Origin of the sequence: Phenylobacterium sp., from assembly GCF_036563285.1 — a bacterium.
Taxonomy (GTDB): Bacteria; Pseudomonadota; Alphaproteobacteria; order Caulobacterales; family Caulobacteraceae; genus Phenylobacterium.
In genome coordinates this window covers 110,847-223,344 of record NZ_DATCMR010000010.1, presented here as the reverse complement: position 1 = coordinate 223,344, position 112,498 = coordinate 110,847, and the positions used below count along the sequence as shown (strand labels likewise).

General features: G+C 67.7%; 100 protein-coding genes and 2 tRNA genes (1 of these 102 running past the window's edge). 53 read left to right on the top strand and 49 right to left on the bottom strand.

Features of this window, described 5'->3' with window-relative positions; all coding sequences use genetic code 11:
- The 8 genes from VIL76_RS10655 to VIL76_RS10620 all read left to right on the top strand — a co-directional run.
- Positions 1-3,276 (top strand): Ig-like domain-containing protein (locus VIL76_RS10655; protein WP_332045004.1); only part of this gene is annotated, 3,276 nt, incomplete at its 5' end.
- 77 nt (positions 3,277-3,353) lie between these two features.
- Positions 3,354-5,075 carry a type I secretion system permease/ATPase gene (locus tag VIL76_RS10650; protein ID WP_332045003.1) on the top strand — a complete coding sequence of 574 codons (1,722 nt, stop codon included), beginning with the start codon at positions 3,354-3,356 and terminating at the stop codon, positions 5,073-5,075.
- Between the two features lie 5 nt (positions 5,076-5,080).
- The gene (locus VIL76_RS10645; protein WP_332045002.1) at positions 5,081-6,424 is read left to right on the top strand and encodes an HlyD family type I secretion periplasmic adaptor subunit; all 1,344 of its coding nucleotides are present in this window, start codon (positions 5,081-5,083) and stop codon (positions 6,422-6,424) included.
- Positions 6,425-6,785: 361 nt separating this feature from the next.
- Positions 6,786-7,991: a serine hydrolase domain-containing protein gene (locus tag VIL76_RS10640; RefSeq protein ID WP_332045001.1), complete on the top strand. Its 1,206-nt coding sequence runs from the start codon at positions 6,786-6,788 to the stop codon at positions 7,989-7,991.
- Position 7,992: 1 nt separating this feature from the next.
- A complete protein-coding gene (locus VIL76_RS10635; protein WP_332045000.1) occupies positions 7,993-9,453 on the top strand; it encodes a metallophosphoesterase in 1,461 nt (486 codons plus the stop codon).
- On the top strand, positions 9,450-13,244 hold the full coding sequence (locus VIL76_RS10630) for a GMC oxidoreductase (protein WP_332044999.1): 3,795 nt from the start codon (positions 9,450-9,452) through the stop codon (positions 13,242-13,244). The genes VIL76_RS10635 and VIL76_RS10630 overlap by 4 nt, the downstream gene beginning before the upstream one ends.
- A gap of 189 nt (positions 13,245-13,433) precedes the next feature.
- A complete protein-coding gene (locus VIL76_RS10625) occupies positions 13,434-16,931 on the top strand; it encodes a TIR domain-containing protein (RefSeq protein WP_332044998.1) in 3,498 nt (1,165 codons plus the stop codon).
- A 191-nt stretch (positions 16,932-17,122) separates the two neighbouring features.
- Positions 17,123-17,512 (top strand): MAPEG family protein, encoded by a 390-nt coding sequence (locus VIL76_RS10620; RefSeq protein WP_332044997.1) that lies wholly within the window; start codon positions 17,123-17,125, stop codon positions 17,510-17,512.
- A 226-nt stretch (positions 17,513-17,738) separates the two neighbouring features.
- On the opposite strand, the gene VIL76_RS10615 is transcribed toward VIL76_RS10620, so the two are convergent.
- Positions 17,739-20,462 (bottom strand): PAS domain-containing protein, encoded by a 2,724-nt coding sequence (locus tag VIL76_RS10615; RefSeq protein ID WP_332044996.1) that lies wholly within the window; start codon positions 20,460-20,462, stop codon positions 17,739-17,741.
- A 383-nt stretch (positions 20,463-20,845) separates the two neighbouring features.
- On the opposite strand from VIL76_RS10615, the gene VIL76_RS10610 reads away from it, so the two are divergent.
- From VIL76_RS10610 to VIL76_RS10600, 3 genes are all read left to right on the top strand, one after another.
- Positions 20,846-22,072, top strand: coding sequence for an alpha/beta hydrolase (locus tag VIL76_RS10610; RefSeq protein WP_332044995.1), 1,227 nt, complete (start codon positions 20,846-20,848; stop codon positions 22,070-22,072).
- Positions 22,073-22,172: 100 nt separating this feature from the next.
- Positions 22,173-22,919 carry a ZIP family metal transporter gene (locus VIL76_RS10605; RefSeq protein ID WP_332044994.1) on the top strand — a complete coding sequence of 249 codons (747 nt, stop codon included), beginning with the start codon at positions 22,173-22,175 and terminating at the stop codon, positions 22,917-22,919.
- A 191-nt stretch (positions 22,920-23,110) separates the two neighbouring features.
- Complete coding sequence (locus VIL76_RS10600) at positions 23,111-23,902, top strand: alpha/beta fold hydrolase (RefSeq protein ID WP_332044993.1); 792 nt, start codon at positions 23,111-23,113, stop codon at positions 23,900-23,902.
- Between the two features lie 2 nt (positions 23,903-23,904).
- Here VIL76_RS10600 and VIL76_RS10595 read toward each other — a convergent pair whose 3' ends face one another.
- Genes VIL76_RS10595 through VIL76_RS10580 form a run of 4 tightly spaced genes read right to left on the bottom strand, consistent with a single transcriptional unit; the run spans position 23,905 to position 26,367 of the window.
- Positions 23,905-24,309: a phasin family protein gene (locus VIL76_RS10595; protein ID WP_332044992.1), complete on the bottom strand. Its 405-nt coding sequence runs from the start codon at positions 24,307-24,309 to the stop codon at positions 23,905-23,907.
- 20 nt (positions 24,310-24,329) lie between these two features.
- Complete coding sequence (locus VIL76_RS10590; RefSeq protein ID WP_332044991.1) at positions 24,330-24,926, bottom strand: GNAT family protein; 597 nt, start codon at positions 24,924-24,926, stop codon at positions 24,330-24,332.
- Complete coding sequence (locus VIL76_RS10585) at positions 24,923-25,990, bottom strand: PHA/PHB synthase family protein (RefSeq protein ID WP_332044990.1); 1,068 nt, start codon at positions 25,988-25,990, stop codon at positions 24,923-24,925. Before VIL76_RS10585 ends, VIL76_RS10590 begins: the two co-directional genes overlap by 4 nt.
- Complete coding sequence (locus tag VIL76_RS10580) at positions 25,987-26,367, bottom strand: hypothetical protein (protein ID WP_332044989.1); 381 nt, start codon at positions 26,365-26,367, stop codon at positions 25,987-25,989. Before VIL76_RS10580 ends, VIL76_RS10585 begins: the two co-directional genes overlap by 4 nt.
- 340 nt (positions 26,368-26,707) lie before the next feature.
- On the opposite strand from VIL76_RS10580, the gene VIL76_RS10575 reads away from it, so the two are divergent.
- A complete protein-coding gene (locus VIL76_RS10575) occupies positions 26,708-26,983 on the top strand; it encodes a hypothetical protein (RefSeq protein WP_332044988.1) in 276 nt (91 codons plus the stop codon).
- Positions 26,984-27,378: 395 nt separating this feature from the next.
- Here the strand turns inward: VIL76_RS10575 and VIL76_RS10570 are convergent, their stop codons facing one another.
- On the bottom strand, positions 27,379-29,448 hold the full coding sequence (locus tag VIL76_RS10570; RefSeq protein ID WP_332044987.1) for a hypothetical protein: 2,070 nt from the start codon (positions 29,446-29,448) through the stop codon (positions 27,379-27,381).
- 277 nt (positions 29,449-29,725) lie between these two features.
- On the opposite strand from VIL76_RS10570, the gene VIL76_RS10565 reads away from it, so the two are divergent.
- Both VIL76_RS10565 and VIL76_RS10560 read left to right on the top strand, forming a co-directional pair.
- On the top strand, positions 29,726-29,974 hold the full coding sequence (locus VIL76_RS10565) for a hypothetical protein (protein ID WP_332044986.1): 249 nt from the start codon (positions 29,726-29,728) through the stop codon (positions 29,972-29,974).
- A gap of 373 nt (positions 29,975-30,347) precedes the next feature.
- Positions 30,348-30,572 (top strand): hypothetical protein, encoded by a 225-nt coding sequence (locus VIL76_RS10560; RefSeq protein ID WP_332044985.1) that lies wholly within the window; start codon positions 30,348-30,350, stop codon positions 30,570-30,572.
- 32 nt (positions 30,573-30,604) lie between these two features.
- Here VIL76_RS10560 and VIL76_RS10555 read toward each other — a convergent pair whose 3' ends face one another.
- On the bottom strand, positions 30,605-31,690 hold the full coding sequence (locus VIL76_RS10555) for an AGE family epimerase/isomerase (RefSeq protein WP_332044984.1): 1,086 nt from the start codon (positions 31,688-31,690) through the stop codon (positions 30,605-30,607).
- 92 nt (positions 31,691-31,782) lie between these two features.
- Entirely contained in the window at positions 31,783-31,992 is a 210-nt protein-coding gene (locus VIL76_RS10550) for a hypothetical protein (protein ID WP_332044983.1), read from the bottom strand.
- 228 nt (positions 31,993-32,220) lie between these two features.
- Here VIL76_RS10550 and VIL76_RS10545 point away from each other — a divergent pair, with 228 nt between their 5' ends.
- The 4 genes from VIL76_RS10545 to VIL76_RS10530 all read left to right on the top strand — a co-directional run bounded on the left by VIL76_RS10545 (position 32,221) and on the right by VIL76_RS10530 (position 38,482).
- A complete protein-coding gene (locus VIL76_RS10545) occupies positions 32,221-34,554 on the top strand; it encodes a PQQ-binding-like beta-propeller repeat protein (RefSeq protein ID WP_332044982.1) in 2,334 nt (777 codons plus the stop codon).
- Between the two features lie 87 nt (positions 34,555-34,641).
- Complete coding sequence (locus VIL76_RS10540; protein WP_332044981.1) at positions 34,642-35,655, top strand: NAD-dependent epimerase; 1,014 nt, start codon at positions 34,642-34,644, stop codon at positions 35,653-35,655.
- Positions 35,656-35,720: 65 nt separating this feature from the next.
- Entirely contained in the window at positions 35,721-37,061 is a 1,341-nt protein-coding gene (locus tag VIL76_RS10535) for a nucleotide sugar dehydrogenase (RefSeq protein WP_332044980.1), read from the top strand.
- Positions 37,062-37,063: 2 nt separating this feature from the next.
- On the top strand, positions 37,064-38,482 hold the full coding sequence (locus tag VIL76_RS10530; protein WP_332044979.1) for a mannose-1-phosphate guanylyltransferase/mannose-6-phosphate isomerase: 1,419 nt from the start codon (positions 37,064-37,066) through the stop codon (positions 38,480-38,482).
- On the opposite strand, the gene VIL76_RS10525 is transcribed toward VIL76_RS10530, so the two are convergent.
- Positions 38,479-39,042 (bottom strand): polysaccharide biosynthesis/export family protein, encoded by a 564-nt coding sequence (locus tag VIL76_RS10525; protein WP_332044978.1) that lies wholly within the window; start codon positions 39,040-39,042, stop codon positions 38,479-38,481. The genes VIL76_RS10530 and VIL76_RS10525 overlap by 4 nt on opposite strands.
- Before the next feature lie 363 nt (positions 39,043-39,405).
- On the opposite strand from VIL76_RS10525, the gene VIL76_RS10520 reads away from it, so the two are divergent.
- The 6 genes from VIL76_RS10520 to VIL76_RS10495 all read left to right on the top strand — a co-directional run bounded on the left by VIL76_RS10520 (position 39,406) and on the right by VIL76_RS10495 (position 46,877).
- Entirely contained in the window at positions 39,406-40,227 is an 822-nt protein-coding gene (locus tag VIL76_RS10520; protein WP_332044977.1) for a transglutaminase-like cysteine peptidase, read from the top strand.
- A gap of 38 nt (positions 40,228-40,265) precedes the next feature.
- Positions 40,266-41,597 carry an O-antigen ligase family protein gene (locus VIL76_RS10515; protein ID WP_332044976.1) on the top strand — a complete coding sequence of 444 codons (1,332 nt, stop codon included), beginning with the start codon at positions 40,266-40,268 and terminating at the stop codon, positions 41,595-41,597.
- Positions 41,594-42,160: a hypothetical protein gene (locus VIL76_RS10510; RefSeq protein ID WP_332044975.1), complete on the top strand. Its 567-nt coding sequence runs from the start codon at positions 41,594-41,596 to the stop codon at positions 42,158-42,160. Before VIL76_RS10515 ends, VIL76_RS10510 begins: the two co-directional genes overlap by 4 nt.
- Before the next feature lie 140 nt (positions 42,161-42,300).
- Positions 42,301-43,041 carry a hypothetical protein gene (locus VIL76_RS10505; protein WP_332044974.1) on the top strand — a complete coding sequence of 247 codons (741 nt, stop codon included), beginning with the start codon at positions 42,301-42,303 and terminating at the stop codon, positions 43,039-43,041.
- Between the two features lie 108 nt (positions 43,042-43,149).
- Entirely contained in the window at positions 43,150-44,523 is a 1,374-nt protein-coding gene (locus tag VIL76_RS10500) for an outer membrane beta-barrel protein (protein WP_332044973.1), read from the top strand.
- Positions 44,524-44,633: 110 nt separating this feature from the next.
- Positions 44,634-46,877: a GumC family protein gene (locus tag VIL76_RS10495; RefSeq protein WP_332044972.1), complete on the top strand. Its 2,244-nt coding sequence runs from the start codon at positions 44,634-44,636 to the stop codon at positions 46,875-46,877.
- A gap of 31 nt (positions 46,878-46,908) precedes the next feature.
- Here VIL76_RS10495 and VIL76_RS10490 read toward each other — a convergent pair whose 3' ends face one another.
- On the bottom strand, positions 46,909-47,184 hold the full coding sequence (locus tag VIL76_RS10490) for a hypothetical protein (RefSeq protein WP_332044971.1): 276 nt from the start codon (positions 47,182-47,184) through the stop codon (positions 46,909-46,911).
- Positions 47,185-47,397: 213 nt separating this feature from the next.
- Here VIL76_RS10490 and VIL76_RS10485 point away from each other — a divergent pair, with 213 nt between their 5' ends.
- Genes VIL76_RS10485 through VIL76_RS10455 form a run of 7 tightly spaced genes read left to right on the top strand, consistent with a single transcriptional unit; the run spans position 47,398 to position 55,403 of the window.
- The gene (locus tag VIL76_RS10485) at positions 47,398-48,678 is read left to right on the top strand and encodes a sugar transferase (RefSeq protein WP_332044970.1); all 1,281 of its coding nucleotides are present in this window, start codon (positions 47,398-47,400) and stop codon (positions 48,676-48,678) included.
- A 7-nt stretch (positions 48,679-48,685) separates the two neighbouring features.
- On the top strand, positions 48,686-50,530 hold the full coding sequence (locus VIL76_RS10480; RefSeq protein WP_332044969.1) for a heparinase II/III-family protein: 1,845 nt from the start codon (positions 48,686-48,688) through the stop codon (positions 50,528-50,530).
- Positions 50,518-51,756 (top strand): glycosyltransferase family 4 protein, encoded by a 1,239-nt coding sequence (locus VIL76_RS10475; RefSeq protein ID WP_332044968.1) that lies wholly within the window; start codon positions 50,518-50,520, stop codon positions 51,754-51,756. The genes VIL76_RS10480 and VIL76_RS10475 overlap by 13 nt, the downstream gene beginning before the upstream one ends.
- The gene (locus VIL76_RS10470) at positions 51,756-52,931 is read left to right on the top strand and encodes a LegC family aminotransferase (protein ID WP_332044967.1); all 1,176 of its coding nucleotides are present in this window, start codon (positions 51,756-51,758) and stop codon (positions 52,929-52,931) included. The genes VIL76_RS10475 and VIL76_RS10470 overlap by 1 nt, the downstream gene beginning before the upstream one ends.
- Positions 52,928-54,115 (top strand): UDP-N-acetylglucosamine 4,6-dehydratase, encoded by a 1,188-nt coding sequence (locus VIL76_RS10465; RefSeq protein WP_332044966.1) that lies wholly within the window; start codon positions 52,928-52,930, stop codon positions 54,113-54,115. The genes VIL76_RS10470 and VIL76_RS10465 overlap by 4 nt, the downstream gene beginning before the upstream one ends.
- A 2-nt stretch (positions 54,116-54,117) precedes the next feature.
- Positions 54,118-54,819, top strand: a complete 702-nt coding sequence (locus tag VIL76_RS10460) for a sugar transferase (protein WP_332044965.1) — start codon at positions 54,118-54,120, stop codon at positions 54,817-54,819.
- Positions 54,819-55,403: a GNAT family N-acetyltransferase gene (locus VIL76_RS10455; protein ID WP_332044964.1), complete on the top strand. Its 585-nt coding sequence runs from the start codon at positions 54,819-54,821 to the stop codon at positions 55,401-55,403. Before VIL76_RS10460 ends, VIL76_RS10455 begins: the two co-directional genes overlap by 1 nt.
- Positions 55,404-55,412: 9 nt before the next feature.
- Here VIL76_RS10455 and VIL76_RS10450 read toward each other — a convergent pair whose 3' ends face one another.
- Positions 55,413-57,485: a bi-domain-containing oxidoreductase gene (locus VIL76_RS10450; protein ID WP_332044963.1), complete on the bottom strand. Its 2,073-nt coding sequence runs from the start codon at positions 57,483-57,485 to the stop codon at positions 55,413-55,415.
- Positions 57,486-57,826: 341 nt separating this feature from the next.
- On the opposite strand from VIL76_RS10450, the gene VIL76_RS10445 reads away from it, so the two are divergent.
- The 8 genes from VIL76_RS10445 to VIL76_RS10410 all read left to right on the top strand — a co-directional run bounded on the left by VIL76_RS10445 (position 57,827) and on the right by VIL76_RS10410 (position 67,780).
- A complete protein-coding gene (locus tag VIL76_RS10445; RefSeq protein ID WP_332044962.1) occupies positions 57,827-58,555 on the top strand; it encodes a class I SAM-dependent methyltransferase in 729 nt (242 codons plus the stop codon).
- Between the two features lie 104 nt (positions 58,556-58,659).
- Positions 58,660-60,579 carry an asparagine synthase (glutamine-hydrolyzing) gene (gene asnB, locus VIL76_RS10440; protein WP_332044961.1) on the top strand — a complete coding sequence of 640 codons (1,920 nt, stop codon included), beginning with the start codon at positions 58,660-58,662 and terminating at the stop codon, positions 60,577-60,579.
- A 74-nt stretch (positions 60,580-60,653) separates the two neighbouring features.
- Positions 60,654-61,697, top strand: coding sequence for a UDP-glucose 4-epimerase GalE (galE, locus tag VIL76_RS10435; RefSeq protein ID WP_332044960.1), 1,044 nt, complete (start codon positions 60,654-60,656; stop codon positions 61,695-61,697).
- A gap of 12 nt (positions 61,698-61,709) precedes the next feature.
- Positions 61,710-63,056, top strand: a complete 1,347-nt coding sequence (locus tag VIL76_RS10430; protein WP_332044959.1) for a lipopolysaccharide biosynthesis protein — start codon at positions 61,710-61,712, stop codon at positions 63,054-63,056.
- Positions 62,983-64,422: an O-antigen ligase family protein gene (locus tag VIL76_RS10425; protein ID WP_332044958.1), complete on the top strand. Its 1,440-nt coding sequence runs from the start codon at positions 62,983-62,985 to the stop codon at positions 64,420-64,422. The genes VIL76_RS10430 and VIL76_RS10425 overlap by 74 nt, the downstream gene beginning before the upstream one ends.
- 64 nt (positions 64,423-64,486) lie before the next feature.
- Positions 64,487-65,665, top strand: a complete 1,179-nt coding sequence (locus VIL76_RS10420; protein WP_332044957.1) for a glycosyltransferase — start codon at positions 64,487-64,489, stop codon at positions 65,663-65,665.
- A gap of 26 nt (positions 65,666-65,691) precedes the next feature.
- Positions 65,692-66,798 (top strand): glycosyltransferase family 4 protein, encoded by a 1,107-nt coding sequence (locus tag VIL76_RS10415; protein ID WP_332044956.1) that lies wholly within the window; start codon positions 65,692-65,694, stop codon positions 66,796-66,798.
- Between the two features lie 205 nt (positions 66,799-67,003).
- Positions 67,004-67,780, top strand: coding sequence for a class I SAM-dependent methyltransferase (locus VIL76_RS10410; RefSeq protein ID WP_332044955.1), 777 nt, complete (start codon positions 67,004-67,006; stop codon positions 67,778-67,780).
- A gap of 256 nt (positions 67,781-68,036) precedes the next feature.
- Here VIL76_RS10410 and VIL76_RS10405 read toward each other — a convergent pair whose 3' ends face one another.
- From VIL76_RS10405 to VIL76_RS10350, 12 genes are all read right to left on the bottom strand, one after another.
- Entirely contained in the window at positions 68,037-68,783 is a 747-nt protein-coding gene (locus VIL76_RS10405; RefSeq protein ID WP_332044954.1) for a HisA/HisF-related TIM barrel protein, read from the bottom strand.
- The gene (hisH, locus tag VIL76_RS10400) at positions 68,783-69,400 is read right to left on the bottom strand and encodes an imidazole glycerol phosphate synthase subunit HisH (protein WP_332044953.1); all 618 of its coding nucleotides are present in this window, start codon (positions 69,398-69,400) and stop codon (positions 68,783-68,785) included. The genes VIL76_RS10405 and hisH overlap by 1 nt, the downstream gene beginning before the upstream one ends.
- 6 nt (positions 69,401-69,406) lie before the next feature.
- Positions 69,407-70,615 carry an N-acetyl sugar amidotransferase gene (locus tag VIL76_RS10395; protein WP_332044952.1) on the bottom strand — a complete coding sequence of 403 codons (1,209 nt, stop codon included), beginning with the start codon at positions 70,613-70,615 and terminating at the stop codon, positions 69,407-69,409.
- Positions 70,616-70,648: 33 nt separating this feature from the next.
- Positions 70,649-71,911 (bottom strand): UDP-N-acetyl-D-mannosamine dehydrogenase, encoded by a 1,263-nt coding sequence (gene wecC / locus VIL76_RS10390; protein ID WP_332044951.1) that lies wholly within the window; start codon positions 71,909-71,911, stop codon positions 70,649-70,651.
- Positions 71,908-73,038: a non-hydrolyzing UDP-N-acetylglucosamine 2-epimerase gene (gene wecB, locus VIL76_RS10385; RefSeq protein WP_332044950.1), complete on the bottom strand. Its 1,131-nt coding sequence runs from the start codon at positions 73,036-73,038 to the stop codon at positions 71,908-71,910. The genes wecC and wecB overlap by 4 nt, the downstream gene beginning before the upstream one ends.
- 439 nt (positions 73,039-73,477) lie before the next feature.
- Positions 73,478-73,969 carry a lytic transglycosylase domain-containing protein gene (locus VIL76_RS10380; protein WP_332045008.1) on the bottom strand — a complete coding sequence of 164 codons (492 nt, stop codon included), beginning with the start codon at positions 73,967-73,969 and terminating at the stop codon, positions 73,478-73,480.
- Between the two features lie 65 nt (positions 73,970-74,034).
- On the bottom strand, positions 74,035-74,535 hold the full coding sequence (locus tag VIL76_RS10375; protein WP_332044949.1) for a S26 family signal peptidase: 501 nt from the start codon (positions 74,533-74,535) through the stop codon (positions 74,035-74,037).
- Positions 74,532-74,990, bottom strand: coding sequence for a DUF2840 domain-containing protein (locus VIL76_RS10370; protein ID WP_332044948.1), 459 nt, complete (start codon positions 74,988-74,990; stop codon positions 74,532-74,534). Before VIL76_RS10370 ends, VIL76_RS10375 begins: the two co-directional genes overlap by 4 nt.
- Positions 74,991-74,992: 2 nt before the next feature.
- On the bottom strand, positions 74,993-75,277 hold the full coding sequence (locus tag VIL76_RS10365; protein ID WP_414695429.1) for a DNA-binding protein: 285 nt from the start codon (positions 75,275-75,277) through the stop codon (positions 74,993-74,995).
- Positions 75,278-75,350: 73 nt separating this feature from the next.
- The gene (locus tag VIL76_RS10360) at positions 75,351-75,821 is read right to left on the bottom strand and encodes a hypothetical protein (RefSeq protein WP_332044947.1); all 471 of its coding nucleotides are present in this window, start codon (positions 75,819-75,821) and stop codon (positions 75,351-75,353) included.
- A 240-nt stretch (positions 75,822-76,061) separates the two neighbouring features.
- The gene (locus tag VIL76_RS10355) at positions 76,062-76,226 is read right to left on the bottom strand and encodes a hypothetical protein (RefSeq protein WP_332044946.1); all 165 of its coding nucleotides are present in this window, start codon (positions 76,224-76,226) and stop codon (positions 76,062-76,064) included.
- A gap of 48 nt (positions 76,227-76,274) precedes the next feature.
- Positions 76,275-77,369, bottom strand: a complete 1,095-nt coding sequence (locus VIL76_RS10350) for a glycosyltransferase family 9 protein (RefSeq protein WP_332044945.1) — start codon at positions 77,367-77,369, stop codon at positions 76,275-76,277.
- Positions 77,370-77,433: 64 nt separating this feature from the next.
- On the opposite strand from VIL76_RS10350, the gene VIL76_RS10345 reads away from it, so the two are divergent.
- The 3 genes from VIL76_RS10345 (at position 77,434) to VIL76_RS10335 (ending at position 80,437) form a co-directional block, all read left to right on the top strand.
- The gene (locus tag VIL76_RS10345; RefSeq protein WP_332044944.1) at positions 77,434-77,991 is read left to right on the top strand and encodes a hypothetical protein; all 558 of its coding nucleotides are present in this window, start codon (positions 77,434-77,436) and stop codon (positions 77,989-77,991) included.
- Positions 77,992-78,410: 419 nt separating this feature from the next.
- The gene (locus tag VIL76_RS10340) at positions 78,411-79,841 is read left to right on the top strand and encodes a recombinase family protein (RefSeq protein ID WP_332044943.1); all 1,431 of its coding nucleotides are present in this window, start codon (positions 78,411-78,413) and stop codon (positions 79,839-79,841) included.
- A gap of 53 nt (positions 79,842-79,894) precedes the next feature.
- Positions 79,895-80,437 (top strand): DUF2239 family protein, encoded by a 543-nt coding sequence (locus VIL76_RS10335; RefSeq protein ID WP_332044942.1) that lies wholly within the window; start codon positions 79,895-79,897, stop codon positions 80,435-80,437.
- Between the two features lie 21 nt (positions 80,438-80,458).
- Here the strand turns inward: VIL76_RS10335 and VIL76_RS10330 are convergent, their stop codons facing one another.
- From VIL76_RS10330 to VIL76_RS10320, 3 genes are all read right to left on the bottom strand, one after another.
- On the bottom strand, positions 80,459-82,711 hold the full coding sequence (locus VIL76_RS10330; RefSeq protein WP_332045006.1) for a penicillin acylase family protein: 2,253 nt from the start codon (positions 82,709-82,711) through the stop codon (positions 80,459-80,461).
- 276 nt (positions 82,712-82,987) lie between these two features.
- Positions 82,988-83,713 (bottom strand): glutathione S-transferase family protein, encoded by a 726-nt coding sequence (locus VIL76_RS10325; RefSeq protein ID WP_332044941.1) that lies wholly within the window; start codon positions 83,711-83,713, stop codon positions 82,988-82,990.
- Positions 83,710-84,144, bottom strand: a complete 435-nt coding sequence (locus VIL76_RS10320; RefSeq protein WP_332044940.1) for a DoxX family protein — start codon at positions 84,142-84,144, stop codon at positions 83,710-83,712. Before VIL76_RS10320 ends, VIL76_RS10325 begins: the two co-directional genes overlap by 4 nt.
- Before the next feature lie 82 nt (positions 84,145-84,226).
- On the opposite strand from VIL76_RS10320, the gene VIL76_RS10315 reads away from it, so the two are divergent.
- Positions 84,227-84,688, top strand: coding sequence for a MarR family transcriptional regulator (locus VIL76_RS10315; protein ID WP_332044939.1), 462 nt, complete (start codon positions 84,227-84,229; stop codon positions 84,686-84,688).
- 18 nt (positions 84,689-84,706) lie between these two features.
- Here the strand turns inward: VIL76_RS10315 and VIL76_RS10310 are convergent, their stop codons facing one another.
- Both VIL76_RS10310 and VIL76_RS10305 read right to left on the bottom strand, forming a co-directional pair.
- On the bottom strand, positions 84,707-85,723 hold the full coding sequence (locus VIL76_RS10310) for a zinc-dependent alcohol dehydrogenase (RefSeq protein ID WP_332044938.1): 1,017 nt from the start codon (positions 85,721-85,723) through the stop codon (positions 84,707-84,709).
- A gap of 30 nt (positions 85,724-85,753) precedes the next feature.
- Positions 85,754-86,623, bottom strand: a complete 870-nt coding sequence (locus VIL76_RS10305; protein WP_332044937.1) for an MBL fold metallo-hydrolase — start codon at positions 86,621-86,623, stop codon at positions 85,754-85,756.
- 91 nt (positions 86,624-86,714) lie between these two features.
- Here VIL76_RS10305 and VIL76_RS10300 point away from each other — a divergent pair, with 91 nt between their 5' ends.
- From VIL76_RS10300 to VIL76_RS10285, 4 genes are all read left to right on the top strand, one after another.
- Positions 86,715-87,584 carry a LysR family transcriptional regulator gene (locus VIL76_RS10300; protein WP_332044936.1) on the top strand — a complete coding sequence of 290 codons (870 nt, stop codon included), beginning with the start codon at positions 86,715-86,717 and terminating at the stop codon, positions 87,582-87,584.
- Positions 87,585-87,708: 124 nt separating this feature from the next.
- Positions 87,709-88,176, top strand: a complete 468-nt coding sequence (locus tag VIL76_RS10295; protein WP_332044935.1) for a MaoC/PaaZ C-terminal domain-containing protein — start codon at positions 87,709-87,711, stop codon at positions 88,174-88,176.
- 77 nt (positions 88,177-88,253) lie between these two features.
- Positions 88,254-88,814: a porin family protein gene (locus tag VIL76_RS10290; RefSeq protein WP_332044934.1), complete on the top strand. Its 561-nt coding sequence runs from the start codon at positions 88,254-88,256 to the stop codon at positions 88,812-88,814.
- Positions 88,815-88,860: 46 nt separating this feature from the next.
- Positions 88,861-89,463: a glutathione binding-like protein gene (locus tag VIL76_RS10285; RefSeq protein ID WP_332044933.1), complete on the top strand. Its 603-nt coding sequence runs from the start codon at positions 88,861-88,863 to the stop codon at positions 89,461-89,463.
- Between the two features lie 99 nt (positions 89,464-89,562).
- Here VIL76_RS10285 and VIL76_RS10280 read toward each other — a convergent pair whose 3' ends face one another.
- Together VIL76_RS10280 and VIL76_RS10275 are read right to left on the bottom strand one after the other, a co-directional pair.
- Entirely contained in the window at positions 89,563-89,955 is a 393-nt protein-coding gene (locus tag VIL76_RS10280) for a hypothetical protein (RefSeq protein ID WP_332044932.1), read from the bottom strand.
- 11 nt (positions 89,956-89,966) lie between these two features.
- Positions 89,967-90,845: an NmrA family NAD(P)-binding protein gene (locus VIL76_RS10275; RefSeq protein WP_332044931.1), complete on the bottom strand. Its 879-nt coding sequence runs from the start codon at positions 90,843-90,845 to the stop codon at positions 89,967-89,969.
- A 99-nt stretch (positions 90,846-90,944) separates the two neighbouring features.
- Between VIL76_RS10275 and VIL76_RS10270 the strand changes: the two genes are divergently transcribed.
- Positions 90,945-91,286 carry a helix-turn-helix domain-containing protein gene (locus tag VIL76_RS10270; RefSeq protein WP_332044930.1) on the top strand — a complete coding sequence of 114 codons (342 nt, stop codon included), beginning with the start codon at positions 90,945-90,947 and terminating at the stop codon, positions 91,284-91,286.
- A gap of 57 nt (positions 91,287-91,343) precedes the next feature.
- Here VIL76_RS10270 and VIL76_RS10265 read toward each other — a convergent pair whose 3' ends face one another.
- The 3 genes from VIL76_RS10265 to VIL76_RS10255 all read right to left on the bottom strand — a co-directional run bounded on the left by VIL76_RS10265 (position 91,344) and on the right by VIL76_RS10255 (position 93,493).
- Entirely contained in the window at positions 91,344-91,760 is a 417-nt protein-coding gene (locus VIL76_RS10265; RefSeq protein WP_332044929.1) for a DoxX family protein, read from the bottom strand.
- Positions 91,761-91,810: 50 nt separating this feature from the next.
- Positions 91,811-92,506, bottom strand: a complete 696-nt coding sequence (locus VIL76_RS10260; protein ID WP_332044928.1) for a pirin family protein — start codon at positions 92,504-92,506, stop codon at positions 91,811-91,813.
- A gap of 72 nt (positions 92,507-92,578) precedes the next feature.
- Entirely contained in the window at positions 92,579-93,493 is a 915-nt protein-coding gene (locus VIL76_RS10255) for a LysR family transcriptional regulator (RefSeq protein WP_332044927.1), read from the bottom strand.
- A gap of 193 nt (positions 93,494-93,686) precedes the next feature.
- On the opposite strand from VIL76_RS10255, the gene VIL76_RS10250 reads away from it, so the two are divergent.
- A complete protein-coding gene (locus VIL76_RS10250) occupies positions 93,687-94,046 on the top strand; it encodes a response regulator (RefSeq protein ID WP_332044926.1) in 360 nt (119 codons plus the stop codon).
- A 9-nt stretch (positions 94,047-94,055) separates the two neighbouring features.
- Here VIL76_RS10250 and VIL76_RS10245 read toward each other — a convergent pair whose 3' ends face one another.
- Complete coding sequence (locus VIL76_RS10245) at positions 94,056-95,804, bottom strand: PAS domain S-box protein (protein ID WP_332044925.1); 1,749 nt, start codon at positions 95,802-95,804, stop codon at positions 94,056-94,058.
- Positions 95,805-96,608: 804 nt separating this feature from the next.
- The gene (locus VIL76_RS10240) at positions 96,609-97,184 is read right to left on the bottom strand and encodes a DUF4126 domain-containing protein (RefSeq protein WP_332044924.1); all 576 of its coding nucleotides are present in this window, start codon (positions 97,182-97,184) and stop codon (positions 96,609-96,611) included.
- Between the two features lie 576 nt (positions 97,185-97,760).
- Between VIL76_RS10240 and VIL76_RS10235 the strand changes: the two genes are divergently transcribed.
- The 4 genes from VIL76_RS10235 (at position 97,761) to VIL76_RS10220 (ending at position 102,070) form a co-directional block, all read left to right on the top strand.
- Entirely contained in the window at positions 97,761-98,888 is a 1,128-nt protein-coding gene (locus VIL76_RS10235; protein WP_332044923.1) for a hypothetical protein, read from the top strand.
- A gap of 131 nt (positions 98,889-99,019) precedes the next feature.
- A complete protein-coding gene (locus VIL76_RS10230; protein WP_332044922.1) occupies positions 99,020-101,434 on the top strand; it encodes a CHASE3 domain-containing protein in 2,415 nt (804 codons plus the stop codon).
- Positions 101,435-101,438: 4 nt separating this feature from the next.
- Positions 101,439-101,813: a response regulator gene (locus VIL76_RS10225; protein WP_332044921.1), complete on the top strand. Its 375-nt coding sequence runs from the start codon at positions 101,439-101,441 to the stop codon at positions 101,811-101,813.
- Positions 101,810-102,070, top strand: coding sequence for an Hpt domain-containing protein (locus tag VIL76_RS10220; RefSeq protein ID WP_332044920.1), 261 nt, complete (start codon positions 101,810-101,812; stop codon positions 102,068-102,070). Before VIL76_RS10225 ends, VIL76_RS10220 begins: the two co-directional genes overlap by 4 nt.
- Here VIL76_RS10220 and VIL76_RS10215 read toward each other — a convergent pair.
- The 14 genes from VIL76_RS10215 to infA all read right to left on the bottom strand — a co-directional run.
- Positions 102,054-103,481 carry a glycosyltransferase gene (locus tag VIL76_RS10215; RefSeq protein WP_332044919.1) on the bottom strand — a complete coding sequence of 476 codons (1,428 nt, stop codon included), beginning with the start codon at positions 103,479-103,481 and terminating at the stop codon, positions 102,054-102,056. The genes VIL76_RS10220 and VIL76_RS10215 overlap by 17 nt on opposite strands.
- Positions 103,481-104,485, bottom strand: coding sequence for a HEAT repeat domain-containing protein (locus VIL76_RS10210; RefSeq protein ID WP_332044918.1), 1,005 nt, complete (start codon positions 104,483-104,485; stop codon positions 103,481-103,483). The genes VIL76_RS10215 and VIL76_RS10210 overlap by 1 nt, the downstream gene beginning before the upstream one ends.
- 44 nt (positions 104,486-104,529) lie before the next feature.
- Positions 104,530-105,612 (bottom strand): YaiO family outer membrane beta-barrel protein, encoded by a 1,083-nt coding sequence (locus VIL76_RS10205; protein ID WP_332044917.1) that lies wholly within the window; start codon positions 105,610-105,612, stop codon positions 104,530-104,532.
- The gene (locus tag VIL76_RS10200; RefSeq protein ID WP_332044916.1) at positions 105,609-105,992 is read right to left on the bottom strand and encodes a response regulator; all 384 of its coding nucleotides are present in this window, start codon (positions 105,990-105,992) and stop codon (positions 105,609-105,611) included. Before VIL76_RS10200 ends, VIL76_RS10205 begins: the two co-directional genes overlap by 4 nt.
- 686 nt (positions 105,993-106,678) lie before the next feature.
- Positions 106,679-106,755 (bottom strand) — tRNA-His (locus VIL76_RS10195).
- Between the two features lie 54 nt (positions 106,756-106,809).
- Positions 106,810-107,628 (bottom strand): LytTR family DNA-binding domain-containing protein, encoded by an 819-nt coding sequence (locus VIL76_RS10190; protein ID WP_332044915.1) that lies wholly within the window; start codon positions 107,626-107,628, stop codon positions 106,810-106,812.
- 120 nt (positions 107,629-107,748) lie between these two features.
- Entirely contained in the window at positions 107,749-108,462 is a 714-nt protein-coding gene (locus VIL76_RS10185) for an energy transducer TonB (RefSeq protein ID WP_332044914.1), read from the bottom strand.
- A 16-nt stretch (positions 108,463-108,478) separates the two neighbouring features.
- On the bottom strand, positions 108,479-108,910 hold the full coding sequence (locus VIL76_RS10180; protein ID WP_332044913.1) for a biopolymer transporter ExbD: 432 nt from the start codon (positions 108,908-108,910) through the stop codon (positions 108,479-108,481).
- A gap of 5 nt (positions 108,911-108,915) precedes the next feature.
- Complete coding sequence (locus tag VIL76_RS10175; protein WP_332044912.1) at positions 108,916-109,821, bottom strand: MotA/TolQ/ExbB proton channel family protein; 906 nt, start codon at positions 109,819-109,821, stop codon at positions 108,916-108,918.
- A 539-nt stretch (positions 109,822-110,360) separates the two neighbouring features.
- Positions 110,361-110,436: transfer RNA gene (locus VIL76_RS10170), tRNA-Phe, on the bottom strand.
- Between the two features lie 66 nt (positions 110,437-110,502).
- The gene (locus VIL76_RS10165; protein WP_332044911.1) at positions 110,503-110,670 is read right to left on the bottom strand and encodes a DNA gyrase inhibitor YacG; all 168 of its coding nucleotides are present in this window, start codon (positions 110,668-110,670) and stop codon (positions 110,503-110,505) included.
- Positions 110,667-111,707: a ribonuclease E/G gene (locus tag VIL76_RS10160; protein WP_332044910.1), complete on the bottom strand. Its 1,041-nt coding sequence runs from the start codon at positions 111,705-111,707 to the stop codon at positions 110,667-110,669. Before VIL76_RS10160 ends, VIL76_RS10165 begins: the two co-directional genes overlap by 4 nt.
- Entirely contained in the window at positions 111,704-112,288 is a 585-nt protein-coding gene (locus VIL76_RS10155; protein WP_332044909.1) for a Maf family protein, read from the bottom strand. Before VIL76_RS10155 ends, VIL76_RS10160 begins: the two co-directional genes overlap by 4 nt.
- 7 nt (positions 112,289-112,295) lie before the next feature.
- A protein-coding gene (gene infA, locus VIL76_RS10150) for a translation initiation factor IF-1 (protein ID WP_309089804.1) crosses the window boundary here: on the bottom strand, positions 112,296-112,498 show its 3' portion. The gene runs 16 nt beyond the window's last position; 203 of the gene's 219 nt are visible here — the last part of the coding sequence; the start codon falls outside the window, past its right edge — the gene reads right to left on this strand; its stop codon occupies positions 112,296-112,298.

The window sequence follows — 112,498 nt, the reverse complement described above, 5'->3', positions numbered from 1 at the left end:
GACAACAAGCTGGCGTTCAACCCGGGTGCGGACTTCGACCACCTGGCGCTCGGCGTCAGCGAGACCGTCACCCTCACCTACACCATGCAGGACGAGCACGGCGCCCAGTCGAGCTCCACCGTGACCCTGACGGTCACCGGCGCCAACGACGGGCCCGTGGCCGTGGCCGACGCCTCTGCCGCGGTCGAGGACGGCTCCGCGGTCACCATCAACGTGCTCGCCAACGACACGGACGCGGACGCCGGCGACAGCAAGACCCTGGTCTCGGTCGACACCACGGGTGCGGTCGGCTCCGTCACCGCCAATCCGGACGGGACGGTTTCCTACAACCCGGGCGGCGCCTTCCAGAACCTGGCGCAGGGGCAGACCACCACGGACACCTTCACCTACACCATGCGCGACGCCGCCGGCGCCGTTAGCACGGCCACGGTGACCGTCACCATCATGGGGACCAACGATGCCCCCAAGGTGACAGGCGCCGTCACCGGCGCGGCCCTGGAAGGCGGGGCTAGCGTGACGCTCAACGCCATCGCCAACGCCTCGGACGTGGACACCGGCGCGGTCCTGGGCGTGGTCAACGTCCCCGCCGCCCTGCCGGCCGGCGTCACCTATGACGGCGCGACCAAGAGCTTCACCCTCAACCCGGCAAACTCCGCCTACGACAGCCTGGCGGTGGGCGAGACCCGCACCGTGACGGTCAGCTACGGTGTCACGGACGGCATCGCCACGACGCCGGCCTCGGTGTCCTGGACCGTCACCGGCGCCAACGACGCGCCGGTCGTGCAGCCCGCCCAGAGCGCGAACCTGCTCACCAACGGCGACTTCTCCGCCGGCGCGACCGGCTGGAGCAACGCGGGGTCTGGCGGCGCCATCGAAGTTCTCTCCGCAGGAACCTACGGCGTCACGGGCATGAGCGGCAACGTCCTCGAGCTCGACGCCAACACCGGCGGCGGCGCGGACGACGTCTCGCAGACCGTGGCCACCCAGCCTGGAACCGCTTACCTGCTGAGCTTCGACACGGCGGCCCGTTCCGGCGTACCCGCGTCGTCCAACAGCTTCCAGGTGCTGTTCAACGGCCAGGTGATCGCCACCTTGAGTCCTTCGTCCACCGCAGCCCAGCACTACAGCTTCGAGGTGGTCAGCAGCGGCTCGACCGGAAAGGTGGAATTCCGGGAGGTCGGCACGAACGACAGCCTCGGGGGCATCATCGACAATGTGTCGCTGCAGGCCACCGGCTTCTCCGAAGCCTCCGGCCAGACGGGCTCCTCGGCGGTCGACAGCTTCGCCCAGACCCTGGCGTTCACCGACGTCGACCTGTCCGACACCCACACGGTCACGGTGGGGGCGCCCAGCGTGACCTACTCGGCCGGTGCGGCTCCTGCCGGGCTTGCCGCGGCCCTGGCCACCGCCATGGCGGTGTCGCTGACCGAGTCGGCCGGCGCGGGCCGGGTGTCCGCTACCTTCGCAGCCACCGACAGCACCTTCGACTTCCTGGCGGCCGGCGAGAAGCTGACGGTGACCTACAACGTCACCGTCATCGACAACCACGGGGGGTCCTCGACCCAGCCCGTGACCGTCGTCGTCACCGGCACGAACGACAAGCCGATCGTCTCAGGCCCCGTCAGCGGCTCGGCCGCGGAGGGTGGCGCCGCTGTCACCCTCAACGCCTTGGCCAACGCCTCCGACGTCGACCATGCTGCGGTGCTGAGCGTGGTGAATGTCCCCGCCACCCTGCCGGCCGGCGTTACCTACGACGCAACCACCAAATCGTTCACGCTCAACCCCACAGATCCGGCCTACAACCAGCTGGCCGCCGGCGTCAGCCAGACCGTGTCGGTTACCTACGGTGTGAGCGACGGCACGGCCACGACGCCGGCGACGGCCACCTGGACCATCACCGGGACCAACGATGCTCCCGTGATCACCGGTCGTCTCATCGGCGACACCGTGGAAGGCGGGCCCAGCCTGGCGTTCAACGCGCTCTCCAACGCCAGCGATCCTGATGGCGACCCCCTGTCCGTGGTCGTGTTCTCCTCGCCGCTGCCCGCCGGGGTGTCTTACAATCCGGCGACGAACACCTTCTCGTTCGACCCGACCCACATCGCCTACAACAGCCTCTCGCAGAGCGAGGCCACTACGGTATCCGTCCAGTACGGCGTCTCCGACGGCGCCGCCGTGACCGGAGGCGCCGTCACCTGGACACTGCGGGGCACGAACGACAATCCGATCGCGCAGGCCGACAGCCGCTCCACCAGCGAAGACGCCAGCATCACGATCAATGTCCTCGCCAACGACAGCGACCCTGACAACCTGGACACCGTGACGCTCTCGAGCGTGCAGTCGACCAGCGCACGCGGCGCGGCAGTCACGATCGTCAACGGGCAGGTGGTCTACAACCCTACCGGCTCCGCACAGCTGCAGGCGCTCAACAACGGGCAGAGCGTCGTCGACACCTTCACCTACACGGTCACCGACAGCTACGGCGGGACCGCGACCCAGACGGTGAACGTCACGGTGAACGGCGTCACGGACTTCGGTGCGGCGAACGACACGGCGGCCACCGGGGAGGACAACCGGATCTACATCGACGTGCTCGGCAACGACACGGGCGCCGGCCTCACGGTCATCGGCCTGAACGGCGGCGGCACGACGGGCACCAGCGCCCAGGGGGCGGTCATCCAGGTCGCCAACAACCAGGTGTTCTACAACCCGCAGAACGCGGCGGCCCTGCAGGCGCTCAACGACGGCCAGTCCCTCACCGACACCTTCACCTACACGGTGCGGGACTCCTCAGGGAACACCAGCACGGCGACCGTCACGGTCACCGTCGCCGGGAACAGCGGCGGCATCGTCAACAGCGGCATCACCGCCACGATGGGCTTCAACAGCGCCGCCAACGGGTCTGCTCCCCTGTCCCACACCGAGGGGGGTATGACGGTGCAGTCGTTCTACGACCCCAGCGCGGGTCCGCACGTGCACTTCGGCAACTACGGCGGCGACGCGACCATGGACCTGATGAACCACAACGGCTGCTGCTCGACCCCCTACGAGTTCCGGTACTTCAACCCGGACAACGCCGACACGACGTTCTCGGTGAACGGGTTCCAGAACATCGTGGGCACGGGCACCTGGATTACCTCCAAGGGCTCCCTGGTCATCAGCCAGATCGGCTACGTGGACCTGAGCAACAACCCGATCTTCCAGGACATCGAGTGGCTGCGCTGGGACACGAGCTCCTCCCAGAACGCCATCGATAACTTCAGCTTCGATGCGTAACTGCGTACTTCGACCACAGTGACTTCAACTCAGCCCCGGCGCACAGCCGGGGCTGAACTTGTTTGGCGGCGGGACAGATGAATCCGACAGTGAATGGCGCCCAGGACTGCCGCGTCTGCGCCGCCATCCGGGCGTGCAGGGACGGAGTCATCGCCGTCGGACTGTTCAGCTTCTTCGAGAACCTGCTCCTGCTGGCAGCTCCACTGTACATGATGCAGGTCTACGACCGGGTGCTGGCGAGCCGCAGCGGGCCCACCCTGCTCTACCTGACGCTCATCACTGGCTTTGCGCTGGCGACCCTGGCCGTACTCGACTACGCCCGCACCCGCCTGCTGGCGCAGATGGGTGGCTGGATCGACCGGCGCCTGGCCCCCGGGCTCTTTGTCCGGGCCGTCCAGAGCCGCCTGCGCAACCGCAACTACGGCCCAGAGGCGCTGGGCGACCTGGCCGCCCTGAGGGGCTTCGTCACCGGACCGGGCATGGTCGCCCTCTTCGACCTGCCCTGGACGCTGATCTTCATCGTCGCCGCCTTCCTGCTGCACCCTCTGTTCGGCCTGCTCGCCATCCTCACCTCCGCCGTCCTGCTCGGCCTGGCGCTGGCGGGGGAGCTCCTCACCCGCGAGCCGGCGCTTCGGGCGGGTGAGGCGACGTTCATGGCCCGCCGTCAGCTGGACGCCACCATCCGCAATGGTGAGGTGATCGAGGGCATGGGCATGATCGAGGCGGTCGGCGCCCGCTGGGGGGCGGCGCAGGAGCGCGCCTCGTCGCTGCAGGACCAGACGCTCGAGCGGGCCAGCGGCGTGGCCGCGGCCACCAAGTTCGTGCGCCTTGCTGTGCAGACCCTGGTGCTGGCGCTGGGCGCCTACCTGGTCATGCAGCGCGAGACCAGCGGCGGGGCGATGATCGCAGCTTCCATCCTCCTCTCGCGGGCCTTCGGCCCGCTGGAGCAGGTTATCGGCGGGTGGCGCAACATCATCGGCGTCCGCTCGGCGGTCCTGCGCCTGAAGGCCTTCGCCCTGGAGCCGGAATACCGTCCTGACGCCATGACGCTGCCGCCGCCGGCCGGCGCCCTGGCCGCCGAGGGTCTGGTGTACCGCACGACCCTGGCCGCACCCCTGATCCTCAAGGGGCTCAGCTTTGGCCTGCCTGCAGGGGAGACGCTGGCGGTGGTCGGTCCCTCCGGCGCCGGCAAGTCCACCCTGGCCCGGCTCATGGTGGGAGCCATTCCGCCGACGGCGGGCCTCGTCCGTCTCGACGGCGCGGACGTCTTCGCCTTGCCGCGCGCTTACGTCTCCCGTCACGTGGGGTACCTTCCCCAGGACGTGGAGCTGTTCGGGGGCAGCGTGGCCGAGAATATCGCCCGCCTGGGCGAGATCGACGCCGAGGCGGTCGTGGAGGCCGCCCAGCTTGCCGGCGTCCACGAGCTGATCCTGCGCCTGCCGCGGGGCTACGAGACCGAGATCGGCGACGGCGGCCAGCACCTGTCGGGCGGGCAGCGGCAGCGCATCGCCCTGGCCCGCGCCGTCTACCGGCGTCCCAGGCTCGTCGTCCTGGATGAACCGAACTCCAACCTCGACGGAGACGGCGAGGCGGCCCTGGCGGACGCCGTCCAGCGCCTGAAGGCGGCCGGCAGCACGGTGGTCCTGATCACCCACCGGGCGGCCCTGCTGGAGCGCGCGGACCGCATCCTCATGCTCCGCGACGGCGAGATCGGCGCCTACGGTCCCCGTGACGAGGTGCTGCAGGCGCTGATGCCGCGTCCCCAGCCCCGCCCGCAAGTCGTCCGCGTGCAGCAGTAGTGACCATGTCCCAGCAGACCACCCACAGCCTCCCCGCCGCCGCCATCTGGGGCGAAGGCTCCGAGCGGCCGCCGCTGGGCCGGCCGCTCCTGATAGGACTGGCCGCCATCGCCGTCTTCTTCGGCCTGTTCGGCGGCTGGGCGGTGTTCGCCGAACTGTCCAGCGCGGCCGTCGCGCCCGGAGCGATACGCGCCGAGAGCCACCGCAAGACCGTGCAGCACCTGGAAGGCGGGATCATCAGGACGATCGCCGTGAAGGAAGGCCAGTGGGTCAAGGCCGGCCAGCCGCTCATCTACCTGGACGACACCCAGACCTCGGCCATGGCCGACCTGGTGGGCGACGGCTACGCGGCCCTGAGGGCGCAGGAAGCCCGCCTCGTCGCCGAGCGGGACGGCCTCGAACGTATCGCCTTCCCGCAGGAGCTTCTCGCCCGCAGCGGCGACCCGGACATAGCCAAGATCCTCAAGGGCCAGCAGATGCAGTTCCGGGCCCGGGGCGCGGACCTTGGCGGGCAGATGGCGGTGCTCGAGCAGAAGACGGCGCAGCTGAGGGCCCAGGTCTCCGCCTACGAGGCCCAGCTGCAGGCCTCGGACCGCCAGATGCGCCTGGTCGAAGAAGAGCTGGAAACCACCAAGGGCCTGCTGGAGAAGGGCCTCACCACCAAGCCCCGCTATCTGGCGCTGGAGCGCGCCCTTGCCCAGCTGCAGGGGCAGCGCGGAGACCAGGCGGCCCAGATCGCCCGCACCCGGGAAGCCATCGCCGAGGCGCAGCTCCAGCGCGCCAACCTCGGCCGCTCCGAAACCAAGGACGTCACCGCCGAGCTGCGCGACGTCCAGAACAGGCTCATGGAGATCGGCGACCGGGTCCGCTCGGCCAGCGACATCCAGCAGCGCACCGTCATCACCGCTCCGCAGACCGGCCGCGCCACCAACCTCAGGTTCGTCACGCCCGGCGGGGTGATCCGCCCCGGCGAGCCCGTCGTGGACATCGTCCCCACCGGCGAGGAACTGGTCATCGACGCCAAGGTCTCTCCCCTGGACATCGACAGCGTCCGGTCAGGGCTCAAGGCCGAGGTTCGCCTTCCCGCCCTCCACCAGCGCGGCCTGCCCATCCTCGAGGGCCAGGTCCAGTCGGTCTCCGCCGACGCGCTCACCGACCCGCGCACCGGCGAGACCTACTACGTCGCTCAGGTCTCCCTGCCCACGACCCAGTTGCCCAAGGCCACCCGCTCGAGCCTTCAGCCCGGGATGCCCGCCGAGGTCTTCATCGTCACCGGCAAACGACGCCCCATCAGCTACCTGACGGAGCCGTTCCGCGACAGCTTCGGGCGGGCCATGCGGGAGGACTAGCCGCAGGGCCCCTCACCCGTCGCCATGCGGAGGACCGCCATGTTCTTGGGGCGGTCCCGCCGGTCAGGTCCGCAGCTTGAGGTCGACATCGGAGGACCCGAGGTCGGCCGTCCCCCGACCTCGCCGATGCGGCCCTGCGGCGGTCGATCGCCAGAGGCTGACGTCGTCACCCTACCCTAGCGGCTTTCGCCGAGAGGCGCCGTCGCCAGGACGGAATTGCTGGGCATCATTCGGAAAAACCGGCTACGGATTAGCTGGCTCGATGCACGCTGGGGGGCGCGGCATGGTCGATTGTCCCGTTTGGCCGCAGATTTGCCAGGCGCCGTGCGGGGCGCCGCCGTCCGGGCGGGCGCGCTAGGCGATGGCTGGCGGCGCCGGTGAAGACGCGCTCGGACACGTCTCCCCTGGCTTTGAGCCGGTCGCAGAAGCCTTTGCCGCGCAGCTCTTGGCTCAAGGCGCCCTGGGCGCGGCCTGCACGATCTACTTGCGCGGGGAAAAGGTCGTCGACCTCTGGGGTGGCTGGAAGACGCGGGAACGGCGCGAACCCTGGACGGAAGACACCATGGTGCTCGGCTACTCCCTTACGAAGGGGGTAACGGGCCTCACCTGCGCCGTGGCCGCCTCGCAGGGGCTCTTCAGCTACGACGAACCGGTAATCGACATCTGGCCGGAGTTCGGGGCTCACGGGAAGCACACGGTCACTGTAGGCCAGCTGCTCTCCGAACAGGCCGGCGTGGCCGCCATCGACATCAGGCTGACGCCCGCGAACATGGGCCGCCAGGACCTGATGGCCAGCGCCATCGCGCGGCAGAGGCCCAACTGGCGGCCAGGGGAGTGGGCCGGGAACCACTCCTACACCCTTGGCTGGCTGGCGAGCGAACTCATCCGGCGGCGCGACCCTTCGAGACGCAGCCTGGGCGCGTTCTTCCGGGAGGAACTGGCGGCGCCGCTGGCCGCCGAATTCTACATAGGGCTGCCGCCCGAAATTCCCCGCGAACGGTTGGCGCGCGTGGACGGCTTCGGCCTCGCCGACCTGGTCACGCGGCACGCCAACATGCCGTGGCGGCTGGTGGTCGACCTCTATCTGCCTTGGAGCCTCAGCTTCCGCGCCCTCAACAACCCCTTGCTCTTGAAGGGGCCCGCCGAGCTCGACGCGGAGCGCTGGCGGGGCATGGAGCTTGGCGCGATCGGCGGCATCGGCACCGCGCGAGCCCTCGCCGCGCTGTACAACGCATTCGCCTGCCCAACTGACGCCCTTCCGCTCGATCCCGCGGTCCTCGCGCTGCTTGCGGAGGGCTTTGCGGCGCCGCGCTGCGGCCGCCTCGACCAGGTGATCAAGGATGAGCTCGTCTATTCCCTCTGTTTCGAGAAGCCCGGCGAGGGCTGGAGGTTCGGGACGCCGGCCGCCTACGGCAGCTTCGCCGTCGGCGGGTCCTTCGCCTTCGCCGACCCGGCCGACGGCGTCGCCTATGCGTGGATGACCAACAGCCTTGGCCTCTACAAGCGCGACGACCCCCGGGAGCTGGCGGTGCGTCGGGCCTTCTACCGCTGCATCAGGAGGACCTGATATGGGTGGGCTACGCTACGTGTGCGTCTCCGACCTCCACCTGGGTGCGGCTTACTCATTGCTGACCCACACCGACGAGGAGGGCCATCTGCGCCCCAAGCTGCCGGGCCGCACCCTCACGGCCCTGGCGCGCGGCCTCAGGAGCACCTTGCCCCGCCTCTCCGGGGAGACGCCCCCAACCCTGGTGCTGATGGGCGACGCCCTCGATCTGGGCCTCTCCAGCGGCCGGGAGGTGAGCTGGGCCTACCTGCGCTTCATCGACGAACTCTTCCCCCCCGGCGTTCCCGAACTGTTCGCGAAGCAGGTGATCTTCCTGCCGGGCAATCACGATCATCATCTCTGGCGGGTGGCCCAGGACGGGCTCTTCCTCGAGGAGATCGCAGCGCTGCCGGAGGCCGACTACCAGCGGGACACCATCAAGCGCACCCTGCTGCTCGAGCCGCCGCGACTGACCTGCGAGCTGCTCACCCGCCTTATGCGCACCCGACCGCACCTTGCCGAGGCCGAGGTCAAGATCGCCTATCCCAACTTGGGCCTGGTGGACCGCGAGGCCAGCCGCGCGGTGGTCCTCCACCACGGCCATTATATCGATGCCATGTACCGCGCCGTCTCGCGGCTTCGGACGTGGCTCACCGGCGGGACCGAGGGCCCGGTGTCGGTGGCGCAGATCGAGGCGGAAAACGGTCCGTGGGTGGACTTCCTCTGGTCGGACCTCGGCGGCGCGGGGGCGCTCGGCCACGCCGCGACGAGCCTCTACGAGACCATGCTGGACGCCGGCGCCGCGCACCGGTTCGCCGACCTCGTGGCGGGACGGATCCTGGCCGCGGGCCGGCCTTACGGCATAGCCTCGGATACCCCGCTCTGGCGGGGGGTCACGGCCGGCGGCCTGGCCAGCGGCCTGATCGAACTCACGCTGGGCCGCGCAGCCGAATCCCAGCGCAACGGCTTCGCGACCGTCATGAACGCCCAGGAGATCGCGGACCTGCGCTGGTACCTCGGGGGACCGGTGGTGAGGGAGTTCCAGGAATGCGCCATGGCGGAGCTCCCTGACGACCTGACCTTCGTCTTCGGACACACGCACAAGCCCTTCCAGGACCAGCTCCAGGTGGACGGATGGAAAAAGCCCGTGACCATCTTCAACACCGGCGGTTGGGTGATGGACCAGCCCACGCTCATGCCCCTGCAGGGCGGGGCCATCGTCCTTGTCGACGACGCGCTCAACGTCGCCTCCCTGCGGCTCTTCAACGACCCCCTCAATGGCGAGATGCCGCCCGTCCGGGCCGAGGGAGCGGGGGGCTTTCACGACCGGACGAACCCGCTGCTCGCCCAGCTCGAGGCCGCCCTCGCGCTCGACAAGGCGGACTGGGGGGCGTTCAGCGCTGAAGCCGAAGCGGCGATCATGAAGCGGTCCGGCATACGCCTCGACCGCGCACTGGACGCTCAGGCGGAGGCCAGGCCATGACCCTGACGCAGCGCATCTCTCGGGACATGACGGCGCTATCTCCGCGCTACGACGTCGTGGTGATCGGCTCCGGCTACGGCGGCGGCGTCGCAGCGTCGCGGCTCGCCAGGGCGGGGCGCAAGGTCTGCGTGCTGGAACGTGGCCGCGAGCTGCGGCCCGGCGAATACCCCAGCCGGCTCGGCAATGCGCAGGGCAGTTTCCAGGTGGACACCGCGAATGGGAAGCTTGGACCGGCCGATGGTCTCTTCCACCTCCACATGGGCGGAGACGTTTGGGCGCTCACGGGGTGCGGGCTGGGCGGCACGTCCCTGATCAATGCGAATGTCGCCCTGGAGATCGAGCCTCGTCTGTTCGAGCTCTCCCCGTGGCCGGCCGCATTCCGGTCCGACCCTGCATTGCTTGCGGAGGCCTACGACCGGGCGCGGCAGATGCTCGCCGCCGTCCCCTACCCGGACGACGCCCCGAGGCTGCCCAAGCTCGCCGCGCTGGAACGCAGCGCCAAGGCGATGGGGGCCAAGTTCTACCGGCCCCCGATCACGGTCAATTTCGAGGACCGGACGAACGCTTTCGGCGTTCCGCAGCCCGCCTGCAACGGATGTGGCGACTGCTGCAGCGGCTGCAACCTCGGCGCCAAGAACACCACCTTGATGAACTACCTCCCGGACGCCGCCAGCCACGGCGCCGAGATCTTCACGCGGACCCGGGTCGACTGGATCGAGCGCGACGGCCCGGAGTGGAAGGTCCACCTGTCGCCCAACGGGCCCAGCGCGCCGGGCGAGCCGACGACGATGGCCGCCGACGTGGTGGTGCTGGGAGCCGGCAGCTTGGGCTCCACGGAGATCCTGCTCTGCTCCCGGGCGCGGGGGCTGCCGCTTTCGGACCAGCTCGGACGGGGCTTCTCGGGGAACGGCGACGTCGTCGCCTTCGGCTATGACAGCTACGCCCTGAAGTCCGCGGAGGCCGGCGCGGACAGCCCTCCGGGCGTGCTCGGCGGGGTCGGCGTGGGGCCGGTGAAGATCGACGCCGGCGCCTACCCGGGTCCGTGCATCGCCGGGGTCATCGACATGCGAGACACCCCTGACGCCAGCCATGGGCTCGTGATCGAGGAAGGGGTGATCCCCGGCTCGCTCGCGCCTGCCCTGCCGCCGGCCTTCTTCTTCGCTGAAGCGCTGGCCGGCAATCCGTCCCAGTTCGGGCCCGCGCAGATGAAGTCGCGGCTGATGGACGCCAAGGCGATGGGCGAGGCGTTCCAGACCAGCCCCGGCAGCCTGGGCGATTGGGCCTACAAGGGGCCGGTCGCGCGCACACAGACATACCTGGTGATGAGCGTGGACGACGCCTCCGGCGTGCTCTCGCTGGCCGACGACCGGCTCCGGATCGAATGGCCGGACGGTGGACGCACCGGCGCCATCGCCCGTGACAACGACGTCCTGCGGCAGGCGGCCCGGGCGATCGAGGCACAGTTCTTCCCCAATCCCCTATGGACCGACCCACTCGGCAAGAGAGTGATCACGGTCCATCCCGTGGGAGGCTGCAGGATGGCCGACGACGCTGCGGATGGCGTGGTGGACGCGCAAGGCCGCGTGTTCTCGGTAACTGCGGGCCAAGACATCCATCCGGGACTCTACGTGATGGACGGCGCCGCCATGCCGGGCGCGGTGGGCGTGAACCCTCTCCTCACCATCACCGCCGTGGCCGAACGGGCCTGTGAACTGCTTGCCAGGGACCGGGGCTGGACCATCGACTACGAGATCGCCCCGACGAAGTCCTACCAGCCGCCGCCCGAGCCAGCCGCCGGCCGGGAGGAGGACCGCCACCGCAAGTCGCTGCTCGAGCGCATGGGCGAGCGCCTGGAAGGTGCGGCGGACGCCGTCGAACACAGGCTCGAGGCTGCGGCGAGGGCGCTCTTCCATGAGGCGACCACCCACCTCAAGGCCGGCGGCGTGGACGTGGCCAAGGCCGTCATCAAGCGGATCATCCACGAGCATCCGGACCTGCTGAGCCCCCAGTTCCAGTTCACCGAGACGATGCGGGGCTGGGTGAGCCTGCGGGACGTTCGGCGCGACACGCCTGCGGCCGCCCGGATCAACGACGACTTCGCCCTGGCGGCCGCCTGGGGAAAGGCCGAGGGCTCCAGCCTTTCGTTCGAGCTCACGGTCCATACCGACGACCTGAACCGCATGATCGCCGACCCGCTGCACTACGCACGTATCTCGGGCGTGGTCGCCTGCCCGGCGCTCTCGGCCAAGCCCATGCCGGTCCGCGAAGGCGCCTTCCACCTGCTGCCAGTTGTCGATGATCTCGTCGAGACCTGGCGGATGACCTACGACATGGTCCTCGAGGGCCCGTCAGGCCCCCTTCGCTTCCATGGGCGCAAGATCCTCAAGCAACGGCCGCAGTCAAATCCCTGGGCCGACGTCACCACGCTCTTCGTCACCCTGCATGCGGGAGAGCACGGCGACGGGCCCCTGGTCGCCCAGGGCATTCTCACCCTGGACTTGGACGACCTGGCGGCGCAGGCCGCCTCTATCCGGCTCGACGTCAAGCACGACTGGGCAGGCAAGGTCCTCGACGAAGTTCCCCAGGCGCGGTCCGCCATCGCCAACGTCTACCTGGCGAAACTCGCCGCCTTCTTCGGACTCACCCTCTTCCGGGCTTATGGCGGGATGCTCGCGGACCTCAGGAATTTCCCGGAGCAGGACGACGCCGTCATCGATGCCGCGGAGCTTGCCGGCGCACCGCTGCGCAGAGTCAGCCTGCCAGACCCGGAAGTCGCCTGGATCGACCACGCGGATGGATTCCGCAACCGCCTCACCCGCTATCGCGGCGGCCACAAGGGACCGGTCATCGTGGCCCCCGGCTTCTCCATCCGAGCCAGCAGCTACTGTATCGACACTGTGGAACAGAATTTCGCCGAAGCGCTGGTGGCCGCGGGCTACGACACCTGGCTGTTCGACTACAGGGCCAGTCCGGATTCAGGCAGCCCCGCCGATCCGCCGCAGCCGTTCACCGTGGACGATATCGCCCTCCTCGACTGGCCCGCGGCCGTGGCGAAGGTCCGCAGCCTCACCGGCGCCCGCGACGTGCAGGTCGTCAGCCACTGCGTCTCCTCGATGTCGCTGCTCATGGGGCTCTCGCACGGCGCGATCGAGGGGGTGCGGTCAGCGATCAGCTCTCAGCTCACGCTCCATCCGGTCACCGACTGGCTGAACTACGTCAAGGCCGACTTGAACACCGTCGGGCTGCTCGAGGGTGTCGGAGAGCTGGGTGGCGTCTTCGACTTCTCCTCGCGCGGCGGCGACGCCGACCACCTGATGGACGCGGTGGCATGGCAAATCCCGGTGCCGGAGGGCCAGGCCTGCAAGAGCCCGACCTGCCGCCGCATCTTCGCAGTGTATGGGCCGAGCTATGACCACGCGCAGCTGAACCACGGCACGCACATCAACCTGGCGGACCTTTTCGGTAGGGTGTCGATCCGGCCATTCTATCATCTGCAGGACATCGTGCGCCGCGGTCGCGCGGTGGACCACACCGGGGCCGACACCTACCTCACCGAGGCCGGCGCGCGCAGGATGGCCCTGCCGATCACCTTTCTCTCGGGAACCGCCAACAGGCTGTTCTACCCGCAGACGGCCCAGCGCACGCGGGCCTGGCTTTCACAGTACAACGACCCGGCTCTGTACAGGCAGCAACTGTTCCCCGGCTATGCGCACATGGACATGTTCATCGGCCGCAACGCCCACCGCGAGGTGTTCCCCTTCATCGTGAAGGAGCTGGACCGCTTCAACTGATCCGCCAGCGCCATCCTCCACGCCGCCCACACGTGCGGGTGCTGCCGCTTAGGGTCTGGACAACGTCAGGTGGCCTCCCGCATCGTGCGACGGGGGACGGCATCCGGCGGGCATGTGCTCTCCAGGCGTTGGGTGGCGCGGCCGGCATGGCCGCGTCGACTGAACAGGAGCGCCGGCCGGGGTGTCAGCATGTCGGACATCTTCCTGAGCTACGCCTCGAAGGACCGGGCGCGGGTGCGAACCCTCGTCGAGCGGCTCCTGGCCGAGGGATTCACCGTCTGGTGGGATCGCGAGATCGGCAGCGGCGCGGCCTGGGATTCGGCGATCGAACATGCGCTGGAGGCGGCCCGCTGCGTCCTGGTCGTGTGGACCGAGGCCTCCATCTCCTCCGACTGGGTGCGGACGGAAGCAAACGAGGCGCGCGAGCGGGGCGTCCTCATCCCCGTGCTTCTCGACGACGTGCGCATGCCCCTCGCGTTCCGCCGGGGACAGGCGCGCAATCTTGTGGGCTGGCCGTCGGACCACGACCGCGCGGAGCTCGAGCAGCTGATCGCGGACATGCGACAGATCCTGCGCGCACCCAAGGCTGCCCAGAGGCTCGCGCGGGAAGAGCGCACCGAGCGCCGTCCCCTCACCGTGCTGCGGATGCGGTTCGCATCGGCGGCCGAAGCGGCTGCGGACCCGGAGGCGCTGGACGACTGGTCGAGCGCCCTGGAGGCGAGCCTGCGAGGCGAGGCGCACAGGTGGGGCGGCGCCGTGGTCCACTTCGAGGCGCAGGGATGCTGCGTCGCCTTCGGGCTCGGCGCCGTATCCGAAGACGGCGAATTGCGCGCCGCCGAAGCGGCCTTCGCCCTCGCCGCCTGCGCCAGGGCCCGCGGTGTGGACCCGTCCATGGGCCTCTCCACAGGGCTGGCCGTCGTCACGCTTTCCCCGGACCCCGAGCAGAGCCGGTTCACCGGTCCGCAAGCCGACGCGGCCGGAGCGCTCGCCCAGCAGGCGGAGCCGGGGCAACTGCTGGTCCCGCCGGCGGTGCAACGGCGTCTCTCACCCTATTTCCTGAGCCGCCCCGCGACCGACGGCGCGTTCGCGCTGCTCGAACGATCCGGAGTCCCCGACCGCTTGGCGGCGGAGGCCCTGCGGGGCCTGTCCCCCCTCCTCGGCCGCCGGAAGGAGCTCGCCGCGCTGGAAGCCGCGCTCGCCGAGACCCTGCAGGGGCAGGGCCACGCGGTGAGGCTCAACGGGGACGCGGGCATCGGCAAGAGCCGGCTGGCCCACGAGCTCAGAATCCTGGCGGAGGACACCGGCTGCCTCTTCCTGCAGACGCGCTGCCGGGCGCATGAGCAGGCGAGGACGCACGGCCCTTTGAGCGACATGCTCCGCGAGGTGCTGCGACTGCATGATGTTCCGCCTGCGGACGTGGAGTCGGAAGCGCTCAGCCGGTTGCGGGCCATCGACCCAGGGCTCGAGCCTTACCTTCCGCACCTGCTCCACCTGCTCTCCATCGCCAGCGACCAGCACAGGCTGCCGGCCTCCCTTGAGGGGATCGGCCTCAGGAGGGCCTTGCGCGACGCGCTCGTGGCCGTCGCCACCCTCGCGTCCCGCACGACGCCGCTCGTGCTCGTCTTCGATGACTGGCAATGGGCGGACGAGGCTTCGCGCGAGGCGCTCGTGCAGCTTGCGGAAAGCTGCGCGGTGCATCCGCTGATGTTGCTGGTTTGCGCCCGCCCGGAAGCTGGTGCGGACTGGCCGGCCCTTCCCCATTGCCTCCAGATCATGCCCAGGCCCCTCACTGTGGCGGAGGCCTCCGAGCTCTTGCGGGGCCTCAGCGGCGCGGCCGAGATCGACGAGGGGCTCCCTGCACGGATCCACACCCAGACCGACGGCGTCCCGCTGTTCGTCGAGGAGCTTGCGCGCGCCTTGCTGGACGAAGGACGGCTGTCCGTAGTGGGGGGCCGCCTGGTCGCCGGGGGCGGCCAGGAGGGCGCGGACCTTCCCGCCAGCGTGGAGGCGGTTATCCGCTCGAGGCTGGACCGGCTCGATGAATCCGTCTTCGAGATCCTCCGGACCGCCTCCGTGATCGGCCGCCAGTTCCTGAAACGCGACCTTGTGAAGCTCCATGGCCACGAGGAGACGGTGACCGTGGCTCTGACGTCCGCGGTGGCCCAGGGGCTGATACAGCAGACCCGCGTCGTACCCGAGCCGGAGTACCGCTTCCGCCACCACCTGACGCAGCTGGTCGCCTACGAGAGCCTGCTCCTGAAGCGACGCCGCGAGCTGCACCGTAATCTGGCCAAACACCTCGAACAGCATCATGCGCAGGACCTCGCGCCGATGGCGGAGGTGCTTGCGCACCACTTCCGCCAGGCCGGGCTGGGCGCCGAGGCGGCGCCCTATCTCCTGCAGGCAGGCAGTCGCGCCGCGCGCAACGCCGCGATGGGCGCCGCGAGGCTGTTGTTCGCGGAAGCCGTGGACCTGATCGCCGCCCTTCCGCCCAGCCCCGAGCGCGACACCCGCCTGATGCAGGCTTACGTGGCGCTGGGAAACGCCTCCGTCCTTGTGCTCGGGTACGCCCACCCCGAGGTCCAGAGGATCTACGACGAAGCCCGGCGGCTCGGCCGACATGGCAGCGGCGAAAGCCAGATGGCGAACCTCTGGATGCTGTGGCGCTACTACTACAACCGGGCGCTCAGCAACGAGGCGGGCGAGTTCGCCGGCATGATGATGTCGCTGGCTGCGGAGTCGCCGGACCCGGGACTTGGCCTCACCGCCCACGCGGCGCAGGGGGTGATCGAATATCTCTCCGGGCAGCCCGACCGCGCCCTCGTCACGCTGGAGGCCGGTCTGGCCCTGTCGCGACCTGAGACTGAGCGCGAGCTCGCCCTGCAGCTCGGCACCTCCCCGACCGTGCAGGCCTGGATCTTCCGCGCCCTCTCCCTGGTGGCGGTGGGCCGCACCCGGGAGGGAATGCAGGCGTTCGACACCGCAGCCGACCTGGGGCGGAGCCTCGAACACCCGGTCTCGGAGTTGCTGGCCCTGGGATATCTCCACGGCACGCTCCTGAAGCTGGAAGAGCGGGGGCGGGCGGCCGACGTCACCGCCACCATGATGACCATCGCCAGCCGCCACGAGCTGCCGCACTGGCAGGCCCACGCCCTGATGAACCAGGGGGAGGACCTGATCGAGGCCGGAGACCTGACTCGCGGTCTGCCGCTCTTCCGCCGCACCACCGAAGGCGTGAACGCCATGGGGGTCGCCCTGGTGATGTTCGAGCCGTTGATGCGCTTCGCCAGGCTGGCGCATGCCGCGGGCCGAACGGACGAGGGGCTGGCGATCCTCGCCCAGGCCGACGAGCTGATCCAGCGCGGAGACACCCGTTACCTGGAGGTCGACCTGATCGCCCTTAGGTTCGAGATGCTCTGGTCACGCGACCGCAACGCGGCGCTCGCGGAAGCCGCCCGGGGCTTCGCCCTCGCGGACCGCGCCCGGTCGCGCTTCCATGGGCTGCGGCTCGCTGCGGAAGTCGCCTCACGGCTCGCCGAAGCCGGCCGGCCGGACGAGGCGCTGGCCCTGCTGACGCCCCGGTGGAACACCATCGCGCCGGAGGATCGCGGCCCGGCGATCTATGGTCGGATGGGGGTGTTGATCGACCACCTCCGGAGCCGTGTCGCGGAGCGCAGTCGGACATGAGCCGCGCGAGCTCCTGGCCCCCTACCCTCTCCACCTGAAGCGGGGCCCCGTACCTTGGCGAAGGGTGGAAGGCTGCAGTTGACCTCCCGCGGATAGTTGAACACCGTTCTCCAGGCAGCTGGTGAGCTGCGCGGCAGCCCGCCGGCGCCGCGGACGCACCGCATTCGCTAAGATCGAAAAAGGGGGAGGTCGTGACCACAGAACTGCAGATGCTGACCTGGTCCGTTGTCCTGACACTCATTCAGGTGGTGGTAACCGTATTGCTGGCGACCCGGCAGGTCGGGCTTCCGGCATTGGCGGGTAACCGGGAGGGGATGGCAGAGCTCAGCGGAATGGCTGGGCGCTCGGCCCGAGCCCACCGCAACATGCTCGAGAATCTCGTGTTGTTTGCAGCCTTGGCCCTGACGGTCGTGGTGACCGATCGCTCCAACACCCTGAGCGCGGCCGGCGCTCAACTCTTCTTCTGGGGCCGGGTCGCCTACTTTCTTGTGTACACGGCCGGACTTCCTTGGATCCGCACCGCCACCTGGGGCGTATCCGTCGCAGGGCTGGTGGTCATGCTCCTGCAGCTGATCCCGTGATCGCCTGCCCGCCAGGATCAGCCACGATGCAGTGAACTGCCCGACGCCTCCGCGCCCTGCTGGAGCGACTTGTGGCGGGCCCGCCGGGATCGACCTGGCCGCGCGAGGGGCTGCGGCGGGTCGCAACCGGACCTCGGCGACGTCACGAACGGTCGGAGTCCGCTCGTAGGCCGTCAAAGTAAGGAGACACGCTTCTCGGGGGTTTGCTCTTTCGGTCGCGCGGCCACTAAACGGCGGGGCCGGGGAGCGCCGGCAGCGGCGCGTCGATCCAGCAGGACAGGCCTTCCGGCTCAAAATCCAGTCGCACTGTGCCGTTCAGCTCGTTAGCCAGCCCGCGCTCGATCATGCGCGTGCCGAAGCCGCGCGATTTCGGCGGGTCCACGCGCGGGCCGCCGCGTTCGCTCCAGCTCATCTGAAGGCGAGGCTCACCTTTGGGATCCGTCGCCGTCCAGCGCACTTCCACACGCCCCGCCTGGGCGGAGAGCGCGCCATATTTTAGCGCGTTCGTGCAGAGCTCGTGGACGGCCAGCGCCACGGAGACAGCAGTCTGAGGCGGGAGCAGAAGCTCCGGACCGGAGGTGTGCACCCGCGCAGCCGCCGGCCCCAACGCTGCGTCGGTCGCTGAGGTGACCACCTGGCTTATCTCCGCCGACTCCCAGCTTCTACGGGTGAGCAGGTCGTGCGCCGCGGATAGGGACTGAATGCGCGCCTCGAACACTTCACGAGCTGCCCCGGCATCCTCGCCGCGGCGGTAGGAGGTGCGAGCGAGGCCTTGCACGATGGCGAGCGTGTTCTTCACCCGATGGTTCAGTTCATTGATCAACAGCCGTTGCTGTTGCTCCCAGCGCTTCCGCTCGGTGACGTCCAGCACCACGCCGCGAGAGCGCAGAACCCTTCCCTCCTGGTCGCGTACGTATTCGCCAAGCCCTTCCACCCACCTCACGGTACCGTCCGGGAGCAGGAGTCTCAGCTCCCAGCGGAAGTTCTGTTTTTGCAGGTCGGCAAGGTCGCTCACGGCCTGCGCCACAATCTCCGCCGCGTCGTCCGGGTGATAGCGCGAGCGGATGTCCGCAAGGGTGAGGGTATGACCCGGCGGGAAGCCATACAGCTCCGCCAGGCGGGGGGACGGCCGCATGCGGCCGGCCAGGTGGTCGAAGTCGAATATAGCCAAGGCGCCGGCGTCGAGCGCCGCCTTAAGGTCGGCCTCGCGCTCACGGAGCGACTCCTCGGCGGTCTTGCGGTCGGTGATGTCCAGCAACACACCGACGGTGCGGATGGGGTTCCTGGCCTCGTCGAGTACGATCTCTGCGCGGATGAGGAACCAGCGCAAATCACCGTCCGGGCGGTAAAAGCGGTACTCCGCGTCGATGAAACGCTCGCCGTTCTGCAGCGCCCGAGCGCCGATGGCGGCAAGTCGCTCCTGCTCCCCGGGATAGTATCGGGACCGCAGGTCTGCCAAGTCGAGCTCAGCGTCTTCGGGATAGCCAAGGATGCGATTGAGCTCGGGTGAGCTGGTGATCGTGCCGGCGACCGGATCGTGCTCCCAGACCGCCATCCGCCCCGCCTCGACGGCGAGGCGCAAGCGCGCCTCGCTCTCCGCCCTTGCGAGCTCTGCGCCGCGACGTTCGGTGACATCCATCGAGATCCCGACCACGCGCAACGGCTGCCCCGCGTCGTCTCTCTCGGTCACACGACCAAAAGCTTCCAGCCAGCGAAGCTCTCCGCCCCGAAGCATGCGCACCAGCACGTGGCCCTCGCCCGCGGGGAGGCTCGCATTCCACTGCTGGAAGTAGGCCGCTCGGTCCTCCGGATGGATGTGCCTTATCCACTCGTTCGTAGAGGCCGGCGACTGTAGCTCGACTCCGACAAGGTCGCGGGTCGCCTTCGGATCGCTCCAGTAAGTGAGGCCGGCGCGGAGGTCGTGCTCCCAGGTCACCGCGCTCGCCACCCGCTGGGCCAGGCGCAGCCGCTCCGTCAGCTCACGAGAGTCGCGTTCGGCGCGGCGACGCTCGACGGCGGTGCGGGTGCGCTCGGCCACCTCGCGAATGAGGGCAAGCTCATCGTCCGTCCATTGCCGCGCGCGCTCGTGGTTCAGGTAAAGCAGAGCCACGAACCCGCCCTGCTCCGTCACAGGCATGTTCACGACTGCCTGAGCGCTGATCGCCTTCAAGGCTGCGGCCGTTGCGGCCGTGCGCGGGTCCTCCTCGGCGTCGGCGAAAACCACCGTCTCCCCGCGCTTCAGGTCCTCGATGTAGGATCCGTAGTCGCGGAAGTGCAGGGTGCCGGCCAGGCTCTGGATCCCGGGCGCATTCCAGTCCCGGTCGATGGTTATAGTCTCGTCGGCGACGTTGATGGTCCCGTAGCCCGCGCGGCTGACGTTAAGCGCCCGCCCCAGGAGCTCCGCCGCGGCGTAGGAGATCTCCGCCGGCTCCTCCAGGTCACGGATGCGGTCGCTAAGCTCGATAAGCAGCGCTTGGCGTCGCTGGGTCGCCTCCAGCGCTCGGTGGCTGGAGTAGGCGTGGGTGACGTCGTGCCCTTCCACGAAGATGCCCATGGTGAGGCCGTCTTCGTCCCTGATGGGCGCATAGATGAAATCGACGAATCTCTGCTCGGGCGGGGCTCCAGCCGCGCGGGCAAGCAGCACCGGGACGTGGCTGGCGGTGTAGCGCTCGCCCGTCCTGTAGACCTGGTCCAGAAGCTCGAAATAGCCCTGGCCCTCGATCTCCGGCAACACGGCCCTTACCGGACGACCGACGTAGTCGCGTTCACCCGCAAGGGTCACGTAGGCGCGGTTCACGAAGGCGAAGACGTGCTCCGGCCCCTGCAGCACGGCGATGAAGCCCGGCGCCTGGTCGAAGATGCTGTGCTGTAGCATCGGCAACAGGTCCGGGGCCGCAGGCGCTGCCTCGGGGCGGCCCGCCACGCACACGTCGAGGCACTTTGAATCCATCTCGCCCCCGCTCGAACGAAGCTTAACTGTTGGTGGCGCGAATTGGTTCCCGTCCAGCGCAATACCCCTCTGGCAGGAGCGGGAAGGCGGAGCGCGCGTACTCGATCACCGTCCATGGGCGACGGACCTGATCGTAATCATCGCTGTTGGCTAGTGCTTGAGAGGCATGTCCGGCACGTCCTGGTTTTCACGATGTCCCACGCGCTCGAACTCAGGCCTGGAAAACCTCCGTGCTCACGGCGGATGGGCATGCCGCCGAAACGTCCAGTCTCACTGTGTCACACTCGCCCTGGCCTTTCGCCAGGGCCTTCCTTTTTGATGGGGGCGGGAACAGCCGATTGTAGCGCCTCGTTGACGCGCGTCAGACCTGGCTGGACGCGACAATGACCCAACTACCGCTAGCACGTTCGATAACGACCTGGCTGTCGTTGGCCGTTCTCGGCGCGTCGGCCTACCTCCTGTGGAGCTGGCACCAGGGCGAGTGGGTGCGGGACGCCGCGGGCGACCTCATCCGGGCGCGGGATGACTGGCGGCTCTGGCTTGGCGGCGCGGGTCTGCTTTGGTCGCTGCTCGGCCGCAGCCTGCTCCTCCCAATCCTTACCCGGAAGGACGAGGTTCCCACCCGCGCCGAGCGCGGCGATGGCGAGATGATCGCAAGCCCGACGGGTTCAAGGCTGTACGTAGAGCAGCACGGTTCGCAGCACGCGCCCCCCATCATCTTCACCCACGGCTGGGGGATGGACAGCACCTTCTGGCGCTACGCCAGACAGAATCTTTCCGGGCGTTTCCGGCTGATCCTCTGGGACCTTCCTGGCCTGGGCAAATCCAGGGCGGGCCACGGCGGCGTTTCCCTCGAGGCGTTCGCAACCGACCTGGCGGCTTTGATCGAACTGGCCGGACCCAAGCGCCCCGTGCTTGTCGGGCACAGCATCGGCGGCATGACGATCCAGACCCTGCTGCGGGACCGGCCGGAGCTCGAAAGCCGGATCGCCGGCGTGGTGCTGCTGAACACCACCTACACCAACCCACTGCGCACCATCGTACTGAGCCGGTTCCTCCGCGCAATCCAGCGTCCACTGCTAGAACCGGGGGCGCGGCTCACCGTCCTGCTTCATCCGCTGATATGGCTCATGCAGTGGCAGAGCTACCTCAGCGGCTCGGCGCATCTGGCCCATCGGCTGGGGTTCGGGCGCTACGTCACCCGCTCCCAGCTCGAGCACACGACGCTGCTGTCGGTGCGCAACCCGCCGGCCGTGCAGGCCAAAGGCACGCTGGCCATGTTCCGTTGGGACGCCACTGGCGCCGTCGGCCGCTCGAGCCTGCCGATCCTGGTGATCGGCGGCGACAGGGATATCGTCACCAAGCTCGAAGCCAACCGGAGCATCGCCACCGCCGCCGCTGCGGGCGACCTGCGGGTTGTGGAAGGCGTCAACCACATGGGGCCGATGGAGCGGGCCGACCTGTACAACCAGCTTATCGGCGAATTCACGCTGACAGTGCAGCCGGCTGCGGGCGGGGACGTCCGCACGGCACCCACGGGGCTGACGTCCATTCATCGCGAGCCGGTGGAGCAGCTCCAGCGGCCGTCGTCGGGCGCCCTTCGGCCTTGAACGCAGCGGCGACGCAGACGCGCGTGAAGACGGCCGTCGCGGCGGGGCGCCGCGATCAAGCATCGGGCGGGCGCCGAGGCTGAGCCTGCTCCTGACAGGCGTGACCGGCAGCCTCCTGGCGGGCGCCGCCACCGGGCTTGGCGCCTTGCCCCTCCTCCTCGTGCGAAGGATCTCCGCCCCCCTCCAGAACGCCTTCCTGGCCTTCGCGGCCGGCGTGATGCTCGCCGCGGCCTTCTTCTCCCTCCTGCTGCCGGGCCTGAAGGCCGCCGCCGACCTGGGGTTGGTCCAGGTTCCCGCCGCCGCCCTCGTGGGCGCCGCCGTGCTGCTGGGAGCGGCGACGCTGCACCTGCTCAACGCCGTCGCGCCGCACGAGCATTTCGTCGCCGGCCGGCACGGCGCACAGGCTCCCGCCGTCTCGCGGATATGGCTGTTCGTGATCGCCATCACCCTGCACAACGTGCCGGAGGGTCTCGCCGTCGGCGTCAGCTACAGCGCCTCCCTGGAGAACGGCGCCTCCATGGCGCTCGGCATCGGGCTGCAGAACGTGCCGGAAGGCCTGGCGGTCGCCGCCGCGCTGGCGGCCTTCTACCCGCGCGGGACCTCAATCCTGGTGGCGCTGCTCACCGGCCTCGTCGAACCGGTGGCGGCGGCGGCCGGCCTCACGGCGGTGTCCGCAGCGGCCCCCCTCCTCCCCTGGGGACTGGGGTTCGCGGCAGGCGCCATGATCTGGGTCGTCAGCTCGGAGATCATTCCAGAGACCCATGGTGATGAGCGCAGCGGGCTGAGCACCGCAGCCCTGATGCTGGGCTTCGTGGCCATGATGTTCCTGGACGTCACGCTTGGATGAAGCGTGTGAGGTTCAACGGCCTTGCTCCGGCCCGCCGGAGCCCAGACGCCCGAGACCGCCGGAACAAGCTTTGCTGTGGCCCTGCGCGGCGACTCAGAAGCCACTGGCCCACTGGAGGCGCCACCTCCCCAGGGAACACACCTGCCGACCGGGTGTTTTGCAGGGCCTCACGCAAGTCGGGATCGATGCAAATGCCGTCCACCGCCGCCGCCCGGATAAAGCCGCCCTCGATGTTCCTGGCCCTGGCCGAGATGCAGCGCGCGGCGTTCGAATACGCCACCCTGCCGCTGGCCGCCCCGCTCCTGAGCTTCGCGCCGCGCGGCGACGGCCACCCGGTGCTCGTGCTGCCCGGCTTCATCACCGACGACCTCTGGACCGCGCCTCTGCGCCGCTACCTGGAGAGCCTCGGCTACGACACCCATGCGTGGGAGCTGGGGCGCAACCTCGGGCCCCGCTCCATCGGCGCCAACGGCGAGAAGCTTGCGGAGCGCCTGCGCACCATCCACGAGGCCACCGGCCAGAAGGTGAGCCTTGTGGGGTGGAGCCTCGGCGGCGTCATGGCCCGAGAGCTCGCCAGCCACTTCCCCGAACAGGTTCGCCAGGTGATCACCCTGGGTTCGCCCTTCACCGGCGACCCGCGCGCCACCACCGTGGCTCCGGTGTACGAGCGGGTGACCGGCGAAAAGCTCTCCGGCCCGGCCATGGAGCAGCGCCTGCGCGAAGCCTCAGCGCCGCTCGCCGTGCCGGCCACCTCGATCTACAGCAAGAGCGACGGGATCGTGGCCTGGCGCAACTGCATCGACGCCGGCGAGGAGCGGTCGGAGAACATTGAGGTCTACGGCAGCCATTGCGGCCTGGGCGCCAACCCGGCCGCCCTCTTCGCCGTCGCCGATCGCCTGGCCCAGCCGGACGGCGAGTGGACGCCCTTCGACCGATCCGGCTGCCGCGCCGCCTTCTACCCGGCGCCGCCCTCGGCGCACTGACCTCAGGCGCCGCCAGCCCCGCCTGGCTGGCTGCCAGGCCCTGAGGCCGCGGCCTCGCTGCCGGAAGAGCCCTGCCCCTCAGGCTGGCCCGCCACCGGCGCGACCGCCTCGCGGCCAAAGCGGGCGATCAGCTCGCCGATCTCGCGCATCTGGTCCATGCCCCGCTTGCCCTGCTCCTGCAGGTAGCGGTTCTGGATCTCGGTGACATCGGCGATGGACCTGGCCTGGGCGGCCTCCCGCAAGGCGTTGAACGCCTCCCGGGCGTTCTGCTCCGCCTGTTCGATGAGGCGCAGGTTTATCTGGCGGTTGTTCTCCGCCAGCTGCGCGCCCGCGCTGCGCATCCGCTCGCCCGCGTTCTTCATGCCCTCGGTCCAGCGTTCGCCGCCACCCTTGCCGTCTTCCGACATCGTCCGTCCTCCGTTGAAGTTCAGAAAGCCTCGTCGAGGCCGTAGGCCGCGTGCCGCGCGTTCACCCGCGCCACGTCGTGGCTGAGCACCACCAGGTCATAGCTCCGGCCGCTGCGGTCGCGGACGTGGTCCCGAAGCATGGCCTCGGGCGAGAACCCGAGGCCCTCGAAGATGGCGATGGCGCCCTTCTGGTCCACTGTCATCTGGGCGAAGATCTTCTCGCTGCCGGCCGCAAGCGCGAGGGCGAAGGCCTCCTGGGTGAGCAGGGCGCCCAGGCCGCGGCCCCGCATCTCCTCCCCGAGCACGATGCGCAGCTCCGCCACGTGAGGCGACCAGGACAGCGGGTCGCGCACGACGGTGGCGCAGCCCACCACCCTGTCGCCGGCCACCGCCAGGATGCTGGTGAGCGATCCGCCCTCCAGCTCCCGGGCCCACGCCTCCACCACCTTCGGATGGGTGATGTCGCGGCGCAGGAAAAGGAGGTCGTGCTCCGGCAGCGCGCGGGCGAAGCCCAGCACCGCATCGACGTCGGCAGCCTGCATGAGCCGGAAGGCGAGTCGCTCTCCGCCGCATTCCACGTCACGGGGCAGCACGTGAGCAGGACCGAGGTCGTTCATGCGGACCTCGGCGCCAGCCAGGCGTCCAGCCTGGGCCACAGGCGACGCACGGCGTTGGGACCGGCGATGAGGCTCACGTGCCCTCCCTTCAGGACCAGCTGTTCCTTGTCCGTCGAGCCGACCCGTTCGATCAGCTCGCGGGTCGCCTCGAACGGGGCGATGTGGTCGTGCTCGGCGATCGCATGTAGGAACGGGACCTTGATCGCGCCCACGTCCACCCGCCGGCCGCCGATCTCGAGCTCTCCGGTGTAGAGCTTGTTCGCGAAGAACAGCTCCTTGACGATCTGCCGGAAGTATTCCCCGGCCAGCGGCAGGGTCTCCGCGCCCCACCGGTCGAAGGCCCGGTAGGACTTCACGAACTCGTCGTTCCACATGTTGTCCCACACCTGCACCTGCCCCACCGCCTTGCTCACCGGGCGCAGCATCTCGAACGAGGTGGAGATCAGGTCCGCCGGGAGGTTCCCGAAGGTGTCGACGATTGTGTCCACGTCGAAGTGGCGCGGATCGGCCCAGCGATTGAAGAGCCCGTACTTGCTCCAGTCGAAGGGAGTGGTGAAGCAGGCCAGGTTGCGGACCGGACCATCGGCGTGCAGGGCGGCATGGATCAGGGCGAGCACGCCCCCCATGCAGTAGCCCACCAGGCTCACCTCGCGCTCCCCTGAGCGCTCCTGCACCTCCGCCACGCAGCTGGGGATGAAGTCCAGGACATAGTCCTCGAACCGCAGCCGACACTCGTCGTCCCGCGGCGGGTTCCAGTCGATGACGTAGACGTCGTAGCCGCGCTTCAGCAGGAACTCGACGAAGCTTTGGCCCGGCGCGAGGTCGAAGATGTAGCCGCGGTTGGTGGTGGCCATCACGAACAGGATCGGCGTGCGGTACACCTCAGAAACCTGCGGCCGATAATGGTAGAGGCTGAGCGTCCCGCGGTTCAGCACCACATCCTTCGGCGTCACCCCACGGGGAGGTCCGGAGGAGACAAGGTAGTTCCAGCCCTTGATATTGCGCTCGCGGGCGCGCTCCACCTCAACCTGCAGCCGCTCGAGGAGATCGGGGGCGCCGCTCACGACGCGGCGTCCTGCGGCGGCTTGCGGGTCCGCGCCGGCCGCGGGACCGGCGGTGCGGCCGGCGGCGCCGCGCCCCGCGCCACGGACACGATTTCCCCGAAGAGGCGATTCAGCTCCGACAGCTGGGCCTCGATGGAATCGAGCCGCGACCCCAGCTCCCGAAAGTCCGCCCGGCTGGGAAGGTTGTGACGGGTCAGCGCACGTTCGATCGCCTCGCCCTGCAGGGCCTGCAGCCGGGCCATGGCGGCCATGGACTGGTTCATGGCGCGGCTGAACGCCTCGTCGCCGGAAGCCGCGTTCAGGGCCTCGTTGGTCTGCCGCTCCCACTTCTGAAGCGCCTCGCGCCAGAGCTGCATGAAATCGGCGGTCCCCGCCATCCGACGCGCCTCCCAAGGCCGGCGTCTCGGTGGGCCGGCTCCTGAAGGACCAACGCTCCGCCCCAGCCGAAGTTCAGCGGCAACCGCCCGGCCGACGCCGCGAGCCGGACTGAAGATCAGGACGCGAGGGGGGTCAGACCTGTCCCCCCTCAACCAGAAGCGCGTCTAGCCCCGCTGTGACAGACGCAATGGGACCACGGGTCCGCGCGAGCTTCCCAGTGCTCCGCCACGCCCCTCCACCCGGCAGCGGGCCTTTCGAACCTCGGCGCCGGGCGGGAAGCCGTCTTTGCCCCTGGCGCGCCCGGGTCTAGTCTCGGGCGGAAGCGAGTGGATGGAAGCTATGAGCGACGCTGTCGGGCCCGGCGATCTGGTTCTGTGCGTGAACGCGGCGCCGAACCACGCCACAGGAAGGCCGGCCCCCCTTCAGGCCGGAGAGACCTACCGGGTCATCGGGGTCATGGAATTTGCCTGCCCGTGCGGCCGCTCGGACGCCTTGCTCGACATCGGTGTCGACTTCGCCTGGTGCCAGACCCGCTTTCGGCTCCTGCCAAAGCCGAAGGCGCAAGCCATGCAGCGCCGGACTTGGGCTCCGCGCGAGAAGGAAACGACCCGCTGACGCCCTACGCATAGCCACGTTCAGGGACGGCCCACGGACCCAGTCGCTCGAGCCGAGATCGCACCCTCGCATTGGTGGACCAGCCTCTCTAGCTGGCGCGCCGGGTCACAAGGACGGCGGCCAGCGCCGTCACCGCGAGGGGCAGGCCGACGGCCAGGGCTGTGATCGCAAGGGTCATCGGCTTCTCCAGTGTCGGGAACATAACTTATGATGCCTTGCGGATTGGCTAACGGTCCCGTTGCGACGACGGAGCGCCCCAAGGCTGCCCCCAACAGCAGCGAACCCCAGAGCTCTGGTCCTCCCGCCGCGAACTGAGCCCGCACCCTAGCCCGCGGGAGGTGGGAACAGGGTGCACGGCGCGCTGACACGGAACAGATCGGCCGATACCGGCCTGCCTAGCGCTTCTTCGCGCGCGCCTTGCCCTTGGCGGCCGGCTTGGCCGCCTTCGCCCTCGGCGGCGGCGGGAGTTCTTCCACCAGGAGCTCGGCGACTTCCCAGCTGGCGCCATCGGACGTGCGGCGGGCGCGCATGGTCCTGGTCGTCCCGTCAGAGAACCTGAACTCTCCCAGGCCTTCGGGCAGCGGCAGGTAGGGAGCGGTCTCAAGGCTCGTGACGCCGCCGATCCACTGGGCGCCGTCCTCGTACTGGATGATGCCGGCATTCTGGGGTCGGCAACGGCCGCCCTCTCCGGCGAAGCGCAGCACCCCGCCGGGTCGGCCGCCATCCGGCCTCTGGCGATAGGTCAGGAGCGTGGGGAGCGGCGTCGGGTCCACCAGCTTGTTGCACCGGGTGTTCAGGACGCCGGCTGGGGCCGCGCCCTGGGCATTGATCTCGACAGAGCGCGCCGGCGTCCAGCCGATCGCCAGCAGCGACTTCAGGCCCGCGAGCTTCTGGCGGTCGGCCTCGACGATCAGCCGCTTCTCCGCAGGCGCCGCAGCGACCTCGTGCGCGGGTCGCGCCACGGGGCGCCCGGGCGGCGGGATCCCTGCCGGCGCGCCGACCACGGTCGGGGCGGCGGCGACCGCCGGCGCAGCGGCCGGGATCGCCGGCGCGGCTGGGGCGTCCAGTCTCTGCAGCAGGAGGTTGGCGGTCCCGAAACCTCCCACCAGCTCGACACCCTCGCCGATGCTGTTCCCGGTCACGATGGTGTAGGCCCCTGCGGCCGGCAGGCGCACTTCCACATTCGCCCCGTTGCACCAGATCTGGATGCAAGGGTCCCCGCGCGCCGCCACCTTCCCGTTCGCCCACACCTCCACAAACGGCTGCGCCTGCCCCACCCCACCCTGGGTAGCCCGGACACGAATGCGCATCGGCTCGACGGCGTAGAAGACCAGCGCCTCGAACCTATAAGCGGCCTGGGTCCCGCAGTCGGTCCCGTCGATCATCACCTTCAGGGGCGTGTCCAGCTTGATCTCGGTGCGAGCCAGCGGGACCCCCTTGGCGTCCCAGCAGGTCCGGCCGGCCATCGCCTGCTGGTACTGGCGACCGAGCTCGGCGGCCTTCTTGCGCTCCCCGCTCTCGATCCAGCTGTCCAGCGCATCGCTCAACACCGGCGCCAGGGCGGTCACGGCCGCATCGCCCAGGGCCTGGTTGTCCCGCCGCGCCTGCTCGGCGGCAGCCTGCTGCGCGGCGTACTGCCGACGCTGCTCAGCCAGCCTCTGGTCGGCAAGGATCTGGTCCTGCTGGATGGCTCGGTTGGCGCGCTCCGCGGCGGTGGGCGGCGGGGGCGCGGCCGGGCGGGCGGGCGCCAGGCCCCGCGGAGCGACGGTCGCCTGAGGCCGAGCCTGCGCCGCCGCCTGCGCCGCGGCGGCCTGGGCCCGCTCGGCCCTCTGCCGCTCGGCCGCAGCCGCCTTCTCGCGCTCGGCTTTCCTCTGCGTCTCCGCCGCCTGCTGCTCCGCCCGGCGCTGTTCGCCCCGCAGGCTGCTCTCGAAGCTCATGCTTCGCAGCGGGTCGGCCGGGTCGGCGGTGAGGGTGAGGGAGTTCAGGAACGCGGCGATCTGCTGCGGCGTCGCGTTTGAGGGCAGGTAATCGCGCAGCACGCCCACCTTCTGGGTCTGGTTGTAGCAGCCCAGGCCCATGGGGCCCGCGGCGTTCCAGTCGGAGAACCGGCCGACCACCGTCCCGCCGCGGTGCACGGTGCCGCCGAACCGGATGGAGCCCGGCTGGGGCGCGGAGCCCGTGACGGCGTGCAGCGCACCGCCGAACCGGTACTGCGGACCCGGGCTCACCGAGCCCGGGACAAGGCTGTAGCTGACGGAAATCTCACCCGAGCAGGCGAGGAAGGCGTAAGTCACCCGCGCCGAGGCCGCGGTGTAGCCGTCCTGCGATGGCGGCGAGGCGAACACCACGGTGGCCGTGCGCTGCCCCGAGCTGTTCGCGAGCGCGACCGACGGAGCTGCGATCACCACCGCGCCCAGGGTGGCAAGAAGCGGCCGCAGGACCGCGCCGAGCGCACTGCGCTGCATCTGCTCTACTCCAACTCGGCCCCGCGAGCGGGACAACGATCTGGCCAGAAGTGCTAGTTCAGCCGACGGCTGGGGATCATCCCGCAAATGGGGGAAGCGGCCATCGGTCGCGTGCGCGCCGCGGGGCCTATGCGCGCCCATCATCCCGGCCGTCAGCGGCCATAACTGCTTATCGACAGGCGGTTGTGTATTCTGCAGTACGACGCCTTGGTCGGGTCTCCGACTAAAGACGTCCGCCTGACGATGATAAAGGCCTGCGCGGGGGGCTCAGGGCGCAGTGGCAAACACCTACGTCTTTAGGTTTGGAAGCAGCGCCGGCACGCGCTGGCAGCGCGAGTTCAACCTGTCTGGCGATCACGAGGCCAAGCTCGAAGGTAGTCTGTTGCTTGAAAACCAAGCCACCACGCAGGCCATCAACGGAACCGTTTCCGTCCTGCGGCTGGAGGGAGACGACCTGACCCTGGTTGGCTCATGGAGCTGGCGCGATGGCGCCGCCGAATGGAGCGACGGCGGCGCGGCGTCATAGGCCCCTAGGCCCGAGGAACGAACCTCAGCCATATCCATTGTTAAGCTAGGCGGCGCGCATTCCCCTGGACACTTACCCAGCCGCCAGCTGTGACAACGAGGCCAGCCCCCGGTTTTCCGTTCCTAGGACCGGGGGCTTTTCTGTTTCTTAGCTTCCCGACACCTACGTTCAGCTCGCGCTGCCCGAGAGCGGCGTTCGATGAAACGTACCTGCCCCCGGTCCCGTGCAGGATCGGGGGCTTTTCGTCGAGTATCCAGAGGCTCGAACTGGAAGCTTCACAAGAGATTCAGGGTCCAAGGCCACGATCCCGCGGCAATCCGGTACTGGCATTGTTGAGCTCAGGCGCCAGAATGGGTATGCGAGGGGACCTGCGATGAGCCAGCCGAACATCACCATGGACGACGCGCCGACGTCAGCGCAGCCCGTGACAGCCAGCGCTGCTCAGGGCTGGAAGCTGGTTGAAGAGGCGCCCGCTCATGAGCTGGCGGACGAGCCCAGCAAGGCCGGCCGCCAGATCGGCCTGGCAATCGCCCTCGGCGGTGCGGCCCTCTTCTGGGGCGCCGTCGCCGGCGCTGTCTTCCTCCTGCGCGCGAACTAGGGCTCAGCCCCACGACACTCCTCAGGTCGCCGTCAGCCGCGCTGAATCAGCGGCAATAGCCCGGCCACCAGGTGGTAGAGCGAGGTCGCCGGAGCCGGCTCGTCCACGAAGCTCCCATCGGCGCGCATCTTGTCCCGCCACAGGCCGCGGACCGGCGTGTCCAGGAACCTGGCCAGGCCCCTCGCCGCCATGAGGGCTTCCGCTTCCGTTCCGAACGTCAGCGCCGCCCTCAGGAACTCCGTCTGGGCCCAAAGCCGCGCGAGCGGCTCGCGGACCTGCCCTCCTGACCAGATGGCGCCCACGGCCACCTGCCGCTCGAGGTCCACGCCCATAAGCCCTCGGCTGTAGAGACGGCGCGCCGACTGGCGCGCGTCCTCGCGCCCCCTTGAGGCGCTCCATCGGTCCAGGAGCCACGCCCATTCGAACTGGTGGCCCGGCTCGACGAGGCCGCCGGCATGCTCATCCAGCGGTCGCCATTCTTCGTCGTAGAACTCGCGCAGGAAGCCCGAGCCGGCGTCAATGAAGCGGTTCAGCGCCAGCTCGGCAAGCTCGTCGGAAAGCGGTCGCCAGCTCTCGTCCCCGCGCGCCTCCCAGGCGAGCGCGGCCTCGAAAAGATGCATCAGGGCGTTGGCCTGGAAGGGCCTCGCGCCAAGCTCGCGGAAGGCCCCGGCCCCGTGGCGCATGGCGTTGAGCGCCTCCCGCAGCTGGACGGCCTCGGCGCGCCTGTCCAGCGCGGCCATCGCCAATAAGGAGAACGCCTGCTCGTAGAGCGCCGGCGTGGCGTCTACGGTCTGGCCCGCGTGGTCAGCCGAGAAGGCGAACAGCCCGTCCGGCCGCTGATAGTGGACCTGATGGAACCGCCACCCTTCGCCTGCGACCGCAGCGTACCCGTCGCCCACTCCTGCACCCGCGGCCGTGGCGAACACCCAGGTCTGGCGGCTCTGCACCCGCGAGCGTCGCACCGCACCGGAAGGATGCCCGTCCAGCGCCAGCGCCTCGTGGAAGCTGCCGCTCGCCTGATCCACCCCGGCCGTCGCCCATAGCGGCAGTGCGGCTTGCTGCAACCAGTCGCCGTACCAGGCGGCCGCTTCGGTCAGGTTCTGGAAAGGTGGAAGCATCGGGCCCCGGCGCAGTTGGCAGCCGGCGCATAGCCTATCGCGCCCTGCGTCGTCACGGGCCGTCGTCCGTCGAGGCGTCGCCCTTTGGGGCGTCAGTCGACGAAGGCTGGGTAGCAGCGCCAGATGTTCACGATGTGCTCGGCGCCCTTCTGCTCGTCGCGCACCCACGCCTTCTCGCCATCGAGGGCAACCACGCGGTAGGTCGGGCCCGTGTTGGCTCCGAGGTAGACCGTCTGTCCCGGTACGACCCCGCCCCCGGCGGCGGGCAGGCAGTCCAGCGGCTTGAGCAGACGAAGGGACATGGCTCGAACTCCGACCGGTGTGTCAAAAGCTACGCCATGGGAAACCGCGAACGGCAGAGCTGTTCCGCGCCCGCACGAATTGTGATCGCGACAGCTGCGCATCGCTTGCGCACGCGACTCCTCCCGGCGATGTTTACAGCGCCGAAGGACCCCGAAATCCGTCGGCGCCTCGGACCTGCCAAAGCCGCGATTCAAGCCGGCTCGAGGTCCGGCGGGGGAGGAATTTCGATGCTGCGCAAGTTGGGCGCGGCAGCCGCAGTCACGGCCGCGCTGTCGCTATCGCTTTCTCTGCCGGTCTCCGCCGCCGGAACCGGGGGTGGGCGAGGCCTGGGCGTCACCTCCACCTTGCGGAGCTACGATCCCGGAGCCTGGACCTACTGGGGCGGAGACGCGGGCCAGACGCGCTACGCCCCGCTCGACCAGATCAACCGCAAGACCGTGAACCGGCTGAAGGTCGCCTGGCGCTGGAGCGCCGACACGTCTGGGTCCCCCTCCTCCAACAACTACAAGTCGACGCCCCTGCTGGTGGACGGCGTCCTCTACATGCCGTGGGTCAACAACGGCATGGCGGCCATCGACGCCGGGACGGGCAAGACGCTGTGGACCTACGAGCCCCAACCGGTCGACATGGGCGCCGGCGGGGCGTCGCTGGCCCCGCGCTCGCTGGCCTACTGGACGGACGGGCGCGAGCGGCGGGTGATCCACAACTCGCTCGACGGGCGGCTGATCTCCGTGGACGCCAGGACCGGCAAGGCGGACCCGGCCTTCGGGGGCCGCGGCTGGATCGACCTGCGGAAGGGGCTGACCGAAGGCCGGGCCGTCACCGACGTCCGCTCGGTTTCGCCCGCTATCGTCGTGGGGGACGTGATCGTCGCCCAGGTGATCCCCGGCGGGGCCCGCAACAAGGAAGCCACGCCAGGCAACTTCCGGGGCTTCGACGTCCGCACCGGCAAGCTGCTTTGGACCTTCAACGTCGTGCCGCAGCCGGGGGAGTTCGGCAACGAGACCTGGGAGAACGGCAGCTGGGCCTGGGCGGGCAACTCCGGCGCCTGGACCATGATGAGCGCCGACCCGGAGACCGGCTACGTCTACTTCGCCACCGACACGCCTTCGAACGACTTCGGCGGCGTCGAGCGGCCCGGCGACAACCTGTTCGCCGAGAGCCTGCTGGTGCTGGATTCGAAGACCCGCAAGCGGGTCTGGCACTTCCAGACGGTGCACCACGGCATCTGGGACTACGACAACCCCGCCGCCCCCATCCTGCACGACATCGTCCGCAACGGCCGGCGCATCAAGGCGGTGACCCAGCTCACCAAGCAGGGGTTCATCTTCACCTTCGACCGGATCACCGGAAAGCCGATCTGGCCGATCGAGGAGCGCCCCGTCCCACAGGGCGGCGTCCCCGGCGAAAAGCTCTCGCCCACCCAACCTTTCCCGACCTGGCCCCTGCCGCTGCTGGCCCAGGGCTACTCCGAGGACCGGCTGATCGACTTCACCCCTGAGCTGCGGGCCCAGGCCGTGGAGCTGATGAAGCAGTACAACAAGGGGCCGATCTACACGCCGCTCGTGGAGGTGAAGCCCGGCCTGCGCGGCACCCTGATCAACCCGGGCTACGGCGGCGGCCCCAACTGGAACGGCGCCTCGGTCGATCCCACGACGAACATCATGTACGTGCCCATCCGCCACAAGCCGAACGCTGCGGGGCTGGCGAAGGGCGATCCCGCCCGGACCAACATGGCCTATGTGCAGTCGGGCAACCACGTGGTGATGGGTCCCCAAGGCCTGCCGCTCTTCAAGCCGCCGTGGTCGGAGGTGGTGGCGGTGGACATGGACACGGGCCGGCACCTCTGGCGCATCCCCCTGGGGACCGCCTCCGAGCAGATCCGCAAGCACAAGGCGCTGCAGGGCCTGAAGCTCGACTTCGACAGCATGGGCATGTTCGACGTGCGTCCCAGCCCGGTGCTGACCAAGGAGCTGTTCTTCCTCGGCGAGTCCGGCAACCTCACCGGCGGCACGGGCACCAACAAGTTCCGCGCCTATGACAAGCGCAACGGCAAGGTCCTGTTCGAGACCGCCCTGCCCGCCTACGTCACCGGCGCGCCCATGACCTACATGCACAAGGGCCGGCAGTACGTGGTCGTGGCCGTGTCCGGCACCGGAAAGCCCGCCGAGCTGGTGGCGCTCACCCTCGACGGCATGAGCGACAACGGCGCGCCGCCGCCCGGGGGCATCCAGCTCGCCGCCGCCCCGCCCGCCTCGACCCAGGCCGCCGCGAGGATCGAAGCCACGCCGCAGGAGCTGGCGCTCGGCAAGGCGCAGTACGACGGCAAGTGCGCGCTGTGCCATGGCGCGAATGGCGGCGAAGGGCCCGCCCCGTCGCTGCGCGGACGCACCGATCTGGCCAACATCACGCGCGTGGTGGCGCAGGGCCAGGGCGAGATGCCGGCCCTGGGCTCGGCCATGAGCGCCGGCGAGATCCAGGCCGTCGCCAAGTACGTCCTGAAGACCTGGCCCCCGGCCCAGCGCGCCGGCCGCGGCCCCCCTCCCCGCGAGGAGGAATAGGCGGCGCGCACGTCCGCGACGTGGCTGCCGAGGGACATCGGCACTTCCCGTGCTATCAGCCTTCGAACCACGATTCAGAGGACCTGAATGGCTATCCTGGTCACCGGCTCGGCCGGCTTCATCGGCTTCCACCTCGCCAAGCGGCTGCTCGACCGCGGCGACGAGGTCGTGGGCGTGGACAACCTCAACGCCTACTACGATGTGAGGCTCAAGGAGGCGCGTCTGGCCATCCTGGAGGCGACGCCTGGCTACCGGCACGCCCGCTTGGACCTTGCCGACCGCGAGGGCATGGCTGCGGTCTTCGCAGAGACGAAGCCGACCGAGGTGGTCAACCTCGCCGCCCAGGCCGGCGTCCGCTACAGCCTCGAGAACCCGCACGCTTATGCCGACGCCAACCTGACAGGCTTCCTGAACGTCCTGGAGGGTTGCCGCTCGGTGCAGCCGAAGCACCTGGTGTATGCCTCGACGAGCTCGGCCTATGGCGCGAACGGCAAGCTGCCCTTCGACGTGCACGATCACGCCGTGCACCCGATCACCCTCTATGCCGCGACGAAGATCGCTAACGAGGCCATGGCGCACGCCTACGCCCACCTTTTCGGAATCCCCTCGACGGGGTTCCGGTTCTTCACCGTCTACGGCCCGTGGGGTCGGCCGGACATGTCGCCCTTTCGCTTCATCGAGGCGATCCTCGAAGAGCGCCCCCTGCCCGTCTACGGCCAGGGCAAAATGCAGCGGGACTTCACCTACGTCGACGACATCGTCGATGGCCTGGTCGCGGCCGTCGACCGCCCGGCCGAGGTCAACCCGGCATGGGACCCGAAGGCGCCGGACCCCGCGACCAGCGGCGTCGCCGCCTGGCGGGTCCTGAACATCGGCGCCAGCCAGCCGGTTGACCTGATGCGGTACATCCAAGTGTTCGAGGAGAAGCTGGGCCGCAAGGCCAAGCTCGATCTGATGCCGATGCAGCCAGGCGACGTGACCAACACCAGCGCCGACGTCTCGGAAACCACCGCCGCGCTCGGCTACCGGCCCAAGACCTCCATCGAGGAGGGCGTCGGCCGCTTCGTGGACTGGTACCTGGACTTCTACGGGCGGCGGTAAGGGATTGCAGGCGCGCCTGAGGGTGCTAGGTGCGCAGCCAAGGTGAGACGCTAGCCGGAGCAGGCATGCACGAGAGTTCGACGTTCGAGCGGCTTCGCAGCGCGCTGGCCGACGGCTCCGCCACGGCGGGGGTGATCGGCCTGGGCTACGTCGGCCTGCCACTCGCCGTCTCCGCGGCGCGCGCCGGATATCGCACCGTGGGCTTCGACATTGATACGACCAAGCCGGAGCGTCTCAACGCCGGGGCCTCGTACATCGACGCGGTGACGGACGATGAACTTGGTGACGTGGTCACGGCCCAACGGTTCACGGCCACCAGCGACTTCGACCGCCTCGCCGAGTGCGACGTCATCGTCATCTGCGTGCCGACGCCGCTCACCCGGCACCGGGAGCCGGACCTCTCCTATATCGAAGAGACGGCCCGCCAGACCGCGGCGCGCCTGCGCCCCGGACAACTAGTGGTGCTGGAATCCACCACCTATCCCGGCACCACGCGGGAGGTGCTGACGCCCATCCTCGAGAGCAGCGGGCTACAGGCGGGCGCAGACTTCTTCGTGGGCTTCTCGCCGGAGCGCGAGGACCCCGGCAACGCCCGCTTCCGGACCGTGACCATCCCGAAGGTGGTGGCAGGCGACGGACCACAGGCGTCGGAGCTCGTGGCGAGCTTCTACGGCAAGGTCGTCGAGACCGTGGTGCCGGTCTCGACCCCCGACGTGGCGGAGGCCGTGAAGATCACGGAGAACGTCTTCCGGGCGGTCAATATCGCCCTGGTCAACGAGCTGAAGCTCATCTACGGCGCCATGGGCATTGACGTCTGGGAGGTGATCGAGGCCGCCAAGACCAAGCCCTTCGGCTACATGCCCTTCTATCCGGGGCCGGGGCTGGGCGGCCACTGCATCCCGATCGACCCCTTCTATCTCACCTGGAAGGCTCGCGAGTTTGACCTGGGGGCCCGGTTCATTGAGCTCGCCGGCGAAATCAACACCGCCATGCCGAACCACGTGGTCGAGGTGCTCGACCGCGCCCTGGACCAGAGGTTCCAGAAGGCGCTCAGCGCCTCGAAGGTCCTGGTGATCGGCCTCGCCTACAAGCCTGACGTCGCCGACGTGCGCGAAAGCCCCTCGTTCAAGCTGATGGAGCTTCTCGAGGCCCGCGGGGCGGAGGTCAGCTTCCATGATCCGCACGTGCCCGAGGTGCCGCCTACCCGCGAGCACGCCGAGTACAACGGCCGCCGCTCCGCTGAATTAACGCCGGAGACGCTCGCAGCGGTGGACGCGGTGCTCATCTCAACGGACCATGCGGCGGTCGACTATGCCTTGGTCAGCGCTCACGCCAAGCTCGTCGTCGACAGCCGCAACGCCATGGCGCGCCGCGGCCTGTTCCGCGCCAACGTGGTCAAGGCTTAGGCATGGCTCCCAGGATCCACCCGGTGATCCTGTCGGGCGGGGCAGGCTCGCGGTTGTGGCCGCTGTCGCGGGAAAGCTACCCCAAGCAGCTCCTGCCGCTAACCGGAGACCACAGCCTGCTGCAGGAAACGGCTCTGCGCGCGGCGGACCCCGAGCGGTTCCACCCCCTGATCGTGATCGCGAATGCCGAGCACCGCTTCGTCATCGCCGAGCAGCTGCGCGAGATCGGGGCCCGCGATCCCCGGATCGTACTCGAGCCGACGGCGCGGAACACCGCCGCCGCGGTGGCGGTCGCCGCGCTGGTGGCGAGTGCGCAGGAAGCCGAGGCCCTGATCCTGGTCATGCCGGCGGACCACGCGATCCCGGACACTCAGGCTTTCCTGGCGGCCATCGAAGGCGGTCTCCCCGCGGCCCTGCAGGGGCAGTTGGTGCTGTTCGGCATCCGCCCGGACTCGCCCGCGACGGGCTATGGCTACATCCGCGCAGGCGCCCCGCTCGCCGGCCGCGCGCACCGCGTCGACGCTTTCGTGGAGAAGCCTGACCTCGCCACGGCGGAGGCCTACCTCGACAGCGGCGACTACTCCTGGAACAGCGGCATCTTCCTGCTGCCGGCCGCCACCCTGCTGGCGGAGCTCCATGCGCATGAGCCCGCCGTGCTCTCCGCCGCCCGGATCGCTCTGGACGCGGCGAGCCAGGACCTGGACTTCTGCCGGCTGGACGCGGCGGGCTTCGCGGCGAGCCCCTCGATCTCGATCGACTATGCGGTGATGGAGCGCACCGCCCGCGCCGCCGTGGTGCCGTCGGACTTCCTGTGGAGCGACGTCGGCGCCTGGGGCGCCCTGTGGGGTCTGGCCGAGCGCGACCCCAGCGGGAACGTCGCCATCGGCGACGTGGTGGCCGAGCGAACCGCGGGTTCGTATCTGCGCAGCGAAGGCCCGCTGGTCGCAGTCGTGGGGGTCGAGGATCTCATCGTCGTGGCCACGCCAGATGCGGTGCTGGTGGCCGGCCGCCACGCCGACCAGGAGGTGAAGGCCCTCGTGGATCGCCTGAAGGCCACCAACCACACCACGGCCGTGCAGACCCGCCGGGTCTATCGCCCCTGGGGCTGGTACGAAGCCCTGCACGTGGGCGAGCGCTTCCAGGTGAAGCGGATCACGGTGAACCCGGGGGGCAAGCTGAGCCTGCAGCAGCACGCGCAGCGGGCCGAGCATTGGGTGGTCGTGAATGGGACCGCAGAGGTGGAGCTGGACGGGGAGCGGCGCCGGCTGGGCGAGAACGAGTCAATCTATGTGCCGCTCGGCGCGAAGCACCGGCTGTCGAACCCCAGCGAGGTCCCGCTCAACCTGATCGAGGTGCAGTCCGGCGCCTACCTCGGCGAGGACGACATCGTCCGCTTCGAGGACGCCTACGCCCGGACCTAGAACAGCCGCTCGACGATCCGGATGGTGTCGCCCGGCGCCACCGGCGTCGTGTCGGTCAGCTGAATGGCCTCTTCCTTGGGCGCATCAGCGCGCTTGATGAAGACCCGCTTCTCGTTGGCGCGGTAGGTGAAGCCGCCGGCGGTGGCGACCGCGTTCTTGACGGTCAGGCCGTTCGTGTAGGGATAGGTCCCCGGCTCCTTCACCTCGCCCAGGATGTAGAAGGGGCGGTAGTTGAGCACCTCGACGCTGACCTTGGGGTCCCGTAGGTAGCCGTCCTTCAGCGCCATTTCGACACGCTGCTGGAACTGGCGGGCCGTCTGACCGGCCGCGTCGATCTCACCGACCAGCGGCAGGGAGACCTTGCCGGTGCCGCTCACCAGGAACTCGCCCGTCAGCGCTTCTTCGCCAAAGGTGGTGACCTTGATCTTGTCGCCGGAGCCCAGGCGGTACTCGGCGACGGTCTGTGACGCATCGGCGGACTGCGCGTAGGCGGCGCCGCCGGACAGCGCCACAACGCCGCTCGCAGCGGCAATGACCATCAGGCCAACAAGCCGTTTCATCTCAACAAAACTCCGAACGCGCCCCAGCCGGGGCTTCTACCGCAGATGAGGTCGCCGAGAAATAGCCCCTGGCAGGTTTCGGGACTGCGACGCGTCGTCCCGGCAAGAACGAGGCCACAGGCAAGGTGAACAGCACGTGAATTGGCCCGCCAAGCGTTTACAGTCGATTAGTAGTAAATTACGCGATAACCAGTACTGTTACCCGCATAAGAACTATGTCTCTCAAGCATGATTTAAAGACGCGCGCCGTACAACACGCTCAACAAATACAAAGTTGGGTGTGGTGTGGTGTCTTCTATAAAGTCCCTTACTCATGGGGTACTTTCGCTTGGCCTTGCCCTCTCTTCGGCAGCCTGCGCGAGTATGCCCGAGGCCTCGACGCACATGACTGTGGGCGCGCCTGCCGTGGCCCCGCGAGGCTATGTGCAGTTCTGCGAACGCCAGCCGGGCGACTGCGGCGCGTCGCACGCGGAGCTCGAGCAGATGAAGCTCGCCTCCACGGGCTCGTCGACCGCCGTGGCCGCAATCGCCTTCGATTGGACGCGCGCCTTCGCCGAAGCCAAGGCGCAAAGGGCCGCGCAGCCCGCGCGGGCCGCCACGCCCGGGCTCGCCAGCTATGATTGGAGCCGGGCCTTCCCGACGCCGGGGCTGCAGCGGATCTCCGACGCACGGCCGCGCACGACGACCATCTCGCCTCCCACCCGCGATGCGCGCGAGGCCGGCGGGGCGCCGGTGGCGCTGAGCGCTGCGACCTGGAGCCTGCTCACCAAGACCAACGATGCGGTCAACCGCGCGATCGCCGAGCGCTCCGATCAGGAGATCTATGGCGTGTCCGAGTTGTGGGCCACGCCGCTGGAAGCGGGCCTGAACGCCGGCGACTGTGAAGACTACGTCCTGGAGAAGCGCCGCGCGCTGCTGCAGGGGGGCGTCCCGGCCTCGGCTCTGTCGATCGCCGTGGTGGGCACCAGCCGGGGCCTGACCCACGCGGTGCTGCTGGTCGCCACCGACAAGGGCGACTACGTGCTCGACAACCTGAGCGCCTGGGTCCTCCCCTGGCAGAAGACGCCCTATCAATGGCGCGAACGCCAGGTCGACGGATCGCCCTCGCAGTGGGCGTTCGCCAGCGGCGCCGCTGCGCCGCAACCGGCCGCTACCGACGGGCTCTTGCTCGCGAGCCTGCGCTAGGCTCTCCTCCCCCCTCTCGGGGTGGAGATTCCACGGTGATGATCAAACGGACCGACCCGTCCGACGACGGTCCGCGCGTGAGCTGGCGCCAGGACGACGGCTGGCTGGCCATAGCCAGCGTGGCGCTTATCTTCGCCGGCTTCGCCCTGTACGGCGCCATGCGGCCCCAGACCGCGCTCATCTTCACATTGCTGTGGGCGTTGCTGGCGGGAGTGTGCCTGGTGCGGCCAAGGCTTCGCGATGCTGCCCTGCGGCCGGCCGGTCTCGGAGGGCCCGCGCTCCTGTTCGCGGTGGTCGTGGGCGCGGCCCTGTGGTCGCTCACGCCCTGGGTTCCGGGAGGACCGCATCCCTCCTGGGCCTATCTGGAGATCTCCCCGGGCGCCGGTACGATCAACAAGTCTGCGACGCTCATCGAAATCCTGAAGCTTGTAGGCCTAGGCTGCGTCTTTCTCGTTGGCTTGGCCGCAGGCGCCTCGGACAACCGCGCCAGGCTCGCGCTGAACATGATCCTCGGGGTTGGCGCGCCCTACGCCCTTTGGGCCTTTTTCGCATTCGTGGTCGGCCGCGGCCCTGGTGAGAGCCGCCTTGAGGCGAGCTTCCTCAGCGCGAACACCGCCGGCACGATTTTCGCCGCCCTGTTCGTGCTCAGCGCTGGGCCCATCGTCCGGACGCTGCGCAGCGAGGACCGGGGCCGCCTAACCGGCGCCGCCCCGTACGGGATCGCCGCGCTCTTGTTCCTCGGCTGCCTGTTCATGACCGCCTCCCGCGGCGGCTTCGTCGCGGCGCTCTGCGGGCTGGCGGTGTTCGCCGTCCTGCAGGTCATGGCGGGACGCGCCCGCTGGTCACGCGCCTTGGCAGGCTCCGCGGCAGCCGCCCTGCTCATCCTGGCGTTCCTGGCGTTCGGCGGCGACTACCTGATCACCCGCCTGCTCGGGGCCAGCCGCAATGTGGCGGAGCGGGCGGACATTGCGCGGATCCACTGGGCCGCCGTCCAGGACGCGCCCCTGCTTGGATACGGGCTGGGCACCTTCGACGACTTGAACCGGATGCTGCTGAGCGCCGGCAACTTCGACCACCTGTGGAACATCCGGGCGGCGCACAACATCTACCTGAGCTGGCTCGAGCAAGCCGGGATGGTGGGCGGCCTCTCCATGTTCGCCTGCATCGGCCTGCTGCTCTGGAATACGGTGCGGGCGACGGTGCAGCGCACCCGCACGACCAACCTCCTGTTTGCGCTGGTCGGGGTCGACGTTGTCTTCCTCGCGCACGGCGTGACGGATTTTGCACTGGAGATGTTCTCGGTGGCGGCCTTCTGGAGCTTCCTCCTTGGCCTGCAGTTCAGCCTTGCCCAGGGGAGGTCGCGCCGATGAGCGCAGCGAAAGGCTCCTGGCGACTTCCGGCCGCGGCCGCCATGGTGATCGGCGCAGCGGCGCTCTCCGGCGCAGCGCTCGCGGCCCTGTCCGGTTGGCCCGCCCCTCCCTTCAGCGGCCCCGCCCTCGGGTTCTCGGAGCCCCACGACAGACGCGCCTTCGATCTGCTCAGCGGCGATCAGACCCCTGCCGCCCTGGCCGGGGCGGAAGCCGAGGCGAAGCGTGCTCTGGCGCTGAGCCCTTACAACAACGCTGCCCGGCTTCGACTGATGTACATTGACGCCCAACGGCGGGGTTCGCTCGGGCCGGCGGGTCTGCAGCACCTCGCCCGCTCCTACGACCTGGTTCCACTCGACTACTCGGTGGCGGCCTGGCGTGTCGGGTACGCCCTGGAGCATTGGTCGCAGCTTACGCCTGAGGTGCGCGCCGCGGTTCAGAACGAAGCGCTGGCATTCGGACGCACAGACAGCCGCGACGCCAACGTGCGGGCGGTACTAGGGAGAATTCGCAACCCTGAGGGGAGAATTGCGGCTGCCCTTTGGCTCCGAACCCTGACGCCTTAACCATCAGGTGTGCAGTTGTGCGACACCTCCGACATAAAAAGTCAGTGAACGACGTGTTAAAGCGGATTCGACTTGAGCTGAGCCATAGCTTATGTGTTCAGGAACGTATGCGAACCAGTTCGCGGTGATGGGGCTTCGAGATGAACCTTAAGTCGACGACTTTCAGTGTGGCCGCCAAGGCGATCGCCGCGACGGCCGCCGTGGCCGGCGTGGCCGCGGGCGGGGTGGCTCTAGCGCAGCTCACGCCTCAGGCGCAGGCCTCGGCCCAGTCGCTGGCTCAGAACATCGCCTCGGCGGTGCAGCAGGCGGTCTCCTCGAACCAGGGCGCCTCGGCCCAGGCCGTGCAGGCCGCGGTCGAAGCCGCTATCGCCAACACCATCGCTGCCTCGGGCGCCGACCCCGTGCTCGCCAACGCGGCCCTCGCCAGCGCAGTGACCACCCTGGCCTCGCAAGGCCTGACAGCCGTCCCGGCCGTCGCCGCCGCGGTCCAGTCGCAGCAGGCGACCGTCCTAGCCGCCGCCGTGTCGCAAGCGGTCCAGACCGCGGTCGCGGCCAACCAGGGCGCTTCCGCCGAAGCGGTTTCGGCCGCCGTCGAGGCTGCCGTGGCCACCCAGGTCACCACCGCGGGCGCGCCGCCGGCCGTGGTCCAGTCTGCGCTGACCCAGGCGTCCACCACGCTTGCCAGCCAAGGCGTGACCAACGTCCCGGGCGTGAGCACTGCCCTGAGCGCGGTGCAGGCTGTCGTGCAGCAGCAGGCGCAGAACACCACGACGAACTCGAACCCGAACACCAATCAGCCGCAGCCCACCGAGACGGCCGCCACGGATAACACCGCGCCGCCGCCGGTCGCGCCGCCGGCTCCGCCTGTCTACGTCGGCTAAGGTGTGACCGCGGTCACATAGCCGACCGCACGTCCAAGTAAGGTGAGGCCGAACCGACAAGGGGTGGGTTCGGCCATCGCCGTTAAGTATATCTGGGGGTACTGAACAGTGTTGACCTACAAGCGCTTGCTCGCCGCGAGCTCGGCCATCGTCCTGGGCGCCGGCTCCGGCTTCGCCACCTCGGTCCTCGCGCAGGTCCCCAACTCCTCTGGCACCACGCAGAGCACCACGCCTTCGGGCGCGGCGCGCGCCGGCGACACGACTGGCGGCATGAACATCACCAGCCGCGCGGAGAGCAACTTCGCCCGCGACCGCAACATTACGGTCATGCAGCGTCCCCGCGAAGGCTACGAAGCGCGCGGTGTGCGCGCCGGCACGTTCCTGGTGTTCCCGAAGATCGCCCTCACCGCCGAGCACAACGACAATATCTACGCGCGGGATGACAACGAGATCGACGACAACATCATCCGCATCGCGCCGGAGGTGACGTTCAACTCCGACTGGAACCGTCACCAGGTGTTCGGCTACGCCCGCGCCATCGTGAACCAGTTCCAGGACAACGAGGACGAGAACACCACCGACTGGCTGGTCGGCGTCGCGGGTCGCCTGGACGTGTCGCGCGACACCCGGGTCAACGGCCGGTTCGACTGGTCTCACCTGACCGAGCCGCGCACCGCCCCTGGCGCTCCCCAGAGCGCCCTCGAGCCTGTGCAGTATGACCTGCGCGCCGTCGCTTTGGGCTTCCAGCATGAGTTCAACCGGCTCATGGTTGCCGGCCGCTTCGACGCCCGTACCTTTGAGTACGATAACCCCCCGCGGCAGGGCGGCGGCACCGTAGACCAATCGTTCCGGGATCGCACCGTCACGACGCTGGGCGGTCGTGCCGATTACGCCGTCAGCCCCGCCACGGCGTTCTTCGTCGATTTGTCGACCAACAAGCACGAGTATGACCGGGGCGCGTCGGCCACGAACATCAATCGCGATTCCGACGGCTACCAAGCCCTCGTCGGGGTCAACTTCGAACTCGGCGCCGTGACCCGCGGCGAGATCGGCGTGGGATACCTCAGCCAGTCCTTCGACGATCCGAGCCATGGCGACATCGACGGATTCGGCGCTCGGGCCCAACTGGAGTGGTTCCCGACGCAGCTCACCACCGTGACGCTGACGGGCACCCGGACCATTGAAGACAGCCCGGTTCCGGGCGCGGCGGGCTACCTGTCGACGAACCTGGGCGCACGAGTGGATCACGAGCTGCTGCGCAACGTGATCCTCTCCGGCTACGCTGGCTGGGGAAACGACGACTATGAGAACATCGGTCGTGAAGACCGCCGCAACACGCTCGGCGTCAGCGCGACCTACCTGCTGAACCGCAACGTGGGCCTGACGGTCAGCTTCGACCGGTCCAAGCAGGACACGCGCCGCGGTGCGGGCAACGACTTCGAGCAGAACCGCGTCGGCGCGACCCTTACAGCCCAGTTTTGACATATCGTCGCTACCCGCACCTCGCGGGTGGTGTCGATCTTGAAGGCTGATAGGCCTACTGTCCCATCGCCGCACGCCGTGCGGGCGAGGTCGGTGCATTTGAGGCGACGATGAACGTGTACAACCCCTCGCCCGTGGTCGAGCAATCCAGCACGGGCGGCGCCCCAGCCATGAGCCAGTTCGCTTCCATGGCTGGGCAACTCGAATTGAGACGCCTCTACACGGCATTCCGCCGTCGCCTCAAGCTGTTCAGCGCGGTGGCTGCAACAGTACTTGTACTCGCGATCCTTCTTACGCTTCAGGCGACGCCCAAATATACGGCGACGGCCAACGTGATGTTGGACCCCCGCCAAGAACGGGTCACTAACGTTCAGGAGGTTCTCTCGGGCCTGCCGGCTGACACGGCCGTTGTTGATACTGAGGTGGAGGTGCTTAGATCCCGTCAACTGGCGGAACGCGTGGTCACAGCGCTTAAGCTCGACCAAGACCCTGAGTTCAACCACGCGATCGCTGAACCGACGGGCGTCGGGGCCGTCACCGCACTCTTTCAGAGAGCTAACCCCACCGCCGCACAGCTAACCCCGGTCGAAGCGCAAAAGCAGCGCGAGCGGGTAGTGGACGCAGTCCTGGCGAATCTCTCCGTAAAGCGCGCCGGTCTCACCTACATCATTGACGTGGCCTTTGAATCAGAGGCGCCCTCGAAAGCGGCTCGGATCGCCAACCAGTTCGCGGAGCTCTACCTGCTTGAGCAGATGGAGGCCAAGTTCGACGCCACGCAACAGGCGACTCGTTGGCTCAATTCACGGCTGGACGAGTTGCGCGGACAAGTGCTCGCTGACGAGGCAGCGGTCCAGCAATTCAAGATCGCCAATAACCTGCTCAGCGCCTCCGGCACGAACCTCACGGAGCAAGAGATCTCCAACTACAACCAGACCCTCGCGCAGGCGCGCGCGCAGGTCGCGGAGGACGAGGCCCGCCTCACTACAGCCCGCGCCCAGCTTGCCCGCGGCTCGACTGGCGAAGACGTTGGGGAGGCGCTTAGCTCCCCCGTGGTCCAAAAGCTGCGCGAGCAGCGGACGGAACTAAGCGCCCGAGTAGCCGACCTGCAGGGGCGCTACGGCGAGCGGCATCCCGAAATGCTGAAGGCCAAGCGCGAGCTTCAAGACATAGACACTCAGATCCAGGCCGAAATCCGGCGCTTGATCTCGAACCTCGAAGCAAAAGCTCAGGTATCGCGACAGCGCGCTGGCGCCATTGGCGGAAGCTTGGGAGGCGCCCGTGGAGCGTTGGAGGCCAACAACCGCGCCATGGTTCGCCTCAACGAGTTGCAGCGCACCTCAGAGGCTTCGCGAACGCTCTACGAGAGCTACCTTAACCGCTACAAGGAAACGAGCACCCAGCAAGGCATAGAGCAGTCGGACGCGCGGGTTGTCTCCAAGGCCAAGATCCCCACGGCTCAAAGCTCACCCAAGGTGGCCCTGAACCTGGCGCTGGGGCTCCTTCTCGCGCTGGGCTGCGGCGTGGGTGCTATCGTACTTGCCGAAATGCTCGATGCAGGTCTCGGGACGGCAGAGGACGTCGAGCGGCGGCTTGAGACGACCTATCTTGGGTCCATTCCGCTGCTGAGTTCTGTGGCCGACGAGGCTAAGGGAGCCTCGCCGATAGATTATATCGTCGCCAAGCCTCTTTCGAGCTTCTCAGAGGCATTTCGAAACCTGAGGACGTCGATCCTGTACGCCCGCCTAGGCGAGCAGGTTAAGGTCGTGGCAATTACCTCCGCCCTCCCTGGGGAGGGCAAGACCACCACGTCAATCTGCCTCGGCCGCGCCTCGGCGCTGCAGGGCGCCCGCACCATCGTGGTGGACTGCGACCTTCGCCGCCGCACGGTGAACCGCGTCCTGGGTTCGGAGCCGAAGGCGGGCCTTTTGGAGGTCCTCAGCGGCGAAGCCACCCTGAAGGACGCCGTCCAGGTGGACGACCAGAGCGGCGCAAGCTTCCTGGCGATCTCCAAGAGCAACGTCACGCCGAAGGACGTGTTCGGTACCGCGGCCATGGACCGGCTGCTCACCGAGCTGCGCAGCCGCTATGATCTGATCATCCTCGACACCGCGCCGGTCCTGCCGGTCGCCGACACCCGCGTCCTGGCTCCCAAGGCCGATGCGGTGATCTTCCTGGCGCGGTGGCGCAAGACGCCTCAGCACGCCATCGAGGCGGCGTTCCGCCTGCTGGGCGGCACCGGCGCTCACCTGGGCGGCGTGGCGCTCACCCAGGTGGATATGAAGGCGCAGACCCGATACGGCTATGGTGACCCGGGTTACTACTACGCTGAATACAAAAAGTATTATGTGAGCTGAGGGGGAACGTCCCGTCCGCTGGACGGTGACGTCAGGCGAGCGAGATGACCAGTCGGCCAACAGCGATCCAGAACGCGGCGCAGACGCCGGCGACGCTGATCAGACCGAGGCCGAACGCCAGCGTCACGCTGGGCTGCGGCTGGGGTGCGACTCGAGCGGCGAGCATTTCCTGGAGGGCCTCCTGCAGCTCCAAAGCGGGCGAACGGACAGGCCGCTCGTCCCCGGACGCGAGTGACAACGCAGGCGCCGCGCTCTCGGTTGCGGCCGTTTCCTCGATCAGAAGCCGGGCCGTTTGGCGTCGGGGCATGGAACCCTCCTCGGGAGAGAGCCGTCAGCTTCGCTCGCTCGACCTTAAGAGGCGGTTTAGCGACACGGTTACAGCGGAGATTGAGTCGGGAACCTTGGCAATGGCGGCACGGGCCTTGCTGGGGAGCTGGCCGGACGTCGCAAAACGGGGGAATGCGCCATTGGGGAGCATCGGGGACACACCCGATCCCCCGCGCACTGACGCAGAATGCTGATGGAAGCCATCCAACACGCCGAGGCCAGTGAGGCGGCGCCGCCCCGCCAGTCCCGACTCGACCGCGCCGGTCTCACCGCCGCATCGGTGGCTGCGCTCGTCATGGTCCTGTGGACCTCGATCAGCACCTGGTTCATCGGCGGCTGGGCCCTGTGGGCGGGTTCAGCGGAGAACCAACTGCACCTGGGCATCAACGTGGCCTGCACCGTGGCGGCCGCGCTCTACGCGGCCCGGGTGCACGGGACGCTGGAGTACAAGCTTGGCCAGGCGATAATGGCGACAGCCGTCCTGTTCGGGGTCTACGCGCTCGCGATCCTCGGCGGCCGCCTGTTCTTCTCGCGGTTCCTGCTCACCTCCATGGTCCTTCAGTCGGTGGCGGTGGCGAGCCTCGTCGTCCTCCTGCGTCACCGCCTGGCCGCGAACCGCGTGGCGGTGATCGCTCCGCTGATGGGCGAAGGCCGGCTTGCGCTGCCCTTCGGCCGGGTGATCACAGATCCCAAGACCGACCTGCGCCCCTTCGACGTGGTGCTGGTCTCGCTCACCGAGACGGTCAGCGCCGAATGGTCGAAGGCGCTGTCGCGGGCGATGCTCGCGGGCTGCCGGGTCCGCCACGTCGGCGAATACATTGAGGAGCTCCGCGGCGCAGTCTCGCTCGAACATTTCGAGGTGGAGCACCTGCCCCCCGGCGGCATCGCCTCCTACCGGCTCGTGAAGCGGCTGCTGGATATCGGCCTCGTGGTCTTCATCCTGCCGGTCGCCGTGCCCGTCCTGCTCCTGTCCATGCTGGCGGTGCTGGTCACCAGCGGCCGACCGATCTTCTTCCTGCAGGAGCGCGTCGGGCTGGGCGGCGTCCCGTTCCGCATGTGGAAGCTGCGGACCATGCGCCCCGAACGTCCGGGCGAGGCCCTCAAGGCCGCCATCGTCGGCGACAACCGGGTCACGCCCGTGGGCCGGGTGCTGCGCCGCTTCCGGATCGACGAGCTGCCGCAGCTCTGGAACGTGCTGAAGGGTGACATGAGCCTGATCGGCCCCCGCCCCGAGGCCGTGCCCCTGCATACGGACTACCTCTCGAAGCTGCCCAACTATGCCTACCGTTATCTGGTTCGGCCGGGCATTACCGGCTGGGCCCAGGTCAGCGCCGCGCCCTCCGCCAGCGCCGAGGAAGCGCGCGTGAAGCTCACGTACGACCTGTTCTACGTGAAAAAGCTGTCGCTGCTGCTCGACCTGCAGATCGTGCTGCGCACCTTCTGGACGATCACCAGCGGCGGCGGGGCGCGATAGTCCCGCAATGACTCCCGGCATCGAGCCCTTTCGTGGCGGCCTCGCCACGAAGGTCGAGACGTTCGCTCGCCTGGGGCTCGGCAACCTCGCCCGCGTGGCGGCCTATCGAGGCGCGCTGAAGTTCCCGGCCAGCGGGATCCGCCGGTTGTCCGGCTCGCTGCCCCACGGTGAGTTCTTGCAGGCGGCGCAGATGCCGCCGGTGAGTGCGCCCGCCAGCAGCGCCTGGACCTGCGACGCCCTGCTGTTCAGCCACCTGCGGGCGGCGCTGCCGACCGCGACGCCCGACTGGCACGTCAATCCGCTCACCGGGCAGCGCGTGCCCGACAGCGCACGGCCCTGGTGGGCAATCCCGGACTTCGATCCGGCGGTCGGCGACATCAAGGGAATCTGGGAGCTTTCCCGCTTCGACTGGGTCCTGGCGCTGGCGCAGCGCGCGCGGCAGGGGGACAGCGCGGCGCTGGAGCGGCTGAACGGCTGGCTCGCCGACTGGATCGAAAAGAACCCGCCCTACCGCGGTCCCAACTGGAAGTGCGGACAGGAAGCCTCCATCCGGGTGCTACACCTGGCCATGGGCGATGTCGTCCTGGGTCCGGTGCGCGCGCCGCAGCCGGCTATGGTCCAGCTGGTCCGCCTCCACCTCACTCGCATCTTCCCGACGACGTCGTATGCCATCGGGCAGGACAACAACCACGGCACCTCCGAAGCCGCCGCGCTGTTCGTGGGCGGCGCGTGGCTCGGCGCTGGCGGCGGGCGCTGGGAGGCCAAGGGACGTGCGATGCTCGAGGAGCGCATCGGCCGGCTGGTCCAGGAGGACGGCAGCTTCAGCCAGTACTCCGTCAACTACCACCGCCTGCTGCTCGATACGCTGTGCATGGTCGAGGTGTGGCGCCGGCGGCTGGAGCTTCCAGGCTTCTCGAGCCGGTTCTACCAGCGCGCGGCGGCCGCCACGGAGTGGCTGCACCGGATCACGAGCCCCCTCGACGGCGACGCCCCCAATGTCGGGGCCAACGACGGCGCCAAGCTCCTGCGCCTGGGAGACGAGCCCTACCGCGACCACCGCCCCACGGTGCAGCTGGCGGCGGCCCTGTTCTGCGCGGCCCGCGCCTACCCCGCCGGGACTTGGGACGGGGCGGCGGAGTGGCTTGGCGTTAAGCTGCCGGACGGCCGACTCGATGCGCCGCAGTCGCACGCGGGCACCGACGGTGGGTTCGCCGTGCTGCGGCGACCCCCGGACGTGGCGCTCCTGCGCTATCCCCGCTTCCGCTTCCGTCCCAGCCAGTCTGACCTGCTGCACCTGGACTTCTGGCTGGACGGCGAGAACCTGCTGAGGGACGCTGGCACCTACAGCTACAACACCGACCCGGAGTGGCTGAACTACTTCGCAGGCGTCGAGGCGCACAACACCGTGCAGTTCGACCGGCGCGATCAGATGCCAAGGCTTGGCCGCTTCCTGTTCGGCGCCTGGCCTGAAAGCGAGATCGTCCAGCCGTTAGTGGCCGACGACGCAATGACGGCTTTCGGCGCGACTTACACAGACGCTCGCGGGGCGCGGCATGAACGCCGCGTGGAGCTCTCCACGGGCAGGCTGCGGGTCTCCGACACCCTGTCAGGGTTCAAGCACTCGGCTGTCCTGCGTTGGCGGCTCGCGCCCGGCGACTGGATTTTGGACGGGCTGTCGGTCTCCAACGGCCGCGTTTCACTCCACGTCGAGTCCGACACACCGGCCAAGCGCGTCGAGCTCACGAAGGGCTACGAGTCCCGGCGTTATCTCGAACGCACCGAGCTGCCGGTGCTCGAGGTCGAGGTCGCCCAGTCCGGGACCCTCGTATCCGAGATGAGATGGCAAGGATGAGGGTCCTCTACTTCCACCAGCACTTTTCCACCCCACTCGGCGCGACCGGCATCCGCTCCTACGAGATGGCGCGCGCGCTCGGCGCGGCAGGCCATCAGGTCCTGATGGTCTGCGGAAGCTACAAGGGCGGCGCCACCGGGCTTTCCGGTCCATTCAACCGCGGCATGCGGCGCGGCCTCGTCGACGGGCTCGAGGTGATCGAGCTCAGCCTCACCTATTCGAACCGCGACGGCTTCCTCAAGCGGACCGGGACCTTCCTGACCTTCGCCTTGCGCAGCATCGGCGTCGCCCTTCGCGAGCCGTACGATCTCGTCTTCGCCACGACTACGCCCCTGACCGCCGGTATCCCCGGGATCGTCGCCCGATGGCTGCGCGGCAAGCGCTTCGTCTTTGAGGTGCGGGACCTGTGGCCCGAGTTGCCCCGGGCCATGGGAGTGATCCGCAACCCGGTGATCCTTGGGGCCATGTCCATCCTGGAGTGGGTGAGCTATCGCTCTGCGCACCATGTGATCGGCCTTTCGCCCGGCATCGTCGACGGCATCGCGCGCCTTGGTGTTCCAAGGGCGCGCATCACCCTAGTTCCGAACGGCTGCGACCTGGCGATCTTCGCCGCGCGGGCCGAGCCTTGGCGGCCGGAGGGCGTTTCCGCCGGCGACCTCATGGCGGTGTTCACCGGCACGCACGGCATGGCCAACGGGCTGGGCGCGGTGCTGGACGCGGCACGGGAGCTGAGGCTGCGCGGCCGCGACGACATCAAGCTCGTGCTGATCGGCGACGGCGCCGAGAAGGCGGCGCTTCAGGAGCGGGCGGCCAGTGAAGCGCTGACCAATGTCATCTTCCTCGATCCCGTCGCCAAGGCGAGACTCTCGCAGCTGAACGCCGCGGCCGATGTCGGCATGCAGGTCCTGGCCAACGTCCCGGCCTTCTATTACGGCACCTCGCCCAACAAGTTTTTCGATTACATCGCTGCGGGTCTGCCGGTGCTCAACAACTATCCCGGCTGGCTCGCCGGACTGATCGCGGAGAACCGCTGCGGCCTGGCCGTGCCACCCGACGATCCGAAGGCGTTCGCGGATGCTTTGGAATGGGCGGCCGAGCACCGCACTGAGCTCAAAGAAATGGGCGTTCGCGGCCAGGAACTTGCGCGCCGCGAGTTCGACCGGAAGAAGCTCTCGGCACGATTTGTGAAGGTGCTGGAGACGACGGCAGGGGGAGAGAAATGCTGATGAACGCCAGATCCGCCCTGTTCGATGACGTGGTGGGCTTCGTCCGCAGCATCTATGGCGACGACTACATCCCGCTCCATCGCCCCGTCTTCGCCGGGAACGAGAAGGTCTATCTGGCCGAGTGCATCGACTCGAATTTCGTGTCGTCCGTGGGCGCCCGGGTCACCCAGTTCGAGCAGGACATGGCGGCCTTCGTCGGCGCGAGCCACGGCGTGGCGACCATGAACGGAACGGCGGCCCTGCACGCCGCCCTCCTCCTGGTCGGCGTCAACCGCGGCGACGAAGTGATCTCCCAGGCGCTGACCTTCATCGCCACCTGCAATGCGCTCAGCTACGCCGGCGCGAAACCTGTGTTCGTGGATGTCGACCGCGACACGTTGGGCATGAGCCCAACCGCGCTGCGCAAATGGCTCGAGGCCCACGCGGACCGGCGCGAGGGCGGCTGCTTCAACCGCACCACGGGGGCCCGCATCGCGGCCTGTGTCCCCATGCACACCTTCGGACTGCCCTGCCGCATCGAGGAGATCGTCAGCGTCTGCGATGAATACGGCATTCCCGTCGTCGAGGACGCCGCGGAGTCCCTTGGCAGCTACGTGGGCGACGCCCACACCGGCCTGTTCGGGCGCCTGGCGACGCTCAGCTTCAACGGCAACAAGGTCATCACGACCGGCGGCGGCGGCATGATCGTCACCAACGATTCGGCCCTCGCGGTACGTGGAAAGCACCTGACCACCACCGCGAAGACGCCCCACGCCTGGGAGTTCGTCCACGAGGAGACCGGCTACAACTACCGGCTCCCGAACCTGAACGCCGCCCTCGGGGTCGCCCAGCTGGAGCGTCTGCCGGAGATGCTGCGGATAAAGGCCGAGATCGCCGACCTCTATGCCCAGTTCTGCGCGGCCAAGGAGCTGCGGCTGGTGCGCGCCCGGGAGGGGACGACCGCGAACTACTGGCTCAACGCGGTGGTGCTGGACTCCGTCGAGGAGCGCGACGCGTTCCTGGAGCACACCAACGCCCGCGGCGTCATGACCCGCCCGGTCTGGCGTCTGATGAGCCGGTTGCCGATGTTCGAGTCGTGCCAGAACGACGGCCTGGAAATCTCGCACTGGCTGGAGGACCGCATCGTCAACCTGCCGTCCAGCGTGCCGGACAGCGAAATCGGGAGGCTGGCTTGAACATCCTGAGCCTGGTCGGCCGGGACGAGGCCCTCTTCGCCGACGACATCTCGACGCACGAGCAGGAGCTGTCGGAGCTGGTCGCCTCCAGCCGCTTCCTCGTGATCGGCGGCGCGGGCTCCATCGGGCAGGCGGTCTGCCGCGAGATCTTCAAGCGCAATCCCCGGGCGCTGCACGCTGTCGACATCAGCGAGAACAATCTCGTCGAGCTGGTGCGCGATATCCGCAGCACCCTGGGTTACGCGGACGGCGACTTCCGCACCTTCGCCCTCGACTGCGCCAGCCGCGAGTTCGACGCCCTGCTCAACGCGGAAGCCGGGTACGACTACGTCCTCAACCTGTCGGCGCTCAAGCACGTCCGCAGCGAGAAGGACCCCTTCACGCTGATGCGGCTGATCGAGGTCAATGTGCTGAACACCGTCAGCACCATTGCCCAGGCGCAGGCCAAAGGCGCGCGCAAGTATTTCTGCGTTTCGACGGACAAGGCCGCCAACCCGGTCAACATGATGGGCGCCAGCAAGCGGATCATGGAGATGTTCCTGATGCGCGCGAGCCTGGAGCTGCCGATCTCCACCGCGCGGTTCGCCAACGTGGCGTTCTCCGACGGCTCGCTGCTGCACGGGTTCAACCAACGGTTCGCCAAGCGCCAGCCGATCTCGGCGCCCAACGACGTGCGCCGGTATTTCGTCACGCCGCAGGAGTCGGGCGAGCTGTGCCTGTCGTCCTGTCTGCTCGGCGACAATCGGGACATCTTCTTTCCGAAGCTCAGCGCCGCCCTGAACCTCACCCGCTTCTCGGACATCGCGGTCCGCTACCTGGAGACGCTCGGGTACGAGCCCGACCCTTGCAGCACCGAAGACGAGGCCCGTGAGCGCGCCGAGGCGCTGATCCCGCAGCGGAAGTGGCCCGTCTACTTCTTCGAAAGCGACACCACCGGGGAGAAGGACTTCGAGGAGTTCTTCACCGAAGCAGAGACCCTGGACATGGACCGCTTCAGGTCCATCGGCGTGATCAAGAATGAACCGGTGTTCGACGCCGCCCGGCTCGACCGCTTCCTGGCACGTATCGCCGAGATCCGCGCCTGTCCCACCTGGGACAAGCCGGAGATCGTTGACCTATTCCACGAGATGATCCCGGACTTCTCCCACAAGGAAACCGGCAAGTATCTCGACAACCGGATGTGACCATGCAGCGACTGCTCGACATCCTGCTCTCGGCGTTGGCCCTGCTGCTGCTCTCGCCGCTCCTGCTGCCGCTGATGCTGGCGCTGAGGCTCACGGGCGAGGGCAAGATCTTCTACGTCCAGCAGCGCGTCGGGCGGGGCGGGCAGCCCTTCGGCGTGATGAAGTTCGCGACCATGCTCGAGAACAGTCCCAACATGGGCACCGGCACCGTGACCCTGAAGGATGATCCCCGGATCCTGCCGCTGGGCAAGTTCCTGCGGAAGACGAAGATCAACGAGCTGCCGCAGCTCATCAACATCCTGCGCGGCGACATGAGCGTGATCGGGCCGCGGCCGCAGACGCAGCGCTGCTTCGACGCCTTTCCAACCGAGATGCAGGCCGCCATCCTGAAGGTGCGGCCGGGCCTCTCCGGCATCGGCTCCATCGTCTTCCGCGATGAGGAGGAGATGCTGCACGAGAGCGGCGACGCCGAGCGGTTCTACGATCACGTGATCATGCCGTACAAGGGCCGCCTGGAGGAATGGTACGTCGCCCACCAGGGGCTGGGCGCCTACCTCGCCTGCATCGCGCTGACGGTGTGGTCGGTGCTCTCCAAGGACACCAGCCTGACGTTCAAGGTTTTCCGTAGCCTGCCCGCGCCGCCGGCGGAGCTGCTCATGCTGAAGACCGGCCAGGCGCCGGTGGCTGCGGCGACCTCCCCCTGATGCCCCGCGACCGGCGCGTCTACCGGCAGGTCGCGCAGCTGCACATCGACTGCATCGACCAGGGCTTCCTGCCGCAGCTGGGCGCCGACTTCCTGACGCTGATGTACGAGTGCCTGGACGAGGATCCCGGGGCGCTCCTGCTGACCTGCGAGCGTGACGGCGACGTGGTCGGATTCGTGACCAGCGCGGGAAGCCTCGGCGGCGTGTACCGGCGCATGCTGGGGCGCTGGCGGCGCCTGGCCCCCGCGCTGGGGCCTTCGCTGGTTCGGCCACGCCGCGTTCTGCGGATCCTGGAGATCCTGCGTTACAGCGCCGCCCACCCTGCCGACGCCGCCCTGCCAGCCTCCGAGCTCCTCAGCCTGGCGGTCGCCCCGGCGTGGCGCGGAAAGGGATGCGCGGAGGAGCTGTACCAGGGCCTCGTGCGCGAGCTGACCCAGCGGGGGGAGCGCGCCTTCAAGATCGTGGTCGGCGCGCCGCTCGCCCCGGCCCACCGCTTCTACCGGCGCATGGGCGCAGAGCCGGCGGCCGAGATCGAGGTGCATCGTGGAGAGGCCTCGACGGTGTACGTCCACCACCTGGCCTGATCCGCAGCCCTAGTCCTCGAAGCGGGCTGCCCGGATCGACCAGCGGCTGACCTCGAGGACTTCCTCCAGCGGGATAGGCGCCGGGCCGCCGGTCCTGAGCGCCTGCACGAAGGCCGCAGCGCCCGCTGCGTGGCCCTTGTCCTGCCGGCTGCTGGTCATCTTGGAGAAGCCGGGCCAGCCCCAGGCGCGCAGCGCCCGGAAGTTGTCGAGCTGCAGGATGCGGCCCGCGCCGAAGGCTTCGATCCGCTCCTTGGGGAAGGTCTTCGCCCCGTTGGCGAAGTAGTGGATCGTGCCGTGGGAGCCGTCGGCGAACTCGAGCACGAGCGTCGCCTTGTCCTCGGCGACGCCTGCGGCCGGCCGCCCGAGCTTGACCGCATGCAGCCGCTCGATCGGGGCGCCCACGAGGTAGCGGAGCAGGTCGACGAAGTGGCAGGCCTCCCCCACGATCCTGCCGCCGCCCGCCTCGGCGTCCTGCGTCCAGTGGCCGGCCGGGATGGCCCCGGCATTCACCGTGACGATGAAGGTCTTGGGCTCCGACAGCTGTCCAAGCAGCTCGCGCATCTTGATGGCCAGGGGGGCGAACCGGCGGTTGAAGCCGACCATCAGGATGGGCGACGGCCCCTCCCCTCCGGCGGCCGCGGCAGCGACGCGGTCGAGCTCGGGCTCAGTCAGGGCCAGCGGCTTCTCGACGAACACCGACTTGCCGGCCTGCAGGGCGCGCTCCGCGAAATCGGCATGGGTGTCGTGCCGGGTCGCGATCACCACCGCATCCAGGTCCGGATCGGCGATCACCGCGTCCACGTCCGTGCTCGCCTGGGCGAAGTCGTTCTTCCGCCCATGCACCAGCGCGGAGACGCCGCCCTGGCTGGTCACCGTGACGAGCTCGGCGCCCGCGCCCTTGAGCGCCGGGATCAGCATCCGCGAGGCGAAGTTGCCGGCCCCGATGACGCCCAGCCGCGCGCCGCCTGCGCTGCGGCGCACGTCCCGCAGGGCGATCGTGCGGCCGAGCTTGGTCTTCGAGGCCCCGTCCGCGTAGGTGATCACGATCCCCATGGCCTGGGCGTCGCTGGTCAGGGCCGCATAGGCGCTGCCGGCATCCGCCACGGCATAGCGGTGGGTGATCAGGTCGCCCACCTTCAGCGAGCCGGCCGCCATGAGGTCGAGGACGGCCTCGAAGTTGCGCTGCTCGGTCCAGCGGACGAAGCCGAACGGATAGTCCTGCGCCCGCTCCTCGTAGGTGGGATCGTACCGGCCGGGGCCGTAGGAGCAGGAGACCTGGAACGTCAGCTCCTTCTCGTAGAAGTCGGCCCGGTCCAGCTCCAATCCCGTCACGCCGACCAGCACGATGCGGCCGCGCTTGCGGCTCATCTTGGCGGCCTGGGTCACGGGATCGCTGCTCTTGGTGGAGGCCGCTATGATCACCGCGTCGACCCCGCGCCCGTCGGAGAAGGCCAGGCCCGCGGCCACGGCGTCCTGGCCGGCCGAGAGGTCGACGACCTCGGCGCCATAGCCTCGCGCGAGGGCGAGCTTCTTCGCGTCGAAGTCGAGCCCGAGCACGCGGCAGCCGTTGGCGCGCAGGATCTGCACCGCCATCAGGCCGATCAGCCCCAGGCCGAAGACGGCGACCCGCTCGCCGATCGCAGGCTCGGCGAGGCGGATCCCCTGCAGCGCGATCGCGGCGAGCGGCGTGAAGGCCGCCTCCTCGTCCGTCACGCCGTCGGGGATCTTGGCGCTGAGCGTCTGCGGCGCGGCGACAACCTCGGCATGCGGGCCGTTCGAGACCACGCGGTCGCCGGCCTTGAAGACCTCCACGCCGGGCCCGACCTCCAGCACCCGGCCGGCGTTGCAGTAGCCGAGCGGGATCGGCTGATCGAGCTTCGAGCGGACCGCCTGGAGCGTCTCCAGCACCCCGTCGGTCTGAGCCTTGGCGAGCACCTCCTTGACGCGCTGGGGCTGCTTGAGGGCCTTTTCGACGAGGTTGCTCTTGCCGAACTCCACGAGCATCCGCTCGGTGCCGGCGGAGACTAGGGTCGCGGCGGTCTCGATCAGGAGCCCCCCTCTGCGCGCCCGCGGCGCGGGCACGTCTGCGGCCTCGATGGCTCCGCTAGCAAGCGATTGAATTACCTGACGCATAACGATCAAAGCCGGCCACAACCCGGCGCCCCGCTGAGAACAAACGAACGACCGACCTTCTCGGCATTAGGAAGCGCGCGCCCGATCTAGTCGCTGTGGTGATTCGCACGATCCGTGGCATCCAGCAACTATGGCACGTTGAGATCGAGAAGCCCGCGAGCTGGCGCGACAATTACTCAATGGCGTAGCGGTCCGCATTATGTCATTTCAGGAAACAAACAGTATGACAGGCGCACCTGTAAGTTAGGTCCCTATCTTTGCGATCCATCCGGATCCTTAAGGGCAGAGTAATGTTGGTAAACAATCCCTCGAGAGAGGCTATAGCGCGGGCTGCCGCGCATGTTGGCTTCAAAACCGCTGACCGCTACAGGAAGCGTTGCGAATTTCTATTTCGGGGCGTTCCGCTTGAAGGAGCTATCGTCCTTGACGTCGGCTGCGGCAAGGGAGCCTTCCCCATTTGGGCGGGCTTGCATGGTGCGAAACGAGCGCTAGGCATTGAACCCGAAACGGACGGCAGCACCGCTGGAACCTTTAGACAATTCCGCGAAGCGATCGCAACGCTGGGACTCGCGAACGTGGTCGAGGCGCAGCGAAAGTATCTGTCGGAATTAACACCGGATGATGGGCCGTTCACCGCAGTGATACTTTCGCAGGTGATCAATCATCTTGACGAAGCCGCAACGATAGATCTGCACAAGAACCCAGAGTCGATGTCGCGATATGTGGCCACCCTGACGCACCTGCGAAGTCTAATGGCCGAGGGCGCGGACCTGGTGGTTACGGATTGCGACAGCCGCAATTTCTGGAATGACATAGGGCTCCGAAATCCTCTTATGCCCACGATCGAATGGGAAAAGCATCAACCGCCGTATATCTGGGCGGAAGCGTTTTCGAGATCAGGCTTCAGGCTAGCGCAAACCACCTGGTCGCCCATGTACCCTCTGGGAAGGGCGACGGAGAACTGGCCCGTTCATTATTTTACGATCTCGCACTTCTGCATGCGACTAAAAGCGGTGTGATCAATAAGCGGCGCAGCTTGTATGCTACAGCCCGGACTGAGGCGTATCTCTGTCAACTTCTAATTCGGCCATTCTATCGCACGGCTGACTGAGGACATTGAGCAATGTGCGGAGTGGCCGGGCTTTGGCTTGCGACTGCTGATCCAAATATCGGCCGCTACGCTAAGCAGATGTCGGATACGCTAGCTCACCGAGGCCCAGACGGAGAGGGCGTCTGGATTGAACCTCGCGGCCGAGTGGCCCTGGCCCATCGCCGTCTCGCCATCGTAGACCTGACCCCCACTGGCCTACAGCCGATGACGTCAGATTGCGGTCGCTTTACGGCCACCTACAACGGCGAGCTGTACAATACGGCAGAGCTGCGGCGGGAACTCGAGTCCCTGGGTCATCGGTTTCGCGGCGCGTCGGACACGGAAGTCCTCGTTAATGCGATTTCCGCATGGGGTGTCGCTAAAGCCTGCCTGAAGCTGAATGGGATATTTGCGTTTGCTGTCTGGAACGAGGCTCGACGCGAGTTGTCGCTTGCACGCGACCGAGCTGGCGTTAAGCCGCTGTTTTACAGTAGTGGCGACGATCGCCTCTCTTTCGCCTCCGAAATCCGCGCCCTGTCGATACTTCCCGAGTTTGATCGATCATTGGACGGGGATGCAGTTAGGTCATTGATCACCAACAACCATATCCAAAGCCCCAACACGATCTATCGCAGCGTGAGGGCCGTCGCTCCAGGCTCTATCGTGTCCTTCCTTGCGCCCGGCGCGCCCTTATTCTCCCGTTACTGGGACGTCGCTCAGGCTGTCGCTGAAGCGGCGCCAAGTCGGCAGGCGCATCGCTCCGTGGACGAGACGCTTGATGAATTGGAGCAACTGCTGGATTCTTCAGTTCGCAGGCAGCTCGTCTCAGATGTCCCGATCGGCGCATTTCTGTCTGGCGGGGTCGACTCCTCGCTCATTACGGCACTGATGCAGAAAAACTCCAGCAAACGGGTCAAGACGTTTTCGATCGGGTTCGACGAACCCGGCCTTGACGAAGCGCCTTTCGCGAAGGCGGTAGCCGCACATCTCGGGACCGAGCATCGCGAACTCTACGTAGAAGCCCGAACGGTGTTCGAGACCGTTCCGCTCATGACTGGCGTGCTCGACCAGCCCCTATCGGACGTGTCGAGCATCCCTATGTACCTCTTGAGCAAGATGGCGTCGCAGGACGTGACCGTCTGCCTCTCAGGGGATGGCGGAGATGAGCTCTTCTTTGGCTACAAGCGCTACCTGGAGGCTATGCGGGTCAGACGCGCCTTGGCGCGCGCGCCAGCCGCGTTCCTAAAAGCCTTGGCGACTAGCCTTGCGGTGTTCGGCGGCGACCGGATACGCGATCAGGGCTTCTTACGACCAGGCCGGGGGGGCCGGGCGGCTTGGCATGCTGCCCGGTTGATCCACTACGGTGCCAAGGAACTAAACGACATATATTTGCACTTCGTAACGGCCCAACTTGGGCCGCGGCTGATCGAACTGAACACCCCAGTTGAGAATCGCCTGTGGCAGACGAATAAGTCAGTGATCACCGACTTCCCTGAGCTTCTGATGCTCCACGATTTCACGGGCTACTTGCCCGATGAGGTGCTGGTGAAACTGGATCGCACCACAATGGCTGCTTCATTGGAAGGTCGCGTTCCCTTCCTAGATGAGCGGGTTATAGATTTCGCTTGGAGAGTACCGGCCTCGCTTAAGCTACGAGAAGGTCTGGGAAAATGGTGTGTTCGAAGAGTGCTGTCGCGGTTTGTCCCGGCAGCCTTAATCGACCGGCCGAAGGCGGGCTTCAGCCCGCCTATAGGTAAGTGGCTCCGCGGCCCTCTGAAGGATTGGGCAGAGTCGCTGCTGAATGATGCGGCCATTAAATCTACTGGCCTGCTGAATCTCGAATCCACAAAAGCCGTCTGGCGAGCACACTCCGACGGCAAGGTGGACGCAAGTAGTCAGCTTTGGTCCATGCTGTCATTGCAGTCCTGGGTGCGGGCTAACAATGTTGCATGACACGCCGTGCGGTTTTCTGGATCAGCGCGCGCGCCTACGAGCATTAAACCAATTCTAAGACCCGGTAGGCTGCTATGACTGTATTGATCACCGGCGGGTGCGGCTACATAGGCTCGCACGTCGCCTGGGCCTTGGCCGATCGCGGCCATGAAATCCAGATTCTCGATGATCTGTCGACGGGTCACCCGGACAACGCCCCACCACAGGCAGGGCTTATTGTCGGGGATGTGAGCGACCCGCGCTTGCTCTCGGAGGCCTTTAGCCAAGGCGACGTTTCCGCGGTGATTCATCTCGCAGGAAAAATACTTCCCGCCGAGTCGGTGAAAGACCCAATCCGATACCTGAACGAGAATACCTGCAAGACAATCGCGCTGCTGGAGGCAATGGTGCGCGCAGGTGTTCGGCGCCTGGTGTTCTCTTCGACTGCGGCGGTCTACGGGCAGAGCGAGGTACCCAAAGTCGATGAAGACGCCGCGACGCGGCCCATGAGTCCCTACGGCGTCTCGAAGTTGATGGCCGAACAGGCGATCGAGGTCGTTTGCGCGGCCCACGATCTGCGCGCGACGGCTTTGCGCTATTTCAATGTGGCGGGCGTGGACGCAGCCCTTCGGTGCGGTCCCCGGGGACCGAATCCCGGACACCTGATTCGAACTGCCATCCAGTGCGTTCGTGGCGTCGGTGGCCCCCTGGTGGTGTTCGGAGACGACTACGAGACGCCGGACGGCACGTGCTTGCGCGACTACATCCATGTATCCGATCTCGCCGCGGCCCACCTATCGGCGCTGTTGGACCTAGAAACACACGCCGGGTTCCATGTCTTCAATTGCGGCTACGGCAATGGAGCATCAGTGCTCGAGGTGATCAGGACCGTCGAGATGGTCAGTGGCAAGGCGCTACCTTATACGGTCGGCCCGCGGCGGGACGGTGATCCGCCGGCCCTTATTGCGGATCCAACGAGGCTGCTCGAGACGGGGACTTGGAAGCCGACCTACAGCCTGGCTGAAATCGTCCGAAGCGCTATGCACTGGGATGACGTCGGAGCGGATCGCGCCAGGGCCCTTAATGATGGAGCTCGCCAAGGGCCCCATCCTTATCCGCTGGGACGGGTTGAACGATAAAGTGCGCGCGCATTGAATCCTTTCCCGAAATTTGCGCAGGCCACTCGGACCGCCCTCAGCGACCGGTCGCTGATCCGAGACATCGCCACGCTAGGCGGCGGCGCGATCGCAGCTCAAGTAATCAACTTTGGGTTCTACCCGCTCCTGACCCGACAGTATACGCCGGGCGACTTCGGCGACCTCGGCATATTCATGTCGTTCATTGCCGTCCTTACGCCCGTGGCGGGTCTCGCCTACTACTGGGCGATCATATTGCCGACCAGCGAGAGGCGGGCGCTTCGGATTCTGATCGTCTCGTGCATTTCCGGGATCGGATTGTCAGGGGTTCTGGCAATTGCCATCGCGGTGCTCTCCAGGGTGGGGGGACTGGCAGCGTTGCAACTACGGCACGAAGGTGTAGCGCACCTTCTCGCGCCGTGCCTCGCCTTCATGGCCATCATGCTGGCCCTGCAGCAGTGGCAGACCCGCGACCGACAATTTGTCCGGCTCTCGTTGTCCGGGCTGGTGCAGACGCTCACGGCCAATGTCCCACGAGCGATCCTGGGCTTCCAAGGCCCGAATTCGCTGACGCTGGTCGTCACCTATGTCGTCAGTATCGTCGCCCAAACAGCCTTCTTGATTCCCTGGGGGCGGATGGCCGCGTTTGCGCGACGGCCGTTCTCGATATCTGTTAAGCAGCTCTGGGTTACAGCCTGGGAGTATCGCCGCTACCCACTGTTCCGTGCCCCTCAAGACTGGCTCAGCGCTACGTCTCAAAGTCTTCCGGTTCTGCTTCTCGGCTTCTTCTACGGTCCAACAGAGGCGGGGCTGTACGTCCTTTCCCGTTCGATAATCGGCGCTCCCCTCGACCTAGTTGGAAACGCCGTCGGAGGCGCGATTTACCCGCGCTACGCCGAGGCCAGCAACGGCGGGGTCTCCATCGCACCGCCGATAAGGCAACACATCTTGGTGCTCCTTATCTTCGGAATCACGCCTCTCGTGGCCATCACCCCGTTCTTACCCTGGGGGTTCTCGGTCCTATTCGGCAACGAGTGGTTAGAAGCCGGCCAGTACGGAATGTTCCTTGGAGCATGGCTGTTCAGCAACCTCTTGACTGTGCCTTGCATTCGCGCGGTTCCAGTCTTGGCGGCTGAAAGGCTGCAACTGGGGCTTGGGGTGATGACCATGATCGGCCGAGCAGCCGCCTTGGGCGGCACTGCGGCCATTGGCGGAAGCGCCCTCACCGCGGTTGCGCTGTACTGCGTGTTCGGAATCCTCGCTAATCTCGTCGTCACTTGGGCGATTTATGATCGCGCGCGAGTTCAGGGTAATTCGCTTCCCACTGCGGGCCTGCCGCGGTCGTCCGTCTCAAGCAACTAAGGATAAGGGTGAACAATTGATCCGCGGCCATTCAGCTCCCGGGCTTTCATTCGCTGACCTGGCTGCTCGCTTTCTCGTGGTCGCCGCCGGTCTAAGTCTGAACGATCTATTCAGCCGCGCCTTCGGTGTGGGGCAAGTCGCCTCGCCAGGTATGTTTTTGGCGGCAGCTGTCCTGCTGCTGCGACTCAACACGCGCGCGCTTGGTTGGCCAACCATTTTGTTTCTCGGCACCATCGCAAGCTATCTTGGCTTGGGGTTGCTTTTCTCTGCCATTCATAATGATATAGAGAGCGCTATACCTTATTGTTACATGTATTTAGCCTCCGCAGCAGTCACGCTTGGCGTTGTCAACTATGTGGCAACTACAGAACATACCGAAAAACTGCACAGCTTCATCTTGTTCACCAGGAATGTTTACGCAATTTCGGCCGCCTTTATTTTGGCCTCTCCTCTTCTGGAAAAGGTTTTGGATCAGGGAGCGTATGCGAATGATGGCCGGTTCCGCGGCCTATTCTCTAACCCGAATGAGGCGAGCTACGTCGGTATATTCGGCTGGATTCTTTGCACCGTTTTTCCCTTCAAGGACCGACGGCTGCAGATTGTCGCTGCGTCAGGAATAGCCGCGGGCGTAGCCTGCACGCTTTCGAAGGGCGGGATCGTCGTCCTCGTGGCGCTTATGCTCTACCAAGCCTTCGACTTAAGGAAGCCGAAGCGAACCGCAATCGTAACATTTTTGGCGGCTATTGGCTTAGTCGTGATTCAGAACATTCAATATCTTACAATGCAAATTCTGGCCCAATATTCTGGGGTTCTTTCTTCTTCACAGACGATCCGAATTGTCCAAATCACTGGAATTCTGGGAGGCCAGATCAATTCTGAGACCAGCACAGGCCGCACGGTGCTGTGGAATCTCTCTCTCGAGCGTTTCGCCGACAATTTTCCGTTGGGTGGCGGGCTAGGCTCTTTCCACTTCCTTGTAGGGGGCATTGGCGAGGGAGGGGTCTGGCAAGGCGCCCACAACCTCTATCTGATGATGCTAGGCGAGGCCGGACCAATCCCACTTCTGTTCCTTCTATTGATGGGAGGCATTTCGGTCGCGAAAGCATTTTCGCTCCCTGAGCGCTTCCGCCACCTCCTCCTCCTCCTATGGATCACTCTCGGCCTGCAAGCGCTCACGAGCCACGGCACGCTTGAACTTCGACACATCCTGCTTGTCGTTGCGCTCGCCTTAGGCCTGACCATTCGGCTGGCGCCGAACAGGTTAGCCCGCCGAGCATCACGCTCGTGGCAACGATCATCATTGGCTCCAAGATCAGCGTCGAGCCCAACGCCGCAAGCGGTCGGTGCGCGCGCGGTGGACCCTTGACTTTGTTTGGCTATCTCACTCGCCCAAATGCAAACCGCTTTTCATCTCTGCTAGAAGCGATGTCATGAGCATTTCCGAAACGCGCAACGCTATTGAAGGCCTGGCGCCAATCACATTCGTCGGGAACGCCCGCTGCTACCACACCATGGATTGGTATCGGGCCGTACTGAAAATCGTCGACGGCCGTGTTTCAGTCGATTTCCTCACCGACCTTATCAATAGTGAGGGGCATCGTGTCCTTGTCTCGGATTCAGATAGGATCACCCGTCTTTTCATTATCGACCGTCTCTTATTTCCAGTTCAATCGACTGCCGGTCACACGTGGCGGAATATGGTGAAGCTTGCGGCCGCACCGCTGCAGGCACTAGCCCTCCGACGTTACTACACGGCGCACCGTCACCACCGCTATCACGCCCATACTATGTACTACATGTTAGTATGTTGGCTGGCTGGCGTTCCATTCATTGGAACGCCCCAGGGTAGTGAGGTTCTGGTCCGGCCCTTCAGATCGAAATTCTACAGCGCCATGGCAAAGCGCCTTTTCAAGGCGGCAGACATCGTGACAGTCGATTCGATTGCAATGCGGGACGGGGTCGAGCGTTTGGCGGGGGTGACCCCCATCGTAATCCAGAACGGCGTCAACGTGGCCGCGGCGACGCCGAACGGAAGTCGGCCCCGAACGCGCGTTGTCTCCATTAGAGGGATGGCGGAGCTCTATCGAATTCTGGAGATTGCAGTCAGCCGGAACGCGTCTTCATCAGCGACGCCGCTCGACTTCATCTATCCATTATGGGACGCCGAATACCGCGCTGCTGTCGAGAACGTCCTCAAGAAGGGCGATATCGATCACGGACGTATGGAACGCGCGGAGATGTACCAGCTCCTGCATTCGGCGCTCATGGCGGTGTCTATTCCTCGAAGTGATTCATCACCTCGAAGCGTTTACGAAGCGATCTTCGCGGGGGCCGCCGTCGCGACGGTGGACGCTCCGTGGATTGAGACTTTGCCTGACTGCATGAAGGCCAGGCTGGTAACGGTCGATCTGGAGGATCCCGCATGGTTCGCCAGAGCACTCGACAGCGCCGCCTCCATAGTGGGGACCCCCTATGTCCCATCTACAGCTGCAATTGAGACGTTTTCGCTGGAGCACAGTATGCGCAATGCGGTGTCACTTCTTTACGGTCAGCCGCGCCGCGGAAAAGCCCTCAACCCCGACACCCTGCCTTTCCCATCGGCGGCCTAGGCCAGAGCCGGCTAGCTTCGAGCACCATGAGAATCGCCTTTTCCATCACCGACATGTCGGGCGGTGGTGCGGCGCGCGTCGCGGCCGTGCTGAGCAACGAGTGGCAGGCAATGGGCCACGAGGTCCATCTGGTCACGTTCGAAAGTCCTGGGACGCCGCCCTTCTTCAAAGTCGACGATCGCGTCGTCCGCCATCAACTCGCTGCCGTTCGTTCTGGAGGAGGCCCACTAGGGTTTGTGCAAGTCAACGTACAACGCGTGTTCCGAGTTCGGCAGGTATTCAAGACCATCAGGCCAGATATATCGATTTCATTTTTGCTCGAGGCTAACGTCGTCTCGGTGCTCGCCGCACGCGGCTTACAGATCCCAACGATTGTCGCGGAGCGTAACCACCCGGGCCACCATCGCCTGCCACCCCTCAAGGCTGCACTTCGCAAGATCCTGTACGGCTGGGCGGACGCCGTCTGCGTCCAGACCCGGGAGATTGGCGATTGGTTCGCGCGGCACGCGGGGCTGGAGACAACTGTGATTCCGAATCCCGCGCCGCCGCCAGCTAGGGACCGGCTCACCAAAACCGAGAGTGCGTATTCGCGGCGAACCGTCGTCGGGTTGGGCCGCCTGGAGCCACAGAAGGGTTTCGACCGACTAATCGACGCGTTTGCTGTGGTGGCGGCGGACCATCAAGACTGGGAGCTCGTAATCTACGGGGAAGGCGCTGAGCGGAAGAGGCTGGAATCGCAAGTTGAGCGGCTCGGATTGGACGGCCGAATCGTCCTCCCTGGCGTTATAGACAGACCAGAGACCCAACTGCAGCAGGCCGACCTGTTTGCGCATACTGCACACTACGAGGGCTATCCGAACGCCATCATTGAGGCTGCAGCTGCCGGACGATGTATTGTCGCGATGGACAGCCCTGGGGCCGCGCGCGAGATCTTGGAGGAGGACGATTGCGGCGTCTTGGTCCCCGATGGGGACATCAAGGGGCTGGCCTCGCAGATGTCGCTATTGATGCAGGCGCCTGAGGCCAGGGCGGCCTATGGCGCGCGCGCGCAGGCACGCGTCGCGCGACTGTCACCTCCGACAATAGCGCGCGAATGGATCGATCTTGCGCGGCAGATCAGGGCATCCATATGAAACTGGACGAACGGAGCTTTGACAGCATTCCAGCGACCATGGCCATGCGCGGCGAGCATCCGATGGCGGCGGTTGCCGGTATCCCCCGACGGCTCGGGGTGCAATTCCCGCAGCAGAGATCAGCTCGGTCGAACGTGCCTGTCAGCTTATTGAGCGTTCATGGTTGCTCTCGCGGGCTTGGCACCGTTCGTGCTAGAGTTCCGAAATGACTGATTTGCTCTCAGCCGACAACCACTTCGCCTTCGGAGAAAACTGGAAGTCCTTCGCCAGTACCATCGACCGGGACCGAATAGCAAAGTCCGACGCCGGGGTCCGCAAGCTGTTCGACCCGAGCGACCTGGAGGGGAAGCGCGTCATTGACATCGGCTGTGGGTCCGGTCTACCGGCCCTCTCGCTGCTTCGGGCAGGTGCGGCTCACGTAACCTGCATCGACATTGACCCGAACTCAGTCGCCGCGACGAAAACCACGCTCGGCAGATTTGCTCCCGCCGACCGGTGGTCCGCCGAGGTTGCCAGCGTGTTCGAGTTAACCGGCGAATTTGACGTAGTTCACTCCTGGGGCGTCCTGCACCACACCGGCGACATGTGGCGAGCCATTGACAGAGCTAAGTCCCTGGTGAAACCGGGCGGCCTCTTGGCGCTCGCCCTTTACGAGAAATCGCCATTCTGCGGGATGTGGAAAGTCGAAAAGGCCATCTATTCCAAGTCCCCCGCCCTCATTCAGAAGGCCGTAGCGGCAGCTTATAACGGTCTATTGTGGACCTACTACAAGGCAACTGGGAAGAGTCCGCCCACGCCGGAGCGGGGCATGGACGTACAGCACGACGTCCACGATTGGCTTGGCGGTTATCCCTACGAGTCCTGCACGCTGGAGGAGCTTCGCCGAGCCCTGCCGTGGACGCTGGTCCGCCACTATCACAATCCGGTTAAGCTGGGCTTCTTCGGGACGGGATGCAGCCAGTACGTGTTCAAAGCGGACTAAAGTATGCCACGCCAGCGGAGGGGCTGACATAACATGGGGGCGGTCCCTGCCCGTGGGAATCGCGGCCGACACGTAGCAGCTCTATTGCTCTTTTCTCTCCGCCGATTAATCCGGTGGAGAAGTTGAGCGGCGAACCCGGCCGCGTGGTCGTCAAACACTGAAGCCAGTCAAGACGACGGTCGGAACGAACTGTGGATGGCGGCTCCGGTGAGCGGAAAGCCACCGGGCGACTGACACGCCTAGCGAAGCGCTGAACTCACGCCGCCGCCTCGGGTCGGCAGTAGGACAGCAGCACCGCGTGGTACTTGCCGTTGAAGACGAAGAAGGTGCCGGCCGCCGCGCCGCAGGTGCCGACCTGATCGATCAGCGCCGCGAAATGGTCGACCGACCCCGCGCCGCCCACGAAGGTCAGGGGCCCGCCGGTCGCCTTGCGGACCTGGGCGGCCAGGTCGAGGTCGTAGCCCTCCATGGTTCCGTCGCGGTGGATCGCGTTGATGACGATCTCGCCCGCCACCTCCCCGAACGCCGTTAGCGCGTCCTTGAGGCTCATCTTGTGGGCCTTCTTGCCCCGATGCGTGTAGAGGCGGTAGCCGCCGAACAGATCCTTGTTCACGTCGAGCGTTACGCAGACGCTCTGTCGGCCGATCTCCTGAGCGACCTCCCGCACCAGCGCCGGCCGCTCCAGGGCCGCCGAGCTCAGCGAGATCTTCTCGAAGCCCATGGAGGTCAGCCGCGCGGCGGTGGCGACATCCTTGATCCCGCCGCCGTAGCACAGCGGCATCCGGGATTCGGCGGAGATCTCGGCCAGTAGGTCGAAGTCGGGCGACCGGCCGCTGATCGAGGCTTCGACGTCGAGCAGGATGAGTTCGTCCACCTGCTTCTCGTTGAATATCTTCACCGCGTTGACGGGGTCGCCAACGTACTTCCACGGCTGGAACTTGCGGGTGTTGATCAGGTCCCCGCGCTCCATCAGCAGGCACGGCGCAATCCTCGAGCGGAGCATCAGACGAGCTCCGCGAAGTTCTTCAGGAGCCGGGTGCCGTTGGCGTGGCTCTTCTCGGGGTGGAACTGCACCCCGAACACGTTCCCGTTGGCGACTGCGCAGGGGAGGTCCCCGCCGTACTGGGTCGTCGCCAGGATCTCGCGCGCGTCGGCCGCGTCAAAGAAGTAGCTGTGCAGGAAGTAGAAGCCGTGGGCGAGCTCGATGCCGTCGAAGAGCGGCGACGCGCCCTTCAGGTCGAGCGAGTTCCAGCCCATGTGCGGCAGGTACGGCGGCCGGTTGAGGCCGCTGGTGTCGATCTTGCGGACCTTGCCGGGGATCCAGCCGAAGCCCGGGAGTTCCCCCTCCTCGCTGCCGTCCGAGAGGAGCTGCATGCCCACGCAGATCCCCAGCAGCTTCTTGTTGGCCCCTTTGACCTGGCGCTCGAGCTCGGCCTTGAAGCCCACCTCCTCCAGACGCGCCATGGTGGGATCGAAGGCGCCCACGCCCGGCAGGATGTAGCGGTCGGCGCTCACCAGGTCGGCAGGTTCGGACACCACCTTGTGCTCGACACGCAGCGTCGAGAGCACGGCGGAGATCGCCGCGACATTCCCGGACCCGTAGTTCACCACCGCCAGCATTGGCCGCTATCTCTTGATCGCCCGCTCCACGCCGATGGCCTTCAGGACCTTGGCGCCCAGGTCGAAGACCCAATGTTGATTCCGATAGTCCCTGTAGCTGCGGATCGGCAGCGTGTGGAACTCCATGAATTCCGCCGTCGAGATCTGCAGCTTCTTGGCCACATAGACAATGTCGTCCTGGATGGCGTCCACATCGTACGGGAGGCGGGCCAGCAGCTGCAGCGCCTCCTCGCGCTCCATCTGGCCGGTCAGGATCAGCGACGAGTACTGCACCCGCCGCGTGTCGTAGCCGAACCGCGTCGGCAGCCAGAAGCCCTCGAAGAACCGCGTGAACCGGCTCTCGAAATGCTTCTGCGGATAGCTGCGCCAGCCGTAGCGGCTCGACAGCGTGTCGATCGCGATCTTCTTCGAATAGGGCATGGAATTAAGTGGGCGGAGCATCTTCACGCCCTTGACGTACGGAAGGTACATCTTGTGGAAGAAGATAGAGCTGAATGGATAGTCCTTCAGCGGCATGGTGCCGAACTGCCCGTGAATGTCTTTGATCTGGGCTAGGTCGGTCCCGTAGTACAGCCACTCGAGCGGGTTGCGGACGCACTCCGTGGAGTAGTTGCCGCCGTTCATGATGTACGGGACATCATGCTTGTTGGCGTAGTGATAGAGCGTGGCGACGAAGGCGTGGTCCTGCGGGATGTCCAGGTGCGGCACGCCTGACCGGAAGAAGGCGAGCTGCAGGTCGCGCATCTCGCGCCAGTTGATCACCTCGGTGTAGAGGTCCAAGCCCAGCCCATCGACCAGCGTCTGGATGTTGCTGGTAGCCAAGTCGGTGTTCCAGCCGCCGTCGACGTGGAACACCAGCGGCCGCAAGCCGAACTGCTCGACGAGCATGTGCAGCATGTAAGAGCTGTCCAGGCCGCCCGACAGGCCCAGGATGCAGTCGAAGTCCTTGCCGCGCCGGTTCTCCTTGATCTTGTCGATGGTGGTCTGGAGCTCGGCCTGGGCCTCCGGGCCGACATGCCAGTTCGGCTTCACGTCACGCTCGAAGGACCGGCAGTGGTCGCACACGCCGGCGTCGTCGAACTGGATCTGCTCGTCGCTGGTGTCCATCACGCACCGGGTGCAGATCCGGTACGGGCGCGCGCGCGCCTTGTCGCTCACCGGTCGCTGGTAGTGCTCCTCGATATATTCTCGGGAGACGAAGGGAACTTGGTTCATCAATGAGGCTCGCAATGCTCCGGCCGGCGCGCGTTAGTGCGCACGCCCATTCGGCCGGCTTATGAGGCCGATTGCGTCCACCACGACCTTGTTCAGGAACGCGTTGGGATCGAGGCGCTTGAATTGACGGTGTCCGACCAGGAACAGCACGATGTCGCTCTCGCGCTGTGCTTGGCCAGGATCGACCAGCCGGACGTTGCCGCGGCCGGCAAGCGACGGCGGCAGCTCCTTCACCGTGGGCTCGCAGACCAGCACGTTCAGCCCGTCCACCGCCGCCAGTGCCTCGACGATCTCCAGCGCCGGGCTCTCGCGCAGGTCGTCGACGTCGGGCTTGTAGGTGATGCCGTAGCAGGCGACGACGGCGTTCTTGAAGCGGTCGGCCAGTCGGGTGACGCGCTCGATGATCCGGTGCGGCTTGTCGTCATTGACGGTGCGCGCCATCCGGATCAGGCGCGCCTCGTCCGGGGCAGAGTTGACGATGAACCATGGATCGACCGCGATGCAGTGCCCGCCGACGCCGGCGCCCGGCTCCAGGATCGCGACCCGCGGGTGCTTGTTGGCGAGTTCGCGCACCGCCCAGACGTCGACCTCGAGCTTGTCGCAGATCATTGACAGCTCGTTGGCGAAGGCGATGTTCACGTCCCGGAAGGCGTTCTCGCTCAGCTTCACCAGCTCGGCGGCGCGGCTGTCGGTGACGTAGCACTCTCCGGTGACGAACTCCTGGTATAGGTCCAGCGCCTTCTGGGCGCAGCTATCGGTCAGGCCGCCGATGATGCGGTCGTTCTGAACGAGCTCGCGGACCATCTGGCCCGGCAGGATGCGCTCGGGGCAGTGGCAGACGGCCACCTCGGCCTCTACCATGTCATCCTTGTAGCGCGGGAAGGTCAGATCCGGCCGCGCCTCGCGGAGCACGTCGGCGACCATCTCGGTGGAGCCCACGGGCGAGGTGGACTCCAGGATGACTACCGAGCCAGCCTTCAGCGTGGGTGCGATGGCGGCGGACGCCTTCTCTACGTAGCTCATGTCGGGCGCGCCGCCGGGGCGTACGGGCGTCGGCACCGCGATGATGTAGTAGTCCGCCGTCTCAGGCGCGGTGGCCGCGCGAAGTTGGCCGGTGGTCACGGCGGCGGTCAGCAGCATCTGCAGGTCCGGCTCATGAAAGTGCGCCTGGCCGGCGTTCACCGCATCGACGACGCGCTGGTTCACGTCATAGCCCACGACCTCGTGGCCGCGGCTCGCCAGCATGGCGGCGGTGGGGAGCCCGATGTAGCCCAGGCCTACGACACAGATCTTCATGCAGCTCTCTTGGTGCGCGCGTACGCTTCGATGATGTCGGCGATCTGTGTCGCCGCGGTGCCGTCCCCGTAGGGGAAGACCGAGCGGGCCCGGCCGGCGTAGTAGTCGGGATCGTCGAGCAGGCGGAAGACCTCGCCGGCCATGAGCACGGGATCGGTGCCCACGAGGGAGACCACGCCCGTAGCCAGCGCCTCGGGTCGCTCGGTGACCTCACGCATGACCAGCACGGGCTTGCCCAGCGCGGGACCTTCCTCCTGAATGCCCCCACTGTCGGTGAGGATGACGTCGGCCCGCTTCATGAGCGCGACCATCTGCACGTAGTCGACAGGCGGGATCAGGTGGACGTTGCCGAGGCCGCCACCAAGCCGCTGCGTCACCACATCTTTCACCTGCGGGTTCAGATGGACCGGATAGATGATCTCGACGTCGTCGCGGGCCGCGATGCGTGCGATGCCATCACAGATGCGGTCGAAGCCGCCCCCGAAGCTCTCGCGCCGGTGGCCGGTGACCAGTACGAGCTTCCTGCCGGGCGAGAGCTGGACCGGCAGCTCCGCCAACGTCGAGGCGTCGACCCGCTCGGCCATGTACAGCAGGGCGTCGATGCCGGTGTTGCCGGTGATGGCGATGGTGCGTTCGCGCGGCGATTCCCGGCGCAGGTTCTCGGCCGAGACCTCCGTGGGTGCGAACAGGAAGTCGGCCACCGCGTCGATGGACACGCGGTTGTATTCCTCCGGCCAGGGTCGGGCGATGTCGTGCGAGCGCAGGCCGGCCTCCACATGTCCGACCGGGATCCGGGCGTAGAAAGCCGCCAGGGCCGCGGCCATCGCCGTGGTGGTGTCCCCGTGAACCAGGACCAGGTCCGGCTTCTCCGCGTCGAAGACTTCGCCCATGCGGGCCAGGACGCGGACCGTGATGTCGGTGAGGGTTTGTCCTGCGGACATCAGATCGAGATCGATGTCTGGCCGTTCGCCGAAGGCCCCGAAGACCTGGTCCAGCATCTGGCGGTGCTGGCCCGTGGTCGCCACGACAGTATGCAGCGAGCGCCGGGCGCGCAGCGCCTTGACGACCGGCAGCATCTTGATCGCTTCGGGCCGCGTCCCGAAGACGAGAAGGATTCGACCGTGCATTCCGCCCCGTTTCACTCCGGCGACCCCGCCGCCGCGCCCGCCAAGCAAGAGGCGTGCCCACCCCGCCGCGCCCGTTGTCTCGCCTTGGCACGGTCCTATGGCCAAGCGGCCGTCTCAGGTAAAGCCGCGGGCGCGCTGTACGACGGCCGGACAATAGCCGCTACGCCCGTCTTCAGGGGAAGCGACCCTTCAGCGCAGACCTAAGTGAACCTTGGCCCGAGCTCAGACTAGAGCCGGACGGCCCGTCGCTAGGACGCCGAGGAAGATCATCCACTTTAGGCAGCCGACGGGTTATCACGGTCCCGCACCTCTTGTTGTGATCACACGGGCAAGAGGTGTTTCGCGGTACCATCCCTCAAGCCGGGCACTTCACGTTCTCCAATACCCACAAGCGCTTAGGACCTTCAGGTCCCGCGCCTTTTATCTTGCCATCGGTCTGTCACGGGTTCGAACCCCCCTCTGGCGTGGGATTCAGAGGGCTATGCGCCCAGGGCGCTGCTTTCCGCTTGGACTGAATCTTAGCGCCATCCCCGCGAAGGAGCTGCGGCGCGAGCCGCGCGACATAGGTGCGGGTTTCCTGAGGCAGCGATCGTCCGGCGAGGTACTGCAAGTAGCGGGCTGGACCTGCATTGTACGCAGCCAGGCCGCCGGATAAGCCGAAGCGCGCCACCATCTGGCGCAGATAGTCAGCGCCGGCGGCAAGGTTGTCGGATACATCGAAGGGGTCGGGACCAAGCGCCAGCCGCTGCTGCTGCTCGCGCCAGGTGCTCGGCATAAGCTGCATCAGGCCCATCGCTCCTGCCCGCGAGGTCGCAAATGGATTCCCGCCGCTCTCCGCGGCGACTACGTATCGGATCCACTGTTCAGGGAGACCTGAGGAGGCGGCAGCCGCTGCAAAGGCCCGGTCCAACTCAGTGTCGGAAGTGCGCACCGACTGCGCGTGCGCCGAGCCCTGCACGAGCAGCGCGAGCGCGACGGACGCACCCGCCGCGCGCCTCACGGCGACCAAATCAGCGTCGCCCGACCGACCACCTGCCGCACCCGCGTGACGCCGAGGTATCTGCCGTCGAGGCTGTAGGGATCCGCATTGATCAGGAACAGCTCGCCCGGTCGAAGCGTGCGGCAGCCGGCCCACATCGGCAGTGCTCGCCGCCACCGATCGGCCTCTAGGGCGAACGCAGCAGGCTTCCCGTCCACCGTCACGACATGGCTTTGCCGGCAAATCGTCTGCCCCTCCACCGCCGCGACGGACTTGATGAGAAGCGCTCCCACCCGCAGGTATCGTCGGTCCGCTAGCCAGTGCGCAGTCCGTGGATCAGGCTGGATGACCGCCCAATCTCCGCGGCCCAGGGACGCATGGCGCTCAATCAGCCAAAAGCCGAGAGGCGCACTGGACGTGGTGTTCCAAACCACCACCGGCGGCCCGTCGACCATCGGGGACGCTCCGATGGCGGCCAAACCTACGGCTGCCGAGGTGAGGACGGCGCGCGCAGTCATCCCGCCCGCCCCTTCCGCAGCAGCCACGCACGATGGCGTTTGGCGCCATAGGCCCTCGGCTTCAGGCCCGCTTCGACACGGCTGGCCACGTGCCGCCAATACTCAGGCGCACAATCACGCGGATCGACGCCGGCGGCCTCCACCGCCTCGATGGCCTCGAGCACCTTCTGCACCTTCGGCCAGCCGAAAACGTGCGCGAACACCTCAGCGCCCGGCGCAACGAAGGGCACGGTCGTGAAGGCTTCGCCGATGGGCACAGCACGGAGGATGTCGATGCGCGACTGCAGCGTCCCGTGCTCACCGGCCTGCCAGCGCACGAGTGCAAACAGCTCACCGGGCGCAAAGCAGACGACACGGCGACGCCGGTTGATGATCCGCTCGTCTGTCCAGCGTCCGAAGCGGATCCACCGCTCCATGACGCCTTGGTGGAAGACGAGCTCCACCTCGGTGAGCATAGTCAGAGCTTTCGATAAGCCGGAGCGACAGCAGCATGGCGCTTGGCCGGCAGCACCACTCCCCTCCCCTCATCGCTTGTGGATGCACGCGTGCCGCGCTGCGCCCAGTCCTCCAGGTCCGCGAGCGTGTACACCACACGGCCACCGATCTTGCGGTACGTGGGTCCGGTGCCATGATCGAACCCGAGCTCCCGCGTCACCTCGCTGAGCAGGCCCGTCAGCTCACCCATGTCCGCGGCGCGGCCGGCGCGCTCGACGAACACCTGGGCGTCGCTGAAGGCGCTCACGCGCTCCGACAGCTCCCTGACCGATCAGGAGCCCAGGAACTGGGCAAACTGTAGTCCCCTCCCGGTTTCGAGCTCATCGGTGGAACACCGGCGCGCCGTCCAGCACGTGCCCGAACAGCACCCTGACCACCCGGGTGTCGCAGCGGCCGACCTCAGCACGAGACTCCACCAGGCGAAGCCAGTTGGAGGCGCTCCGAGTGTCGCGATGCCAGGACCAAAGGGCGTAGTCCCAGCGCCCGGCCAGCAGCACCGCCTGGGTCACGAACGTATCCTCCCGACACCAGTCCTCGAAGGCGTCGGTGTCCGCAGGCTCGACGCTGCGGAGGCTTACGTAGCTGAGCAGGCAGATGCTGTTCCCCAGCCGCTCCGGACAGACCACGTGCGCCCACCGGGCCAGGCCGCGCGCCCTCAGCTCCGAAAGCTGCTGGCCCACGGCCCTCACGCTCCATCCGAGCCGCGCAGCGACGGCTTCCGTGGACTGCCCGCGCATGGCGGCGCACGCCACCAGCCGCTGCGTCTTCGGCCGGAGCGGCGGCGTTCGCATGCGGGCAGGCATCCGCTGCAGCAAGTCCCCTCCACCCGCCGGCGGAGCTCCGGGCGCGGCGGCAAGAGCCTCCAGCCGCCGCGCCCGCAGCCGCCGGCGCCAAGACACTGGCGAGCCACGACACCCCGTCGGGTCTGAGTGGGCGCCGGGCTCACGGATTAAGACGTGCGAGACGCCGGATTCCGCACCGGACGGTCGGCGATAAGACACGGCCCGGGCCCCGGTCCGTCGTCCGACCGACTATCCCAGCACCAGGGTCGCGAAGGTCGCGCTGAGGACCAGCACGAGCAGGCAGATGGGCAGGGCGAAGACGCCCCATCCGGTGGCCTTGGCCTCCAGTGCGTTCCCCAGCTTCAGGGTGAGCGAGGCCTGTTCGGGAGGCTTGTGTTTGGGAGTGTTTGCCATGGGAGCAAATTAGAACACACCATGAACATCCCAAAAAAATAGCGACATCTATTTTTCGTCGGAGAGCAGCGCCTTGAAGTCAGTCTCGATGCGCTGGATCACGTCCGACCACTCGGCCAGTCGCGTCTGCCGGTAGAGGCGCATGGACGGGTACCAGGGGCTGTCCGCCCGGTCCGTCATCCAGCGCCAGTCGGTCTCCACGCCCGACAGCATCACCCAGCACGGCTTGCCCATGGCTCCGGCGAGATGCGCCATCGCTGTGTCCACCGAGATCACGAGGTCCAGCTGGTCGATGATCGCCGCCGTGTCGGCGAAGTCCTTCGCGCCGGTCTGGGCGGGATCGAGCTCGATGATCTGCGCCGGCAGCGCGCGCAGCCGCTCCGCCCATTCGGGCGGCAGCGACCGGTTAGGATCGTTCATGTGTCCGGGATTGCCTCGGGTCACGAGCCCGACCTTGAATCCCTCGCCCAACGACGGCCAAGCGCTCACCGGCCGCAGGTACGGCGCGTTCGGAACCGTCTCGACCGTCGCCCCGCAGCGCCAGGCCAGCGAGCAGGTCATCACCCAGTAGTCCGGGTCGGGGAAGTCCACCGCGCCCTCGGCCCCCAGAGTCCGCACCCCCAGAGAGCCTTGCAGCAGCCGCACCAGCCCCGGCCGGCAGAGCAGCGTCACGTCCGCCCCTCGGGTCTTCAGCAGGACGGCAAACCGCGCGAACATGATCTGGTCGCCGAAGCCCTGCTCCGGCCAGATCAGCACCCGCTTGCCCTTCACATCCTCCCCGCGCCACTCGGGCTGCGGCAGCGCCGGCTTGGCCATCGCCGGCAGCTCGTGCCGCGCTTCGTAGAGCTCGAAGCCCTCGGGGTAGCGCCCCTGCGCCAGCACCGCCATCGACAGCAGTCGCCGCGTCGCCGGCAGACTGGCGTCGAGCGCCAGCGCGCGCCGAAACGCCGCCTCCGCGTCCGCAGGCTTGCCGAGCTGCCGCTTGACGACGCCGAGCCAGTGGAAGGCCTCACCCGAATGCGGGAAGCGGTGGGCCGCCTCCTCGTAGATGCCCTCGACCTCCGACAGGTTCGCGACCCCGCGCTTGGCCGCCTCGCGTGCAGCGCCGATCAACTCCTGCAGCGATGGTTCGGCGCCGGGCATCTGCCCAGACTTACGAGGCCGGGCCCGCCCCTCGCAACCGCCGCGGCCGTGCTAATGGGAAGGCATGAAGTTCAACCTGGGCTGCGGCCGGCGGAAGATGGCCGGCTACATCAACGTCGACGCCGCCCCAGAGTGCGAGCCCGATGAGGTGTTCGACCTCGAGAGCACGCCCTGGCCCTGGCCCGCGGGCTGCGCCGAAGAGATCCTCTTCATCCACGCCCTGGAGCACATGGGCCGCGACCCGCGAGTGTTCCTCAAGATCATGCAGGAGACCTGGCGCATCGCCGCAGCGGGCTGCCGGGTCACGATCCACGTCCCGCACCCGCGCCACGACAACTTCATCGACGATCCGACCCACGTGCGTCCGATCACGCCTGCCATGCTCTCGCTCTTCGACCGCGAGCTCAACGACCGCTGGGCCGCCGCCGGCGCCCATTCGACCCCGCTCGCCCACTACACGGGCGTCGACTTCAGGACTGTCTCCGTCCAGCTCCTCCTCGAGGAGCCCTACGCCACCCAGCTTCAACGGGGCGAAATCACCCCCGCCGAAGCCGACCGCCTGGTCGCGACGCTGCACAACGTCGGCAAGGAGTTCCGGATCGTGCTGGAGGCCCGCAAATGACGTTGGAGCCTAATGCGCTGCAGGCGACGTCTGTGCGTAGCGGGCCAAGCTGACGGCCAGCGCCAGATGCCCGCGGTCACCGCGCGCTATGTCACATCCGATCTCCCCAAATCGGGTAAACAGGAGATCCCATGGGTCGCGATTCTCACCCATGACGTACGGGCGAACCCGACGACCCTCTGAAGCGTGACGCCAGACGTTGTCGAGGCCCCCGGCCCCTCCAGGTCGGGGGCTGCGCGCTCCAGGGGAAGTTCCACCGGCCTCTTCGTCTGAGAAGGTCTTCCGGCGGCATCCAATTGATCGGGTACGAACCTTATCCCGTTTAGCGTCCTGGACGCCCCAAACCCAGTTTGAGCCACAACTTCGGGTCTGTCCGCCCTCCACCTGCCCGTGCATGATGGCGAGCGGGAGGACCCTCCATGCCCACCGTGACGGAGCCAGGCCGTAGAGCCGCCCAGTACGTCCGCATGTCGAGGGAGCACCAGAACTACTCCCTGGAATTCCAATCCGCGCACAATGCCGCCTTCGCCGCCGAGCACAGCTACGCCCTGGTGAAGACCTACGAGGATGCCGGCGTGAGCGGCCTGCGCCTGAAGGGCCGCCACGGCCTGAAGCAGCTGCTCGCCGACGTGCTCGGCGGCTCGCCGGGCTTCAATGTGGTGCTGGTCTATGACGTCAGCCGCTGGGGGCGCTTCCAGGACATCGACCAGGGCGGCCACTACGAGTTCATCTGCCGTGAGGCCGGCGTGCAGATCCTCTACACGGCCGAGCCGTTCCGCAACGACGGCAGCCTCGGGTCGACCATCGTGAAGCACGTGAAGCGGGCGATGGCGGCAGAGTTCAGCCGGGAGCTGGCCTCCAAGACGTCCACTGCCCAGCGGGGGCTTTCCTACAAGGGCTTCTGGGTGAACGGGCCGCCCGGCTACGGCCTGCGTCGGGTTGCGGTCGACCCGGACCGCCGGCCGCGCTTCCACATGGAGAGCGGCGAGCACAAGGCGCTGCGCGGCACCCGCACCATCCTCGTCGCGGGGCCGGAGGAGGAGGTGCGCACGGTGAGACGCATCTACAGCCTGTTCCTCGTCCATGGCCTGCGCCTGGGCCCGATCGCGGCGCTGCTCAACCGCGAGGGCATCACGGCCGAAGCGGGTCACAAATGGACGCGCTTCCGGGTCAGGGAGGTGCTCAGGAACGAGAAGTACGCGGGCGCCCTGCAGCGCAACAAGACCAAGGGCGCGCTGGGCAGCCGCCACCGCGTGCCGAGGAGCCAGTGGGTCCGCGTGCCGAAGGCCGTCGAGCCGATCGTAGACGCCGCCACCTTCGCCGCTGTCCAGGCCCAGTTCCGGCAATGCAAATCCCGCAACCCCACCGACGCCGAGTTGCTGGACGACCTTCGCATCGTGCTCCGCGACCACGGCCGGATCAGCCACTCTCTGATCGATCGCCATCCGCAGACCCACTGCGCCGCAGTCATCTCTCGGCGCTTCGGCGGCCTGGTGAACGCCATGGCCCTCGTCGACGCCGAGCCGACCCGTTCCCAGCTTGCCGCCTCCCTGAAGGCCAGGGAGGTCCGCCCCTGCCGGTTCCGCGACCACCCGGTCCCTCTGGCGCCGGCCGAGGCGCTCGAGGCGCTGCGTGGACACCTGGAGCAGAATGGCTCGGTCAGCACGTTCAGCATCGACGAGGATTCCGCCCTGCCCGGTTCGAACTGGTACAGGCGCACCTTCGGGAGCATGTCCCGGGTCTACGAGCTGATCGGGTACGAACCTCCGCCGGCCCAGCGTCTTCGGCTCGACCTCGCCCGCAACCGCAGGACTGCCGGCGCCGAGCTGCAGGCTTCCCGCCGCCCGTGACGCGGCAAACGCAAGGCCGTTGATCCTGCTTTCCGCCCGGGTAATAAACCGCCATGGCGCCGAACACCTACACGGCCTTCGCCGGCCACCGGCTGCTCGCCAGCGGCGAGCCCGCCAAGGTGGCGGCCGCCGCCCACGCAGCCTTGTCGGCGGGCGAGTCCCGCGTCCTGATCTTCAGCGACGCCACCGGCGAACAGGTGGAGCTCGATCCCACCACCGCGACGCCTGCGATTGCGATCCAGCCGCCCTCAGCACCGGTGAAGCCGGGCCGGGGCAGGCCGAAGCTTGGCGTCACCGCCCGTGAGGTCACGCTCCTGCCGCGGCATTGGGCGTGGCTGGCGACCCAGCCCGGCGGCGCGTCAGCGGCGCTGCGCCGCCTGGTCGAGACCGCCAGTCGAAGCGGAGCGCAGACGGATCTTGCCCGTGCTCGGCAGGACGCCGCCTATCGCGTGATGACGTCCCTGGCCGGCGATCTGCCGGGCTATGAGGAGGCGCTGAGGGCGCTCTTCAAGGGCGATCGCGAACAGCTGTCTCAAATCATCTCGCCCTGGCCGAAGCCCGTCGCCGAATATGTGCGGCGACTGACGCCGGCCTAGCCGGACGTCCCCACACCCAGGTCACTCACTGACCACCTGCCGGTTGACCGTGCCGGTCGCCACGGCGGCTTCGGTGAAGCGCAGGTCATCCCACTGCTTCCGCGAATAGAGCCGGGTCTGATCGGCGTAGTGTTTGGAGCCGGAGTTTGTGGACTGGGAATAGGTCAGTAGTCCGCGGCTCACCGGACCCTTGTCGGTGAACTCCACCGCCATGACCCAGCTCGCGCCGTGGCGGATCTGGGTCCACCCGAGCTCCGGCTTCAGTTGCTCCGGCGCGACGGTGATGACGTTGAACACCCCCTCCCCGCCGGCCCCTCCGTGGATCGGCACGAGCTCGCCGCGTCCCCGGTCGTCTCGCTGCACGTCGCCCAACCGGGCGTCGAGCGGGATCTTCAGCTCCGCCAACCGGTCGACCGCCTTCTCCAGCGCCGCCAGCACGGCCGGGTCCGAACTATCCAGGGTGTGGGGGGTGCCCACCGGATCGACCGGATCGAAGGGCGTCCTGAACTTCAGCCCGCCGTTCTCCGCGAACAGGTGGAAGAGGTGCGCGCCTCGGCTGTCGAGGTCCACCTTCAGGTCCCACCGGGCGAGAGCCTCGCAGGCCGGCTGCAGCTTCGCGCGACCCGACGTCCGGCAGGCGGTCACCAGCTCGTCGCGCGTCAGCTCGCCGCCGTAGTGGCGGTTGCCGAACATCACCTTCTGCAGCGCCGCCAAATCGAACTTGCGCCCCTCGAGCCCGTCCGTTCCCTCCACACGGCGCTTCACCTGGTCGAGGCCGAGCCGCGTGCGCAGGCTCCGCGCCGTCCCCTCGTCACCCCACACCCGGCTGTAGCCCGTCAGCGGCTGCTCAGGATTGGTCAGCCAGTAGCTGTCGTTGCTCTGGGTGACGTAGTCGGTGCGGAAGAGCTGTGGCGCGGCGCGAGCGCCGAACATCCCGGGCGCCGTGGAGTCCGCATCGGTCCGCCAGTCGCAGGCCGCGCGCGAACCATCCAGCACGGCGCGGCGGCCGCGGGTCCACGCCTCGCGACCCACGTCGGAGACGATGCAGGCCTTCGCCAGCTCCTCCGGCACGTTGGGTATCATCCCCATGTCGCCGAAGAAGGCCTCGCCGCCGGCGTCCACCGCCGTGGTGTTGAAACGATATGACTGCCTGGCGGCTAGCACCTTCTGCAGCTCACGCACGGACCTCGCCTGCCAGACGGCCATGTACTGGTCGACGTCACGCAGGCCCACGGGCGCCTGGCGCAGAGCGAAGGCGCGCTCGGTCGTCCAGGGGAAGGTGCTGCTTAAGACGACGGGCCCATAGCGCGTCGCGTAGAGCGTGCGCGTCACCGGCGGCCCGTCCTTCACCGCGACCGTGAAGGTCTGCCGCGTCATCGGCTCGTAGCGGCCCTCGTACAGGTAGCGGGTGGGGTCGGCAGGATCGAGCTTCAGCTCGAAATAGCCATAGCGGCTGGCCGTCGAGACCGTGTTGCTCCACGCCACATGCTCGGTATGCCCCATGCGGATGAGCGGCATGCCCACATAGCTCACCCCCACCACGTTCAGCTTGCCGGGAATGGTGAAGTGGGTGCGGTAGAACCGGTTCACCCCGGTCCACGGATAGTGCGGGTTGCCCAGCAGCACGCCGCGCCCGGACTTGGTCACCTCCCGGCCCAGGCCGTAGGCGTTGCTGCCGAGCCCCGTCTCTTCCTCCAGCAACCGGGCGTCCGCGGGCAGCGCCGCCTGGCGCGCGCTCGAGCCGGGCGGTTGCGCAGAGCCGACCGGCGCGAAGAGGCCATCCACCGTCTGGCCCACATACATGTGCCGCCAGAAGTCGATCTCGGTCAGCGGGCGGACCCAGCCCGCCCCGCGGCAACGCGGGTCGTCGATCTTCGCGACGCCTGTCTCCCGAAGGTAGCGGTTCACGCCGGCCACATAGCCTCGCGCCATGGCGCGGGCGTCCGGTGACGGGGTGTCCACCGACCCAGGAGGGCCCGCCAGCAGCCGCTCCACATCGCCCTTCGCAAAGGCCGCACGGTGGTAGAGGTCGCTCATGATGTTGGCGTCCGCCGCACCGGCGCCCAGATGGCGCGCCCGCTCGCCCGAGACGGTCAGGATGCGGTCGGCGATCTCGCAGATGTTGTCCTGGGCGCTGGCGTATCCGTAGCCGTAGCCGATGCTCCCAATGTCGGCCGCCTTGATGTGCGGCACGCCTAGGGCCGTACGGCGTATCTCCGCCGAATAGGTGGCGGCTGCGGCAGCTCCACACCACCCTACCCCTGTCACTCCCATCACGGCCGCCGCAGCCAGGAGCCCAGTCCCGCGCCAAGGCGCACGTCGCCACCCGATCTGGATCATTGGCCCCTCCCCGAGCACCCTGCGGGGAGCGTGTTCCAGCGGCTGCGGCGCGTCAATCATGGGAGCGCCCGCCTCGTCCACCTCGGGCCGCGCAGGGCGCTCTCCTGCCACCGCTGCTTCAGGAGGTGGAGACGCGAACCAGATCGGTCGCAGGAGTGCGTGGCGCCGTCCATGACGATGTCGACCCGAGGAGCCGAGAACCCATCTCGCCTACAGATCGACAAGCTCGGCGGGGGTCGGCGCGCCTTTGAGCTCACGCCTAAAGGCGCCGATCCGGCGGCTCAGATGCGAGCCCCGCAGCACCAGGAAAGCGCGCAGCCGCGCGGCGTAATCCGGAGCGACCGCGTCCCTGACCGAAGGCCGTCCGGCAAGGCTCGAACGCCACGCCCCCACCTGATCCAGACCAGACGCCAGGTGCAGACCGGCTTCGGCCTCGAAGACGTCGAAGTAACGGAATACCGGCGCGAAGGCCGCATCCGCGAGCCGGAACTCGGGGCCGGAGAAGAACGGGCCTTTCACGACACCCTCGAGGCGCTGCAGGCGGGCGACCAGGGCTCGGCGCTTCATCTCGAACTCGCGCTCGACCGGCGCCATGTACAGGCCGGCGATATCGGCGAGCGCACCCGAGGCGTACTCCACCCACGCCCGTTGCTGTGCCCGGCCAAGAGGGTCCCGCGGCGAAAGCGCCCCCCCGGAGAGCTCGTCCAGGTATTCGGCGATGGCCGCGCTCTCGAAGAGCACCTCGTCCCGCTCGCCGTCCTGGACCCGCAGGAGCGGGGTCTTGCCGGTGGGCGAGAGCGACAGGAACCAGGCCGGCTTGGCGGCGAGGTCGATGTAGACCGTCTCCAGCTCGACGTCCGCCTCGCGCGCGACGATCAGCGCCCGCTGCACATAGGGGCATAGATGGTGACTGACGAGGGTGAGGCGCAGGCTCATGCCAGCACCTCCCGCAGGAGCTTCGGCCCGCGCTGCAGGCGCGGAGACAGAGCGAAGGCTCCGGCCCCGAGCAGGGATTGGGCGACGCAGAGCACGAACAGGTAGGCCGGATACTCCCAGCCCCCGCCGGCGGCGGTGAACACCCAGCCGTTCTTCAGATGCGCCATGAAGAGCGCGCCCAGCAGGATCGGCGACAGCGCGAGCGCCACCACGCGCACCGCGACGCCCAGCACGAGCAGCCCGCCGCCGACGATCTCCGCCGCAACCACCAGGTAGGCCGCCCATCCGGGCAGGCCTAGGCCCACGAAGTACGCCGAGGTCCCTTCCATTCCGAAGGTCAACACCTTCAGCAGAACGCTGTGGGCGAGGAACATCGCGCCCAGGCTGACGCGCAGCAGCGCTATTCCATAATCGACTGTCCTGGCCTGCATGGCTTCACCTCCAGTTTCGATGCACTTGCATCAATTTCGTTGCGCTTGCATCGACTGTCAAGTCCGATGCATATGCATCGATATGAGCAACCCGACCCGCATCGATCCAACCCCGTCCGAAGCGATCCAGATGGCCTGGGCCCGCCTCCTGCGGGCGCACCAGGTCGCCCTCGGCCTGGTAGAGACCCGGCTTAAGGACGCGGGCCTTCCGGCGCTGGAATGGTACGATGTCCTTCTGGAACTCGAGCGCCAGGGGCCCCTGCGGCCCCGGCAGCTGCAGGCGGAGCTGCTCCTTCCGCAGTACAATCTCTCGCGCCTTCTGGAACGGATGGTCGACGCCGGGCTCCTGGAGCGCCGCCCCTGCCCCGACGACGCACGGGGTCACCTGGTCGCACCGACGAGACGAGGCCGCGGCGTGCGCAGGCGCATGTGGCCGGTCTATGCGGCGGCGATCGGTGAAGCCGTAGGCGAGCGCGTCTCCGAGCGCGAAGCCGCCCAGCTCGCCGAGCTCCTCGGCCGGATCGCCGGCCCGCGCCGAACGTGACCGATATAACATCACGGCTCATTCCCGGATGAAGATGCGCTTGATACCTCCCCGCCCGTACGCCTCGGGAGCCTCGGCCCACGGCAACACCTCGACCGGGATGGAGGTGGAGCTCATGCCGGTTCGAAGCATCAGGTCGAGCACCGGGTCCATGTGCGCACGGGCGTGGGGCTGGCCGGTCACCAGGGTGGCATTGCGGTAGAACATGGCCCCGACCGGGACGGCGAAGCTCTCCGCATAAGGCCAGACCGGCGTGCACACTCCATCTGCAGCCACGCGGCCTAGCGCGGTCGCCAGACGCTCGGGCGCGCCGCCGCACTCCACCACGATTGGATAGCTGCGGCCCTCGGACGGGCCCATCCGCATCGGTCTCGCGCCGAGTCTCTCCGCCTCTTCCAGCCGCTCGGCGTCGTCGTCCAGGAAGTCGATACGCCTGGCGCCCAGCGCCCTGGCCATGACCACGGCGTACAGGGCCATGTTGTGCGCCCGGCCGCCCACGACGAGCACAGCGGGATCTGTGAACCGCTGGAGCTGCGGCGACAGCGTCCGGTGGATGTCGGCGAGGTTGCAACCCACCGCCGCACAGTCCAACGCCGTCAAACCGGCCGGGAGCGGCGCCGCCATGTGGTCGGCCCACGGGACGTAGACCAGGTCCGACATCGCCCCGCCCCAATCGCCTCCGCGCGCGCCCAGCCCGTAGTTGGAGAGCGGCGGGCGAGCCTGGCAGCTGTTCGTGCGGCGAGCGCGGCAGCTGGGACATGCGCCGCACGAGATGTGCAGGGGCAGGACAACGCGCGCGCCAAGCCTAAGGGTGCGCACCTCTTCGCCCAGCTTGACCACTTCCGCGACCATCTCGTGGCCGATCGCGATCGGGTATGGCAGGGCGGGGTAGTCGCCAGCGATCACGGCCCTGTCGAAGTCGCACACTGCAGCGGCGAGCGGGCGGACCAGGGCTCCGTGGCGCTCCGCCAGGGTCGGCTCAGGGACCTCGCGCCATTGGACGCGGCCGGCGGCGACGACAGTCAGCTGGCGCATGCGGCGCCTCCTCTGGAAGAACCGCGGGCTTCAGCGCAGGGTCAGGACATCGCCCTCCGAGAGCTGCTCCGTGCGCCAGGGCTCCTGGGCGGACGCCCGCAGGAACACCTCCACGGGCTCCCGGTAGAGGGAGAAGGTAGAGTGATGGATCGGCAGCACCGCTGTCGGGCGCACCAGGCGCGCGAAGGCGAGCGCGTCTTCCGCCGCCATGCTCACACGCCCAAAGGGCCCGCCCTCGCCCACTCCGCCGAGATGCGGCACGAAGAGGTCCGGCCAGAGCAGGTCCGGCAGCAACTCCCGCCGGTCCGGGGGGAAGCTGTCGCCGGTCCAGTATAGCGAACGTTGGAAGGGGCCACGGCGGAAGGTGATGAGGTATCCATTCACCTCGCCCAGCGCCTGGGCGGCCGCTGGGTCTGTGGAATGTCGCGCGGGCGCGGCCGTGATGCTGACCTCGTATCCCTCACGGGTGAGGATCTGAGTTTCGCCCCAGCGCAGCGCCGAGGCCCGCCGGACGCCCTTCGACTGCAAACCAGCCACCTGGCTCGCAGGAGCCGTGAACGGCGCGACACCTGCGAGCCGCCCGCGCGCCGTCTCGTCGAGGTGGTCCTCGTGGTCGTGGCTGAGAAGCACGAGGTCCGGCGACAGGCGTGGCGCCTTTGGCATCGGGCGCACACGGGCGTGGACGCCGTCGGGACGCCCGGTGTTCGGATCGAACATCCGGAACGCCGCCTGCCCCTCACCCAGCACTGGGTCGGTGAGGATCGAAATCGGGCCGAAGCGGATCAGCATGGTCGGGCCGCCCAGCCATAGGATGTCGACGCGCGTCGGCTCCACCGCGCGGGCCGCCGGGGCGCTGACGGCGAGGAGGGCTGCGAGGACGCGGCTCAAGGACTTCCACATGGGTTGGCTCCGTGTTCGGAGCCGGTATGGCGCAGCTTGCTGGCGACCGGTATCCTGGCCGGACGGGATGCTTCGTTCAGCAGGATGGACAGTGGATCTGAACCAGACCCGCGTTTTCGTGGAGGTGGTGCGCGCAGGCGGCTTCGCCTCTGCGGCGCGGCGCCTCGGCGTACCGAAGTCCACCGTGAGCGCCCGGGTGCAGGCGCTCGAGACCCGTCTTGGCGCCCAGTTGCTCAAGCGCTCCACGCGGCAGCTGACCCTCACCGTTGAGGGGCGCGCCTACTTCGCCCAGGTGGAGGAGGCGGTCGACGCCATTGTCCAGGCGGAGGCGGCCAGCGCGCCCGACGCGGGCGTGCTCTCCGGGCTCATCCGCTTCACCGCGCCCCTGGAATTCCCCCGCGACGTGCTGTCGGCGGCGCTCATCTCCTTCCAGTCGCAGCATCCGAAGGTGAAGTTCGAGCTGCTGCTCAGCAACGAGATGGTCGACCTCGTGCGCGACAACGTCGACCTGGGCCTGCGCTTCGGAGACCCGGGCGGGGCCGGGCTGATCATCCGCAAGCTCGGCCAGAGCCGCTTCGGCTTCTTCGCGAGCCCCGCCTATGTCGCCCGTCGGGGCCGGCCCCGCGACGTGGCGGACCTGGTGGCCCATGACCGCCTTGCCTACTCCGCGGCCGACGGCAGCCGCTCGCTGCTGGTGGAGGGCGCCGAAGGTGGCCGGCCCGACGCCACCATCGTGTCCAATAATCTCGCGCTGCTGCGAGAGCTTGCCGCCGGCGGCGCCGGCGTCGTCGCCTTGCCTGAACCCATGGTCGAGCGCGAGGTCAAGGCGGGACGCCTGGTGAGGCTGCTGGACGGCTGGGAGGGCCCGCCCATCGTGATGCACCTGGTGTTCCCATCCCGGCGCGACATCACCCCGCGGGTGCGCGCCTTCGCCGATCACCTCGCGGCGCGACTCGGCTGACGCAGCGCCGTCGTCCACCCAGTTGGACACAGCGACCACCAACCGCCAGCTACTCGCCAGCCGCCGCCGTACGTACCTCTGGCCAAGCTTGAGCACGAGCTCAGGACGACAGCAGGGGGCGAGCATGTCCGACACCAGATACCTCGAAGACTTTCGCGTCGGTGAGACGTTCGAGACCGCCGCCCGCACCCTGACCCTCGAAACCGCGACGGAGTTCGCGCGTCTCTGGGACCCACAGCCTTTCCACACGGATCCGGACGGCGCCCGCTCCCACCCCGTGTTCCAGGGCCTCGCCGCCAGTGGCTACCTGACCATGGCCTTCATGCATCGGCTGATCGTCGACGCCGAGATCGGCCATGCCTGGGGCCTGGTGGGCAAGGAGATCGACCATGTGCGCTGGAAACGGCCGGTCCGCCCGGGCGAGACCCTGCGCGTGCTCGGCCGCGTCGCTGAGATCGAGGCCGACCCCCGACGGCCGATCGGGACGATGGCCGTCGACCTGGAGACGATCAACGAACGTGACGAGGTGCTGATGACGATGCGGGTTCGCATCGTCGTCCCACAACGCTCGGCCGCCCTGGCCGCCGAGTGACCACCGGGGCGCGGGGCCCATCTTCCCCCTGCGCGCCTCGCGCCCCACCCCCTTCATCGAGAGAAAGACAGAAGAACATGAAACTCCGCACCCTTGCGGCCGTGTGGGCCGCGACCGCCCTGCTACCCACCGCCGCCCTCGCCCAGTCCGCCGACGTGGGCGTCTACGCGTCCGCGGGATATTCGCACCTGACCACCTCGGACGAGCCGGACGTGAACCTCGGCGCGATCACGCTGCGTGGCGGCTATGCCTTCACGCCTCATTTCGCCGTGGAGGCGGAGGGATCCTTCGGCGTGAAGGACGAGGACTTCGCGACCGGGACCGGAGCGAACCGGATCACAGGTGATTTCGGCCTGGACTATCTGGTTGGCGTCTTCGGGGTGGCGCGGCTGCCCATCACCGAACGCTTTTCCGTCTTCGGCCGGGCGGGCGCGGCCCACGGGGCCTTCAGCGGCGAGGCCCGGCAAGGGGCGACCAGGTTCAGCCTCGACGAGGACGCCGGCTTCTGGGCGGCCGGAGTGGGCGCCGAGTACTTCCTGGATGATCGAAACGGCCTGCGGGCCGGCTACACCCGCTACGAGAACGACGACGAGGCCAGCTTCGACGCCTGGAGCCTCTCCTACGTCCGCCGCTTCTAGTCCCCTCAACCCCGGGCGGCTTCGGCCGCCCGGGCAGGAGCCTCCCATGAGACTGTATTACGCCCCCGGCGCCTGCTCGCTCGCCGTCCACATCGTACTGCGTGAGACCGGACTGCCCTTCGCCCTGGACCTCGTCGACATGCGCACCCGCACGACCGCAAGCGGCCGCGCCTTTTCGGCCGTGAACCCGAAGAACTCAGTTCCCGCCGTCGAACTCGACTCCGGAGAGATCCTCACCGAGGTCGCGGCCCTTCTGCCCTGGATCGCCGAGCAGGGTCCGGAGGCCGGCCTCCTCCCTCCGGCCGGTACGCTCGAGCGCTTCCGCGTGGCCGAGCAGCTGAACTTCATCGCCACAGAGGTTCACAAGGGTTTCGGTCCGCTCTGGCTGCGCCCGAGCGAGGCCGTCCGCGCTCAGACGATCGAGAAGCTCAATGCCCGCCTCGAAAGCCTGGATCGCCAACTCGCACGCTCGGAGCACCTGGCCGGCGAAACCTATACGGTCGTCGACCCGTACGCCTTCACCATCCTTCGCTGGGCTTCGATCCACAAGGTGGAACTCACAGCCTTCCCACGGCTCCAGGCCTATCTCGCAAAGGTCGGAGCACGTCGCGCGGTCCGCGAGGCTCTCGCTGCGGAGGCAACCGGCTGAGGATCTCGAAGCCCACTCGCTTCACACTCTCCGGTCGGCCTGCGCACGGCTCGAACCCGCCGGTCGCGGCGAGCTGCCTTAAACCGCTTGGCGCCGGTCTCACCCTTCCGCCCAGCTCTCGTGGACGTGGAGCCAGCGCCATGGCTCGCGCCCCTCGCGCACGAACAGCGCCGACGAGATCCGGACGTTGCGGCCGTCCGGCGCCGCCTGGCTCTCCCTGTAGGAGCAGAGCTTCGCGGTCGGCGTTCGCCATACCTCTTCGAGCTCCGTCACCTCGATGCGAAGGCCGGGCCTTGCGCCCCGCGCCCCGAGCAGCCAGCCCGCGAGGTCGGCGCGCGTCTGCACGCCCCCCTCCGGATCGACGCAGCGGAATTGCGGCGCGAAGGCGGCAAGGGTGCGATCGAGAGCTCCAGGCCGGACGACCGCGCCCGAGAGCCAGGCCTCGAGGAATGCGTGGAACTGGGTCACCTGCCGAGTGGGGGACCCGCGCATGGGTGAGCCGCTCACCGGGCCAAGGACCATGGCTGCCGGCTCGCCCAATCCTCCAGCGCTTCCGCCTGGACCCCCAAGCGGGCCAGATCGCTGTGGGCCAAGGCATCGGGAAAGCGCGCGACCGCGCGGTAGTAGTCCGCCACACCCTGTGCGGCAGGCGGATTGAGATGTCCGTGAAGCACCGCGGCGAACGCGTCGGGCGACATGGCCTCCGCGACCACCTGCCTTCCGAGATGGCGCGCCAGTACGTCAGCCACCTCGCAAAGCGTCAGCGCCTGGCGCCCGCCCAGGAGGTAGGTCTCGCCTTCGCCATCTTGCCGATCCGCGGCAGCCGCGACTGCAGCGCCAAGGGTGCGGTGGGAAATCCAGGAGACTTTCACATCCGCGGGCAAGGGGTACGCGAGGCGCCCGTGAGCAAGCCCTTCCTGGGCCCAGGGGCCAAGCAGGTTCTCCATGTAGACCGTGGAGTGCAGCACCGTCAAAGGCACTCCGGAGGATCCCAGGATCTCCCGCACGGCGCGAAGGGTGGCGCTTACCGGCCGATCGTAAATTTCGAAGGCGTACGCGCCGCTATTGAGGATCAGACGTCCGACGCCAGCGCTCCTCGCGGCGAGGGCCAGGGCTTCCGCCAAAGCTTCGCGGACACCCGGCCGGTAATCTACCGGCGGGGTGAATACCACGACCTGCGCGCCTTCCAAGGCGGCCGCCAGCTTGTCGGGACGCAGGGGGTCGGCCACGACCGCGGCGGCGCCTGCGGCCTGCACCAGGGCGGCCTTCTCGCCGCCTCGGGTGAGTCCAGCGACGTCATGCCCCGCCGCCGCGAGAGCGGTGATGACCGCCCGCGACTGCACGCCGGAGGCGCTGGTTACGACTACTCTCTTTCTGGACATCTATTCGGCTCCACAGTGATCTGTGTGATGTGGCGTCCAGATATTGAGAGTAAATAAGAGAGCGTCTTGATACTGGTTACATGAGCGATACTGCGAGGGATGATGCCGGCGATCGATGGACGATGCTCCGTAGACCTGACGGTCGAGGTGGTCGGGGGAAAATGGAAACCTCTGATCCTCTTGCACGTGCTTGAAGGACCAAGGCGGTTCGGCGAGCTCAGGCGGCGCTTGACCAAGGTGAGCCCGCGGATGCTGTCGCTGCAGTTGCGGGAACTGGAGCGTGACGGGCTGGTGATCAGGACCGAATGGCCCGGCCGCGTGCTGCATGTCGAATATGCGGCCACGCCACTAGCGGCGTCGCTACGTCCGGTTCTTGATGCGATGGCAGAGTGGGGCCTGGCGTACCACGCCCACCGCGACAGGGAGCGGCCCACTAGCTGACAAGAAGCGGGGCGCCCTCCATGGGGCGCCCCGTACATCGCCTCGGGACGTCAATCCTCAGGCTTGAACGACGCTGCGCGGCGCGCTGCCGATCAGGGAGTCCACGCTCCACGCGCCCGGCCCTGAGACGGAGAGGTAGAGGAAGATGAAGCAGAACAGGATTGCGGCGTCGCCACCGTTCACGGCCGGGTAGAAGCTCGCCGGCGCGTGGAACATGAAGTAGGCGACGGCCATCTCGCCGCTCATGAGGAAGGCGGCCGGCCGGCTGAACAGGCCGATAACCAGCAGCGATCCACCCACCAGTTCGATCACGGCCCCCGCGCCGAAAAGGCTCGCCAGCTCCACCTGCCCGGGCTCCGCTCCCGCCGGGAAACCGGTCAGCTTGACCAGGCCGTGGGCGAGGAACAGCAGGCCCGCAATGATCCGCAGGGCCGCGCGCGCGCGCTCGGCCCAGGTTGTCTGGGTGTCCGACATCTCAGTCTCCAATCGCTGGATGAAAGGCTCCGGTGGAGCCGGCTTTGCGCCTAGGGCAGGTCCACCAGGACCACCTCGGCGTCGTCTGCTGCGCGGACGCGCAGGAGATCCTCTTCGCTGATCGCCAGGCCGTCGCGCTCTCCCACGGCCAGGCCATTCACCTCGATCCGCCCCTTCAGGGGCACGAGGTAGCCGCGCCGCGAATTCGCCAGCGCGTACTCGGCGTCCTGACCCTTCCGAAGCGTCGCCGCCGCGACACGAGCGGGGGCGTTGATCGGAAGGGCCTCCGGGTCGTTGAAGCCGCTGGCCAAGACCGCGAAACGGCCTTCACGACCGCTCCGCGGAAATGGCCGGGTGTCCCAGGACGGGCGGCCGCCCCGCGCTGCGGGTGTGATCCAGATCTGGAAGATGCGGGTGGGTTCGAACTCGAGGTTGTACTCGGAGTGCCGAATGCCGGAGCCGGCGGACATCACCTGCACGTCGCCCGCCTCGATGCGCCCGGAATGGCCAAGATCGTCGGCATGGGTGATCGCCCCCTGCTGCACGAAGGTGACGATCTCCATGTCCATGTGACCGTGGAGGGGAAAGCCCGCGCCCGGCGCGATCTCATCGTCGTTCCAGACGCGCAGCGAGCTCCAGCCCATGCGCTCAGGATTGAAGTAGGAGCCGACCGAGAAGTGGAGCTTCTGCGTCAGCCAGCTCAGGCGTTCGGAGCCGAGCTCTTCGTACGGGCGCAGGTCCAGCATGTGGGTCTCACCTTCAGTTTTCGCGGGTCCGCCCCCGCGCCTCCTGAAGCTGAGCCTTGGCGGTTCGACCGACTAGGCGGACTTAGCCGGGTACTGTGTCCATTGGATTGGCTTATCCTGCCGCAACAACTCGGCCAGGTGGTCCGCGAAAGCCTTCACGCGGGGGGTGATGTCGCGCCGCGATGGGAAGACCAGGTTCAGGTTCACCGGCGGCCCCCGCCAGGGCTCAAGCAAGCTGACCAGCTCGCCGCGAGCGACCTCGCTCGCGACCACCGACTCCGGCAGCTCCACGATCCCCTGGTCGGCAAGCGCCAGGTCGCGCAACAGCCCCATGTTGTTCGAGGAAGCCGGAGCGTCCGCCTGCCGTCCCGGCGACACCATCCCCGTCAGGGACCGGCTCCCCTCCGGCGAGGAGAAGGTCAGAACAGCGTGGCGCGCAAGGTCATCGGGGCTGGCCGGCGCACCATAGACCGCCAGGTAGGCGGGGCTCGCATAGAAGCCGAAGCGCGAGGTCCCGACCTTGCGTACGATCAGGCCGGCGCCTCCCGGCTCGCCGAACCGGAGCCCCACGTCCACGTTCTGCGCGACCAGGTCCACGACCTCGTTGGTCAGGATGATGTCGAACTGCACCTTCGGGTGCAGGGACCGGAACTCGCGGACTGTGGTGGTCAGGATCTCGTGCGGAAACTCGAGCGGCGCGGTGAGCCGGATACGTCCCGACAGCACGCCCAGCTCATTGGCCGTTGCCGCAGCCGCCGCCTTGAGGGTGTCCACGGCGTCGGCGACCGCCTGAAAATAGGCCCGGCCTTCCACCGTCAGCGACACCTGCCGCGTCGAGCGACGCAGCAGCACCGCCCCCAGCTCGGTCTCCAGCGCCTGAATTCGGGCGCTCACAGTCGACTTCGGCAGGTTCAGCCGCCGCGCCGCGCCCACGAAGGTGCCGGCGCGCACCACCTCGACGAAAGCCACGGTCTGGTTGAGGTCCATCGTTCACCCGACGAAGCAAAGCCGCTCAATGATAAAGCGTGCGCGAAAGCTTGATCAGGCGGCAAGTGGTCGCCCGCCATCCGGTCAATTGGTGAAAGCCTCGGCCGCAACTCCCCTCGGGATGGGCTTCCCGCCCTTGCCCAAGCGTCACCAGATGGTAGGAGCGTTGCGTCACTCCACTTGTGGACTGCTCATGGCGGACACTGATCGGCGCCACGCGCTCATCATCGAAGACGAGATGCTCATTGCGCTGGAGGTCGAGCACCTCCTGCGTGAGATGGGCTTCACCAGCTTCGCCTTCGCCGACAGTCCCGCCGAGGCCCTGAGCAGCGCCAAAGCTTGCCGTCCGGACCTGATAACCGCCGATATGCGGATCCATGGCGGAACAGGTCTTGAGGCCGTGAGGTCGATATCGACCGAACTCGGTGAGGTGCCCTACGTCTTCGTGACCGGAAACGCGTCCATGCTGCAATCAGAGCCGCGGGCACTGGTGGTGGAGAAGCCGATTAACCGGCGCATCTTCGCGGCCGCCTGCGAGGCCGCCGGCGCCTAGGATCCGACGCTAATCCGGCGGCCCCCCGGGTGGGAACGCCAGGCTCACGCGCACCCCCTCGTGAGCCCAGGCCAGGTCCAGCTTCGCGCCGAGCTGCTTTGCGAGACTTTCCATGAGCCGGCTGCCGAAGCCGGTGCGGCTGGGCGCCGCAACGGCGGGTCCCCCTCGCTCCTCCCACCGCAGGAGGAGAGCGCCATCGCCTTGCGCGTCCCACCGCAGCGAAACCCGTCCATCCGGTTCCGAGAAGGCCCCGTATTTGGCCGCGTTGGTGGCAAGCTCATGCAGGATCATGCTGAGTGGCTGGACCTGCCGCGCGGGAAGCATGACTGCGGGACCGGAAAGCTCGAACCGCTCAGGCCCGGTGAACGCCGACAGCTCCTGATGCGCGATCTCCGCCAGGCCGCCGCCCTCCCACGAGCTTCGGGAAAGCACCGCATGGGCCCGGGAAAGCGCGCTGATGCGGCCCAGGAGCGCTTCGCGCAACTGCGGCACGGTCTGGGCCGGGGTGAGCTGCGCAACCGATTGAACGACGGCAAGGAGGTTGCGCGCCCGGTGATCGACCTCGTGCATCAGCAGTTCGCGCGCCTGCTGGTTGCGTCGGTCTTCGCTGATGTCACGCACCTCGATGATAGTGCCGACGGTTCTGGACCGGTCGTCCCGGATCGGGCTGGCGGTGAACGCGACGGGATAGAAGTGTCCGTCCTTGTGCACGAACACGTCCTCGCCCTGCTGCTGATGATCCTCAGGGAAGGCGCGGTCGATAGGGCATTCGGCGAGAGGGTAATGGCTGCCGTCAGGCCGGGTGTGGTGGATCACGTCGTGCAGCGGCCGGCCGCGCGTCTCCTCCCATCGGTAGCCCGTGAGGCGCTCTGCGGCGTCGTTCATGTAGGCGCAGTGCTGGCGCTCATCCATCAGGAAGATGGCCATCCGGGTGTTGCTGAGGATGGCGTCCAGACGCTGGGTGGTCTCGCGCAGGCGTTCTTCTGCAAGTTGACGCTCGGTGTCATCCCTCACCGTGAGGACGGCGCCAATCCGTTCGCCCGCTTCGTCAACTATCGGGCGCGCAGAGCCGCTGGCCCGAACCTCAGACCCATCGGGCCGGTGGATCCGCCAGGAGGCGTCCAGCACGCTCTCACCGCCTCGTACGGCCCGCATCAAGGGAAGCTGCTCGAAGGGGTATGGGCGACCGTCATCGGTGAACAAATGATAGGTGGTCGTATAATCCTCAGGCATCACCCCGAGGGCCCGCACGCCATGGATCCTCTCGGCCGCATCGTTGATGAACAGGATCCTGCCGTCGGCAGCTGCCAGGATCACCCCTTCCGCCAGCTGCGAGAGGACCGCCTCCAGTTCAGCCGCCAGCCGCGAATTCCGCTCGCCAGCCTGTCGAAGCTCTTCAGCGGCGCGCGCCCGTTCCGTTACGTCCGTCAGCGCGACCGTGACGCCGCCGCCCTTGAGTGGGCCGATGCGCAGTTCCACCGCCCGGTCCGGGCGCAACGCCGAGTTGGTCTCGAACCGCGTGATCGTACCTTCGTCCATGGCGGCCCGGCACGCCGCTTCGAAAGGCGTTCCACGCCCCTGCGGGAACACGTCCCACATCACCTGGCCAAGCACCTGGTCCCGTGAGACGCCGAAGAATTCCTCCGCCGCGCGGTTGAAGACGATGTAACGCCAGTCGATATCGACTGCGTAGAACCCGTCGCTGATACTCTCCAAGAGGTCGTCGAGACGCGGGCTCCCTGCGGTCGGCTTTCGCACTGCGCGCACTGTCCCTGCCGTTGATCAGTCGTGGAAAACCCGCACGTCAGTACATGGATGCATGACGCAGGGAACCCGGCCTGCGACCGTGGAGATTTGCGGCTTGTAGCTGCCGCGCTCTTCCTCGCAACAAGGTTCAACCCCGCGGGGCCACGAGCTGTGCAATACGGACCTTTGGCCAGATATGGGTGGTGCGACGGGCCTTCTATTTTCGCTCCGTGTACCGCCTGCGGATGTTCATGAAGGACGTCGTCCCGTCGGTGCGGACCGTCATGGTCACCGCGACCGAGCTCGTATTCCCCACGGTCCACGCCCTTCTAGAACGCTATCCTAACTGTGAATGTATCGAAGTCGGCATCCCCGGCACGCAACTCTTCCAGATCGATCGCACGGGGGCTACCACCCCCGCACCCCCTGTCGCCGAGCGCCCTCGTGACGAGTGCGTCTGCGACGGAGCCTAGCCGTTGCCGCTGTATACCTTCTTCTGCCGTCGGCCGGACGGCTCGACACCGACGTTCGAGGCCCATGAACTGGCCACCGACGCCCAGGCCGTTGCTGCCGGCGAGAGGCTGCTCCACCAACACCCCACCTGCTCCGAGGTTTAGGTCTTCGACGGGGACCGCCAAATACACACCGCCGTCCGCGCGCCGTGATCTGCCGCGCTGGCCTTTCCACCCTTAGCTGAACTTCCGACGGTCCTCGGGGGCAGGAGAACCAACGGCTGCCGTGCGGCGGCCTTCGGCTACCCGAGCAAGCGACCGTCAGGTCTCGGGGTGTCTGCACAAGGCGTAGCAGACCAAGAGTTCAGTAGGCGCGTCGCCGCACCCGGGCGCGACCGCTCGCCCCGCGAACGACTGCGATGGCTCGCCAGGCGACGATCCCCACGACGAGGAGCAGCAGCGGAACGAGCAGCGGCGCCGCCAGCGCCAGCAGCGCTGAGGCGAACGCAGCGACATCTTCTACGAGGGAGATGATGGGATTTCCCAGCCCGCCTGTGGAGGCGGTGCTGGCGACGCGCGTCGTCGCCTGCGCGGAGTGCACCGCCAACGCGGTCGGTGCGCCGATCACCAGGCCCGCTAAGGCCGCGATGGCCGGATCGGCGTGACTGAAGGCCGCTGCGGCGGCCAGTGCGCCCGCCGCAGGGCGCGCGATCACGCCCACCAGGCTCAAGAGGTGGTCGACAAACGGGATCTTATCGGCTGCGAGTTCAGCGGCGGTCGCCAGGCTCAGCGCGACCAGTGCGCCCGATGACGCCAGCCAGGCGAAGGGCCCCGCAAGTTCAAAGCCGAACAGCCCAAACCGGGCGGCGACCGCCATCACGAGGAGCGGGACGAAGGTCTTGAGACCGGCGGACGCCGCCAGTCCCAGACCCAGCAGCACGGGGAGTAACCACGCTTCCATGGTCGGGGAACGCCCGAGGCGCCTCGCAGGTCGCATTGACCGCGACCAAGAGCGTACGCCGCCGAGCTGCGCACTACCTTCCCGCAAGTCTTCACGCGATCGCGCAGCGGAGGCGCGCGTGCGCCGTTGAATCTCTGTGCAACCCGAGCCGTATGCCCGCCCCTGGCCTGCCTTGATGGACCGCCGCACCGCGGGAGCCTACCTCGGGATGTCCCCTCGCTCGGCGGAACGCCTGCTCCTGAGCCAAGGCGCCTGCCCGCTGCGGCTCGGGCTGCGCCTGCGTCGCTGGCGAAAGGCCGACATAGACGACCTCCTGCTGCGTATTCCCGAAGTGCGATTAAGGGCGTCGCCGTCCGGAGACGCAGAGCTCGTGGAGGCTGGCCTCGCCGCCGTGGCGCGACGCTCCGGCCGCCGCACCCGGTAAAGGGAAGTCAGGCGCTTCAATCCGAGCACTCCCGCGCGCCCGATAGTGGCTGGGGAATTTTTCCGCTCATGGGCCCTGCGGCAGCCTGCTCGCCGCGCGTCTTACCCCCTGGAGGAAGCGGTGGGAATCCCATGAAGTACGTCAACCGCATCCGGCGTCGCGACGGCAGCGTGCAGCTCTACCTTCGCAAGAAGGGCTTGCCCTGCGTGCGACTCCCGGACGGCCTGGCGCAAGATGCCCTCTCCGCCCACGTCGAGGGCCTCATTGCCGAGCTCTCGTTGCATTCGGCCGTCAAGTTCGCTCCTCCACCGACGACGCTCGGAAGCGCAGTCCGCGCGTACGAACTCGAGAACCCCGACTTCATCAACCTGGCCGCATCCACGAAGTACGAATACCGGCTGATCCTGAAGGAGTTCGACGCCGACCTTGGGCGGGTGCCGATCAGCACCTTTACGGCAGCTTTCGTGTTCCGGCTGAAGGGTCTCTGGGCGCAGCGCGGGCACCGCGCCGCGAACATCCGCCTCCAGATCCTCAAGAACGTCCTGAAGCCTTCCATCATCATGGGGACGCTCACGGCGGACCCGTTCCCCATCGTTGGCCTGGTCCGCAGGCCGCGGGAACTGGAGGAACCGCACCTCGCGTGGCCAGAGAGCGTCTTCCGCATCGTCATGGAAGAGGCGCTCCTTCGGAAGCGTTTCGGGCTGGCGCGCGCCATCGCGATCGCCCGATATACCGGAGCGCGGCGAGGAGACCTGGTGCGCATGCCCCGCTCCGCGCGGCAGGACGGGCGCTTCCGCTTCCTCTCCGGGAAACGCAGGATTTTCGTCGACATTCCGGAAGACGCCCACCTGACGCGCTGGCTCTCCCTGACGCCGGATTCGCCGCCGAGCACGCCGCGCCAGGGGCGCAAGCTCCCGAAAGCCGGCGGTGAGTTCGAGCCAAGCACGCTCGTCTACAATCTTTCAGGCCGCCCCTATACGGAGGACGGTCTGGGCCAGGAGCTTGCGAAGCTCATTGAGCTGCTGGCCGCAGAGGGCCGGATCAGGGGCAAGGGTTACGACCTTCACGGCCTGCGGCACACCCGCGGCGTGGAGCTCGCCCTGTCCGGCTGCAGCGACGCGGAAGGCGCCGCAATGATGGGGCACGGCAGCCCTTCCAGCTTCGTGCAGTACCGCCGGCAGGCCGACAGGAGTCGGCTGTCCGACGCCGCTGACCGGCGTCTCGCGGCCGAACGTTCGAAACGAGCCCAGTCGCTGTAGCGACACGATAACGCTGGTAGTGCTGCTGGCCTTCCAGCGAGGCGGCTGCGACAAGGTCGCCGATGTCCTCGTCGCCTGACCGCCCGCACCTCCGCCCACCGGCGTCCCGTGCCCGGCGCCTTGGGGCTGCAATGGCCTTGGCGCTGATCCCCTTGACGGTCTTCGGGGCCGCGACCCTGATGTTCAGCAGCCTCAGGAGCGCCGAACAGCTCGGCGCTCGTGTTGAGCGCTCCTACGAGACCCGCGAACAGGTCCAGCGCGTCTTCTCCCTCCTGCAGGACGCGGAGACCGGTCAACGCGGCTTCATCATCACGGGCAAGGAGGCGTTCCTCGAGCCCTACTCAAATGCAACGGCGCGGCTCGACGCGCAGCTGCGCGTGCTCGATGCGCAGTTCAGCGACCACCCCGAGCAGAAGGCGCGGCTCGACCTCCTGCGCCGGCAGATCGATGCGAAATCGGAGCTGATGACGACGGGGATCGCGCTGCGCCGTAGCGCCGGAGCCACCCAGGCCGCCGAATTCGTCAGCTCCGAACGCGGCAAGCGGGCGATGGACGCCATCAGGCTGACCGTCACAGACATGGTGTCGGCCGAGTCCATCGAGCTCGAAACACAGCTGCGGCTGAACCGAGAGCGCCGCCAGCAGGTCCAGCTCGCTGCGCTCCTGCTCGTCTTGCTGCTGCTGGGCGTATTGGGCGGCGCGGCCGCGATGGTCGCCCGCCACAACCGCAACCGCCAACGTCTCTTGGAGCAGGTGGAGCAGGAGTCCACGCGGCAGCGGACCGTTTTCGACAGCACGATGGATGCGCTGGTGACTTTGAACCCGAGCGGTTCAATCGAGACCTGCAACACTGCCGCTGAGCGGATGTTCGGTTACGAGCGGTCCGAGCTCATACGCCGCGACAGCTCGACGTTGGTGGACTTCGCTGAAGGCGAAGGGCTCTTCCTTCGCCGGCTTGCGCTGCGCGGGGACCCCGCCCTAAGCCTCCCGCGCGAGTTCACGGCCCGCCGCAAGGACGGGAGCATGTTCCCCGTCGAGGTCGCCCTTGGCGCCATGCGCTTGCGGGACGGCGTACACCTGGTCGCCGCCTTGCGGGACATAACAGAGCGCAAGGAGGCGGAGCGCCTGAAGGACGAGTTCGTCAGCACCGTCAGCCATGAACTGCGTACGCCCCTCACGTCCATCGCGGGGTCGCTGGGACTGCTGCAGGCGGGCGCGGCCGGCCAGCTCCCCGAAAAGGCGGGTCGCCTCGTCCACATCGCCAAGGCCTCGTGCGATCGCCTCGTACGCCTGATCAACGATCTCCTGGACATGCAGAAGATCGCATCCGGCAAGATCCAGCCCGAGTATCGCCAGCTCGATCTGCGGAAGGTGGCGGAGGTCGCGTCGGAATCCATCAGCAGCTTCGCCTCCGAACGACAGGTGCGGATCGAATTTCACCGTACTGATGAGCCGGTAACTGTCCGCGGCGACGAAGACCGCCTGGTGCAGATCGCCGTGAACCTGCTCTCCAACGCCGTGAAGTTCTCTCCGCAGGGCGCCCGGGTCGAGCTTCGGGTAGAACGCACCGACGACCGGGCAACGCTCCTCGTCCGAGACGAGGGCCCCGGGGTGCCGGAATCGTTCCAGGCCTTGCTGTTCCGGCGCTTCGCCCAAGCCGACGGATCGGCGGTCCGCAGCGTTGGCGGCTCGGGCCTCGGCCTGGCCATCTCCCGCGAGATCGCCGAGCTCCATCACGGAGTCCTGGAGCTCGCCGAAAGCAGCGCGCAAGGCGCGGTCTTCGCGCTGACCCTCCCGATCGCTGCGCCGGAACGATCGGCCGCCCCGCCGGCTGCACAGGTGCTGATCTGCGAGCCCGACGCCAAGTCCGCTGCGGCGCTTCGCGAGGCGCTCGAGCAGCAGGGCTTCACGTCGGTCGCGGTTGGCGCCGTCGAGGAAGCCGAGGCCGCACTGAGGTCGCACCGGTACCGCGCTCTGCTCATGGGATTGAGACAGACCGACGGGAACGGCCTCTCGCTCGCCCAGAGCCTGCGAGCCGACCCCGAGCTGGACCTGCCGCCTGTGATCATCGTCGCGGGCGAACCCGGTCAGGCGGTCTCCACTCTGCCGATCGCGGACTGGATCACGACCCCGATTGAACCGGAACGGCTGCAGCGGGCGGTGGCCGGCGCGCTGGGACAGCGTCGCTCCGTGGAGATCCTCCATGTGGACGATGACGTGGACCTCACCGACGTCGTGGCCGCCGCCCTCGAAGGGTTCGGCGAAGTCCGCGCCGCCCACTCCCTCGCCGAGGCCCGCCAGGCGTTGGCCAGTGCGCCCGACCTGGTGATCCTCGACATCGCCCTGCCGGACGGCAGCGGCCTCGACCTGCTGCCCGACCTCCAGCGGAGCGGAACCAGCCCGCCGGTGATCATCTACTCGGGCCAGGAGATCGACTCGGCCGTGATCCATAAGGTCGAGGCGGTCCTGACCAAGTCTCGGGTCAGCTTCGACGCGCTGACGCGCACCGTTAAGAAGCTGGCCCGGCCGGTCGAAACGGCAGGTTGACCCGATGCGCGTGCTCTACATCGACGACGATCCGTTCATTCGCGAGATCGCGGAGATGTCGCTCGGTTTCGATCCGTCGTTCGACGTGCGCCTCGCCGAGAACGGATCCGATGCGCTGCGCCTGGTCGAGGATCAGAGCTGGGCCCCCGAGCTGTTCCTCATCGACGTGATGATGCCGGGCATGGACGGGCCGCAGTTGCTGGCGGCGCTCCGCGCGACAGGGCGCTTCACTCACACGCCTGCGATCTTCGTCACCGCCAGGGCGCAGCCGCATGAGCACAAGCGACTCCTTGAGGCAGGCCCGATCGGCATCATCACCAAGCCGTTCGAGGCCGCGACCTTGGCCGCCGATGTCCGCCGGCTGGTGGAAGGTGCATGAGCGATCCGCTCGCCTCCTTGAAGGCCAGGTTCGTCGTGCGCGCGCAGGATGATCTCACCGTGCTGGAGACAGCCGACGTCGAGGCCGCTTCGGACGTGATCCACAGGCTCGCCGGGACGGCGGGCACACTGGGCTACCATGAGCTCAGCCGTCTCGCGGCGGTGGTCGACCAGGCGCTTCACGATGGACAAGCCGCACCGCCGGGGGCGCTGGAGGCGCTGAACGCCGAGCTCCGCGCCGTCATCCGCCGCGGGTGAAGCCGCGCCGGGTCATTGCGCCCCAGCTGTGCTGCTTGGTGACGAACTGCCAGAAGCCACGGACGCGCCAGAAGTTGTTGATCTGGCGATAGCCGAAGTTCTCCGCGATCGCGGCCAACAGCAGCACGCCGAGGCTGCCGGCGCTTGGGAAGCGGCGGAGCTCCTGCTCCTCCAGCGCAAGGGCCCCGACGCTGATCACCACGCCGAAGGCGAAGCTGATCGCCAGGAAGGCGTAGAGGTATTGCACATTGAGCACCCCCAGCAGCCAGAACGCCGGGATCAGGACGTAGCCGGCGAGCTCAACGAAGGGCCCGAGTACGTCGACCAGCAGGATGTATCCGAAACCCAGGCTGCCCACGCGTCCGTAGCCCGGCTTGAACAGCATGTCCGCGTGCCGCTGGAAGGTCTCCAGCGCACCCCGGTGCCACCGCGCCCGCTGACGGCCCAGCACGCCAAGCGTCTCCGGAGCCTCTGTCCAGCAGACCGGCTCCGGCAGGAAGGCCACGCGGTAGGGCTCGCCCAGCCGCCGGAAGTGCTTGTGGAGCTTCACGACGAGTTCCATGTCCTCGCCGACCGTGCCCAGGCTGTAGCCGCCCACCGCCAGAACCGCGTCGCGGCGGAACAGGCCGAAGGCGCCCGAGATGATCAGCAGGGACTTCAGCTCGCTCCAGGCCAGGCGCGCCATCAGGAAGGCGCGCAGGTATTCGATCGTCTGGACGAGCGCCAGGAAGTTGCGCGGCACCCCGACGCGCGACACCCGCCCGAAGCGGATCTCGCAGCCGTTGGCCACGCGGACGGTGCCGCCGACCGCGATCGTCTCCTGCGGGTGGTCCACGAACGGTCGGACGACGCGCAGCAGGGCGTCGGGCTCCAGCAGGCTGTCGGCGTCCATGGAGCAGACGATGGAGGCGCGGGAAAGGTTGAGCGCCGCATTGAGCGCATCGGCCTTGCCGCCGTTCTCCTTGTCGACCACCACGAGCCGCGGTTGCTTCGGCGCCACGTAGATCGCGCGGATCGGCTTGTGCGGCGCAACGGCCTCGTAGTCTCGGTCCACCGCGTCCAGGTCGAAAGCCTCAACGAGGGCCTTTAGGGTGCCGTCCTTGGAGCCGTCGTTGACCACCACCACCTCGAAGCTGGGGTACTGCAGCGAGAGCAGCGAGCGGAGGCTTTCGACGATGGTGAGCTCTTCGTTATAGGCCGGCACCAGCAGGCTGATCGGTGGCGCGGCCTCCGCGTAGCGCCGCCAGAGCTGCCGCGTCTCGGCGATGCCGCGGTCGCGGCGCAGCGCCCGGCCCGCCAACAGCAGCTGGTACACATGGAAGATGTTCTGCAGCAGGCCCGATGCGATGACGAACCAGGCGATGGATTCGGCGAACTGGGTGACCATCAGGGCGGCGGCGGCGGCGTCCATCAGGTGATCGCTTCCGCCAGGGCGAGCGACGCGGCCCGCGCCGCGACGCCGCCGCCTCCGGAGCCTGCCGCCGCCTCGAGGCGCTGACGGCCGCCCGGCCCCAGCTTCGCCAGCGCATGGGCGGCCTGGTGACGCACACGCCAGACCTCATCGGCCAACCGCATTGCGAGCGGATCGAGCAACCCCGCCAGGCGCGCGTCGCCGGCGGCCTTCGCCGCGGCGGAACGCACCTCCCATTCGCTGTCGTCCAGCGCGGAGCGGATGCAGGCCTCCCCCGCCGGATGCATCAGCTTGCCAAGTCCGGTAACCGCGGCCGCACGCATACGCGGGCACTCAGACGCCGCATAGGTCGTGAACACCGGGATCGCCTCGTAGGCCCCCGCCTCGCCGAGCGCCTCCAGCAGCATCAGTCGCGGCTCGGCGGCAAGGGTTTCGCCGGACAGGGCTGCAGCGGCCCACGCCGGATCGTCGGCCACCAGTTCGCGCAGGAACTCCGCCACGCCGCCCGACGGACGCAGGCGCTGGGCGCCGACCCGCTGAAGCACGTCGCTCGCGCGGACTTCGCCGCCTGCCTGGCGCAGCGAGCGCAGCGCCGCGAGCCGCAGTCCCTGGGGGCCGCGGTCGCTGGCGCGCAACAGCACATGCTGGGTCTCCGCCCCGGGGAATACGCCGAGCGCCTCGATGCTCGCCAGGCGCCCGGCAAGCGAGCCCCGCGTCACACGGGCCCGCAGGATGCGGTCGGCGCCCAGGGATTCGAGCGCGTCGACCACCGCCTGGCGGTCCTGGCCCCGGACGATGCCGATGAAGTCCAGCAGGGTCTCGGCGATCAGCCGCGCGCGCTGCCGGTAAGGCTGCAGCGCGTTGGCGTCACCCTTGCCCTGCATCACCCCGATCAGGGCACGCTCCACCGCCGCGCGGTCGGCCTTGCGCCGAACCGTCTTGCGGACGTTGACGAGCCTGAGCGCGATGAGGGTCGCCATCCAGGCGAGCGCGCTGACGGCCATCGCCAGGGCTACGGCCCAGATGAGAGACAGGAGCGACAACGGGCTCAGAACCGCCGGGTCATGCCCAAGGTGAGCTCGTCGCGATCGTAGGCCGGGCGCATCTCGTGGACCGCATCGAGGCGCAGGGTGAGGTCGTGTCCCAGCTCGACCGCCACGCCGACGCTCGCGGCCCGCACGTCGGTGGTGATCCCCTGGGTGGACTCCGGCGCATCGGCCCACCCGGCCGACAGGCGCAGGTGCGGCATGACGGCGAACACGCCGCGGATCGCGTAGCCCGAACGATAGTCGTCCTGCTCGTCGAGCGTGTTGATCCACCGCGCCGTGATCAGCGCCGCATCGCCGCGCGCCAGAGTCAGCGACGGCTGCACGGTGCGGACGTCCCCTGTGGGATAGCGGGACCAGGCCGCGTCGGCGCCGACCTGCGCCGTCCATTCCAAGCCGACCGAGACGGGATCCGCGTAGAGCCCGCCGCGCACCTGCCATTCGGGACGGAAGTCGGCGTCCGGCGTCGCGCCCACGGCAAGATAGCCGCGGCGCGCGCCTACCAAGCCCTCGAGGTAGGCGTCTTCGCGGCCGAACTGGCGCGCGTATTCGCCCGAGACTGTCGCAAGGCGCCCGCCGCCCAGGCCCCGCGTCGCAGCCAACCCGGCCCGTGTCTGCGATGGAAGCCGCTCTGTGAGGTCGGCGCGGCTCACGAAGGCGTCGAGGCGCCAGCGCGGCGTCGCTCGCCGGGCGACTGAGATCTGGCCGCCCAGGGTGCGCGCCTCCTCGCTGTCGGGCGTCGCCGCCAGCCGCCGTTGCGCCTCGGCGAAATCTTCGCGGAAGTAGGCGACCCGCGCCCGGGCGAGCTTCACGTCGGGGTAGTCGGGGGCGAGCCGCAGCGCCTCGTCCAGGGCGCGCTCTGCGTCCGCGAAGCGCCGGGCGTCCGAATAGGCCAGGCCCAGGTTCAGCCAGATGTCAGCGTCGCGGGGATTGGCCGCCGCCGCCGCCTCCAGTCGTGCGACCGCCTCGGCGGGTCGGCCGGCGAGCCGCAACTGGCGACCCTGCTCATAGTCGGTGGATGGGCTCTGTGCGTGGGCGAGACCCGGAACCAGGGCGACCCATGCCGCCGCGACGAATACCCTCACACACCACTCCGCTGGCCGACCAAGCGGTCCAACCTAGCGACGAGCTCGTCAGGATTGAAGGGTTTGGCGAGGTAGTCCGCCGCGCCCAGCTTCAGGGCGCTCAGGATGTCCTCGTCTCGCTTCAGCGCCGTGAGCATCACAACGGCGACGTCATTCAAGGAGGGGTTGGCCTTCAGACGGCGCAGCGCCTCGAAGCCGTCCATTACCGGCATCATCGCGTCGAGCACGACCAGGTTCGGGCGCAACGCTTCGACCTCATCGAGCGCAGCTCGGCCGTCCTCGACGCTGGTCACCTGGTATCCGGCCGCACTCAGCTTGTGCTCGAGAATGGCCCGGAGCAGCGGATCGTCGTCTGCGATGAGGACGCTGGAGGCGGACATTGGCGGCTCGTGCTTGCGAGCGTTGGCCGTACCAAAGACCCCTTGACGTGCAGATTGGACCTAAGGTCGCGCTGCCTCCGGTTGTGGGACTGTGCGCGCCGCAGTACGGCGCACGCTCCGAACACTGAGGAGCCTTGGGTCCGGCCACAGGAGATGCCCTCGATGCCGTCGCGAGTTCACCCTGACCGCGCGAAAAGCCCCCGGCGGGCTGGGACGCCGGGGGCCTGCTAGCTTCCGATAGTCTACGCTGGTCGCGCGGCCCACAACTGGCGCAGGGCAGCCGGTGTTCCAACGAAAAACCCCCGGCCATGGGGACAGGACCGGGGGCTAGCGCTGTGTCACTGTGGCGGCCGGTAGGGGATGCAGGGCTTGGGGGCCGCCAAGGCGGAGAATGACCCAGGCGTGCTTGGGTTCCTCGGCGACCTTGAGGGCGCGATCCCGCTCTTCCCGAAGCCTCCACACCTCGGCCATCGCGAGCAGGCTCTGACGGACCGCGCCTCCATCTTCGGCCAGGTTTCGGGAGCGGTTTGCAAGATGTGCGACGGCCAGCACTTCGGACCGAGAACGTCCGTGGAACGACAAGTGCAACAACAGGTGTGCAACACGCAACACGTTGCAGCAGAATCTGGAGGGCTGGAAGAGAGTCGAAAAGGCCAAAACCCCAGCCATTTCACTCACTTAGTCGATGGTACCGCCCTCCCGGATCGAACGGGAGACCTCCAGAGCCACAATCTGGCGCTCTAACCAACTGAGCTAGGGCGGCGCCTTCGCGAGCGGGCTTTCTAGTCGGCCGACGTGGCGCGATCAAGACGCACGCTCAGTCGGCCAGCAGAGGCCGCCGGTAGCGGCGGCTGCCCGCGATCTCGCCGCCGCCGCGCAGGCGCACGATGAAGTCGCCCGCGGGCTTCGACTCGATGGCGGCCACGGCCTCGCGGCGGACGAGGCGCGAGCGGTGGATGCGCACGAAACCGGCATCGGTGAGCCGCCGCTCCATTTCCGACAGTGAGGCGCGGTGCAGGAGGCTGGCCTGCGGCCGGTGGAGCTCCACATAGTTGCCGGCCGCCTCCACCCATTCGACTTCGGCGAGCGGGACGAAGTGGCGGCGCGCGCCGTCACGCACCTCGAGGATCCCCGCTCCGGCGGCCTGGGTCGGCGCGGCCCGGGCGCCGAGCAGCCGCCAGAGCACGTAGAGCGCCACCAGAGCGGCGTAGACGATCAGGTCCTTGCGGAACTCGTAGGGCCAATCGGCTAGAGGCCCCATTGGGTCGTACCGGGCGTCGACGAGCGCGTAGATCGCGCTGCGCGCCAGGCCCATGGCGGTCACATGCACGAGCGAGAAGACGACCGCGCCCGCGGCATGCAGCGCCACCGTGCGCCAGAGCGGCCGGCCCAGCGGCCAGGCGCGGAGGACGAAGGCCATGACCGCGGGCGTAAGGGCCAGAACGATGAGGCCGCTGGACCCTTCCCAGACGAGCGGCTCCCAAAAACCGATCTCGTCGCCCATGCGGGCGCGGTCATGGAAGGTGTTGAAGGCGTTGAGCACGACGACGGCCGCCACCGAGGCCGCCGACACCCCGAGGAACAGGAGATCGCCTCCCCGGCCTCTGCCCACCTTCGGCGCCTGCGGCTCCGTCACGGCCCTCCCCCATCCGCTGTCAGGGGGGATGAGAGCGGGCGTTCGGCGAAATGGCAAAGAAAAAGCCCCGGAAGCCTGTTGGCCTCCGGGGCGATTTGCTTGCGGTTGCCAAAGTGGCCTTTAGCCCTTCGGCAGCACCCAGCGCAGGGGAATCCGTACGGTGCCCCCCTCGACCGGCGAGCCGTCCTTGGTCATCGGCCGCATCTTGAACAGCTTGGAGGCCCGGATAGTCGCTTCACCGAAGCCGGCTTCAGCCGGGTCCTCGTTGATGATCGAGCAGTTCTCGAGCGTGCCGTTGGCGCGCACCGAGCAGCTGATCGTCGCGCGGCCTTCCAGGTTCATCCGCTGGGCCCGTTCCGGATAGTACCGGGACAGGTCTTCCGCGTTCGGGCGGCGCATCCAGTCCGGGTTGGTGATCACGGACGGACGCGGCGGCTCCGGCGGCGGCGGGGCGGGCGGACGGGGCTCCTCGATCCGCTTCTCGACCGGCGGGACCGGCAGCGGCGGGATCGACGGGACGTCCGGTACGGCGACCGGCGGCCTGGGCTGCAGCTTCGGCGGCGGCGGCGGCGGCGTGTTCGGCGGCGGCGGAGGCGGAGGCGGCGGAGGCGGCGGAGGCGCCTGCGGCTTCACGATCTCCACGTCGGTGATCTCGTCGGAGTACTCGCGGTACTTCGGCTCGAACCGGGTTTTCCACAGATACACGCCGAGGATCGCGTGCACCGCCACCGACACCACGATGGTGATGATGAGGCTGCGGCTGGTCTTCGGCTTCGGATCGTCGAACGGGTTGTGACGATGGTGAAGGACTTCTTCGGGTGTTGCGTCAGTCATGTCTCAACACCCCTCGCTAAAGCTCTTCGCCGACGAGGGCCACGCTGTAGAAGCCGTTGTCCTGCAGCATGTTCATGACGCCCATGAAGTCGCCGTAGAGCGTGTCCTTGTCCGACCGGATAAAGATCCGTTCCTTCGTCGGGTTCCGGCTTTCGCCGAGCCGCGCGCGAAGATCGTCACCCAGGGTGGACAGATCGGACGGAAAGTCCTGCACGTAGATCCGGCCATCTGGCTTGATCGAGATGTACACCGGCTTGGGCGGGTTGGCGGAAGGCGGAGCCACCGCCGGCGGCAGGGCGACCTCGACGGTCACCGCCGCCATCGGCGCGGCCACCATGAAGATGATCAGAAGCACGAGCATCACATCCACGAAGGGGGTGACGTTGATCTCGGCGTTCTGCTCTTCCTGGTACCGGCCTGCGCCGCCGCCCGAAAGTTTGGCAGCCATCGAGCTTAGGCCCCCTTGTCGAGCTGCCGGGAGATCGCGTTCATCAGTTCAGCCACAAAGCCTTCCGTCCGCGCGCCGTAGGCGGAGATGCGCGTCTGGAAGTAGTTGTAGAAGATAACCGACGGGATCGCGGCGAAGAGACCAAGACCGGTCGCCAGCAGGGCCTCGGCGATGCCGGGCGCCACGACGGCCAGGTTGGTCGTGTTGGTGTTCGCGATGCCGATGAACGAGTTCATGATCCCGTAAACGGTGCCGAACAGGCCGATGAACGGACCGTTGGAGCCGACCGAGGCCAGGTACTGCATGCCGCCGGAAAGACGGCGAGCAAGCGAGGCCTGAACCGCGCCGACCGCGGCCTGGGCGCGCATGATCGTGGTGTCGCGGTGGTCGCCGCCGATCTGCAGGCCAGCCTGACGGCTGAGCTCGATCTCCTGCGCGGCCGCGGCGGCCATGTCGGCCAGCGGGTTTCCGTCGAACTCTTCGGCGAGCGCGATGCGGTTCATGTCGTTGATCGACTTGGCGCCGCGGAACTGCTCGAGGAAGTTGTCCGTCACACGGTTCAGCGCGCGGAACTCCAGCATCTTCGTGATCAGCACGGCCCACGAGAAGATCGAGGCCAGGGCCAGGCCGATCATCACCACCTTCACGACCGGGTCGGCGTCCATGAACATCGTGCCGATGTTCAGCTTGCCGGCGTTCTTCATGGTGGGCGGATCGCCCGATTGAGCGGCCGGAGCCGCAGCGCCGCCAGCCGGAGCGGCGGCGGCGTCACCGGCCGGAGCCGAAGCCGCCGGAGCGGAGGCCGCCGGGGCGGCCGGGGCGGCGTCCTGGGCGAACGCCGGCGCGCTCGCCATCAGCGCGACGGCGCCGACGAGAGCGATGAAAGGGGTCTTCAATTTGTTGTCGAGCATCTGTCGCCAGTTCCTGGTTGGTCTAGCACGATTGGCCGGAGGGTCGTCGCGCGAGAGCGTCTCCACCCTAGTTTTTGAAACATGCCCGCCGCCCGGGCACGATCACTCGAACCAGGACGCCAGAGCCGCTGTCGCTGCGCCCGACCCGGAACGCGTACTCCCAACAGGTGGAAGGTGGGCGTTTCGAAGCGGGGCCGACTTCTCGCCCCTCTCGCGAGGAACTTGAAATCTTACCGCTATGTTAGACGTGCGGCTGCGACCCTTTGGCAACCCCTAATTCAGGCGTCAAGGGGGCAGGCGAGTGAGCTGCACCAGCAAAAGATTTGTCATGCGCGTGCATGCTGCGACGCACACAGCCTGATCCGTTCCACGCCCCTAGTATTTCCGACTTTGACGGAATTCCGATTGCTGCATTGCAGCATCTTTCGGCGGAACCGTGGTCGGAAATAATTCCGCTCACCGAACGCGCGGCTCCGGCCAACAATGCGGCGGCCTCGCAACGGAGGGTCGCGGCGCTGCAACTTCGCCGGAAAGGAGAATGGTGCCTGGGGGCGGATTCGAACCACCGACACGCGGATTTTCAATCCGCTGCTCTACCAACTGAGCTACCCAGGCAGGGGCCGCGTCGCGGGAGGCCGGGTCTATAGAAGACGCGCCAGCCGAAGTCCAGCGACCGAAACGCTACTCGTCGAAGTCATCGTCCTGTGCGCCCTCGTCGCTTTCGACGGCAGGGACGGCATAGGATCCGGTGAGCCACTTCTGCAGGTCCACGTCCGCGCAGCGTCGCGAGCAGAAGGGACGGTATTCGGCCACCGCCGGCTTGCGGCAGATCGGGCACTTGGCCGTCATAGAGCCGAGACCTCCAGCCGCTGCCGCGGAAGCGCAGGATCGGGGCGGACGGCGAAGCGCGACCCGATGATTGCCGCGAGCTCGGTGGTCAGCGGCGCTGCGGCCTCGGCCACGGCGGGTGCGCAGGCCGCCTCGATACGAGCGCCGCCCTGCGCCTGCGCCTCCGCCTGGATGCGTCGGACCAGGCGCTGCGCGAGCGTGCGGTCGCTGAGCGTGCCGTCGTCGCGGCAGAGGACTTCCGCCAGCGGGCGCAGGCGGCGCGGGAGGGACAGCTCCATGGTGCCGAAACGCCCGACAGGGCCGATCGCGACACCCGGATTGTCAGGCCCGAACGCGGCGCGCGCCGCCGCCAGAAGGGCGTTACCGTCGTGGCCGCGGCCCACGAGGTCGATCACCACGATGCCTCCCAGGCCCTTCAGCCTGAGGAGGCGGGCGGCGAGTCCGAGCGCGTCGAGATTCGCCTGCCGGGTCACCCGCTTGGCGTCGGCGCCCTTGCGCTCGCCGAGGTCGACGTCGATGGCCGTGAGCGCCCGCGTCGGCTCGATGGCCAGCACGCCGCCGCCTGGGATCGGGTGCAGGATCTCCAGCGCCTCGGCCTCGGCTGCGTCGGCCGCGTCACGGGCTGCGCGGCCTTCCACCGGCTCGACATCGCGGACGTAGGTCTTCAGCTCGGCGGCGACGTCGTGGGGCGCAGAGAGGAGCCGTGGCGCGCCAGCCGCGTCACCGACCAGCCGCGCGATCGCCAGCTTACCGCGCCGTGGCTCGGCGCGGATCTCCACCTCGACGGACTGGCCGCGCACGGGCCGCGCGTCGGGCTTGAACGGCAGGATGGCCTCGGCGCCTGGCCCAAGGTCGAGGAAGGCGGTGGCCAGCGCCGGCTCCAAGCTGGCGACCCGCGCTACCAGCCGCGCCCCCAGAGCCAGCCTTGGGTCCTCGTCGTGCCGGCGTACGATCAGCCGCTCAGGTCGGCCCTCGAGGGTGACCACGCCGCGGGTCTCGCCGATGCCCCGGTCCAGGTAGGCGCGCCGCTCGCTCATGCGTGATAGCCCAAGCCGGTCAGGAGACTCCGGGTCTCGTAGAGGGGCAGCCCGACGACGCCCGAATAGGACCCCTGCAGGTTGATCACCATGCCCCCTGCCCTGCCCTGGATCGCATAGCCGCCGGCCTTCCCGAACCCCTCGCCGGAAGCGATGTAACCGTCCACCTCGGCGGGCGTCAGCCGCTTGAAACGCACGCGGCTTTCCACCAGCCGCTGGGCGCGCGCGCCGCCGGGGGCAATCACCGCCACGCCAGTGAGCACCCGATGGGAGCGCCCTGACAGGAGCGCGAGGCAGGCACGCGCCTCGGCCTCGCTTTCGACCTTGGGCAGGATCCGCCTCCCGACGGCCACGACCGTGTCGGCGCCCAGCACGAAGGCGTCTGGTTCTGCTTCGGCCACGCGCGCGGCCTTGGCCGTCGCCAGCCGGACGGCCAGCAGGCGGGGTGTCTCTGTCTTGAGGGGGGTCTCGTCGACCTCGGCGGCCGCCACGGCGTCGGGCTCCAGCCCGATCTGGCGTAGTAGGTCGAGCCGCCTGGGACTTGCGGAGGCCAGGACCAGGCGCTGCAGCGTCGCGGGCAAGTGGCTCCTAGCGGACGCGGAAAGTGATGCGGCCTTTGGTGAGGTCGTAGGGGGTCATCTCCACGAGGACCTTGTCGCCGGCCGAAACGCGGATCCGGTTCTTGCGCATCTTGCCGGCCGTATGAGCGATGATCTCGTGGTCGTTCTCGAGCTTCACGCGGAACATCGCATTGGGCAGGACTTCACTGACCGTGCCCGGGAATTCCAGCA

What these genes read in the sequence shown, in the direction of transcription:
- VIL76_RS10255 (WP_332044927.1), bottom strand. Translation starts at nt 93,493, where the DNA reads ATGGACCTCAACCAGACCGTGGCTTTCGTCGAGGTGGTGCGCGCCGGC.
- VIL76_RS10570 (WP_332044987.1), bottom strand. Translation starts at nt 29,448, where the DNA reads ATGCAGCGCAGTGCGCTCGGCGCGGTCCTGCGGCCGCTTCTTGCCACC.
- VIL76_RS10270 (WP_332044930.1), top strand. Translation starts at nt 90,945, where the DNA reads ATGATGCCGGCGATCGATGGACGATGCTCCGTAGACCTGACGGTCGAG.
- VIL76_RS10555 (WP_332044984.1), bottom strand. Translation starts at nt 31,690, where the DNA reads ATGCTTCCACCTTTCCAGAACCTGACCGAAGCGGCCGCCTGGTACGGC.
- VIL76_RS10345 (WP_332044944.1), top strand. Translation starts at nt 77,434, where the DNA reads ATGAAGTTCAACCTGGGCTGCGGCCGGCGGAAGATGGCCGGCTACATC.
- VIL76_RS10460 (WP_332044965.1), top strand. Translation starts at nt 54,118, where the DNA reads ATGCAGCGACTGCTCGACATCCTGCTCTCGGCGTTGGCCCTGCTGCTG.
- VIL76_RS10645 (WP_332045002.1), top strand. Translation starts at nt 5,081, where the DNA reads ATGTCCCAGCAGACCACCCACAGCCTCCCCGCCGCCGCCATCTGGGGC.
- VIL76_RS10280 (WP_332044932.1), bottom strand. Translation starts at nt 89,955, where the DNA reads ATGCGCGGGTCCCCCACTCGGCAGGTGACCCAGTTCCACGCATTCCTC.
- VIL76_RS10320 (WP_332044940.1), bottom strand. Translation starts at nt 84,144, where the DNA reads ATGCAGGCCAGGACAGTCGATTATGGAATAGCGCTGCTGCGCGTCAGC.
- VIL76_RS10355 (WP_332044946.1), bottom strand. Translation starts at nt 76,226, where the DNA reads ATGGCAAACACTCCCAAACACAAGCCTCCCGAACAGGCCTCGCTCACC.
- VIL76_RS10335 (WP_332044942.1), top strand. Translation starts at nt 79,895, where the DNA reads ATGGCGCCGAACACCTACACGGCCTTCGCCGGCCACCGGCTGCTCGCC.
- VIL76_RS10490 (WP_332044971.1), bottom strand. Translation starts at nt 47,184, where the DNA reads ATGCCCCGACGCCAAACGGCCCGGCTTCTGATCGAGGAAACGGCCGCA.
- VIL76_RS10510 (WP_332044975.1), top strand. Translation starts at nt 41,594, where the DNA reads ATGAGCGCAGCGAAAGGCTCCTGGCGACTTCCGGCCGCGGCCGCCATG.
- VIL76_RS10580 (WP_332044989.1), bottom strand. Translation starts at nt 26,367, where the DNA reads ATGGCGGGGACCGCCGATTTCATGCAGCTCTGGCGCGAGGCGCTTCAG.
- VIL76_RS10525 (WP_332044978.1), bottom strand. Translation starts at nt 39,042, where the DNA reads ATGAAACGGCTTGTTGGCCTGATGGTCATTGCCGCTGCGAGCGGCGTT.
- VIL76_RS10445 (WP_332044962.1), top strand. Translation starts at nt 57,827, where the DNA reads ATGTTGGTAAACAATCCCTCGAGAGAGGCTATAGCGCGGGCTGCCGCG.
- VIL76_RS10235 (WP_332044923.1), top strand. Translation starts at nt 97,761, where the DNA reads ATGAAGTACGTCAACCGCATCCGGCGTCGCGACGGCAGCGTGCAGCTC.
- VIL76_RS10635 (WP_332045000.1), top strand. Translation starts at nt 7,993, where the DNA reads ATGGGTGGGCTACGCTACGTGTGCGTCTCCGACCTCCACCTGGGTGCG.
- wecC (WP_332044951.1), bottom strand. Translation starts at nt 71,911, where the DNA reads ATGAAGATCTGTGTCGTAGGCCTGGGCTACATCGGGCTCCCCACCGCC.
- VIL76_RS10210 (WP_332044918.1), bottom strand. Translation starts at nt 104,485, where the DNA reads ATGGCCGTCAGCGCGCTCGCCTGGATGGCGACCCTCATCGCGCTCAGG.
- VIL76_RS10530 (WP_332044979.1), top strand. Translation starts at nt 37,064, where the DNA reads ATGGCTCCCAGGATCCACCCGGTGATCCTGTCGGGCGGGGCAGGCTCG.
- VIL76_RS10455 (WP_332044964.1), top strand. Translation starts at nt 54,819, where the DNA reads ATGCCCCGCGACCGGCGCGTCTACCGGCAGGTCGCGCAGCTGCACATC.
- VIL76_RS10310 (WP_332044938.1), bottom strand. Translation starts at nt 85,723, where the DNA reads ATGCGCCAGCTGACTGTCGTCGCCGCCGGCCGCGTCCAATGGCGCGAG.
- VIL76_RS10590 (WP_332044991.1), bottom strand. Translation starts at nt 24,926, where the DNA reads ATGAACGACCTCGGTCCTGCTCACGTGCTGCCCCGTGACGTGGAATGC.
- VIL76_RS10265 (WP_332044929.1), bottom strand. Translation starts at nt 91,760, where the DNA reads ATGTCGGACACCCAGACAACCTGGGCCGAGCGCGCGCGCGCGGCCCTG.
- VIL76_RS10535 (WP_332044980.1), top strand. Translation starts at nt 35,721, where the DNA reads ATGCACGAGAGTTCGACGTTCGAGCGGCTTCGCAGCGCGCTGGCCGAC.
- VIL76_RS10625 (WP_332044998.1), top strand. Translation starts at nt 13,434, where the DNA reads ATGTCGGACATCTTCCTGAGCTACGCCTCGAAGGACCGGGCGCGGGTG.
- VIL76_RS10215 (WP_332044919.1), bottom strand. Translation starts at nt 103,481, where the DNA reads ATGGACGCCGCCGCCGCCGCCCTGATGGTCACCCAGTTCGCCGAATCC.
- VIL76_RS10395 (WP_332044952.1), bottom strand. Translation starts at nt 70,615, where the DNA reads ATGAACCAAGTTCCCTTCGTCTCCCGAGAATATATCGAGGAGCACTAC.
- VIL76_RS10630 (WP_332044999.1), top strand. Translation starts at nt 9,450, where the DNA reads ATGACCCTGACGCAGCGCATCTCTCGGGACATGACGGCGCTATCTCCG.
- VIL76_RS10200 (WP_332044916.1), bottom strand. Translation starts at nt 105,992, where the DNA reads ATGTCCGCCTCCAGCGTCCTCATCGCAGACGACGATCCGCTGCTCCGG.
- VIL76_RS10470 (WP_332044967.1), top strand. Translation starts at nt 51,756, where the DNA reads ATGAACGCCAGATCCGCCCTGTTCGATGACGTGGTGGGCTTCGTCCGC.
- VIL76_RS10290 (WP_332044934.1), top strand. Translation starts at nt 88,254, where the DNA reads ATGAAACTCCGCACCCTTGCGGCCGTGTGGGCCGCGACCGCCCTGCTA.
- VIL76_RS10475 (WP_332044968.1), top strand. Translation starts at nt 50,518, where the DNA reads ATGGCAAGGATGAGGGTCCTCTACTTCCACCAGCACTTTTCCACCCCA.
- VIL76_RS10225 (WP_332044921.1), top strand. Translation starts at nt 101,439, where the DNA reads ATGCGCGTGCTCTACATCGACGACGATCCGTTCATTCGCGAGATCGCG.
- VIL76_RS10360 (WP_332044947.1), bottom strand. Translation starts at nt 75,821, where the DNA reads ATGCGAACGCCGCCGCTCCGGCCGAAGACGCAGCGGCTGGTGGCGTGC.
- VIL76_RS10285 (WP_332044933.1), top strand. Translation starts at nt 88,861, where the DNA reads ATGAGACTGTATTACGCCCCCGGCGCCTGCTCGCTCGCCGTCCACATC.
- VIL76_RS10495 (WP_332044972.1), top strand. Translation starts at nt 44,634, where the DNA reads ATGAACGTGTACAACCCCTCGCCCGTGGTCGAGCAATCCAGCACGGGC.
- VIL76_RS10640 (WP_332045001.1), top strand. Translation starts at nt 6,786, where the DNA reads ATGGCTGGCGGCGCCGGTGAAGACGCGCTCGGACACGTCTCCCCTGGC.
- VIL76_RS10650 (WP_332045003.1), top strand. Translation starts at nt 3,354, where the DNA reads ATGAATCCGACAGTGAATGGCGCCCAGGACTGCCGCGTCTGCGCCGCC.
- VIL76_RS10350 (WP_332044945.1), bottom strand. Translation starts at nt 77,369, where the DNA reads ATGCCCGGCGCCGAACCATCGCTGCAGGAGTTGATCGGCGCTGCACGC.
- VIL76_RS10340 (WP_332044943.1), top strand. Translation starts at nt 78,411, where the DNA reads ATGCCCACCGTGACGGAGCCAGGCCGTAGAGCCGCCCAGTACGTCCGC.
- VIL76_RS10420 (WP_332044957.1), top strand. Translation starts at nt 64,487, where the DNA reads ATGAGCATTTCCGAAACGCGCAACGCTATTGAAGGCCTGGCGCCAATC.
- VIL76_RS10220 (WP_332044920.1), top strand. Translation starts at nt 101,810, where the DNA reads ATGAGCGATCCGCTCGCCTCCTTGAAGGCCAGGTTCGTCGTGCGCGCG.
- VIL76_RS10610 (WP_332044995.1), top strand. Translation starts at nt 20,846, where the DNA reads ATGACCCAACTACCGCTAGCACGTTCGATAACGACCTGGCTGTCGTTG.
- VIL76_RS10575 (WP_332044988.1), top strand. Translation starts at nt 26,708, where the DNA reads ATGAGCGACGCTGTCGGGCCCGGCGATCTGGTTCTGTGCGTGAACGCG.
- VIL76_RS10595 (WP_332044992.1), bottom strand. Translation starts at nt 24,309, where the DNA reads ATGTCGGAAGACGGCAAGGGTGGCGGCGAACGCTGGACCGAGGGCATG.
- VIL76_RS10375 (WP_332044949.1), bottom strand. Translation starts at nt 74,535, where the DNA reads ATGACTGCGCGCGCCGTCCTCACCTCGGCAGCCGTAGGTTTGGCCGCC.
- VIL76_RS10615 (WP_332044996.1), bottom strand. Translation starts at nt 20,462, where the DNA reads ATGGATTCAAAGTGCCTCGACGTGTGCGTGGCGGGCCGCCCCGAGGCA.
- VIL76_RS10275 (WP_332044931.1), bottom strand. Translation starts at nt 90,845, where the DNA reads ATGTCCAGAAAGAGAGTAGTCGTAACCAGCGCCTCCGGCGTGCAGTCG.
- VIL76_RS10550 (WP_332044983.1), bottom strand. Translation starts at nt 31,992, where the DNA reads ATGTCCCTTCGTCTGCTCAAGCCGCTGGACTGCCTGCCCGCCGCCGGG.
- wecB (WP_332044950.1), bottom strand. Translation starts at nt 73,038, where the DNA reads ATGCACGGTCGAATCCTTCTCGTCTTCGGGACGCGGCCCGAAGCGATC.
- VIL76_RS10540 (WP_332044981.1), top strand. Translation starts at nt 34,642, where the DNA reads ATGGCTATCCTGGTCACCGGCTCGGCCGGCTTCATCGGCTTCCACCTC.
- VIL76_RS10165 (WP_332044911.1), bottom strand. Translation starts at nt 110,670, where the DNA reads ATGACGGCCAAGTGCCCGATCTGCCGCAAGCCGGCGGTGGCCGAATAC.
- VIL76_RS10315 (WP_332044939.1), top strand. Translation starts at nt 84,227, where the DNA reads ATGAGCAACCCGACCCGCATCGATCCAACCCCGTCCGAAGCGATCCAG.
- VIL76_RS10295 (WP_332044935.1), top strand. Translation starts at nt 87,709, where the DNA reads ATGTCCGACACCAGATACCTCGAAGACTTTCGCGTCGGTGAGACGTTC.
- VIL76_RS10325 (WP_332044941.1), bottom strand. Translation starts at nt 83,713, where the DNA reads ATGAGCCTGCGCCTCACCCTCGTCAGTCACCATCTATGCCCCTATGTG.
- VIL76_RS10415 (WP_332044956.1), top strand. Translation starts at nt 65,692, where the DNA reads ATGAGAATCGCCTTTTCCATCACCGACATGTCGGGCGGTGGTGCGGCG.
- VIL76_RS10515 (WP_332044976.1), top strand. Translation starts at nt 40,266, where the DNA reads ATGATCAAACGGACCGACCCGTCCGACGACGGTCCGCGCGTGAGCTGG.
- VIL76_RS10480 (WP_332044969.1), top strand. Translation starts at nt 48,686, where the DNA reads ATGACTCCCGGCATCGAGCCCTTTCGTGGCGGCCTCGCCACGAAGGTC.
- VIL76_RS10230 (WP_332044922.1), top strand. Translation starts at nt 99,020, where the DNA reads ATGGCCTTGGCGCTGATCCCCTTGACGGTCTTCGGGGCCGCGACCCTG.
- VIL76_RS10370 (WP_332044948.1), bottom strand. Translation starts at nt 74,990, where the DNA reads ATGCTCACCGAGGTGGAGCTCGTCTTCCACCAAGGCGTCATGGAGCGG.
- VIL76_RS10410 (WP_332044955.1), top strand. Translation starts at nt 67,004, where the DNA reads ATGACTGATTTGCTCTCAGCCGACAACCACTTCGCCTTCGGAGAAAAC.
- VIL76_RS10405 (WP_332044954.1), bottom strand. Translation starts at nt 68,783, where the DNA reads ATGCTCCGCTCGAGGATTGCGCCGTGCCTGCTGATGGAGCGCGGGGAC.
- asnB (WP_332044961.1), top strand. Translation starts at nt 58,660, where the DNA reads ATGTGCGGAGTGGCCGGGCTTTGGCTTGCGACTGCTGATCCAAATATC.
- VIL76_RS10185 (WP_332044914.1), bottom strand. Translation starts at nt 108,462, where the DNA reads ATGACTGACGCAACACCCGAAGAAGTCCTTCACCATCGTCACAACCCG.
- VIL76_RS10485 (WP_332044970.1), top strand. Translation starts at nt 47,398, where the DNA reads ATGGAAGCCATCCAACACGCCGAGGCCAGTGAGGCGGCGCCGCCCCGC.
- VIL76_RS10425 (WP_332044958.1), top strand. Translation starts at nt 62,983, where the DNA reads ATGATCGCGCGCGAGTTCAGGGTAATTCGCTTCCCACTGCGGGCCTGC.
- VIL76_RS10250 (WP_332044926.1), top strand. Translation starts at nt 93,687, where the DNA reads ATGGCGGACACTGATCGGCGCCACGCGCTCATCATCGAAGACGAGATG.
- VIL76_RS10260 (WP_332044928.1), bottom strand. Translation starts at nt 92,506, where the DNA reads ATGCTGGACCTGCGCCCGTACGAAGAGCTCGGCTCCGAACGCCTGAGC.
- VIL76_RS10545 (WP_332044982.1), top strand. Translation starts at nt 32,221, where the DNA reads ATGCTGCGCAAGTTGGGCGCGGCAGCCGCAGTCACGGCCGCGCTGTCG.
- VIL76_RS10180 (WP_332044913.1), bottom strand. Translation starts at nt 108,910, where the DNA reads ATGGCTGCCAAACTTTCGGGCGGCGGCGCAGGCCGGTACCAGGAAGAG.
- VIL76_RS10330 (WP_332045006.1), bottom strand. Translation starts at nt 82,711, where the DNA reads ATGGGAGTGACAGGGGTAGGGTGGTGTGGAGCTGCCGCAGCCGCCACC.
- galE (WP_332044960.1), top strand. Translation starts at nt 60,654, where the DNA reads ATGACTGTATTGATCACCGGCGGGTGCGGCTACATAGGCTCGCACGTC.
- VIL76_RS10160 (WP_332044910.1), bottom strand. Translation starts at nt 111,707, where the DNA reads ATGAGCGAGCGGCGCGCCTACCTGGACCGGGGCATCGGCGAGACCCGC.
- hisH (WP_332044953.1), bottom strand. Translation starts at nt 69,400, where the DNA reads ATGCTGGCGGTGGTGAACTACGGGTCCGGGAATGTCGCGGCGATCTCC.
- VIL76_RS10305 (WP_332044937.1), bottom strand. Translation starts at nt 86,623, where the DNA reads ATGTGGAAGTCCTTGAGCCGCGTCCTCGCAGCCCTCCTCGCCGTCAGC.
- VIL76_RS10600 (WP_332044993.1), top strand. Translation starts at nt 23,111, where the DNA reads ATGCCGTCCACCGCCGCCGCCCGGATAAAGCCGCCCTCGATGTTCCTG.
- VIL76_RS10175 (WP_332044912.1), bottom strand. Translation starts at nt 109,821, where the DNA reads ATGCTCGACAACAAATTGAAGACCCCTTTCATCGCTCTCGTCGGCGCC.
- VIL76_RS10520 (WP_332044977.1), top strand. Translation starts at nt 39,406, where the DNA reads ATGCCCGAGGCCTCGACGCACATGACTGTGGGCGCGCCTGCCGTGGCC.
- VIL76_RS10560 (WP_332044985.1), top strand. Translation starts at nt 30,348, where the DNA reads ATGAGCCAGCCGAACATCACCATGGACGACGCGCCGACGTCAGCGCAG.
- VIL76_RS10505 (WP_332044974.1), top strand. Translation starts at nt 42,301, where the DNA reads ATGAACCTTAAGTCGACGACTTTCAGTGTGGCCGCCAAGGCGATCGCC.